Annotated in this window: 96 protein-coding genes, 2 tRNA genes and 2 pseudogenes (2 of these 100 cut by a window edge); 51 read left to right on the forward strand and 49 right to left on the reverse strand. The window is 61.9% G+C overall.

Going from position 1 to position 115343, the window contains the following annotated elements; all coding sequences use genetic code 11:
- Window positions 1–257: the 3' portion of a bifunctional transcriptional regulator/glucokinase gene (locus A3CW_RS0120320; RefSeq protein WP_028205207.1), read on the forward strand. It extends 1660 nt beyond the left edge of the window; 257 of the gene's 1917 nt are visible here — the last part of the coding sequence; the start codon falls outside the window, past its left edge; its stop codon occupies window positions 255–257.
- 91 nt (window positions 258–348) lie between these two features.
- Here A3CW_RS0120320 and A3CW_RS0120325 read toward each other — a convergent pair whose 3' ends face one another.
- A complete protein-coding gene (locus A3CW_RS0120325) occupies window positions 349–1581 on the reverse strand; it encodes a Bcr/CflA family multidrug efflux MFS transporter (protein ID WP_028205208.1) in 1233 nt (410 codons plus the stop codon).
- 220 nt (window positions 1582–1801) lie between these two features.
- Here A3CW_RS0120325 and A3CW_RS46985 point away from each other — a divergent pair.
- Window positions 1802–2080, forward strand: a pseudogene (locus A3CW_RS46985) (hypothetical protein); the annotation flags it as partial.
- Window positions 2081–2247: 167 nt separating this feature from the next.
- Here the strand turns inward: A3CW_RS46985 and A3CW_RS52415 are convergent.
- From A3CW_RS52415 to drmD, 14 genes are all read right to left on the reverse strand, one after another.
- On the reverse strand, window positions 2248–2673 hold the full coding sequence (locus A3CW_RS52415) for a hypothetical protein (RefSeq protein ID WP_154677987.1): 426 nt from the start codon (window positions 2671–2673) through the stop codon (window positions 2248–2250).
- Window positions 2670–4646: a site-specific integrase gene (locus A3CW_RS0120335; protein WP_081771734.1), complete on the reverse strand. Its 1977-nt coding sequence runs from the start codon at window positions 4644–4646 to the stop codon at window positions 2670–2672. Before A3CW_RS0120335 ends, A3CW_RS52415 begins: the two co-directional genes overlap by 4 nt.
- Window positions 4627–6369, reverse strand: a complete 1743-nt coding sequence (locus tag A3CW_RS0120340) for a site-specific integrase (protein WP_154677988.1) — start codon at window positions 6367–6369, stop codon at window positions 4627–4629. The genes A3CW_RS0120335 and A3CW_RS0120340 overlap by 20 nt, the downstream gene beginning before the upstream one ends.
- A complete protein-coding gene (locus A3CW_RS53895; protein WP_028205211.1) occupies window positions 6366–7535 on the reverse strand; it encodes a tyrosine-type recombinase/integrase in 1170 nt (389 codons plus the stop codon). The genes A3CW_RS0120340 and A3CW_RS53895 overlap by 4 nt, the downstream gene beginning before the upstream one ends.
- Before the next feature lie 1133 nt (window positions 7536–8668).
- On the reverse strand, window positions 8669–10801 hold the full coding sequence (locus A3CW_RS0120350; RefSeq protein WP_081771735.1) for an AAA family ATPase: 2133 nt from the start codon (window positions 10799–10801) through the stop codon (window positions 8669–8671).
- Entirely contained in the window at window positions 10798–11520 is a 723-nt protein-coding gene (locus A3CW_RS0120355) for a hypothetical protein (RefSeq protein WP_028205213.1), read from the reverse strand. Before A3CW_RS0120355 ends, A3CW_RS0120350 begins: the two co-directional genes overlap by 4 nt.
- Window positions 11517–13496, reverse strand: coding sequence for an SIR2 family protein (locus A3CW_RS51090; protein ID WP_081771736.1), 1980 nt, complete (start codon window positions 13494–13496; stop codon window positions 11517–11519). The genes A3CW_RS0120355 and A3CW_RS51090 overlap by 4 nt, the downstream gene beginning before the upstream one ends.
- A gap of 62 nt (window positions 13497–13558) precedes the next feature.
- Window positions 13559–14167, reverse strand: coding sequence for a HEPN domain-containing protein (locus A3CW_RS51095; RefSeq protein ID WP_081771737.1), 609 nt, complete (start codon window positions 14165–14167; stop codon window positions 13559–13561).
- Window positions 14168–14234: 67 nt separating this feature from the next.
- Window positions 14235–17582, reverse strand: a complete 3348-nt coding sequence (locus A3CW_RS0120365; RefSeq protein WP_028205215.1) for an NERD domain-containing protein — start codon at window positions 17580–17582, stop codon at window positions 14235–14237.
- Window positions 17583–17691: 109 nt separating this feature from the next.
- Entirely contained in the window at window positions 17692–18504 is an 813-nt protein-coding gene (gene drmC, locus A3CW_RS0120370; protein WP_028205216.1) for a DISARM system phospholipase D-like protein DrmC, read from the reverse strand.
- Entirely contained in the window at window positions 18501–20336 is a 1836-nt protein-coding gene (gene drmB, locus A3CW_RS0120375) for a DUF1998 domain-containing protein (RefSeq protein WP_028205217.1), read from the reverse strand. The genes drmC and drmB overlap by 4 nt, the downstream gene beginning before the upstream one ends.
- Entirely contained in the window at window positions 20333–23884 is a 3552-nt protein-coding gene (drmA, locus tag A3CW_RS0120380) for a DISARM system helicase DrmA (RefSeq protein WP_154677989.1), read from the reverse strand. The genes drmB and drmA overlap by 4 nt, the downstream gene beginning before the upstream one ends.
- 29 nt (window positions 23885–23913) lie before the next feature.
- Window positions 23914–28179 (reverse strand): Eco57I restriction-modification methylase domain-containing protein, encoded by a 4266-nt coding sequence (locus tag A3CW_RS0120385; RefSeq protein WP_028205219.1) that lies wholly within the window; start codon window positions 28177–28179, stop codon window positions 23914–23916.
- Window positions 28180–28182: 3 nt separating this feature from the next.
- Window positions 28183–31365 carry a DISARM system SNF2-like helicase DrmD gene (gene drmD, locus A3CW_RS0120390; protein WP_028205220.1) on the reverse strand — a complete coding sequence of 1061 codons (3183 nt, stop codon included), beginning with the start codon at window positions 31363–31365 and terminating at the stop codon, window positions 28183–28185.
- Window positions 31366–31675: 310 nt separating this feature from the next.
- Between drmD and A3CW_RS46990 the strand changes: the two genes are divergently transcribed.
- Complete coding sequence (locus A3CW_RS46990; protein WP_035513381.1) at window positions 31676–32191, forward strand: hypothetical protein; 516 nt, start codon at window positions 31676–31678, stop codon at window positions 32189–32191.
- A gap of 99 nt (window positions 32192–32290) precedes the next feature.
- Here the strand turns inward: A3CW_RS46990 and A3CW_RS0120400 are convergent, their stop codons facing one another.
- The 7 genes from A3CW_RS0120400 to A3CW_RS47000 all read right to left on the reverse strand — a co-directional run bounded on the left by A3CW_RS0120400 (window position 32291) and on the right by A3CW_RS47000 (window position 39246).
- Window positions 32291–35089 (reverse strand): UvrD-helicase domain-containing protein, encoded by a 2799-nt coding sequence (locus A3CW_RS0120400; protein WP_028205221.1) that lies wholly within the window; start codon window positions 35087–35089, stop codon window positions 32291–32293.
- A 288-nt stretch (window positions 35090–35377) separates the two neighbouring features.
- Complete coding sequence (locus tag A3CW_RS50260) at window positions 35378–36007, reverse strand: hypothetical protein (protein WP_051481604.1); 630 nt, start codon at window positions 36005–36007, stop codon at window positions 35378–35380.
- 292 nt (window positions 36008–36299) lie between these two features.
- Window positions 36300–36812: an HAD domain-containing protein gene (locus A3CW_RS0120410; protein WP_028205222.1), complete on the reverse strand. Its 513-nt coding sequence runs from the start codon at window positions 36810–36812 to the stop codon at window positions 36300–36302.
- 21 nt (window positions 36813–36833) lie between these two features.
- Window positions 36834–37355: an HAD domain-containing protein gene (locus tag A3CW_RS0120415; protein WP_035513384.1), complete on the reverse strand. Its 522-nt coding sequence runs from the start codon at window positions 37353–37355 to the stop codon at window positions 36834–36836.
- 15 nt (window positions 37356–37370) lie between these two features.
- Window positions 37371–37844 carry a hypothetical protein gene (locus A3CW_RS52420; RefSeq protein ID WP_211254073.1) on the reverse strand — a complete coding sequence of 158 codons (474 nt, stop codon included), beginning with the start codon at window positions 37842–37844 and terminating at the stop codon, window positions 37371–37373.
- A gap of 283 nt (window positions 37845–38127) precedes the next feature.
- The gene (locus A3CW_RS0120425) at window positions 38128–38397 is read right to left on the reverse strand and encodes a hypothetical protein (protein WP_028205225.1); all 270 of its coding nucleotides are present in this window, start codon (window positions 38395–38397) and stop codon (window positions 38128–38130) included.
- A gap of 249 nt (window positions 38398–38646) precedes the next feature.
- On the reverse strand, window positions 38647–39246 hold the full coding sequence (locus A3CW_RS47000) for a hypothetical protein (RefSeq protein WP_051481605.1): 600 nt from the start codon (window positions 39244–39246) through the stop codon (window positions 38647–38649).
- A 366-nt stretch (window positions 39247–39612) separates the two neighbouring features.
- On the opposite strand from A3CW_RS47000, the gene A3CW_RS53065 reads away from it, so the two are divergent.
- Complete coding sequence (locus tag A3CW_RS53065) at window positions 39613–40110, forward strand: helix-turn-helix domain-containing protein (protein ID WP_161782945.1); 498 nt, start codon at window positions 39613–39615, stop codon at window positions 40108–40110.
- Window positions 40111–40777: 667 nt separating this feature from the next.
- On the opposite strand, the gene A3CW_RS52425 is transcribed toward A3CW_RS53065, so the two are convergent.
- On the reverse strand, window positions 40778–41071 hold the full coding sequence (locus A3CW_RS52425) for a cryptic plasmid protein A (RefSeq protein WP_154677991.1): 294 nt from the start codon (window positions 41069–41071) through the stop codon (window positions 40778–40780).
- A gap of 255 nt (window positions 41072–41326) precedes the next feature.
- Between A3CW_RS52425 and A3CW_RS53625 the strand changes: the two are divergent.
- The 5 genes and pseudogenes from A3CW_RS53625 to A3CW_RS47010 all read left to right on the forward strand — a co-directional run.
- Window positions 41327–41596 (forward strand): annotated as a pseudogene (locus A3CW_RS53625) (hypothetical protein); the annotation flags it as partial.
- Window positions 41597–41803: 207 nt separating this feature from the next.
- Entirely contained in the window at window positions 41804–43129 is a 1326-nt protein-coding gene (gene hemL, locus A3CW_RS0120445) for a glutamate-1-semialdehyde 2,1-aminomutase (RefSeq protein WP_028205227.1), read from the forward strand.
- Window positions 43130–43208: 79 nt separating this feature from the next.
- Window positions 43209–44327 (forward strand): bifunctional diaminohydroxyphosphoribosylaminopyrimidine deaminase/5-amino-6-(5-phosphoribosylamino)uracil reductase RibD, encoded by a 1119-nt coding sequence (ribD, locus tag A3CW_RS0120450; protein WP_028205228.1) that lies wholly within the window; start codon window positions 43209–43211, stop codon window positions 44325–44327.
- A 35-nt stretch (window positions 44328–44362) separates the two neighbouring features.
- Window positions 44363–45001, forward strand: a complete 639-nt coding sequence (locus tag A3CW_RS0120455) for a riboflavin synthase (RefSeq protein ID WP_028205229.1) — start codon at window positions 44363–44365, stop codon at window positions 44999–45001.
- Between the two features lie 403 nt (window positions 45002–45404).
- Window positions 45405–47240 carry an ABC transporter ATP-binding protein gene (locus A3CW_RS47010; RefSeq protein ID WP_035513432.1) on the forward strand — a complete coding sequence of 612 codons (1836 nt, stop codon included), beginning with the start codon at window positions 45405–45407 and terminating at the stop codon, window positions 47238–47240.
- A 42-nt stretch (window positions 47241–47282) separates the two neighbouring features.
- Here the strand turns inward: A3CW_RS47010 and A3CW_RS0120465 are convergent, their stop codons facing one another.
- A complete protein-coding gene (locus tag A3CW_RS0120465; RefSeq protein WP_028205230.1) occupies window positions 47283–47588 on the reverse strand; it encodes a HigA family addiction module antitoxin in 306 nt (101 codons plus the stop codon).
- Between the two features lie 202 nt (window positions 47589–47790).
- Between A3CW_RS0120465 and ribBA the strand changes: the two genes are divergently transcribed.
- The 4 genes from ribBA (at window position 47791) to A3CW_RS0120485 (ending at window position 51242) form a co-directional block, all read left to right on the forward strand.
- Window positions 47791–48957, forward strand: coding sequence for a bifunctional 3,4-dihydroxy-2-butanone-4-phosphate synthase/GTP cyclohydrolase II (ribBA, locus tag A3CW_RS0120470; RefSeq protein WP_028205231.1), 1167 nt, complete (start codon window positions 47791–47793; stop codon window positions 48955–48957).
- 57 nt (window positions 48958–49014) lie between these two features.
- Entirely contained in the window at window positions 49015–49533 is a 519-nt protein-coding gene (ribH, locus tag A3CW_RS0120475) for a 6,7-dimethyl-8-ribityllumazine synthase (protein ID WP_028205232.1), read from the forward strand.
- Complete coding sequence (nusB, locus tag A3CW_RS0120480; protein WP_028205233.1) at window positions 49530–49964, forward strand: transcription antitermination factor NusB; 435 nt, start codon at window positions 49530–49532, stop codon at window positions 49962–49964. Before ribH ends, nusB begins: the two co-directional genes overlap by 4 nt.
- Before the next feature lie 84 nt (window positions 49965–50048).
- Window positions 50049–51242: a pyridoxal phosphate-dependent aminotransferase gene (locus A3CW_RS0120485; RefSeq protein ID WP_028205234.1), complete on the forward strand. Its 1194-nt coding sequence runs from the start codon at window positions 50049–50051 to the stop codon at window positions 51240–51242.
- Window positions 51243–51316: 74 nt separating this feature from the next.
- Here the strand turns inward: A3CW_RS0120485 and A3CW_RS0120490 are convergent, their stop codons facing one another.
- Complete coding sequence (locus tag A3CW_RS0120490) at window positions 51317–52537, reverse strand: transglycosylase SLT domain-containing protein (RefSeq protein ID WP_028205235.1); 1221 nt, start codon at window positions 52535–52537, stop codon at window positions 51317–51319.
- Between the two features lie 656 nt (window positions 52538–53193).
- Between A3CW_RS0120490 and A3CW_RS0120495 the strand changes: the two genes are divergently transcribed.
- The 3 genes from A3CW_RS0120495 to A3CW_RS0120505 all read left to right on the forward strand — a co-directional run bounded on the left by A3CW_RS0120495 (window position 53194) and on the right by A3CW_RS0120505 (window position 57171).
- Window positions 53194–54771, forward strand: a complete 1578-nt coding sequence (locus A3CW_RS0120495; protein WP_028205236.1) for a UbiD family decarboxylase — start codon at window positions 53194–53196, stop codon at window positions 54769–54771.
- 166 nt (window positions 54772–54937) lie between these two features.
- The gene (locus tag A3CW_RS0120500; protein ID WP_407669758.1) at window positions 54938–56404 is read left to right on the forward strand and encodes an NAD-dependent succinate-semialdehyde dehydrogenase; all 1467 of its coding nucleotides are present in this window, start codon (window positions 54938–54940) and stop codon (window positions 56402–56404) included.
- 92 nt (window positions 56405–56496) lie between these two features.
- Window positions 56497–57171 carry a LysE family translocator gene (locus A3CW_RS0120505; protein ID WP_028205238.1) on the forward strand — a complete coding sequence of 225 codons (675 nt, stop codon included), beginning with the start codon at window positions 56497–56499 and terminating at the stop codon, window positions 57169–57171.
- A gap of 168 nt (window positions 57172–57339) precedes the next feature.
- Here the strand turns inward: A3CW_RS0120505 and A3CW_RS0120510 are convergent, their stop codons facing one another.
- Entirely contained in the window at window positions 57340–57660 is a 321-nt protein-coding gene (locus tag A3CW_RS0120510) for a hypothetical protein (protein WP_028205239.1), read from the reverse strand.
- Here A3CW_RS0120510 and A3CW_RS52435 point away from each other — a divergent pair.
- Window positions 57638–57940, forward strand: coding sequence for a hypothetical protein (locus A3CW_RS52435; protein ID WP_154677992.1), 303 nt, complete (start codon window positions 57638–57640; stop codon window positions 57938–57940). The two genes, A3CW_RS0120510 and A3CW_RS52435, sit on opposite strands and share 23 nt — an antisense overlap.
- 148 nt (window positions 57941–58088) lie before the next feature.
- Here the strand turns inward: A3CW_RS52435 and A3CW_RS53360 are convergent, their stop codons facing one another.
- The gene (locus tag A3CW_RS53360) at window positions 58089–58250 is read right to left on the reverse strand and encodes a hypothetical protein (RefSeq protein WP_165822777.1); all 162 of its coding nucleotides are present in this window, start codon (window positions 58248–58250) and stop codon (window positions 58089–58091) included.
- 601 nt (window positions 58251–58851) lie between these two features.
- On the opposite strand from A3CW_RS53360, the gene A3CW_RS0120520 reads away from it, so the two are divergent.
- The 5 genes from A3CW_RS0120520 to trmB all read left to right on the forward strand — a co-directional run bounded on the left by A3CW_RS0120520 (window position 58852) and on the right by trmB (window position 61612).
- Window positions 58852–59172, forward strand: coding sequence for an EthD family reductase (locus A3CW_RS0120520; protein WP_028205240.1), 321 nt, complete (start codon window positions 58852–58854; stop codon window positions 59170–59172).
- Window positions 59173–59277: 105 nt separating this feature from the next.
- A complete protein-coding gene (locus A3CW_RS0120525; RefSeq protein WP_028205241.1) occupies window positions 59278–59841 on the forward strand; it encodes a YggT family protein in 564 nt (187 codons plus the stop codon).
- A 109-nt stretch (window positions 59842–59950) separates the two neighbouring features.
- Window positions 59951–60025, forward strand: a tRNA-Gly gene (locus A3CW_RS0120530).
- Between the two features lie 259 nt (window positions 60026–60284).
- Window positions 60285–60494, forward strand: coding sequence for a hypothetical protein (locus tag A3CW_RS0120535; protein ID WP_154677993.1), 210 nt, complete (start codon window positions 60285–60287; stop codon window positions 60492–60494).
- 335 nt (window positions 60495–60829) lie between these two features.
- Window positions 60830–61612 (forward strand): tRNA (guanosine(46)-N7)-methyltransferase TrmB, encoded by a 783-nt coding sequence (trmB, locus tag A3CW_RS0120540; RefSeq protein ID WP_028205243.1) that lies wholly within the window; start codon window positions 60830–60832, stop codon window positions 61610–61612.
- A gap of 58 nt (window positions 61613–61670) precedes the next feature.
- Here trmB and A3CW_RS0120545 read toward each other — a convergent pair whose 3' ends face one another.
- From A3CW_RS0120545 to A3CW_RS0120555, 3 genes are all read right to left on the reverse strand, one after another.
- Entirely contained in the window at window positions 61671–62525 is an 855-nt protein-coding gene (locus tag A3CW_RS0120545; protein ID WP_028205244.1) for an undecaprenyl-diphosphate phosphatase, read from the reverse strand.
- A gap of 87 nt (window positions 62526–62612) precedes the next feature.
- Window positions 62613–63200 (reverse strand): DUF1439 domain-containing protein, encoded by a 588-nt coding sequence (locus A3CW_RS0120550; protein WP_028205245.1) that lies wholly within the window; start codon window positions 63198–63200, stop codon window positions 62613–62615.
- Between the two features lie 80 nt (window positions 63201–63280).
- Window positions 63281–63598 carry a YkgJ family cysteine cluster protein gene (locus tag A3CW_RS0120555; RefSeq protein WP_028205246.1) on the reverse strand — a complete coding sequence of 106 codons (318 nt, stop codon included), beginning with the start codon at window positions 63596–63598 and terminating at the stop codon, window positions 63281–63283.
- Window positions 63599–63820: 222 nt separating this feature from the next.
- Between A3CW_RS0120555 and hemN the strand changes: the two genes are divergently transcribed.
- The 3 genes from hemN to A3CW_RS50265 all read left to right on the forward strand — a co-directional run bounded on the left by hemN (window position 63821) and on the right by A3CW_RS50265 (window position 65839).
- Window positions 63821–65206, forward strand: coding sequence for an oxygen-independent coproporphyrinogen III oxidase (gene hemN, locus A3CW_RS0120560; RefSeq protein WP_028205247.1), 1386 nt, complete (start codon window positions 63821–63823; stop codon window positions 65204–65206).
- A 130-nt stretch (window positions 65207–65336) separates the two neighbouring features.
- Window positions 65337–65421: transfer RNA gene (locus A3CW_RS0120565), tRNA-Leu, on the forward strand.
- 196 nt (window positions 65422–65617) lie between these two features.
- Entirely contained in the window at window positions 65618–65839 is a 222-nt protein-coding gene (locus A3CW_RS50265; RefSeq protein WP_063750851.1) for a hypothetical protein, read from the forward strand.
- 21 nt (window positions 65840–65860) lie between these two features.
- Here A3CW_RS50265 and poxB read toward each other — a convergent pair whose 3' ends face one another.
- The gene (poxB, locus tag A3CW_RS0120575) at window positions 65861–67579 is read right to left on the reverse strand and encodes a ubiquinone-dependent pyruvate dehydrogenase (RefSeq protein ID WP_028205248.1); all 1719 of its coding nucleotides are present in this window, start codon (window positions 67577–67579) and stop codon (window positions 65861–65863) included.
- 254 nt (window positions 67580–67833) lie between these two features.
- On the opposite strand from poxB, the gene A3CW_RS0120580 reads away from it, so the two are divergent.
- Both A3CW_RS0120580 and A3CW_RS0120585 read left to right on the forward strand, forming a co-directional pair.
- Window positions 67834–68541 carry a pseudouridine synthase gene (locus tag A3CW_RS0120580; protein WP_028205249.1) on the forward strand — a complete coding sequence of 236 codons (708 nt, stop codon included), beginning with the start codon at window positions 67834–67836 and terminating at the stop codon, window positions 68539–68541.
- Window positions 68542–68696: 155 nt separating this feature from the next.
- The gene (locus A3CW_RS0120585) at window positions 68697–68885 is read left to right on the forward strand and encodes a hypothetical protein (RefSeq protein WP_028205250.1); all 189 of its coding nucleotides are present in this window, start codon (window positions 68697–68699) and stop codon (window positions 68883–68885) included.
- Window positions 68886–68919: 34 nt separating this feature from the next.
- Here A3CW_RS0120585 and A3CW_RS0120590 read toward each other — a convergent pair whose 3' ends face one another.
- Window positions 68920–70002 carry an NAD-dependent epimerase/dehydratase family protein gene (locus A3CW_RS0120590; RefSeq protein ID WP_028205251.1) on the reverse strand — a complete coding sequence of 361 codons (1083 nt, stop codon included), beginning with the start codon at window positions 70000–70002 and terminating at the stop codon, window positions 68920–68922.
- Between the two features lie 121 nt (window positions 70003–70123).
- Between A3CW_RS0120590 and A3CW_RS0120595 the strand changes: the two genes are divergently transcribed.
- The 3 genes from A3CW_RS0120595 to A3CW_RS0120605 all read left to right on the forward strand — a co-directional run bounded on the left by A3CW_RS0120595 (window position 70124) and on the right by A3CW_RS0120605 (window position 73152).
- On the forward strand, window positions 70124–71155 hold the full coding sequence (locus A3CW_RS0120595) for a CDP-6-deoxy-delta-3,4-glucoseen reductase (protein WP_028205252.1): 1032 nt from the start codon (window positions 70124–70126) through the stop codon (window positions 71153–71155).
- A 332-nt stretch (window positions 71156–71487) separates the two neighbouring features.
- The gene (locus A3CW_RS0120600; protein ID WP_028205253.1) at window positions 71488–72672 is read left to right on the forward strand and encodes an acetylornithine transaminase; all 1185 of its coding nucleotides are present in this window, start codon (window positions 71488–71490) and stop codon (window positions 72670–72672) included.
- 18 nt (window positions 72673–72690) lie between these two features.
- The gene (locus A3CW_RS0120605) at window positions 72691–73152 is read left to right on the forward strand and encodes a GNAT family acetyltransferase (RefSeq protein WP_028205254.1); all 462 of its coding nucleotides are present in this window, start codon (window positions 72691–72693) and stop codon (window positions 73150–73152) included.
- 96 nt (window positions 73153–73248) lie between these two features.
- Here the strand turns inward: A3CW_RS0120605 and A3CW_RS0120610 are convergent, their stop codons facing one another.
- From A3CW_RS0120610 to A3CW_RS0120625, 4 genes are all read right to left on the reverse strand, one after another.
- Window positions 73249–73965, reverse strand: a complete 717-nt coding sequence (locus tag A3CW_RS0120610) for an ABC transporter ATP-binding protein (protein ID WP_028205255.1) — start codon at window positions 73963–73965, stop codon at window positions 73249–73251.
- Entirely contained in the window at window positions 73965–74741 is a 777-nt protein-coding gene (locus A3CW_RS0120615) for an ABC transporter ATP-binding protein (protein WP_028205256.1), read from the reverse strand. The genes A3CW_RS0120610 and A3CW_RS0120615 overlap by 1 nt, the downstream gene beginning before the upstream one ends.
- A gap of 68 nt (window positions 74742–74809) precedes the next feature.
- Window positions 74810–75979, reverse strand: a complete 1170-nt coding sequence (locus A3CW_RS0120620) for an ABC transporter permease subunit (protein ID WP_028205257.1) — start codon at window positions 75977–75979, stop codon at window positions 74810–74812.
- Window positions 75980–75995: 16 nt separating this feature from the next.
- The gene (locus A3CW_RS0120625) at window positions 75996–76946 is read right to left on the reverse strand and encodes a branched-chain amino acid ABC transporter permease (RefSeq protein WP_028205258.1); all 951 of its coding nucleotides are present in this window, start codon (window positions 76944–76946) and stop codon (window positions 75996–75998) included.
- A gap of 367 nt (window positions 76947–77313) precedes the next feature.
- On the opposite strand from A3CW_RS0120625, the gene A3CW_RS52440 reads away from it, so the two are divergent.
- Window positions 77314–77712, forward strand: a complete 399-nt coding sequence (locus tag A3CW_RS52440) for a hypothetical protein (RefSeq protein WP_154677994.1) — start codon at window positions 77314–77316, stop codon at window positions 77710–77712.
- 301 nt (window positions 77713–78013) lie between these two features.
- Here the strand turns inward: A3CW_RS52440 and ispH are convergent, their stop codons facing one another.
- Together ispH and A3CW_RS0120640 are read right to left on the reverse strand one after the other, a co-directional pair.
- Window positions 78014–78985, reverse strand: a complete 972-nt coding sequence (gene ispH / locus A3CW_RS0120635) for a 4-hydroxy-3-methylbut-2-enyl diphosphate reductase (protein WP_028205260.1) — start codon at window positions 78983–78985, stop codon at window positions 78014–78016.
- Window positions 78986–78990: 5 nt separating this feature from the next.
- Entirely contained in the window at window positions 78991–79446 is a 456-nt protein-coding gene (locus A3CW_RS0120640) for an FKBP-type peptidyl-prolyl cis-trans isomerase (RefSeq protein WP_028205261.1), read from the reverse strand.
- Window positions 79447–79635: 189 nt separating this feature from the next.
- Here A3CW_RS0120640 and radC point away from each other — a divergent pair, with 189 nt between their 5' ends.
- The 4 genes from radC (at window position 79636) to nadB (ending at window position 83001) form a co-directional block, all read left to right on the forward strand.
- Window positions 79636–80460, forward strand: a complete 825-nt coding sequence (gene radC / locus A3CW_RS47020) for a RadC family protein (protein WP_211254074.1) — start codon at window positions 79636–79638, stop codon at window positions 80458–80460.
- 256 nt (window positions 80461–80716) lie between these two features.
- Entirely contained in the window at window positions 80717–80950 is a 234-nt protein-coding gene (rpmB, locus tag A3CW_RS0120650) for a 50S ribosomal protein L28 (RefSeq protein WP_027794135.1), read from the forward strand.
- 10 nt (window positions 80951–80960) lie between these two features.
- Window positions 80961–81128, forward strand: coding sequence for a 50S ribosomal protein L33 (gene rpmG, locus A3CW_RS0120655; protein ID WP_027817504.1), 168 nt, complete (start codon window positions 80961–80963; stop codon window positions 81126–81128).
- A 271-nt stretch (window positions 81129–81399) separates the two neighbouring features.
- Window positions 81400–83001, forward strand: a complete 1602-nt coding sequence (gene nadB / locus A3CW_RS0120660) for an L-aspartate oxidase (protein ID WP_028205262.1) — start codon at window positions 81400–81402, stop codon at window positions 82999–83001.
- A gap of 91 nt (window positions 83002–83092) precedes the next feature.
- Here the strand turns inward: nadB and nadC are convergent, their stop codons facing one another.
- From nadC to purN, 5 genes are all read right to left on the reverse strand, one after another.
- Entirely contained in the window at window positions 83093–83992 is a 900-nt protein-coding gene (nadC, locus tag A3CW_RS0120665) for a carboxylating nicotinate-nucleotide diphosphorylase (RefSeq protein WP_028205263.1), read from the reverse strand.
- The gene (nadA, locus tag A3CW_RS0120670; protein WP_028205264.1) at window positions 83993–85123 is read right to left on the reverse strand and encodes a quinolinate synthase NadA; all 1131 of its coding nucleotides are present in this window, start codon (window positions 85121–85123) and stop codon (window positions 83993–83995) included. It abuts the gene before it with no gap.
- 166 nt (window positions 85124–85289) lie between these two features.
- A complete protein-coding gene (locus A3CW_RS0120675; RefSeq protein ID WP_028205265.1) occupies window positions 85290–86486 on the reverse strand; it encodes a DesA family fatty acid desaturase in 1197 nt (398 codons plus the stop codon).
- 519 nt (window positions 86487–87005) lie between these two features.
- The gene (locus A3CW_RS0120685; protein ID WP_028205266.1) at window positions 87006–88397 is read right to left on the reverse strand and encodes an RsmB/NOP family class I SAM-dependent RNA methyltransferase; all 1392 of its coding nucleotides are present in this window, start codon (window positions 88395–88397) and stop codon (window positions 87006–87008) included.
- Entirely contained in the window at window positions 88394–89053 is a 660-nt protein-coding gene (purN, locus tag A3CW_RS0120690) for a phosphoribosylglycinamide formyltransferase (protein ID WP_028205267.1), read from the reverse strand. The genes A3CW_RS0120685 and purN overlap by 4 nt, the downstream gene beginning before the upstream one ends.
- Window positions 89054–89242: 189 nt before the next feature.
- Here purN and A3CW_RS0120695 point away from each other — a divergent pair, with 189 nt between their 5' ends.
- From A3CW_RS0120695 to dut, 6 genes are all read left to right on the forward strand, one after another.
- Complete coding sequence (locus A3CW_RS0120695; protein WP_028205268.1) at window positions 89243–90238, forward strand: bifunctional riboflavin kinase/FAD synthetase; 996 nt, start codon at window positions 89243–89245, stop codon at window positions 90236–90238.
- 142 nt (window positions 90239–90380) lie between these two features.
- Window positions 90381–93230, forward strand: coding sequence for an isoleucine--tRNA ligase (ileS, locus tag A3CW_RS0120700; RefSeq protein WP_028205269.1), 2850 nt, complete (start codon window positions 90381–90383; stop codon window positions 93228–93230).
- Window positions 93230–93745: a signal peptidase II gene (gene lspA, locus A3CW_RS0120705; protein ID WP_028205270.1), complete on the forward strand. Its 516-nt coding sequence runs from the start codon at window positions 93230–93232 to the stop codon at window positions 93743–93745. Before ileS ends, lspA begins: the two co-directional genes overlap by 1 nt.
- A gap of 87 nt (window positions 93746–93832) precedes the next feature.
- Window positions 93833–95062: a bifunctional phosphopantothenoylcysteine decarboxylase/phosphopantothenate--cysteine ligase CoaBC gene (gene coaBC, locus A3CW_RS0120710; RefSeq protein ID WP_035513391.1), complete on the forward strand. Its 1230-nt coding sequence runs from the start codon at window positions 93833–93835 to the stop codon at window positions 95060–95062.
- A 67-nt stretch (window positions 95063–95129) separates the two neighbouring features.
- Window positions 95130–96134: an LLM class flavin-dependent oxidoreductase gene (locus A3CW_RS0120715; RefSeq protein WP_028205272.1), complete on the forward strand. Its 1005-nt coding sequence runs from the start codon at window positions 95130–95132 to the stop codon at window positions 96132–96134.
- Window positions 96135–96166: 32 nt separating this feature from the next.
- On the forward strand, window positions 96167–96613 hold the full coding sequence (dut, locus tag A3CW_RS0120720; RefSeq protein WP_028205273.1) for a dUTP diphosphatase: 447 nt from the start codon (window positions 96167–96169) through the stop codon (window positions 96611–96613).
- Window positions 96614–96669: 56 nt separating this feature from the next.
- Here dut and A3CW_RS0120725 read toward each other — a convergent pair whose 3' ends face one another.
- The 3 genes from A3CW_RS0120725 to clpS form a co-directional block, all read right to left on the reverse strand.
- The gene (locus tag A3CW_RS0120725) at window positions 96670–98085 is read right to left on the reverse strand and encodes an amino acid permease (RefSeq protein WP_028205274.1); all 1416 of its coding nucleotides are present in this window, start codon (window positions 98083–98085) and stop codon (window positions 96670–96672) included.
- A gap of 209 nt (window positions 98086–98294) precedes the next feature.
- Entirely contained in the window at window positions 98295–100586 is a 2292-nt protein-coding gene (gene clpA / locus A3CW_RS0120730; protein WP_028205275.1) for an ATP-dependent Clp protease ATP-binding subunit ClpA, read from the reverse strand.
- Complete coding sequence (clpS, locus tag A3CW_RS0120735; protein ID WP_028205276.1) at window positions 100583–100897, reverse strand: ATP-dependent Clp protease adapter ClpS; 315 nt, start codon at window positions 100895–100897, stop codon at window positions 100583–100585. Before clpS ends, clpA begins: the two co-directional genes overlap by 4 nt.
- 585 nt (window positions 100898–101482) lie before the next feature.
- Here clpS and cspD point away from each other — a divergent pair.
- Window positions 101483–101689 (forward strand): cold shock domain-containing protein CspD, encoded by a 207-nt coding sequence (gene cspD / locus A3CW_RS0120740; protein ID WP_017776809.1) that lies wholly within the window; start codon window positions 101483–101485, stop codon window positions 101687–101689.
- Window positions 101690–101768: 79 nt separating this feature from the next.
- Here the strand turns inward: cspD and A3CW_RS0120745 are convergent, their stop codons facing one another.
- The 3 genes from A3CW_RS0120745 to icd all read right to left on the reverse strand — a co-directional run bounded on the left by A3CW_RS0120745 (window position 101769) and on the right by icd (window position 105288).
- The gene (locus A3CW_RS0120745) at window positions 101769–103373 is read right to left on the reverse strand and encodes a multicopper oxidase family protein (protein ID WP_028205277.1); all 1605 of its coding nucleotides are present in this window, start codon (window positions 103371–103373) and stop codon (window positions 101769–101771) included.
- Between the two features lie 130 nt (window positions 103374–103503).
- Window positions 103504–103935: a hypothetical protein gene (locus A3CW_RS53630; RefSeq protein WP_028205278.1), complete on the reverse strand. Its 432-nt coding sequence runs from the start codon at window positions 103933–103935 to the stop codon at window positions 103504–103506.
- Window positions 103936–104031: 96 nt separating this feature from the next.
- The gene (gene icd, locus A3CW_RS0120755; RefSeq protein WP_028205279.1) at window positions 104032–105288 is read right to left on the reverse strand and encodes an NADP-dependent isocitrate dehydrogenase; all 1257 of its coding nucleotides are present in this window, start codon (window positions 105286–105288) and stop codon (window positions 104032–104034) included.
- A gap of 522 nt (window positions 105289–105810) precedes the next feature.
- Here icd and A3CW_RS0120765 point away from each other — a divergent pair.
- From A3CW_RS0120765 to A3CW_RS0120805, 9 genes are all read left to right on the forward strand, one after another.
- A complete protein-coding gene (locus A3CW_RS0120765; RefSeq protein WP_028205280.1) occupies window positions 105811–106392 on the forward strand; it encodes a pseudouridine synthase in 582 nt (193 codons plus the stop codon).
- Between the two features lie 344 nt (window positions 106393–106736).
- Window positions 106737–106937 carry a hypothetical protein gene (locus A3CW_RS0120770; RefSeq protein ID WP_028205281.1) on the forward strand — a complete coding sequence of 67 codons (201 nt, stop codon included), beginning with the start codon at window positions 106737–106739 and terminating at the stop codon, window positions 106935–106937.
- Between the two features lie 233 nt (window positions 106938–107170).
- Window positions 107171–107689, forward strand: coding sequence for a DUF192 domain-containing protein (locus A3CW_RS0120775; RefSeq protein WP_028205282.1), 519 nt, complete (start codon window positions 107171–107173; stop codon window positions 107687–107689).
- 311 nt (window positions 107690–108000) lie between these two features.
- Complete coding sequence (fusA, locus tag A3CW_RS0120780; RefSeq protein ID WP_028205283.1) at window positions 108001–110109, forward strand: elongation factor G; 2109 nt, start codon at window positions 108001–108003, stop codon at window positions 110107–110109.
- A gap of 142 nt (window positions 110110–110251) precedes the next feature.
- A complete protein-coding gene (locus tag A3CW_RS0120785; RefSeq protein ID WP_028205284.1) occupies window positions 110252–110770 on the forward strand; it encodes a cupin domain-containing protein in 519 nt (172 codons plus the stop codon).
- 42 nt (window positions 110771–110812) lie between these two features.
- On the forward strand, window positions 110813–111829 hold the full coding sequence (locus A3CW_RS0120790; protein ID WP_028205285.1) for a HoxN/HupN/NixA family nickel/cobalt transporter: 1017 nt from the start codon (window positions 110813–110815) through the stop codon (window positions 111827–111829).
- A 243-nt stretch (window positions 111830–112072) separates the two neighbouring features.
- On the forward strand, window positions 112073–113761 hold the full coding sequence (locus A3CW_RS0120795; protein WP_035513395.1) for an ABC transporter substrate-binding protein: 1689 nt from the start codon (window positions 112073–112075) through the stop codon (window positions 113759–113761).
- Window positions 113762–113814: 53 nt separating this feature from the next.
- Window positions 113815–114816: an ABC transporter permease gene (locus tag A3CW_RS0120800; protein WP_407669759.1), complete on the forward strand. Its 1002-nt coding sequence runs from the start codon at window positions 113815–113817 to the stop codon at window positions 114814–114816.
- A protein-coding gene (locus A3CW_RS0120805; protein WP_028205288.1) for an ABC transporter permease crosses the window boundary here: on the forward strand, window positions 114813–115343 show its 5' portion. 390 nt of this gene lie beyond the right edge of the window; only the first 531 of its 921 coding nucleotides appear in the window; the start codon lies at window positions 114813–114815; its stop codon lies off the right edge, out of view. The genes A3CW_RS0120800 and A3CW_RS0120805 overlap by 4 nt, the downstream gene beginning before the upstream one ends.

Here is a 115343-nt window from a genome sequence, read left to right on the forward strand (position 1 = left end):
CGCCGCTCGCCAAGCGCGCGACCGTGGCGCTCGAAACCGATCACATCGAGATGCGCGAATCGCAGCTTTCGATGATCTCGCGCATCCTGCATCTGCTGATGATCGACATCCTCGCAGTGGGCGTGGCGATTCGCCGTGCTTCGCCCGATGCGGACCTCGGCAACGCCGTCGAAAAGGCGCGCGAGCATGCCGACGACGATGCATCGGCCGTGCTCGACTGGCTGAGCCACGGCGCCTCGCCCACGGCGCGCGACTGAAGTCAGCTCATTCGCCGGCTGATTCGGGCGACGAAAAAATGGGACGCCGAGGCGTCCCATTTTCATTTCGCGCGACGTATCGACGTACGGCTCACGGCGTTGCCGTTTGCGCCGCGTCCGGCGCCGGCGTGCCGTGCCACTTCACGACGAGCGCGCGCCCCACCCACGTCATCAGGCCGCACACGCCGATCGTCACGCCCATGCCGAACGGCGAGATACCCGGGAACCAGCCGACCACGGCGCTCGCCAACGCGCCGAGAGCGAGCTGCGTCGCGCCGAATACCGCCGCCGCCGCGCCCGCGTTCTTCGGGTAGCGGTACATGAGATCGGTGGCGCAGTTCGCGCCGAGCAGCCCCACCACGCTCACCACGAAGAACAGGCCGAACACGATCGACCACAGGCCGCCCCAGCCCGTCACGCACATGAGCGCGACGAAGAGCGACGCGACGATGCTCACACCCGAAGCGATCGACACCATGCGCAGGCTGCCGAGCCGCCCGATGAAGCGCGTGTTGAGGAAGTTGCCGAGCATGATGCCGAACACGTTCGCGCCGAAGAAGAATCCGTAGTGCTGCGGCGAAACGTGGAAGTACTCGATATAGACGAACGGCGTGGCCGAGATATAGGTGAACATCGCGGCGAACGCCATGCCGCCGCAGAGCATGTGCCCCCAGACGAGCGGATCGCGCAGCAAGCGCCCATAAGCCGCGAACGAGCGCAGCACGGCCGCGCTTTCGCGCTTTTCCGGCGGCCAGGTTTCCGGTACGCGCAGATAGGCCGCCACGGCGCACGCGAGGCCGAACAGCGTGAGCACGACGAACACCACGCGCCAGCCGCCGATCAGCAGCAACTGTCCGCCGATCAGCGGTGCGAGCAGCGGCCCGATCGCCGTGACGATCGCGACCATCGAGAGGACTTTGGCGGCATCGGAAGGCTCGTGGGCGTCGCGCGCGATGGCCCGCGAGAGCACCGAGGCCGCGCCCGCGCCGAGCGCCTGCAGAAACCGCACGATCACGAGTTCGCCCACCGAAAACGAGAGCCAGCAGGCAATGCTGGCCAGCGTGAAGAGCGCGATGCCGCCGAGCAGCACGGGGCGGCGGCCATACGCGTCGGAAACCGGGCCGTAGAGCAGCATGCCGATCGAAAAGCCGGCCATGAAGCTCGTGAGCGTCGAGGCCGCAGCGGCGGCGCTCACGCCAAACGACTGCGCGATGGCGGGCAGGCTCGGCAGATACATGTCGGTGGCGAGCGGGCCACAGGCGGCGAGTGCGCCCAGCAACAGGATCAGCCGGCCATCGGGCCGGCGGCGCGGGGAATGGGACATGGTGTGTGTGGCGGCGAAACACGCGCGGCTCGCGCGGTCTCGATGTCATGGGCCGATTCTTCCGTCGCTGCAGGAGCGGACGAAAGCGGACAAAAACAGCAACGCGGTGCCGCCGAATTGTACCTGACGCCCCTTGCCCGCCATGCGCCACCTCAGATGCGGCGGCGTCGCGGCTTTGCGTTAAGCTGCCCGCTTTCGTTCAACTTGCCGCGTTGCCGACATGACCGCCTTCCTGCTCATCTGGAGCCCCAAGAAATGGCCCTGGCCTGAACTGCCCGACTTCGCGCGCCGTGTGCGCGCCGGGGAAGCCGTCGCCGACACCTGGGGATGCGGCTTCGCACGCGGCATCCTGCCGGGCGACCGGGTGTTCCTGCACCGCGTGGCTGCCGAACCGCGCGGGCTGTTCGGTTCCGGCTACGTCACGCGCGCGCCCTACGAGGTGCCGGACGCCGCGTACAAGCGCGGCTACCGGCTGTGCATCGACTTCGTCGTTGACTTTTAGTAACCAATGTTGTGTGTAACCAACTATCCGACAAGCGTCTTCGCGAGATTCGCTTAATTGCACATTGCGAGGGCTGCGCAATCAACACCTCACCGCTTAAAGGGTCAAATACTTTTTTGTTGACCAAATGGTGGACAGGCGCTCGAAATTGTCGCGGCAGGGGGCTAGGACCCACCCCTCTTCTTTAACTGCTCATTTAGCCTCGTTAGTTCGCTGTTGAGGTCCTGAATTTCGCACTTTAAACGATGAATCTCATGAAAATACTCACTATTCTGCGCCTGGAGTTGCTCTATTCTATTATTTTGTCGGTCAACTAGGCTAATTAGTTCCTCCCCGTCACTTGGATTTTCCCCAATCTCCTCATCATTATCTGTTTTTGATGAATCCCGCTCTTTGCAAATGGATTCCAGTTCATCTATTACCCAACTTCGCTTCGGCGTGTAAAGCAATCTTCGACTGCAACCAGCCAATTGAATAATAGAGTCTCGCGTCGCTGGAATCGTTATATCGCCTCTTAGAATCTCCAAGGCGCTCTTCAAACGCGCCGTCATAATCTCGAATTCTTCACTCTTATAGCTCTCCAGGCTCATACACACCCCGCCGACAATTGGGCCAACATGCTTTCGTAAATTGAAACTTGTTCTTCGTAGAACTCCCTTGCATGGGAAAGATTTGGGTCGCTGGCGTTTTTGCGTGCTTTCGCGAGCCTCTTTTCAATCGCCGTTCGATGAGTTTCCGGAACCACCGAATTGTCACAATCTCGGGGATTGCAGTGGAGGTCACCAAGGCACGGAGGAGTCCTGTCTGCCGTACTTGAATCCGCCAAATTCAACGTACAAACTCCGACTCCCGAAACAAAAATGGGCAACGGCTTGCGCGCCAGTTCTCGAATGAAATCCACACGCGCTTGGCCAGACAAGGCCATACCTTGAAAAAAGGCCTCCGTCCGCTGTCTGTGTGTCTCTGCTCCCGCGCCGGCGAAGTTCTTCCCCTCGCCGTATAGGCCAAGTGCAACCTCCATTCGGGCGCGTTCAACAGCGTCTGCGCCTGTGAGACTAGCCAGCAGGACCCTCGGTATGTTCCCGTAACCTAGCGTTTCCTTCGCTGGTATTCCGCGCGAAGCCACCTGTGCAGCGTAGCTGAGATGCTTCAATTGGATGCTAATATACGAAAGCCTCACCTCCATTCGCGCGAGTTGGTCAACCAGCCCCTCTCGAAATTGATGACAGTGCAAGCGCCAATTCGCAAACGCCTTCGACTTGTCAATTCGAGAAAGATATCGCCTCAAGCGAGTGTTCAGAGCTTGATTTTTCATCGGCATCGCTTCGCCTTTTCGGTCCGCCTGATTCCCATTGACTGTAGCAGTTAGCCACCGTGTTTCCTTGATACGGGATAAAGCTTCTAAGGCAGCGACAGCGTCAATCAAGATATCGGTCGCGACCCACCTGTCATACAAGTCGCCGGGCCCGTCGGCCTCTTGTTCCCCGCGTTTCCGATGTTTCAAAACATCGGAGTGAATACTCATTCCCCATTGATTTTCTTTTAAACACCCGACAGCAAGAAGAGTTATCTCCTCGTATCGCATCCCGGTGTACAGCAAAATCTGGCTTATGCTCGCCATCTGCACGTCATCGAGAAAGTCTCCAAACTCAGATATCGAAAAGCCAAACTTCTCCACAAAGGAATCGGAAAGCTTTGCACGCATTTCATCACGTTTCTTTTTATCTCCCTCGCGACGTGTTTTCCCTCGAATTTCAATATAGGCTGCAAAGGCACGTTTGAATTTTTTCCAGCCTCGCCTTCCTTCCTGAATTAACTCTTCGTTAAAATGTACATCACGTAACCCTTTTCCCATGAGGGAAAGGAACGTACCGACAATACTTTGGTTCTCACGCGTGAAAAAAGCAAACAAAGGTGCAGGTAAAACTTGATACCCCACTTTCGGAATCTCGAGAGTCGCACTAGTACTATCGACTTGAGGTGGCTTTGCGGACTTCCTGCGTAACGCTCTCTTTAAGTCAATCATAGCAAAGGGGAAGCCGCGTCCTTTCAATACCTTTTTCATATACGAGTGCGAAAGCAACGTAAGTGCCGGCCTCACCTGCAACAGGTTCTTTGCGCCCGACAAATACGACACCACCGTATCCAAAGAGAAGCTAGCGAGCGATAACCCTTCCGCATGATGCTCTGTCATGCGGGAAATTGCGGTCACGATGGCGCGCACCCTGCTCACGACGGTCTCCGCATCCGGAGCACGCCTTCGGCCAATTTTGCGGTAGTGACAGATATAAACGTACGCGAATATTTTCAGGTCATAAACGATATCGTTCGCCAGTCTAGCTTCAATTCGCGCCCAATCAATGCTCACGCGATAGTGCCCTGCAACAATTGCTTTTTTTGATGTCCGCGAGTACAAAGGCCAAACACTCGAACCGAATACGCACCGGTCATTAATACGAGTCTCTTCATTCACCGACAGCTCTTCGAGGGATACGACCTCTTTCGCCGAAGTGCTTGCTTGGATAGCTCGACCTCTCATCTTTTCACCCAAAGAGAAAATCATCAAAGTGGTCGTCGATGCAAGATTTGGCTAGCACCGTTGCCCGAGCTATTTCCTCTTCCGTAAATAGCTCATCAGGTGCGAGAATCTCATCGAGAACATAAAGCTGTCGTCTATATAGGTTTTTCCTCGGCTCCGCACCAACCCCCTTTTCAATTTCGCAACGCAAATTAAGCCGATAATTAATTAATTTCGGCAAGCTGTATTCCGTTACTAATATGTTCTTGCATAGAAGACACATGTCATAATAAGTACACACCTTTCCAGGGACGAATTTAGATGCCAACTGGATTTTCCGAGGAGGCTGAAACGGATTTTTGCAATGACATAGACCTGACGCTAGAAAAGCGGAATCGTCTGCACCCGTCACCTCGGCGGTGATAGGTATCACATTTCTATACTTCTTACTATTCTCCTTAATCTGATTCAGGTGCTTTCGCATTTCCTCCTCAAATTGAGGAGTAAGTCTATGCCTATCAAGATAAGCCAGCGTCGTATAGATATCTGAGTGGTTAAGGAGAGCAGAAATCTCGAAAATATCTCGACCTTCCATCACCAAACGAGTGACAAACGTGGGTCTCAGTCGACTTACATTGATATTCTCCTCCGAATTGAAGGGATTTCGATGCTTAACATTCGGAGTGAAAAATGACGCAGACCAGCGTGTAAGATGTGTGGCGTTCAGCCTTGTCACTGCTCCTCGCCCTTTAGTATCCTGTTTTCTCTGAACTAACAGGAGCATCTCCTTGTCCACTCCGTCAGCATTTTTAACGAGCACTTCCGTAAGTCTCAAGATTTGCTTAATTGTGTTCTTCACAATCGTGCTCTGCTTCGATTGAAGATTGACCTCGAGCAAGGCCACGGGGTAAAGTGCATCTCCCTTTCCGCGCTCCTTATAGTATTGAATACACGGCATTGCGGTGAGTGGGTGCTTTTCAACAAAGCAGTCTCGTCGCAAATCAAGGATAGATTCGACGTTTAAACCCGTTTCCCAAGCCAGCTTATACACGAGCGGAATCACTAATCGCATGGAAATTAGTTCCGACACCCCTAATTTCTCATACCACTTTTCGATGGCTCCGTATTTTTTGGCGATGGCCAAAGCAATATCCCGATATTTCTTGTAGAATTTTTTTGGTTGTATCGCGACACATTTCAGCGTGTTCTCAAAAAAATAGATGAGGTCGTCTTCGCAAATCTGCGCACTACTTTCCGGCGAGGTGCCGACACCGGTCCGCACGTAGGACTGCGCAACGCGATTGGCATATCGAATCTCCGGCGCAAGCGCATTCATCAAGTTGGCCTCCTCATCGCGCGAATACGCGTTCCGCATTGTCGTTTCTCGACCATGCGCAGAGTCCGGTGATGCTATTGGCAATATGTCAATATATCGCTCGTCATATGCATACCGCATTACACGACCTAACATGTAAAGCAGCTGTGATTGCGTTCCTGCCGTTAACTGACGATTTGCACTATATGTTCGCTGAGTCTTTAACCACTGCTTAAAATCTTCAACTGAACGTTCATCCCAGGCGTGTCGGACGTGGATATGCTCATCACTGCCATATCGCTCGCTAAGAAACTCTTTATATCGCCGCAGGCAGGTTCCGTAGCCCGGACCGGCCTTTAACTCTTCGCTACAGCGCTTAAAAATGTATTCAACTTGAACATGCGGATTCGCACCTGATGGCGCAGGCAAGTGCCTCTCAATATCTGCGTTCATTGCGCGTGACCTCGCTTTTCCCTGTGCTTCAACGGCGGAAGTCTCGTTTCCTCGGCAATAGTCCGCGCGACTTCGTACTTGGAAAACAGTTCCTTGCGCATCGACTCAAGGACTTCCGGGTTAACTTTGCTGTATACCTTCGTCGACTTTGGGTCGCGATGGCCGAGAAAATTCGTCAACATGGCATAGCGAGTGCCGGGTTCCTTATGAACATCGTGTGCCATCAATACTTCAATCGAAAAGGAATGCCGGGGCGTGTGTGTGCGAATTGTCTCTGGGTCTATTCCTGCCCGGCGCGCGGCTCTCTTAAGCTGCTTGTGCACGCTCTCTCTGCTTAGAGGCTTCCCAGTTGCGCTGAGAAAAGTCAAATTTTCCCGCGCGTGCCTTTCTGGATAAACTCGGCCATACGCGGCGTCGGAACTGTGATATTTACGAATACGCGCAAGTACTGGTAGCGAAATGATTGAGAACCGCTCGACAATTTTTCCCCCGCTCCCTTTGCTCCCCCGAATACGAATTGGTAGGAACCCCGACGCGCTGTCGTGACAGGCATCGTCCGGAAGGTCCGCGTTCTTCATTCTGCACAACTCCGAGATTCGCAATCCAGTGTCGTACATTGTGTGCATGGCACATCGTTCAGACTCGTTGTAGTAACCAGCGAGAGTCTCCTTAAACTTCTCCGCTGAGATTCCTTGGGGCAGTTGCCTGTGGTCCTCGGTGGTAATTAGCTTCCCACTTCTGTAGGGAGTATCTGACTCATCTCGCAAATGGTTCTCCTCGAGCCACTCGATGAATTTCGCTAGAACACTCTCTCGCTGATGAACGGTTGAGCTTTCTAACTTTGTTACCTTTGTTGAATGTTCAATCCAGCTCTTAATGTGGTCACGATTGCACGTCCTAAGTACCTCGTCGGAAGTCAGCCGCGTCAGCGCACCTTTACGGCGCATCCAACGAAGAAAGTATCCAACGTATCGCCCAAACGTCTCTCTAGTGCCATCTGCGTAGGTGTATTCTTTATCGGCAAGCCAGCGCGTAGGCGACTCAATGATGCGACCCGAGAAATCGAATAGCGTGATAGTGGCGGGATGCGTCGTGCGATTCACGTGGACGTAATAGTCCACGAGACGCTGCCCTTTACGGATAATCTCCGCCCGTCTTTTCGACATCTTTCTCTCCCGGACAACTCCGCAAACATCGATGTGATGCAATTCATGCTACCAGTCCGCAGAGAACAGTGACTGGTGTCGCCTCTCCCGCATGACATGATTGACGTGGCGGATATTCCGTGGTTCTATTTCTCTATAGATACGGAATTGGGAATTAGTTTAGCGGCCGATTATGCTTTATGGCCTGGAAGCCTTAATGTACCGTCGAGTGATAATTGAAAAATACGATTTGAAAATAAATTTCATAAAATCCATACCAATCCATTCGTAGTCCTATGCAATAGATGCAACACCCTCCCCAGCCACTATGGCGTTGCCTCGAAGCAACAGATTTGAATTACGGGGAAGGATTTTTCAGCATTGAAATCACCGACGCAACACGGTTACAAGGAACCACTCGTCTCCGGATTTTGGATTCTCGGGGGCGACATGCGAGGGGTTGGTCGTTCAGACTATCGGAAATGGCGGCGAGGTACCAAGTGGGCAAAGATTCGCCCTCTCTAGGCCCCGAGTGACGCGAGGGGGCGCGGAAGCCCACGCACCGGGCGGTACGTGCAGCGCATCTGCTCTCCCGTCTTTCGGGAGGGCTCCTTCCGCCGGAATAACGTCTCCAGCGCAACGCAGAACAAATGGGGCACCATCATATCTAACGCTGAATCATACCGACAGCGATTTGCACATCGAATTCGTCATCCCGCAAGCTACGGACGAGGACCGTTTCAGGAACTGATTCGAGCGCATTCGAAGCGACTCGCCTCTTACTAGGGCGACAAATCGAAGCCACATTTGGCGGCTGCATTTTCCAGACGCGTGAGTTGTCCTGTCGTCAGTACGTTCGGAACTACGCCTTTTGACGGGTGCCGATTTGAGGCTCAGAGCCGCGAGACGTCGATGAGCACTGTGATAGGACTCCGGCGGCTCCCCGCATCAAGCGCCGCTGACATCACCTCGCCAAGAACTCACCCCCCCCGACAGCCAAGGACGATGCCGGTGCGTCCAACAAGTCAACTCCTGGTTGTTACCGACTAGCGAGAGGGATGTGAACGATGCATTGGCAGAGCCTCGCGGTGAATGCCAACTCACCACGAAGCGCATTTGTTCACACCACTTCGTGAAGACGTACCGAGACACGACTATGCAGGACGACCTTGCAGTTGAGCATTTAGCCAGCCAGCCAACTCGACTGGAGATGCCTGCTGGACAGCAGGTTTTACGTCATACACCTGCATTTCGGGGCCGCTTTCCGGTGTCCATTCGAGCATTTCAATCACCTTCATCGTCCGCCCCTTCGGTGGCAAAAGGTAATCGAGAAGCCGGTTGGTCAGGTCTTCGTGGTGGCTCGTTACAATTACTTGACGGCGGTATTCGTCCGATTCGCAATACGCAAGCTGCCGCAATATTCCTGAAGCTGGTATCAGTTGCCCCATGTCTAGCGCAGTAGTGAAATCGTCAAAAGCGACTATTGGATGTGTAATCCTGTCTCGTAACGCATAGGACAGGCAGACCGTCCAGCATACTGCCAGTTGGGTCTTCTGCCCGGTAGAAAGCCCCGCATACTCGGGCCCGCGCGCAGACACGAACCGGTAGTTCGGTACCTTTGCCGACTTCGATACGATTTGTAATTGAATCGGCAAAAAATCGGATGGAAAGTGGAAGCGCGCCAAAAGGCGGTTCAGTGAGCGCAGCAACTCGCGCAACTGCGCTTCATCGATAGCCGACGTCATGCTGAATACACTGTCCTTTCCAGTTGCCCGTTTGAGCGTACGTTCAGCCTCAATAATCAGCCTTTCAGCCTCTACCCGCTTTTCCTTGCTACCAATCGCCAGGCTTTGGCGCTCAATCTCTCGCTCTAGATTTGCCCATGACCGTGCAGCCGTAGCAAGTTCGCCAAGCGCGACCGTCACCCGGTCGAGCGAGGACCGCGTTTGACGATGCTCCGTTGCACGATTCTCGGCTCGCTCCAAAAGTTCTCCAACAGTAGCTGCCGTATAAGCCCACTCCTCGTCCTTTACCGGAGAAATATAGCTTCGCAGAGTTTGCCGATTATGAATCTCCTTGATTGTGGCTTCAGCGAGCGCTACTTCACTGAGCTTCTCAAGCTCCGACTGTCGAAGCTTTTCGGCAATAGCCCGAGCCTGTGCCGCCAGTGATGGGGCAGAAATCAGGAGGTCACCGAGCCACGACTCAAGTTGTGCTCCTTCGTCCCGCATGGACTCGGGCAACCCTCTCAATGACTCAAGCCAACCTTCCGCTTGCTCGCCTATCTGCTCTAGGGACGGAGCGAGTGCGTTTGAGCCGACTTCAAGCCGGCTTCGTTGCTCGCGTATAACAGAGAGCCGTTGCTGATTCTCAGCAAACTGCTTTTCTATCTCACTTGCCTTAGATATCTCGTCTTGCGCCTTCGGTCCGAAAAGTTCGGACCAGTCTATTTCCCAGTCTGAATCGACGTTCCCCAATGTCCTGCGCAAGGCGTCGACAGGGGCGTGACCGTACGCATCAACAGGCTTTGATGATTCAACCTTCGAACGAAGCGCCTCGCATGCCTGCCCAATCGAATCCAAGACCCGGTCTGTCTCTGTAGCTGTAGCTATAGGCGTGTCTAGCCCGGCCACCTCAGCCAACTTATCAAGTAGATTTCGTAGCTGACTCTGCCAGTAGTTGGCAAGATTCCCACTCTGAATGAGTAAGCTCTGTGAATCGAGGACCGTCGCAACCCAAGGAAAGTCGAGCGCATCCTCCAATGAAAATTTGCTCTTCGCTTGCTCAAAGCGCTGGGCAACAGTTCTTCTCTCCCGCTCAACATCAAATCGTTGCACGAAGATAGCTGTCTTCGCCGTCGTCAGCTCAAATTGTGCATCTTCCAGCGCTCCACGAATGCTTTGCCATGCAGTCGCCGTCGGGGCAACGATGGATAGAATGTCCTGCGAGTTTTCGGGAGAGACGAGCCCCTCCGGAAAGAAAAATTGCGCACGCTCGAGCAAATCAGCGTACGCTCTCCGCGCTGGTAGACTCGAAAGGTCGACCTGCAGCGGACTGTGGCCCATGAGCTCCAAGCGCCCGCTGGTCGCCGTTGAGGTTTTCAAATCTGCCGTGTTTTGGATGAGACTCGTTGGCCCGTTGAGGAGCAAATCGATTGCGAGAAGCAAACTGGTCTTTCCCGTTCCGTTTTTCCCCGTAACCAGAACGAGGTCGGCGTCGAGGTCTACAGTGTGCTCTCCCGAAAACCCCCGAAAATTATGCAGCTTCAATGAATTTATCGGTCTCACGTTCCATCTCCTCCTACCGAGCCTGCACCGTCGGACTGTAGAAGCTCCGACGCCCGCGAGAGCACATCCTCTTTAAGCCAACGGGCAACGCCGCGCTTTGCCTGCGACTGACCGACAGGTTGTCCCGCAACAGCTATTCCGCCCTCTCCATACGCCGCCAGTACCCTCTTAGCGAGCAGATATAGCAGCGAATCCTCCTTCGCTTCCGAGGTCGTCCGCGCCCAAACAGCTTCTAGATATTCCTCCTCTGTTAGCGAACGGAGCGAGTAGCGACTTACGTCACTTCCTGAAGAATCGGTGATAAACGACGTAAATTGACCAGCGTCGGAAAATCCCGCAGCGGTGTAGCGCTCTGCCTCGTAAGGGTAGATAGAAAACGTGCCACGCAGCCAATCTTGGTCGCCTGCCATGCGATGCCAGTGCGGAAACATATTTGATTCACATCGGATAACCAAGGTCACCGGCGAAGTAATGCCCGCAGATGACAAGCTATCTACAAGGTCGCAGATTTCATCACGCAACATTGAAGCTTCATTCAAATCGTCTACTGCGTCAGGCTTAATAATATGGGACGTCGCATCGACGACGCTCATCACAGGCGACACAAACAACCGATTCCATACCAGCCATCGATGCTCACGAAGGTAGACGCGACCGACGTCCGCATCTCTCATCTCGTCTGATAATGCAAAGGCCATGCTAGTCTGGGTGGTGGTCATAACGCGGCTCGACGCTGAAGAAGTGGATTGGTGCGGATGCTAGAGTCCAGCCGACGTCGGAACTTACTTGGGAACCGGACAACTTCCTGAAGGCGCTGCGCGACCTCTGGCAGGGACGCTTCGGCCATGGAGACTGGGAAAATCGTCCGCCAATCGGTTCTCACAATCACGATTGGCTTACGCGTAGCTCCGTCGACCACGTAGGCACGGCGGTCGGCTAACCTTCTGGTGCTACCCGACATGCCAACAATGAGTTCCACTCGCTGCATCGGCCCAGCGCGCATCGGAATCGTCATTGATGCTCCGTCCTCAACCTGACGCCGACCAGAAACATACAAAGCGATGTCCCTGTCCTCGCCGCCGGTCGCGGCAGGTAGGCGTATCTCAATCGGACCACCTGGTAATAAGGATACGCGGCCCCACCATTTGTGCTCTACGGCTGACGCCGATGGGGCCACGGCTTGCTCTGTACGAAGAAGTGAAAACAGCAACGCCAGCTCTGCTGCAAGACTAGGATGGTCGCTAACTGCACAATAGTAGTCTGGATGCGCTCCCGCATCCCGGACATGACTTATGCACCGACTGAGCGCCGGACGCGGCGGTGAAGTCGCATCTAAAAGCCCCCCTGCCTCGGCGAGCCAATGACCAGCAGCGGACGGGTTGCGAAGTTGCTGCGCCGTGCAAGCGTCCAGCGCAGCTGCCAACGCCCGGAGCAATTTGTCTGCATGTGGAATTATCGCTGTAAATGCTGAATTTTCACTTAGAGCGGCATCCCGCAGTTTCGAACAGAGCAGCCGTGCGAATACCATTTGAAATACATCTGCCCACAATCGGTCCGCTGGCAAACACACTGGAGCATCCAATGGGGGTTCAGGGCCATCGCTCCGCTCAGCTCGTTCGTACGGGCCGATGACGAGCGCGTCGCCATCGGTTGCAACGCCCGTCCACCACGCCGCAAAACCATGCACTAGCTGCAGTTGCTGAAAACTTGGATAGTGCTCGTACGCAGTTACAACGGGGGCGTTCTCGGCCTCGAAAATTGGCGCAGGCTGTCTTTTAGTCAGTTCCGAGAACTCTTCGAGCACCTGTTGCAGTGTATGCACTACCTGCGGCTCGTCGCTTCCAAACCCAATCGTTACGAGCGAAGATGTACGGACCTTCGTTCGAAAGTAGTCTGCTGCCCATTTACGTTTCCGCCAGTCTTGTAGCTGCGAGGCCGTCAACAAGATGTCCTTGGCATGACCTGGATTCTCTTTCAACTGTCCCGCGCAGCCATTTATCTTGTAGACGCGAAGAACATGGGCCGTGTCTTCTCCAGGCCGCCGTTCGGAGCTTATCGCCGCGTACGCAGCGAATGTATCTAAGTCGAAAACAGCACGTGTCAACGTCTCCTTACAAGCACTCTCGTTGCGCCATGTTTTTTGGTATGCGCGCTCCAAATTGCAGTCGTAGTTTGTCGTCACGACTTCGGTGATGAGCCCTTCTCGCGCTAGATATGCGAGATAGAAATGTGCCGGCCTTGGGTCGAGGTTCGTGAATTCCTCAATCTGCAGAGCGCTAACGAGCTTCTCGTAGGCGACCTGATTCGCTCCCCCATGCTCCCAAAGAAACGCCTCGCATGCTTTCGTTAGCGCGTTTTGCTCCTTCGCCAGCCGCAAATCGCAAAGAAAGCAATTGGACGAGGTTGGGACCCCAAGGTCACGAAACGCTTGCTGGTAGCAGACTTCGTGTGAAAAGCAGTCGTTGCAGAGCGCACATGCGCGAAATTTAGCCGAATCCTTTCCGAACCGCGTCAAGCGGGCACTAAGCGTTGGTTTCAGCGCCCTATCAATTAGCTCCCATATCTTGTGGCCATCCCATGGCTGGCCATCCTTTGTTGACTGCACGGAAATACCCGCGCCGACGAGAGGCACGGACCGACGATGAAGAATCCGGTTGACGAGATAGCCAAACGAGTTTTCAGCCTTTGATTTCATTATTGACCTTACGCATGCACGCTCGCACCCACGCTCAATCCCCCATAAGCAGACGGCGGACCTTATCGTCCCCCGTGTTCGAACATTCCCGATATCTCCGACCACATTCGGGTGAAATTATCCCAGTCCGTTGCGCCGCTGTTGGTCCGAATTTTCAAACTTGAGTTCGATGATAGCTGCGCCGGCGACGTCAACACGTCACTTGCAAGCGACCAATAGCTTTTAAGCTTGTCGTCTGTACATTTTAGAGGGACAGGATATCGCCCAGCCCACAAAACTGCGTGCTCATAGAAGTCGAACATTGCAAGTTCACCTTCTGTCTTCGATAGACCCACTTCATTAACCAGCGTTCTCAAGCTATGGGTCTTGGGAAACGGATGGCCACGTTGAACCAAAATCGCCTTCAAAATGACCTCTAGTGCGAGCCCGCACATCATATGGTAGACGGAATAACACGCGACATTCATGCTATAGCCGGACGAGAATCCCAGTTTCTCAGCAATCCGTCCTTTGGAATCGTTCTCGATTGCATACCAAAGAGCTCCAGCTGATGCGCGCAGGTCAGCCGCTCTGTTGAACCAATGATTCGGATGATTGCGCTCCTCCGTTAGGGTCGGTCGTGTCGCTAGCCATGAATAAAAATAGTGCTCATCGTCTTCGGTATCGCTCATTGATTTTCCCCGTCTAGCCAATTCGCTCCAATTGCTACTCTGAAAAAATAGTCTACGTCCGCTTGATTTAGCCCGAAGACTCAAGTGCTTTCGCTGCGGCTATTGCATGCCTGCCCAACGCCGCATCTTCTGTCCACTTTCTAACGAGCTCAAGGTCCGTTTGACGTCCTACCGCCCCCAATAAATCCAGCGCGAAAGTTCGATGCTCAGTTAGGAGGTCGTGCCATTGCGCGAGGTTTGCGAATTGCGTCGCGGGTTGATAGCCCTCCGTCAATACCGCTCGCGCTAGCCTACGCACGCCATTGGCATACGCCGGCAGGAACGAAATCTTTTGCTCCCTGTCGTAGAAGCCAAAACTCCTCTCGACGTGTACCACTATGTCGAACGCGTCGGCCACACCACAGCGTTCTAGTTGCGCCCAACGAATTGCTTGCTCTTCGTAATTCGACGCGAGTGGTTTCACGGCTAGGCAATAGAGAAGCTCAGCCGCAACGGACCATGCCGATGCGTTGACAGTGTCTTCATCTACAGAGGGGAGGCCAACGCCCATGGTGGCGAGCGCACGGATTGACAGGAGATAAGTTTCAACTGCCGACTGCGCCCAAGTACCGCTCAAGTCAGGAGCACGGGCAAATTTTTGGAAACATGGCGCTGCCTCGGGAACCGGACTCCTGGCGAGCTCGCGGATGACCATCGGTGTTGTCAAGTCGGCGTACGTGGCAAACGCAGCTCTTACCAGCAACTCCCTACGCTGAGTTTCCGTGAGCAGTTCGTGATACGCCTCGCCGTACAGGTGGTCACAAGGGTGGTCAAAGGTACAAACATACATATGCATAGCACGTTCGGAGGCCAATTGGCCGCGAGGCATCTCGAGCGCCGCTATAAACTCTTGATGAACCGACTCGACAGACAGGTCAGTTTCCGGACCTCCGACGCCTTGAAATGCATCGAATACTAGTGAGTTTGTTAGCGGGTCGTCATCCGTCAACCACGAATCCAGCAGCGCACGGAGTTCGTTCTGCCCATCCTCGTCAAGAAGAGGACCGGTCCGGCGAACGAGGTCGACAACATCTAGTCGTAGGCGGTAAATGCCGGCATCCCAGAGAAAGCGGATGATATCGACGGAATCATCGGGAATGCAGTCAGCGACTGGCTCCAACCGATTTATCATCCCGACGATGATGAGCAACTGCCCGGGTCGAAGGCCCTTGTGCGCGGACAACTGATTCCACAACATCCCATTTAGCTCGGGTGAGCCGTTGTACCGATACAGCGACATAAAACCCTGCTGTATTTGGTGCATGGCACGGAAGACTAGGCTCCCCGGCGGACTATAGACAGCGTTGTATGCGCGTCGGCGAAATGCGATTTTTACGTTTAAATTTTCCGCGCGCAGGCGCTCCGCTTCGTTCCATATGCGCCTATCGACACGTGAAAATGCGTCTAGGACGTCAGGCAATAGGCCATGACATATCGCATGTGGAACGACCGCCAGATAGTTCCCGCAGATACTGGACTCGACATCGTCCGATAGACGTACGCTTACATGATGACGCCCGTCCTCTCCGCTGCCGAACTCAAGGCTCAGCCTCTCATAGTCTTCGGCAGCGCTGTCAAGCGCATCGCGCACTCGGTCAAGAACAAGAGACTTCGCTTTCGCGCCGCACTTGCCATCGATACATGAAACAAGCAGTTCAATTGGTGGCGAATCCAACAGAGCCTCCAGACCGAAGGCACTGCCGCAGCCACCAACAGCAAACTCAGTTAGGGGCCGGTTGATTGGTCTTTCCAACGCTTCGGCCAGCTGTTGAATATCACGACACTGCTCAAGCAAAAACACCGTGCAGAAGTAATCCGCAATCAGCTCGTGCCTAAAAAAGCATCTCCCCGACCGAACAACGACTAGTCCACCTTTCCTTGCCGCACGCCATATGTGCTCCGCCTCACCAGCAGAATCAAGTACCGCTGTCAGTTCACGCACCAATTCGTGCTCGGATATTGTTGACGCAAACCGCTCCCTTATCGTCCAAGCGACTCTGGCCAGTGCTCGATGCCCTACGCCTGCGTAGACCTCCAGCCGCTGCCGGGTGAATGCACTGTAAAGTGAGAAGCGTCCATCCAAACCGCTTTCCTCTAACATGACGCCAGCAAGAATCTCAGCGTCGTGTGCGGTCGCAACGACCTCCAACGATACGAGCTCTTCAGGCTTGGCGGGGCGACAGAGGTGTGCTTCAAGCACCGCTCGAAGATGCGACGGCATCGCATCGGGAATGCTCGCAATGTCGTTGGGAAGCCATGGAATGGGAATTTCTCGCTGGCTCCCGACGACAAGTTGGAGTCCGTAGCGTCGATATAGTGCGAACAGAGCACGCAGGAGATGCGACTGAAGTTTCGGCTGACATTCGTTCAACCCATCGACAAACACAACAGCAGGGTTGGCGGTACTTTTAGAATTACCAAGCACACTCTTCAAGGAAAACGTGGTTGATAAGGCGACCGAACGCTCTAACAGTGGGCGCAGCTCCCCCTCAAATAGCCGTGCCTCAATTGCCATCGGCAACATTCCGGCCGATGCGGTAAGCGCCGACATTTCTTCCAAAACACGAGTTTTGCCGGAGCCGGATTTCCCTACGATAAGCAGGTTGCGGCCTTCCTTGAGCCGCTCGACGCACTCGCCTAGCGTCTGGTCTCGTCCGTCAACGACTAACGATACGGCGACAAAAGGTTTGCTGGCTGCCAAGAGCGTAGCTTGCCACTGGGAAGCGTACTCGGCAGCAAGCCGGTCCGCCTCCGTCGATTCGGTGACATCAGACTGGCGCACCAAGCCAATCCGGGATGCGAATGCTCGCCATGTGTCTAACAATAGCGGACTCGCGAGGTGGGCGCGTATTTGGGAGCACAACTGGCGATATCCACCAACGGAGCACTTAAAGTTACCGCCTGGAATATTGCAGCCTGGAAGAGGCTCGAAGAAAAGGCAAAGATTCGCCCCAACGCCTTGTTTTATGCGCATTGAATCGAGCGTTATGTCCTTCGTGAGTTCGTCTATGACTGCGTAGCGGGCATCAACTGCTTGCTGGAAGGGGTTCTTTGACGCAAGCACCCGCCGTCGACCATCCGGCAGCACGGACTTCCAGTGTCCGTTAACACCACCTTCGACCGGCAGCCCGTAACCTTTCAGTTCGACCACGGTAGCACTGCGTGCGGTCACTACAACAAAGTCAATCTGCGTTCGCGAAGGGCCGCAATAGAAGTTTCCTAGCACGAGACATGGTTCACCGAGAGCTGCGAGGTCGACGCGCAGGCGGCGCAGGAACTTCAGCTCCGTTCGGTCCTCAATCTGATGCCCGAGATAGAGTTCAACACATGACCTATTCTCCGCTGCGACCGCGTCCCTCTCCACGATTCCGCCCACTCCTTTCAGGTTCCTGGTCTTGAGCCCTTCATTGCGCCGTCAAAGACATCTGTGGTCGCCTGAACGCACCATTAGTCTTGCTCATTTACCTAATGGCGCGCATCTCCGATTACAGGTCAGCAGCTCGAAATACTCCGTCTCGCACAAGCGCTGCCAGGCTCAGGGTTACTTGCTTCGGAGCATCTCCTCCGCGCATTAACGTTCCCAATTCGACGTTAAGGTTCATCGCATAGTCGGTCAGATTCGCACTTGACACAAACAGCACGTCGTCATCTGCAACCACAAACTTCGCGTGAAGCGAACCGTGAAGACCCTGACTACTTCGTGGTCGTCTCGACAGCGGCCAAACGTAGGTCGTAACGTGCTCGAGGCGGGACAAAGTGAGCCCAAGCGCTGCGTCAAATTTGACCTTGCCGTCGCTTTCTTCCTTGTCCTCCAAAAGAAAGGATACTTTAACGCCACGTTTGACTGCAGCTTCTATTGCCTGAACGAGGGCCCCAACCTTATAGGCTGCAAACGTTACGATGAACAATGACCGTCGCGCGCCTCCTATCACTTCGAGAAGAACTTGTTCTGTACTTCTAAATCCCGACCACGGAGTGGCGGGACCCGACCATACAAGTTCGACGCTACTCTCACCCCGTAGCTTGGTAGCTTGGTGAAGAGCCCCTTCAATGGCCGCAGCGAGCTCGGCGGCCGGAACAATTTGAGTCCCGCAACGCCATTCCTCGATGACTAGCTGAAACTTAGTGCGTGCCGTGGGGTGTAGGCGTCGTTGCATCTGCAGTAACGCCGCCTCCACTTTCTCAGTTCCACGCAGTTGTCTTAACTGCACCGCGATTGCTATAACAGCATCGGAAGAGACGTGAGCGGAAAAATCCGCGACCGCATCGAGAAGAGGTGTCGGCAGACTCATCATCATTCAAAAAAAGGAACGTTGCCACCACCAATAGTCTGGACGAGGAGTCCTCGGTCAAGATATTTGTTTCCGCGCTCGCATGAAGTCTCAGGGGAAAACATGCACGCGTGACAGGCTGCACCGTGTAGCGAGGAAGTTCCGTCGAGCGCGGGCCGATGCTCTCCGCACAACGGGTCCGAAGCACAAAGTCGAATTTCCTCCAACGCCAGCCTAATCAATCGTCCAAGCCTGTTCGGCTCGCCCAGCGAGACAAGCCCGCCAAGAGTTCCCTCGCTGTCCGGTGCTGCGGTATAGAGAAGCAAGCCCGCCATTGCAGGTTCGTCGTTCCCACCATCTTGGGCGTATATACGCTCACGGATGCTGGCTGACGAGTACCCGGCCTCCATGGACAACTGCCGCATGAGCGCATGGGAGAAAGAATGAATCAGCGCATAGCGAATCCCCGGGTAGCCGCTCTCAGGCTCGGGTATGCGCCGCGCCCTACGCCATGCGGCGTGGGCCCGGAACATCTCCTCGTCTTGAGCTTCGACTCGCCGCACCCATTTACGTATTTCCTGCTCCGAAAATTGCAGAAAGATTCCTTCGCCCCGCACTTCTGAGACAGGCACCCAGATTGGCTTGCTTCTCCCCAGCGGTGCTCGCAACGAAGCGGGAATTTCACTAGGGTCAGAGTAGTCGCCAGGTGACTCGATGCGCGTGAATCCTGTTAGCGCTCGCACCTCTCGTAAGCGTTCCGCTCGGACAACCTTCTCAAAATATCGCTCGTATCCGTGCGGCGCAGCGACGGGGGTTAATTGAAAGTCCCGAGTATTAACGGTTGGGTCTGCGCTTACAAAGACATTCCACTCCGGCAACTTCAGATTCCAGTCCTCGTCATCGGCCTGAGTCCCGTCCTTCTTGTTTTGAATTGCATCCCAGACGGCATCGTCGCCGTAGTCTTCCAAACCCTTCAGGTTCCCAACAGCCCTAAAGGCCCCGACTGTCTCCCGCGATGGAATATGTTGCAGGACTGCCCAACGCTCCTCAATTAGCTGCGGCAGCTTGTCCACGAACATCGGAATTGAAAGTGCTGATAGAGAAATCCCAAACCAACTGTTGGACGCCCCAAGCAGCATAGTCTCAGCATGCTCGTCGCAGCCGCTTGGTGCAAAATCTCGCAAATGTGGCCGCCGCCCGCGACATTCGAATACAGCATCGCTTTCGGCAACCTCACCGAAAGCATCTGACATGCGTCGGTCAAGCCCGCACGTATCACACTTGACCAGCAAATCGACAGCCTCGTCCGAAGCGCCAATTTTCTTGAGTCGCAATGGGCCATTGCACGTTGCCGCGCCACGATGGACAAAGCGCAACCACGGAAAGTCATCCAGATGTCCATGACCGCATGCCATCTGGAAGCGCGCCGGAAGTGCAACCGGCGGCTGTCCAGCCTTACTGCAGTTTGCATGGACAAAGCGCGCGCGGTCGGGCCGATAAGGGTCCGTTTTTAGCTCGAATAGTCCAGAACTGATTGGTGCCAGCAGTTCGCACCACGGACAGCGAAACCACTGCGGAAACGCCGCGACCGGTATCCCAATTTTTGCCGTTCCGAGCGGGTCCGTAGAGGCAGTGTCGGGCTCCACCGGCGGAAGCAATAGCTTCTCCACCTGATTACCGAGTTGAGCCCGTACGGCGCGAAGCAGGCGTTCTTCGCTGACCAATACAGAATGAGTCGTGTCCCAATCGTCCAAGCCCATAACCATCCCGGCAATGTTGGGGAGGTCAATCATTGCGCCAACACCGTAAACGTTCAGCAGTTGCGTGGGTCGGATATCGCCGACCTTGTGTTTTGTCATTGTTGTCCTCCGTTCGTTGCCGGCGGGGTACTTGCGGTCGCCGGCAATGGAGCCGAATATCCCTGTCCGTATCCGTCGTCGAGCGGTTTATCGTCCATGATTAGCCCAACGCTCGGCTCCACGTCACGAAGCGAACCGAGGCAGGTGAATTCTTCCCAATCTCCCGCTCCGGTTTTCTCGAGCAACGCAACCGTCGTTCCGTCCCTCTGGCCTTGAAACCCCAGCCGAGCGCCGCCAGGCTTCGGTGCAGCCTTCTTGAGCCAATAATCTATGCGTGCCTTCAACAGCTTCTCTACCCGCTGTCCTTGCGCCGTCGACTGGGTTACGGACGTGGCTCGCTCAGTTATTGCCTTAACTGCGTCCTTCACGATTGCGTGCGAGCCGTCCAATCGTCCGGCCGCCAAGTTCTCGTTGAATTCGGACGCAGGCAAACGAACCAATGCGGCGAGGACTGCAGATATTCCTCGGTCGACCGCTCGTGCTGCGAATGGCGTGACTGAAAGTGCCTCCACGTGCTGATAGAAGGTCGAGTGGTAGTGCTCGAATCGCTCGTAGTGAGAAAGGTCACGCGGCCGCCCCCAGTTATAGACCGTGCAAACCAAACCCGGAGCCTGCGTGTTTCGCCCGACGCGACTAGTCGCCTGAATGTACTCGGCGGTCCCCTTCGGCTGCCCACCGACAACCATAAGACCCAACCGCTTGATGTCGACCCCGACAGAAATCATGTTCGTTGCCAGAACGACGTCAAGCGGGTTCGCGCGAAGCGGTTTTTTGGCTGCTCGAGCATGGGGCGGCAACAGTGGGTCGTGAGCAAACTCAAGTCGGTCTAGCAAAGCGGGAATATCGCGCGAACTCTTTCTCGAGGTCAATTCCTCGAGGGCCGGTGTGTGACGCTTCGCGAGCCCACGACTATCCATATCGCGCAGACGTGCGCGAATGTCGTCGTCCACGAGTCGGCGCATACCGCCGAGTTCTCGCATGGAATTGAAGTAGCCCAACAACGTCATCCAAGGGTCTGCTGCTTTGCCGTACCTCAAGAACAACGCTTGAGAGGCCGCGAGATAAGCAGAATAGACGCGAATCAGCGCTACCTTCAGTCGACGCCCGAATGCGCTCACCCCGACATAACGGCGTCCCGGATATCGTTCGCTAGGTTCCCGCTGCAAGCTGAAGAAATTATCCCGAACATCGAGCCCTTGGGGTGGGAACACGCGAACATCACGTAAAAATAGCGAGCGCACCTGCTCCGTTGCCTGACGGATAGTCGCTGTAGAGGCAATCAGTTTTGGGCGAACGACCTTTCCATCTACGCTCCAGGAGCACAGCTGGTCCACCGCCGTCTCATACAGCCCAACGAGACTTCCCAGCGGGCCGGAGATAAGGTGCAATTCGTCTTGGATAATCAGGTCAGGCGGTCGAAGCGGCCCATGCTCTACAGCCCTTACTGCTGGTAGTCCGTTTTTGGTCGGATGAGACGAAGCATCTTCCAGACATGGCGAAGTAAACCCATGGCGCGGGCAATACCCGTCAACCTGACCGAACAGCATCTGCGTCGTGCCATTCCAGGGCATCTGGGCGAATTTATCAACTGTTGCTATCAGCAACGCGGGCAGTCGACGATAGATTTCTTCGTCCACCGTTAGGACAGGAATTCCTTCATCCGGTGCCTTCGCACGACTAAATTCGCATTGGCCTAGCCTGTCGCTACAGTATGTGAACACGCGCGCTCTGCCTTGAGCATACGTCTCCACCTTTACGTCATTCCCAAGGTCCAGACCTTCACCGCACCAAGGACAGTTGGTCAACTGTAGCGGAGAGCCCGTACCACTGCCCATGCCAACGCCACGCCCGCCCAGCGTCGATTGATGTGCATCGGCGACGGTGTTAGGCGACGTCTTCATGCCGACCCAAAGCCCGACGCGGAATGGTTCCGTGCCCCAAACGTCGGGCGACCCTCGGCGGATGACCTCACTTGCACAAATCAGCGCAGCGGCACGCTGGAACTGCTGCAAAGTGAGCAACCGAAGCGTATAGCGCATGATGACCGCGACGCCGGCGTGGCCCAGTCGTCCTGCCACGCTGCCTTGAAGGCGTCGGATGCCAAGCGTGTATGCCGTCAAGCCAAGGTACGCCTCGGTCTTACCACCACCAGTCGGGAACCACAGCAAATCGGCGATGGCCGAAGGCGCACTGCTTCGCTCAGGATGGTCAAGCTGCGTTACGCCAGGCAGATTGAGGAGCACGAATGCCAACTGAAACGGTCGCCACGAATAGTTTTCCGGTCGGCTAAGCTCCTCAGCGCCCACTTTTCTGCCAGCGCGCTTCGACTCCGATATGAGCGTGTGGCTGCGCTGCTGCCACATCGCGCGGTTAGCAAACCGGAACGCCCTCAGCGCCTTGGCATCTTGTTGGAGGAGTTCGATACCAGCCGCGATGCGCTCACACGCGACTTCGCAGTTGGTGATAGCGCTCTCGGCAACCTTGCGATAGGCCTCCAGCTCTTCCTTCGGGTCGTCGATTCGAGCCGACTCTTTTTCAATCCATTCTTTATATGCGGCCGGCAATGCGCGAAGCGACCGGAACAGCTCCTCGTCCGACATTTCGGCGAGCGCTTTCATGTCAAGAACTACCTCAGCCAAACGAGGGATGTCCTCTGCTGTAGGCGGTGTCGTCTGAGGTACTTCATATGTCGGTATCGCACGCGTCCGCAAACGAACACACTTTGTGGAATCGCCCGGGTCGACGTCTGCGTGCACAGCAACCCCGTGGCCCACGGCGAATTCAACCTGTGCTCGATAAAGCATCTCAAGCGCCATCTGCTCGGCATGCTGCACAGGGTCAGCCTTCGCCTCGTCACGGAACAAATGCCTGCGTCGAAAGACGGCCCCCTCCTCAGCACCGCGAACTTCAAGTTCGGGTTGGAAAACCCACATCTCGTCTTTAAGGGATTCGCTTTCAGTCTGCCCGTTGACCATGAACAGCGAAACAACCCAGTCGCCGTTGAGCTTGCGAACCCTTCCCTGGAGATAGACCTCGGGCTGCAACTTATCGAGAGGCACAGGAGGAATATCGCCTTCGATGAGGGCGATTGGAAGGCCGACGTTGCCCAGCGGGTACCGCTTCCAGACCGTCAGCGGATTCCCCTTATCATTGACCTGAGTCGGACTCCTTTCGCGTTTATAGCGCCCCCATCGTCCCGTCACAACGACTGACTGAACCTCTCCGGCTATGGTACAGGTGAGTCCTATCGAAGACGGAGACAACGAGTCCGTAGGAAGCGGTGTGTCGTCCGTAGGCCCGTCCTCTCCGGACGCTGACTCATCGTCCGCGAGCACGTCCATTTCGTTCGCACGTAAACGCCTGTTACGCGGTGACAACATGCCTACCAAGTAACGGTCTTGAACACGGGTTTCCGCGACTTCCTCGTCGGGCCCACCACGCGGTCCGAGCAGTTCTTTTTCGACAAGTTCTTCAAGTTCGGCGCGTAACTGCACCGGCGACAGGCTCTCACCCGCCAATATCGATTTCATATCACCAAGCCCCGCCATTTGTGTCCCCTCACTCGCGCGCATCTGCGTCAAAATAAGCCTGCTTGAACGTCTGACTCACTTTGCTCTAAACGGCGTCCGCGCCCGCGAGTTGACCTTCCCTGTGAACGCTTGGTTGGGATAGAAGCAGCGACCTTCGTTTGTTCTTCGTCGTATCGCGCTCGGTTCAGTTTGGACAGCCGCCTAAGAATCTCTAATCTTGCTTCCTCGCATACCGTAAAACGAATCCTGTCACTTTCCGGCAAATACGGGACGGCGTGAAAGCTATGCGCAAGCTCGATGTCCTCCCACCCATACGCCTGCATCACTGCCTCGTCAATTTCGACATGAAGGGCTCGGATGTCGCGAAGTTGCCCATCATTCTGCTCGGGATTATGAAACCGGTTATAAAATTTCGTTAGCCCGAATTGCTCACGCTTCATAACTTGGGCTCGCCGCTCATGAAGTGTGCTCCCGAGTGATTCCAATCGCGGCGTCTCCGTCGCTGGGAATGGGTACGGCTCGAAAACGTCAGTGGGGTTATACACCGCATCTGTCCGCATTGTGCCGCCACGCGCATGCGCCCATACGTAGTGTATGTTCGATGTAAGAACTGCAAACAAAGCACGAGAGTCCGAAGCTATGACCACAAGTTTTTGGTCAAAAACCTTATTATTCTCGACAAACAACGGATACTTAGTCTTGCTCGTTTGAGCGTACACAATCACTTCTGGAAGTGGTGAGAGGGAAGGGCTCCAGTCCTTTGGATGTTTCGCAAACGCATGCCCCCGCCCGACGGCGTGATACATATTTTTGGCGTTTCTACCAAATAGCCACCAGTTCCTTCGATACCCCTCCGCACTCGGGGTGCGCGACAATTTCTCCCGTTCTGGCTTCACCTTCTGCCTGACTATGGCCAACAACTCAGGGAAGTCTTCAGCCACACGGCTTGGGTAGTCGCCAGGAACACATCCCTCTCGCAGCCATTGTGTCTTTCGCTCCTCGTTTGCAGTACCCCAGTCTCCTTCGGCATCCCGTGCAAGAGGCCAATCCCAAAAATTTATTACCCATCGCGACGGTTGATGTTCGGGATGTGTGTTGACGTCTTCGCCGTTCAGATACGGGAACAGCGCTTCCGCGCTCTTCGGGTTCCGAGAGATTAGCTGTGCCGCATTCGTCTCATCGACCGTAAAACCAACACCGAGCACGACCGACCCCTGAAATGCCTTTCCCAAGTTAGCATCGAGCGGTTTGGGACTCCATTCGTCCTCACCCGAAAGGAATGCTGAGATGGTAGGCACTGCGCGACCGTTCAGTCGATAAATTCCGCCCCACTGTCCGTGGCGTACGTAGACAGCGCTAGCCACTACGGATGCCGAGCCCGGCCAAGCAAAGCTTGTTTGGGCGGCATATATGCTGTACCCCTGCTGAAGCATGGCCTCGAGGCCCACTTGTCGCGTATCTCCTTCCGCAATTGTATTAACTGCGAGCAAGCCGATATGACCATTCGCCCTCACTAGCTTTGTCGCACGAAGAAAGAAATATGCGCAAAGGTCTGCGTTTCCACGGCGGCCATCGGCTTGAAACAAGACCTGAAATTCTCGATAGTCCGTACCTAAATTGCCGCTTATTTTCTTTCCTCCGTGGAAGGGAGGATTTCCCAAGATAGCGTCGAAGCCGGCTTTCTCACTATTTAAAAATACTTCTGGAAATTCGATAAGCCAGTGAAACGGACGCCGACTTTTCAGCACCGATTCGCGTTTCTGCATCCGCTCCGCCATAGCATATTGGCCGCGACATGATGACGACTCACTCTTGGCTACGTCTACACCATCAAAGGCAGCACCCAAATCTAGCAGGCGCTCCTCTAGCTGGGCGTCCAACAACTCCAAGCTACGTGCGGCGTCGCTACTGGCAGTCGCAAGGCCAGCACCAATAACGGCGTTAGCTATTTGGCGCACGCTCTCCAATGCGGCCTCTGATTCCTCAAGAAGCCTAGCCTTGATTTCAGCATCAACGATATCAAGCACCGTAAAGCGCTCAAGTTCCAGACGCTTTTCTTCTGCATCTTGCAACACGGCTGCTGACTGTGCCTTGATATAGTCGTGTAACTGCGCGGACGAACGATTGGGTAGCAGGTGAAATGCTTCAATTTGCGCGCCACTATGTAGTCCCAGAAGGCTATCACCGCATTTAATTGCGTGGTCCAAGAACGTAAACGGTCGATTCTTGTAAAGCGTCACGAGCCACAGCGAGAGTTTCGCCATCTCCACCGCCATTGGATTGACGTCTACGCCGTACAAGCAGCGTTCCGCGACAAGACGACGAGCGAGTGCGAGGCGCTCCTCCACGTCGACCGGCAGTAGCTGTTCACTGTGATTTGAACCAGCAGGCAACGCTTCAGGGACGAAGAGGGGCACCTCTGGTCGCTCCGCTTCGGCGCGGTTCCACGCCTCGACCAGTCGCTCTGAGAGGTAGCGGCACGCTTGGACTAGAAATGCACCAGAACCACATGCGAAATCACAAATCTTCAGAGACAAAATCTCTGCAGCAGTCTTGAGTTCGTCTCGTGTGGGCTCGCCTCCCCGGTCAACGCGTGCGTACAGAAGCGGCTCCAAAGTCGCCTTTACGACAGGCTCGGTGAGGCTTCTAGGCGTGTAATGTGTTCCCGTACTGCGTCGGTCGGACCCTGACGTCACATAGACGCTGCCCTGTTGCACAATTACAGGGTAGCCGTTGCTGTCCTCTCGAAGGAGAAGTCCGTATCGTTTGACCCGGTCATAGAGACCACCGGCCGCTCCGCACGCCGATTGCAGCATAAGCGAATCGGCATCGCCGGCCTGCGCGAGCGCTCGGCGTATAGCCGCCGGCGTCCGTCCGGTGTTCTCACGCAAGAACGCAACGAGTTCATCCTCGCCAGCGGTTGCGTGCTCCTCCAGTTCGGTGAGTGCAATTTCAATATCGTTGCCGCCACTGGCTTTTAATCCCAGCACCGGTGAAGACGCGCGTTTAGCCGTATGGTCTAGCAGCCCCTCATACACATGCCCAATCTGTTCGATATCGAGCGCGCGGAACGACAACCGACGTCGCTCAATCCCGCCTCCCGGCACGGGCACTCGCAGGAACTGCAGCGATTCCAACAGATGCAATACCGTGCGGTTGTTGATTGGAATGGGTACTGCTGGGTAATCAACCCACGAGGCACCTGCTTTCCGGCCTTCCAAAAATGGATAGCGGTCCGGGTCAAACAGGGCTCCCCCATACGCGGGCAAGCGCATCGCATCGTGCTCTACTCCGCCGTAGACTACGCGGCAGGTGGCCAAAAATCGGCTCCACGCGTCGTGCCGATGCTCGAGAAGCTGCTCATCGGATACCTCTCGTAACTGGTCGCGCAGCGTCGAAATTGCGTAGTAGCGGTCGTACAACGCGTCGCCAAGCAATAGAAGTCCACGCTCCTCGGCGGAAAACAGAAATACAAGGCGCATCATGACAGTGAGGGCGGCTTGGTAAAGTTCCCTCTCGCCGATATTGCCCAAGAACCGCCCTTGCTGCTCGACATCAATGCGGTCAAGTGCCTGAATCAATACCTCTACTGCTTTCAACACCTGTTGACCGAGTTGGTCAGTGACTTCCTGTTGATTCAGCGCGCTTTCCGCGAGCATGTGCGGAAGCGTCTCGTTCTGAGCCACGCCGAAGAATCGACCCACTCCAAGTAAAGAGACAAAGGCTCGCAGGGTAAGTGGTTCTTCGGACCAGAGGCTCGCGTCCCAAGTGATGTAGCTAGTGGTTTCGCCGGGCTTCGCCGCTACCAGAAGCCACTTCTCTCCGTTGGTCACAAGGCCGAGCGGAACCCCAGTCGCATGCAGCAACGTCATCATTCGTGTGTCTGGCGACCCGGTCTTCCATGCAGTCCCGGGTACCGGCTTCGTAAGCGCTTGGCTCGCTGAATATACGCTCACCAAAATGCGAGGAAGCGTTTCGGTTGGTGCCTTAAGCGCATATGTCGGTCGGAGCGTTTCGCCGTGCTCGTGAAGGCGCGCCTCTAAGCCATCTGGCAATGCCTGCCCTGTGAGCAAATAGTCATCCGGATAACCAAGTGTGCGTTTAAGCACGAACTCGAGCCATGCGGTGTGAATCGCGACATCCTGCCGATGGTCTTCCCATTCCCCGAATGCGAGGCGAGCGTTCTTGGATATCTCAGCATCGTGCGCGTCCAGCCCTTGGGGAAAGACTCGTAACAACACAGGCAAGGAAAGGAACGGTCCAGAAACCTCAACTAGCGACAACCATTCGTTATGTTGGCGAGCAATGGACATGACTTAGGCCGCTCCCTGACGTGCGAGAACTTCGGGAATCAAGTAGGTCACAGATACAGGGAAAAGGCGCGGGTTCGGCTCCGCATATCGAGCCAAGATAATTTCTTCTTCCAGTTCCATTTCTTCCGGTAGCTCATCGAGACGCCGCTCCAACGCGTTGCGGTCTCGCTCAAACTGCTCTTTTTCTGGTGTTGTGAAAAGCTCGAGCTGCGGCGTAACTTCGTGCAACTGTGAACGGATGCTCGTCTGCAACTCGCCTAGCACAGCGCGCATTGCGCTTGTTTCACGGGTGGCACGCTCATCGAGTCGATTCTGTAGCGTCTCAGTCCTGTCCTTCATGCGGGCCTCGAGTGAACGAAGCACGGCCTCCTCGTGGGCCGGCCAGAGCTCTGTCAGACGCTGCTGCAGCGATTCTGCCGGCGATTGAAGCGTGGCAGCGCCCAGCAACTGCTCCAGCCGGCCAACTTGAGGAATGCGCGTAAAGCGCCCTTCTCGTAGCTCGCCGCCTGCAAAAATGATTTCCTCGTGGATGCGCTTGTTGTCCCCGCCGAGTACGACCAGTCGACCGTGGGCGACAACAATAGGCACATCGGACATTTGGTTCGGAATCACTCGGGACGTCACACGGTGAAGCCGATGATGACCGGCAACGGACCAAATCTCCGCCCGCAATCGCTGCAAACAGTTCTGAACGAGCCTGTGATTCAGGTGCGCGAGAACGACATCGTCTCGACCACTCGCAAGCGTATGGTCGAACACAATCGGGCGGACCTCCTGCGTGTGTGGATGCCGCAACCCTTCTGCCGCGCGACTCCAAGACCCGGTGAGGTTGGGCAGTCGAAAGACCGGACACTTTGTGCGCTTTCCTGTCGGGTCAGGCCAGACGCCATCAAGAGAAGCCTCTTGCAGGGGCAGTTGTCCGGCGAGTGACAATCCCACCTCTACGACCGATTGAATGTTGTCCGGGTCTAGATGTAGTTCGCGCTTTGTCTCGTTAAGTTGCTCATGAAGCTGCTGGAGCTGGGTCCGAAGGTCGTGCCTGACTCGAAGTAGCTTGCGCGAAGCCTCGCTGTCGCGCTCGGCTTGTTCCGTATTGAGGTGTTTGCGACGCCCAAGCATCGCCTCAGTAACCTGCGCGGAAATAACCGGGCCAACCTTCCCCAGGTCCTCGCGAATGTTTTCCACCTTCTGAGCAGCGCGCATGAGGAACTCGAGGTCGGCCTCTAAGTCTCCCGGCGCAGACTCGGCCCCAATCCGGGCGTTTTGGCGATACCCTTTACCAACGAAGTGGTAAATCATCACCTGAGGTTGGCGCTGACCATGCCGGTCTATTCGGCCATTGCGTTGCTCCATACGATTCGGATTCCACGGAATCTCGTAATGGATGAGGCGCGAACAGTAATTTTGTAGGTCGATACCTTCCGACGCGGAATCGGTCGCAAGCAGGATACGAACAGGTGATTTGTCCGGCGATGTCTGGAACGCCGCCTTCACACGTTCGCGGTCGTCACTATGCATGCCACCGTACATTGTCATTACTCGGTCTTCGCCGGTAAATCCGTTGAAGGCGAGTACGCCCTGCAGCCACTTCTGCGTCGCACGATACTCTGTAAATATGATGACGCGTTCGCTGCTCCAGCCTCCATTGGAAAAAAGCGTCGACTTCAGCCAAGAAATCATTTCTGCTGCTTTTGCGTCTGGCCTCATTGAAGCGTCGGTTGCCCAAGAACGCATTTCGGCGAGCAGTTGCTCCTCTTCGTCAGTCAGGGGACTGAAGAGTGCGACCGCCGAATCGACAACTTCATCTGTTGCGAAATCCAGCTCGCTATCGTCGGCCGCGTCCTCGTCTAGCGCCTCGACTTGGCGACGCAGAATACCCACGACTGGTTGTTGCTTATGACCAGTGGACCGACGCGCGCTACGGAGCGAGTCAAGATGCTTCTCGAGCGTGAGGCGAAATGCCTCCGGTGAAGAGAAGAGTCTCTTCTTAAGCAATTTCATTACGAACTCACTCGCAAAGCGCTCCGCGTCGTCCTGTGCAGTTCGAGTACGCAGCTCCGTATACCGGACGAGCGCCCGGTGGGCTGCCCGCTCGGCGTCGGCATATGGCACTTCCAATGGTTCGATGATGCGTTCCGGATACCGGGGCGTTCCGTCCCATCGTGGTGGCAACTCCCGCTTCAGCCGTCGAACCATGATTGCTGCCAGTTGCTCCGGATTCGGTCGGACACTGCGCGCGAACCGCTGATTGTCCAGCAGTTCGAGCAACGACGAAAAACTTTCCGTATAGCCGTTATGGGGTGTTGCCGACAGAAAAAGCTTATGCTCGAAGTGTGGCGTCAACAGGCGAATTGCTGCCGTCCGTTGCGAATCGGTTGCGTATCGTCCAGTACCTGCCGGTGCTACGTTATGTGCTTCGTCGACAACCAGCAGGTCAAACCGGCGCGGGTAAATCGGCTGCCCAGGTGCGGGCAACGCCTCCCGCATCAGCCGTAGCGGCCGTTCACGCTTGAGAAAATCGATGGATGTAATGAGGCGCGGAAAATGTGTCCACGGATTCACATTCAAACCACGGGTCCGACGAAGGTCCTTCATCAAATCACTGTCCACGATGCGGAATTCGAGCCCGAACTTGTCCCGCATCTGGTCGCGCCACTGAATCTGGATTGCGGACGGACAGACGATTAGCACCGTTCTCGCCCGGTGGCGCAGCATCATCTCCTGGATGACCAAGCCGCTTTCGATGGTCTTCCCTAGACCGACGTCATCCGCAATCAGTAGGTTGACGCGCGGCATCTGAATGGCGCGAGCCAATGGGTCGAGTTGATAGTCCTCGATTTCAACACCGCTGCGGAAGGGTGCCTGAAGCGTTCGGGTATCGCCTTGAGCAACGGCACCCCAGCGGACGGCATTGAGGAACGCGTCGAGACGCTCCGGTTCGTCGAACCCCGTTACCTCCGGCATCGACGCCCGCTCGAGAATCGAAGCACCGGGCTCCAACTCCCATATCACCCGCAGCTCTTCGCCGGCCGCATCGTCTTCCACGCTCGAAAGCGAAACCAGATTTTGGCGATTAGCGGAATCGGTCATGCCGCTAGCGGCTACAGAAGTGACAACGTACCTTCGGTTACGAACCGATACCAGCTGGCCACTGACTGGCACCCCTATGGACTCAACGATGGTCATAGCTTCTTATCTTAAGCAGGTCAGGGCTGCATTTTCGGGCCAAAACACAGCATTTGAGAAGGAGGTAATGGAGAAACCGCGAGAAATCCGATTGCCCGGAGCGGCGAGCAGCCCTCAATAAGCTGAATAATAGGTGCCCGGAAACCTTTGTACACGCCGTCGCGGCAAGGACCGCCGGGAGGCCTTACACCGATGGGTCCTGCAGGCCTGGCATAGTTCGGACACACGGCTTACATCGAGGCGCTACATCGCGCCCATCTGCCCGCGTTCCTGGATATACTGTACATTTATACAGTATTTTTGTAAGGTCATGGAGCCGCTTTGGGAATACAAGTGGGCGGTCTGGGACGAGGTCAAGGCTCGGTTTGTGCCTACGCCGATATGGCTTACCGATGAGGAAGCCCGGTCCGACTGGTACGCCTACGACATGTGCGTCTACCGGCTCGAGCATACGAAGCGAGACCGCATGCTCTCGGCAGGTCCAGTTGTGGACCCACCGGCGGCCGATTTACCGTGGCATCGCGAGCGCCGGGTGCGCGCCGAACGATGCAGGTACGGCCTGCCGCCGTTCGTCACGCCGCTCGATGCTGAGTTGCGACGCATCTGGAACCGGCATCCACGAGATGAGGTAGGTCGGCTAGCGCTCGAGGTGCAAACGGGCCGTTATGCGCTATCTGAACTCGAGGCAATCGCTGGCGAGGCCTACTGGCACCTGCGGAAGGAACACGCGACGGTCGACGAGGCACGCAAATACCTGAATAGGATACGTCGCCGATTGATGCAGGAGTTGCAGAGAATCGGGCCCGTAAAGTGGGAGCGACGGTGACAACCGATATGTGCAGTTTTCGGACAGCCAGGGAGGCTGAATCACACACTTTTCGCGCTAGCTCCAAATTCACGCTACGCGAAATTCGACACGCGGCCTCTACCTACGAACTGTGCTCTGGCTACCCACCCGCCGCCGAGGCTTGTATTCACAGCGCGGGTACGCCGAACATGCTTCAAACGCGCCGTACGGCCCGGTCCGCAGTACGATGACACCGATTCCGCACGCTGGACACCTCTCCTCTTCAATCACCTCCCCGGCGGTCGACTCAATCGTGACGGCTCCATCTTTGACAAGCTCATCCAAAAAAGAGGAAGCTTCCCCCCTAACCGTCAAAAGGACAACCGAGCGGCGCGCTCGAGTCAGAGCGACGTAGAACAGCCGCCGCTCTTCGCCGAGCGGATAGGCGTCACCACTCGGCATAGCCATTGCCAACACAGGGTCATCTACCCTAGTGCTCGGAAACGAACTGCTCAGCATTCCCGGCAGAATAACGTAATCCGCCTGCGCTCCTTTCGAGCGGTGAATGCTCATGAAAGTGAGCGCAATGTGCCGGCCATAGCGCGCGTTCCAGTTCGAAGGCACGTATGACTCTTCCTTGTTATATCGGCCTAGAACGAAGACTGTCACGATGCCATCTTTGCCGGGAGGTATTGCTCCCTCTACAACGCCTCGATGTAGTTCCTCAAGGACCGAATCAATGGCCGCCCGCAACTCCCCGCGCTGTCCCACCTGGAACGCCCTGATAACAGGACCTATCGGTGCCGTCATCGAGTGAACCTTCTTGGCGAGCTGATTCGGATTTTTCCTTATGAACCGGCTCGAGATGTCGCAGAGTGCTTGCGGGCAACGGAAAGTCTCCTCCAGCTTCATCAGCTCGTACTGCCCATACCATTCGTCGAAACGAGTCATGACGGACACGTCTGCGCCAGCGAAGCGGTTGATTGACTGCCAGTCGTCTCCGACAGCAAAGAAGAAGCGCCCCCGTCGGCTGACTAGAGCGCGGCAAAGACGCGCTCGCGCGCGCGAGGCGTCCTGGAACTCATCGGCCATAACCAACTGATAGTGTGAGTCGTAATGCCCGCTCTCCAGGTGCGCCGCTGCCTGATTGAGCATGTCCTCGAAGTCGACGCCCTCTTCAGCTGCTAGAGCGTCGTCCCACGCCCGCAGCACTGGACCAACGATTTCAAGGAACATACGATGGCGCGGGATAAATGCGTCGCTCCTGTTAGCGTCGAGTCGTTCCACCAACGTGTCGACGCTTAGGCAATTGCTCTTCATGTGTGTAATGAAGATACGGACAAGGGCAATGAGCCTCTCGTTGTCCATCGGCGGGTAGCCAAGCCCCGGCGACGTCCGGTCCGGATTGGGGTCCAATGCCATTCCGCGTGCGGTTAATTCCTTTCCGAGGACATCATCCAGCGAGCGCGTCCGCAACTGATGTGAGGTCGTCTCTATCAGTTTCGTTCCGCGCCGTGCATGTTCAGCACGCTTCCATTCGACGCCCTGCAGATACGCTGTAAATTTAACGGGCGGCTCACCCTTGGCGTTGAGAGCGAAGTGCTCGTGGTACAGCTGGGCTTCAGGATAGTAGAAGTCTGGGGTGTATTGACGATGCTCGGCAGTCGTCGTGTCGAACTCGTACTTGCGCTCGTATTCGTAATTAACGCCGTTGTAGAACAGCCAGTCGCAAATCAAACGCTCCTCGTGGCTCCGCACACGCTCACCGCGAATGGTTTGGATGTAGCCGACCCCGTCCCTGTCCCAGACATCCGCAGATGACGATGGGCTTTCAAACTCTGGCAAGTCACGCCCAAATACAACGCGAAAAAGGTCCCACCTCGTACGGAACTCGCGCGAACGGTCTTTCAAGTTGTCCACGATTTCCGCAAGCTTGCGCATGCCGGCGGCCACGTCTACTGTCCATTCGGGAACGTTCGGCTTTCGTCCAGTGGCCTTTCCGATAATGCTCAGGCCGAGGCCGTGAAAGGTCTGCGCTTCAACCTTATCCCCTTGGAGACCGACTTGCTCGAAGGCAGCTTTTGCGCGAGCATCAAGCTCTTCTGCGGCCTTCTTGTTGAAGGCAAGAAGCAGAATCTGCTCCGGTCGCACAATATGACGGTGGACCGCATACACAGCCTTCGCCACCATTGTTGCCGTCTTGCCAGACCCAGCAGATGCCACGACGAGCATTCGATTGTCGAAGCACATCACTGCGCGAATCTGGTCCGGGGTGAGCGGCTTGCTCTCAACGCGCTCAAACAATTCCATCGGCCAGTTCTTCTCGTTTTCGATGTAACCCACGTTGCCGACTCGGCAAAACGAAAGCCACTCGTCACGACGAAAACTGACGAACGTCTCGACCCTCTTCCGCGCATCGGGAAGGGTCGCCTGATTGGCTGGGTCACGCACGTAGCTTATTAGCACGTCGTCGCTCAAGACAAGCTTCGGTCGCGTCGCGAACAATTCCATCTGGTCTTCGTGGGCGACCCAACCCATCTTTTTGAGAATGGCGTCGCTTTTATCAATGACGTCTTTCACCCACGCGCTAATCGCTGCATAAGCTGCATTGAATTCCTTCTGTAGGGCTGCGCGCCGTCGGGCCACTTCTGCCGCCGCTTTGGCATCGGCAATAGCTGCCTGCAATGCTCGCGCCCGACGTCTCGACAAGCCATCTACCTTGATTGGCGACAAACCATCCATATGCAGGGTCAACCCTGCCCAGAATATGCCGGGACGTACGAGGACTGGCTCCTCGCCGTCGGCAATAGCCCGCCTGTACTGCTTTCCGTCCAGGCTGAGCAGGAATTCCTGCTGGTCGCGGTCGAGAGTAAGGGTCCAACTACGCGACCTCGTGAAGTACAAAGCCAGCGGTGTTGGTTTAAAGATATGCGTCATGGATTTTTTACGCGCATCTCTTTGCCCACTTCCCGCTCCGCCGCAGTGGGTCTCCCCGAATCAGCTCGGCTGGCTGCGGCGACGATGACACTCAAGGCGAAGGTACGGCGCTCACGGACCACCACAATAGCTGTATCGCGACGCTCATAGCTGAGGTCGATACACTCGCAAGTTTGCGCGGCCACACGTTGCTCCAGAACAGGTGCGGATGCCGCAGTCTATCGCCATTTGTGGCGACCCGAACCAGAAGGGGTGACTTCTATTTCGTTGACATGCCTTGCCCTTCCGTTATTCCTTTGCTTCGTCGCTAGACGCGGGGCGCAACGGGAGGTCCGGGTCATAGTTATAGAGACCCAGGCGTTGAGATTCGCTCATTAGGGCCTCGAGTGCCCCTTTCATGTCGGCACGCATCCTCGTGCAATCCCCAATCAGAGCGTCAATTGGTATCCATTGAACACCGGCACCGTCCTCGTCCAGTCGACCTGGGACTTTGCCGTCACGAACAAGTGAGCGCATATAAGCGCGCGAGAGGCAGAGCAGCCGCGCGGCGGCCTCGAGCTTCACCTCGTCATACTTGGCAATAGCACGCCTGCGCCCCCGACAATCAGGAATCAGCTCTGCCGTCGCATCCCGCCATGCCTTCCCGCCTCCGATACCCTTCGCGACCGTGTTAAACACGAATTCGGCATCTGCGTGATACACGGTCGGGCCGACGAGCTGGTAGATTCGCCCGCTGAGTGTTTGTGCCGTATGTGTAGCGCCATCTAGATGAAGTATTCTTGTGCTGACGCGACCATTACGCGTTTCCCGACTGTAGCCTACAAAATGCCTCGTACCGTCAGCGGACTCGCGTATCGACCAGTGGCTTAGCCAGACGATTTCGGGGCTTTCTCCAGGGAGTTGCAAGTAAATAGACATGCTTTCTCCGTGAACGCCGTACCCAGCTATACCTCAGTAAAACTTATTCTTTGTCCGCGCCTCTCGTCGCCGCTCAAACTGTTCGTCTAGAATCGCCTGCCTGAGCGCCCGACCAATTTCTGCACTCCCCGTTGTCATCAACTCAACGTACTGACGAGGAGTTAGCTCTGCTACGACATGAACAAGACCTAGGTCAATTGCTACCGATAGCTGCCTTTTCAATCGTCTGCCCCGGCGGCTCTTAGATATCGAGGTGTGGTCTTCGTCAGGTGTCTTGGCTTTCCTAGGCGCGTCAGTTCTCGGCGTCATCATTAGGAGCTTTTGTGAAGAAGCGCTGTAGCCGCTCGCGAAATTGCTCAACGACTGCACTGTCGCCTAATCCGACATCGGTTTGACAATGGACGAGCCTAAGACGGTGCGCTTCGAATCCGTCTGTTCGGTCGTCGACCGCTAACCATTCCAGCGGCGCATTCCGTTCGACATAGTCGAGAATTTGCTCTCCACGTGAAAGGACTGGCCACACAAGCGGATTAAATTTGCATCCATCGAAGGTCGCGCCCACGATGCGCTCCCGTAGTCGTGAGGACGGAATCGCGTCGCGCGTGAACTCGGTACCCAGCACCAGCGACCAGTCGCTAGATAGGATGATTTCGACCTCTGGATACGGAGACAACAAATCGTCGAGCAACGGCGCAAATTCGAATAGCTTTATGTCGGGGGCGCTGCTTATTACGCGGTTTCCAGCGCGACGTGCGATGCCTCGATGAAGGACCCCATCGATGTCTAAAAATAGGACGTGTCGCATTGTGTACCTGCTTAAATTTCGTTATCCGAATTGCTCTGCAAGTCGAGTGCGGAGTAACGCCTGAGTCCTGACGTCACCTAAGCCAGAATTCTCGTCGCACCTTACGACGTGAGACAGATGCTCACCGAAGCCGATGATTTCATCGTCAATTGCGAGCCAACTCATCAGACGATGGGTCAGGACGTAGCGCAAAATTTGAGTCCCGCGTGCCTTCGACGCCCACGTGTCGGCGTCGAAATACCTCGAGTGATATGTCGCACCGACCACGCGCTCACTTAATGCTCCCGGCAACGCCTTTTTCGCTCGCAGGTAGCCCAAATGATGTACCCACGACGTCGAAAGAACTATTTCTACACTGTCGTGCGGGGCAAGGCATTCGACGAGAATCGGCGCAAATTCGAAAAGCCGCACGGAAGGAGAGATACTGGTGATGCCTCTCCGGGTGCGAACGGCCCCAAAGCGGTGAAGCACTCCGTCGAAATCCAGAAATAAGACCTGCCGATTCCGCTCCGTTTTCGTGATGCTGTCGACTTTGCCGTTCATAGCAGCCGCTGAGTGTCAGCCTTCGCCTTGAACCGTATCATTCGTTTCGCGTTCGGCATTGCCGGTGCTTGCCACACGCGCGGCGATGCTGGCGAATTGCGTCACGCTCAGCGGCACGCCTACCTCCACGTAGAAGCTGTCGGAACTGAGATACGTGTTTTCGTCCCAAATCACACCGCGTCCATCCTCGAAATCGATGATGCACATGTTTGTACCCGGCACCTCTCTAACGCATGCGACACGCTGAACCACCATGTCTCCGCTAACTGCCTTTGAACACAAATACACAGCCGGCCTAGCCGAATCTGCTTTCGCGAGTAAATCTCGAACGCTCGCGAAGGTGTGTGCAATAAAAGCGCTCTCCGAGGCATCGGCGGTCTTCCTACCGTAGCGCACATGGAAAAAGGCATCATCTGACACTCTGACTGGCAAGAGACTCCGCTGTGTTTTGGTCGTGCGCTGTTCGGTCATGACACCGTCTTCCATCATTTAACTCCTGCATTGTTGAGGCTAGCCATAGTGCCGCCTCCAGTCAGACCGCGCGTTAGTGTTGCGGTGCGTAAAAATGCGGATGAGACCGGCGACCAGCAAACGCCGGTCGCCGTAGCGCCGGACTCTCTATCTGTAACTACAGAACTCCCAATCCAGGTGGGACCCGACTCGTCGGGCGGCACCGCACTTTTTCACCAGCACGTGCGGCCTTTCTAGTGCGTGGAAATAAAGTGACCACTCTTGATTCTTTCTGGTCCGCAGACTTCGCTTCGGGAGGTCTTCATTCTTTGCGCCGTAGAGGCCCGCACGCCCCGATGTCCATGAGTCGGCGCAGCCCCGCATTGTGTAATGCATGCATTTTCTCGCGAAGCGCCTGCACGGCCGCTGTCGGTATCCGTCGTATCTGACGGTAACCTGTCTTGACGATGCGACTCGGGAGCACGTTGTCCTCGACGAGCTTCCTGACGACTATGCGCGGAACGCCCAGTAGTCGCGCGGCGGCATCAAGCGAGAGTTCTTCGAGCTCGTCCGGTTTATTCGCCTGCGTCATGTATGGGTCCCTCTTAGGAGGACAGTCGCAATCGCTGGAGAAACAATTCGATGACAGCAGGGTCGCCTACGGCGAACTCTGTTTGACAACTTACGAGTCGGTGACGGCAGGACTCGAATCCGTCGGCGAACCGGATGTTGAGATGAAGATAAGCATGTCACAGAGTACGCTCTCCCATCTATGCTTCGTAAACCTAACTTTTGCAGTGTGCATCGTCGTTGTCTTTCTGTCCGCTTGCTTACCCCTCTCTTACCCCTCGCCGAGTATCGAGCGAAGCCTCCACTGAAACTCAACGTCGTCCATTGCGTGCACGAGCGAAAGCATCCGGCTGGCCCGGCGAAGGGCATGCCCTGAGACGGTTGCACGGAGCATGTCGTCGAACGCGAGCTCCCGAATTGCAGGCTCGCCAATTGCCCGCAGGTGCGCGACCAAGGCGGACTGAGCTGATTCGTTGAATCCCAGTTGCATATCAACGTCGACACGCCGCGCGTCCGTGAGCTCTGAAAACTCAGCCTCCTTGGAGGCAACGACCACGTACGGCTCGGTGCGGCTCTTCATAAAATCAAGAATCGCTTCTTCTTGCCTGTCAGCCAGCGTGCTGACGAAATTCGTGACACGCCGCCCCAACGTAGAGAATGCCTGTCGCAGCGAGTCGAGGCTATAGTGAAACGGCCACGCGTTCCCGACGACGATGACGACACCAGGGTAATCGCCCAAGGTTTCTGTCAAGAAATAAACGTCGGGCTCGAGCCTGCGCATATTTGCCATCGCACCCTTCCGCTTAGGAACCGAGAAATTTAGGTTCAACGGGCCAAGTGCGCCGCTCACGCAGAAAAATAGGTAGACCATGATTGTTCATTTCCCGCCCCTTCGGTCATCGAGGGCAACCTAGTGCCCTCTCAGACTCATCAATGCGGTGGCGACGTCTCGAGCTAGGCGCGCCATCGTCCATTTGATAACCCGGCGTACAGGCCAACGCATACGTTCACCACCGGTGTCGTCGGCACATTCTGGAAACGCGCAGCAAATCTGCGTGAGATGGTCTTCGTAAATTCGCACGCTCGCAGCCCTGTCGGCAACCGATTTTCCCTGCGACTCGCCGACGATGACGCCAGCCAATAACGCGAGTGTAGACGTAAATCGTGTAGACGTAAAGCGTGGAGATGCAAAACGGGTTGGTCGGCGCGTACGTTTTCGCGCAAGCTATCGCGCGCCATGGCCGACAAATTAGAACTTCTTTTTATAGCGGCGCGTGTTCGAGAGCTACGCGTCGCGAGCGGCAAGTCGCAGGATGAATTTGCAAGGCTCGTAGGTTGTCATCGGAGCCTTGTAAGTCAAATCGAGCGAGCCGTCAGAAACCTTTCCGTCGATACAATTGACCGGCTTGCGACCGCCTTGGGTGTGGACCCTGTTTCATTGTTTTATGACAAGGTCATTCCGCGTGAGCTTCACAATTCCGAGCCACTTCGAGAGCGAGTGCCGTTGAACGTCCTTGCGCTGCGTACTGGGCGCAGGCTGTCACAAGATGCCTTATCCGAACGCGCCAAGCTATCGAGGAATTACGTGTCCTCGCTCGAGGTCCATCGGCCAAATGCTGACCTAGGCCATCTTAAAAAACTCGCGACGGTCTTGGACGTCCCCGTAAGCGAACTGTTCGCCCCGATTGTGCGGAACGGAACGACGTCGGATGCTGTGGCGACAACTACACGGTAGCTAAGTCCATTCTTTTATCGCCGACCGTTCCCTCGACGGTGCGACGAGAGCAACTGTTTAGCTAAGTCTTGGGAAATCTCTGAGATTTTCGTCTGTGCTTCCTAGCGCGGAGTCACAACACATCGTACGGACAACCACCTGCAGCGTCTTGGCAAGATTCGAGACGAGCTCCGGCGTTGTCGAACTTGGGACCATGCAGGAGACACTCGAACTCCTTGTCAATGTTCGCGTGCCAGCGCTCCGTTTCCTTACCCGTCATTGGCACGAAGGTATCGTCTCGTATCGAATCCGGCAGGCGGGAAGGAAGGTCATGGCTAGTCCTGAAAACGGCCACCCCATAGTACGCAACACGGCACCAAGCGAAAGGAGCAACGGATGCGAGGGTCAACTGCGCCAAAAGGTCGTCGCGCAAGGAAACAAAGAGCAGCGAAGACAGCCCGAGTCTTACAATTCTAAAGACGAGTAACTATCTTCTAGGGTTAGCGGAGCTCAGAGATGCCTAACGTCACATTGATAATTTTTACAAACACCCCGAGTCCGAATAAAATACCTCAGCACCAGATTTCCCGCGATTAATTCAATCTACTCTCGCAATAAGGCGAAGTTTTAAAATTGATAAGATAATTATATTCATCAATTTCACGCACTACTTCAGCGCCCAAAAACTTTACTGCTTTCCAAAACTCCTCCCAAGCATCCGCTTTATTTCTCCCAACTTCCGACGTGCTTCCTCCCGACCAGTAATTACCACATCGCCTGGAATGTCAATCTCGAGCGCCTTGGCAATATTCGAGACATACGGTCGACGGCTTCCAGCAAGCATGACGCGAGACTTGTTGACTTTCTCAATCCCGACTGACGCAATCAAAAAATCGAGGCCACGCTGGTCACGCGCATTCTTAATAATTACCCCAGTTCCATAATCATCAAACGTCTCGTCATTTTCAGTATTCTCAATCACCTGAGCTCTCCCAAAAAAAATGACCCGACCTCAACCTGCCAATTCTCTCAAATCTCAACAAAAGCTACCACGATAGTCGAATAACCTCAATATGACTTTCACCGGAGTCTTTAAAGCCTCTATTTCTGATATGCAGCACATGCTCCTTGGAGCGTGCTCGCTCCAAGGAGCGGCAACATGCCTGCTGGCATGTTGCCAAACCTTAAAAAGATTAGTTTCCGGCTTACGTGCTCATCGTAAGTTTGGTTACTAAAATACGACTGGCTCGTCGACGCGGGCGAGGAAGTGGCTGTCGCGCGCGACGAGTTGCGCGTGCACCCGTTTTCGATCCAGACCTGGGACGCACAGAGTTCGGGCACCGTCATCAAGCCGGCTGCCGAAGGCGCGCTGGAAAAACGCTGGGCGGAGCTAACCGGGCGGCGGCCCATGCCGGCCCCGGCCGTCGCGGCCATGCAGGCATGGCACGACAACCTGCGCGACACGGCGCCGCACCTCGCGCCGCCAGCCCGCAAACGCCGGCAATAGCAGGCAGCCAGAGGGAGTACGCGCGCCGGATCCGCCCGCGCCGGGGACCGCCCAGGCCGACCTGGGGCGCCGGCCCGATCCGCGCGACTCCGGTACAATTTCGAGAGAACAGCCCCATCGCCCGCGCCCCTGCGGCGCCCCATGGGTCCGTACGCCGGCCCCGCCGTCAGCGCCGCGCGCCACACCACTTTCGCAGGTCCAGCACTCATGTCCAACACCCAGTCCAGCACGCAGAACCGCAACGAAGCCCTCTTCGAACGCGCCCAGCGCACCATCCCGGGCGGCGTGAATTCGCCCGTGCGCGCGTTCCGCTCGGTCGGCGGCACGCCGCGCTTCGTCGAGCGCGCGCAGGGGCCGTACTTCTGGGACGCCGAAGGCAAGCGCTATATCGACTACATCGGCTCGTGGGGCCCGATGATCGTCGGCCACGTGCATCCGGAAGTGCTCGAAGCCGTGCAGCGCGTGCTCGCGAATGGCTTCTCGTTTGGCGCGCCGACCGAGGCCGAGATCGAGATCGCCGAGGAAATCTGCAAGATCGTCCCGTCGATGGAGCAGGTGCGCATGGTGTCGAGCGGCACCGAGGCCACGATGAGCGCGCTGCGTCTCGCGCGGGGCTTCACGAAGCGCGACCGCATCGTGAAGTTCGAAGGCTGCTACCACGGCCACGCCGACAGCCTGCTCGTGAAGGCCGGCTCGGGCCTGCTCACGTTCGGCAACCCGACGTCGGCGGGCGTGCCGGTGGACATCGCGAAGCACACTACGGTGCTCGAATACAACAACGTCGCGGCGCTCGAAGAAGCGTTCAAGGCGTTCGGCGACGAGATCGCCGCCGTGATCGTCGAACCGGTCGCGGGCAACATGAACCTCGTGAAGGGCACGCCCGAGTTCATCGGCGCATTGCGCAGCCTCACGGCGAAGCACGGCAGCGTGCTGATCTTCGACGAAGTGATGTGCGGTTTCCGCGTCGGCCTGCGCGGCGCGCAGGCGCTCTACGGCGTCGAGGCGGACATGGTGTGCCTCGGCAAGGTGATCGGCGGCGGCATGCCGGCGGCGGCGTTCGGTGGCCGGCGCGAGATCATGGATCACCTCGCGCCCAACGGCACGGTGTACCAGGCAGGTACGCTCTCGGGCAACCCGATCGCGGTCGCGGCGGGCCTGAAGACGCTGCAGCTCATTCAGGCGCCCGGCTTCTACGAGCAGCTCACCGCGAAGACCGAACGTCTCGCGAAGGGGCTGTCGGCGGCGGCACGCGAAACGAAGGTGCCGTTCGTGGCGGATTCGGTGGGCGGCATGTTCGGCCTCTATTTCGCGGACAAGGTGCCGGGCAGCTTTGCCGAGGTCACGAAGAGCGACATCGTGCGCTTCAACCGCTTCTTCCACCGCATGCTGGACGCGGGCGTCTACTTCGCGCCTTCGGCCTACGAGGCCGGTTTCGTGTCGAGCGCCCACGACGACGCGATCCTCGACGAGACCGTCGCCGCGGCGCGCAGCGCGTTCGCAGCGGAAGCCGCGGCTGAAAACGTCACGCAATAACGCATCACGCCAACGACCGCCGGCGCGGCGCGCGCTTCGCCGGCCCCCATCTGACCGCCGCCCGGGAGAAAGCCCGACGATGTTTTCGCAATCCGATTTCGTCCACATGGAGCGTGCGCTCGCGCTCGCGCACCGCGGCCTGTACACGACCGACCCGAACCCGCGCGTCGGCTGCGTGCTGGTGAAGGACGGCGTGGTGATCGGCGAGGGCTTCACGCAGCCGGCCGGCCAGGATCACGCCGAAATCCAGGCGATGAAGGACGCCCGCGCGCGCGGGCACGATCTGCGCGGTGCGACGGCGTATGTGACGCTCGAGCCGTGCAGCCACTTCGGGCGCACGCCGCCCTGCGCGAACGCGCTGATCGAAGCGAAGGTCGCGCGCGTGATTGCGGCGATGGAAGACCCGAACCCGCTCGTGTCGGGGCGCGGGCTTTCGATCTTGCGCGACGCGGGCATTGACGTGCGTTGCGGGCTGCTCGCCAACGAGGCGCGCGAACTGAACATCGGCTTCGTTTCGCGCATGACGCGCAAGCGTCCGTGGGTGCGCATGAAGGTGGCCGCATCGCTCGACGGCCGCACAGGCCTGCCCTCGGGCGAAAGCCAATGGATCACGGGCGAAGCCGCGCGCGCCGACGGCCACGCCTGGCGCGCGCGCGCCTCGGCCATCCTCACGGGCATCGGCACGGTGAAGGAAGACGACCCGCGCATGACCGTGCGCGCCGTCGACACCCCGCGCCAGCCCAAACGCGTGCTGGTCGACAGCCGGCTCGACGCCTCGCCGCTCGCGCAGATCTTCGTGGGCGCGCCCACGCTCGTGTTCTGCGCGGCGCTCGACGCCAGCAACGAAGAGCGCGCCGAAGCGCTGCGCGTACGCGGCGCCGAAATCGTTGCGCTTGGCAACGAGCAAGGCAAGGTCGATCTGCCGGCCATGCTCACCGAACTCGCTGCGCGCGGCGTGAACGAACTGCACGTGGAAGCGGGCTACAAGCTCAACGGTTCGCTCCTGCGCGAAGGCTGCGTGGACGAACTGCTCGTGTACGTGGCGCCGTCGCTGCTCGGCACGAGCGCGCTCGGCATGATCGACATCGCTGCGCCCGCGACGCTCGACGAGCGCACGCGCCTCGCCTTTCATTCCGTCGATCGTCTCGGTAGCGACCTGCGCATTCTTGCGCGCGTCGTCACGACGCAAGACGCCTGACCCTCACTGATGCACTGAACACAAGGAACAGCACGATGTTTACCGGAATCGTCGCGGCAGTGGGCCGCATCGAATCGATCAAACCGCTCGGCACGGATGCCGACGCAGGCGTGCGCCTCGCCGTCAACGCAGGCAGCCTCGGCCTCGACGACGTGCAGCTCGGCGACAGCATCGCGATCCAGGGCGCGTGCATGACCGTCATCGAGAAGTCGGCAACGGGCTTCGACGTCGACGTTTCGCGCGAAAGCCTGAACCGCACCGTGGGCCTCGCGGCGACGGGTGAAGTGAACCTCGAAAAGGCGCTGCGCGCGAACGACCGCCTCGGCGGCCACATCGTCTCGGGTCACGTGGACGGCCTCGGCACCGTCACGCGCTTCGCGCCCGTGGGCGAGTCGCACGAGCTGCGCGTTCTCGCGCCGGCGGAAATCGGCCGCTATCTCGCCTACAAGGGCTCGATCACCGTGAACGGCGTGAGCCTCACGGTCAACTCGGTCGACGATCGCGCGGATGGCTGCGAATTTTCGATCAACCTGATTCCCCACACCGTGGAAGTCACCACGCTCAAGCATCTTCAGGCCGGCACGAAGGTGAATCTCGAGATCGATCTGATTGCGCGCTATGTGGAGCGAATGCTCTCGGCCGAGCAGGCCGCAGATTCGGCCGCGCAAGACTAAAAGCCGCCGAGCCGGCGCAATGTCTACCCCGGACGCGCGCAAGCACGCGCGCCGGGGCGCTGATAGAATCTAGCCTTCCCTCCGCGCTCGCCGCACGGCGTGCCGCGTTCCCATCACCCGAATCGAACCAGGAGGCACAGTTGGCAACGATTGACACGAGCGCCGCCATGCCGATGGTCCGGGTGACGATGCACGTTGCGTCTCGTCACGCAACCTTCCCGCTTCCAGCGCTGCCATAGCGCGTCCCGCGCGGCATGTTTTCAGACGCCGCGCCGTATTCAGCGAATTCGAGGTCAGGCCGTCCGGCAACCGATGCCCGGGCGGGCGAATCCTGTTTTCCGTCTTAACGCTTCACGCTTCCTTCAGGAGAGTCTTCGGGCGTCACGTCCGGAGCATGCTGTCCATGACAGAGCAAAATACAAAACCCGAATCGGGCGGACAAACCTTCCGCAAGGTCCTCGGCTTCACCTTCCGGCACTGGGCGCGCCAACCGGCGCGCGTCACGGCCGTCGCGCTCGCCTCGCTCCTCGGCGCGCTCGCCGACGTGCTCACGCCGCACTACGCGGGCCAGCTCGTCGATGCCCTCACGCACGACGGCGCAGCCAGCAGCGCCGCCGCCTGGCATGCGGCGGTCGTCGCGTTCTGGGCGCTCACGGCGCTCGGGCTCGGCGGTACGATCATGCGCCAGGCCGCATACCGCAACATCATCACGCTGACGCTGCGCATGATGAGCGAGATCGCCACGCAAGCCTTTCACCGCGTGCAGCGCTTCTCGACGGACTGGCACGCGAACAGCTTCGCCGGCTCCACGGTGCGCAAGGTCACGCGCGGCATGTGGGCGCTCGACCTGCTCAACGACACGCTGCTCGTCGCCCTGTTCCCGTCGCTCGTCATGCTGGTCGGCTCGACCATCCTGCTCGCCGTGCAGTGGCATGTGATGGGCCTCGTGGTCGGCATCGGCTCGGCGGTGTATCTGGCGATCACGGTCTCGCTCTCGCTCTTTTACGTCGCGCCCTCGGCCCGGCTCGCGAACCAGTGGGATACGAAGATGGGCGGCGCGCTCGCCGACGCCATTTCGTGCAACGCCGTCGTCAAGGCGTTCGGCGCGGAAACGCGCGAAGAAGCGCGGCTCGCGCGCGTCGTCACAAAGTGGAGCAGCCGCACGCGGCGCACGTGGCAGCGCGGCACGCTCAACGGCGGCGTGCAGGGCGCGCTGCTCGTGGGCATGCAGGCGGCCATTCTCGGTGCGGCGCTGCTGCTTTGGGCGCGCGGTCTCGCAAGCGTGGGCGACATCACGTTCGCGCTCACGCTGTTCTTCCTGCTAAAGGGGTACCTGCGCGATGTGGGCATGCACGTGCGCAACCTGCAGCGCTCGGTCAACGACATGGAAGAGCTCGTCGCGCTCGACGCGGCACCGCTCGGCATCGAGGATCAGCGTGATGCGCCGCCCATCGTGATCGATCAGGGCGATATTCGCTTCGAGAACATGACGTTCCGCTATGGCGACCACGCGCAAGGCAGGGCGCTCTACGAGAACCTCACGCTGCGTATCGCGCCGGGCGAACGCGTGGGCCTCGTCGGCCATTCGGGCTCCGGCAAGACCACGCTGATCAAGCTGATCCAGCGCCTTTACGACGTGTCCGGCGGACGCATCACGATCGACGGCCAGGACATTGCTCGCGTGCAGCAGGCGTCGCTGCGCTCGCAGATCGCCATCGTGCAGCAGGAGCCGGTGCTGTTCCACCGCTCGCTTGCCGAGAACATCGCTTACGCGCGGCCCGGCGCCACGCACGCCGAAATCGAGCGCGCGGCGAAGCTTGCGAGCGCGCACGACTTCATTACGGCGCTGCCGCACGGCTACGACACGCTGGTGGGCGAGCGCGGCGTGAAGCTCTCGGGCGGCGAGCGCCAGCGCGTGGCGATCGCGCGCGCGTTCCTCGCGAATGCGCCGATCCTGATCTTCGACGAAGCGACCTCGAGCCTCGACAGCGAAAGCGAAGTGCTGATCCAGCAGGCCATGGAGCGGCTCATGGAGGGCCGCACGACCGTGGTCGTCGCGCACCGGCTCTCGACCGTGCGCGCGCTCGACCGGCTGCTGGTGCTCGAGCGCGGACGCGTGGCGGAGGAAGGCACGCACGACGCGCTCGTGCGCCGCGAAAACGGCCTGTACCGGCGCCTGTTCGAGCGCCAGGCGCTGGAACTGACGAAGGGACTCGCCGACGACGTGATCCTGCGCTGACGCCTCGCCGCTTCGCGCTCGCGCCTCCCGCCGCAAGCCGGCTCAGGCGGGCGTCGCGCGCGCGTGCGGCGTGATGCGCGCGAGCACTTCGGCCAGCGCCTCGCGCGCGATTTCGGTGTCGTAGTGGGCCTGCAACTGCATCCAGCTGTGCGCGTCGGTGCCGAAATAAACCGCGAGACGCACTGCCGTGTCCGCGGTGATGGCGCGCTTGCCGAGCACGATCTCGTTGATGCGGCGCGGCGGCACGCCAATCGCCTTGGCCAGCGCGTACTGGCTGATACCCATGGGCTTGAGCCACGCTTCGTGCAGAATCTCGCCCGGTGTGGCCAGCGGTGCTTCACGCGCCATGGTTTTGCTCCTCGGTGTGGGTCCACGATGCGTGCTTTCGACGCCTCGCCGCCCGCGAAATGAAGCACGAATAGTAACGTTTCACGTTAATAACGTATAGCGTTACTAGCGTGAAACAGACGGGATTCGCGCCTTCCCGCGTTCTGGGCGACGCGCCCGCTCGCGTGGCGTAAAATGTGGCCTTTCCAGCCAGAATCCCAACATGACGCTCGCCTCCACCCCTGAGATCATCGCCGAGCTCAAAGCCGGCAAGATGGTCATCCTCGTCGACGAAGAAGACCGGGAAAACGAGGGCGACCTCGTCATCGCTGCGGAGTTCGTCACGCCTGAAGCCATCAACTTCATGGCGAAGTACGGCCGCGGGCTGATCTGTCTCACGCTCACCCAGGAGCGCTGCAAGCTGCTCAACCTGCCGCTCATGACCTACCGCAACGGCACGCAGTACGGCACGGCGTTCACGGTCAGCATCGAGGCCGCCGAAGGCGTCACGACCGGCATTTCCGCCGCCGACCGCGCCCGCACGATCCAGGCGGCCGTCGCGCACGACGCGCGCGCCGAGCACATCGTGCAGCCCGGCCACGTGTTCCCGATCATGGCGCAGCCCGGCGGCGTGCTCGTGCGCGCCGGCCACACCGAAGCGGGCTGCGACTTCACGGCGCTTGCCGGCCTCACGCCGGCCTCGGTGATCTGCGAGGTCATCAAGGACGACGGCACGATGGCGCGCCTGCCCGACCTCATGGAGTTCGCGCAGGAGCACGGCCTGAAGGTCGGCACCATCGCCGACCTGATCCACTACCGCAGCCGCACCGAATCGATCGTCGAGCGCGTGGCCGAGCGCACCATGCAAACCGCCCACGGCCCGTTCCGCGCGGTCATGTATGTCGACCAGCCCACGCGCACGCCGCACATCGCACTCGTGCGCGGCACGCCGAAGCCCGGCGTCGATACGCCCGTGCGCGTGCACGAGCCGCTCTCGGTGCTGGATCTGCTCGAAACGGGCTCGTCCACGCACTCGTGGACGCTCGACGCCGCCATGCGCGAGATCGCCTCGCGCGACGTGGGCGTGATCGTCATGCTCAACTGCGGCGAGCCCAAGGAACACCTGATCGACGTCTTCAAGGCGTTCGACCAGAAAGAACGCGCGGAGGCCCTCGCCCGCCGGCCCGTGGACTTCAAGACCTACGGCATCGGCGCGCAGATCCTGCGCGAACTCGGCGTGGGCCGCATGCAGGTGCTCTCGAAGCCGCGCCGCCTCGGCAGCATGTCGGGCTACGGTCTCGAGGTCACCGGCTTCGTGCCGATGCCCGGCGGGGACGCGCAAGCGCCCTGCCCGCCGGATGCCGCTGACCCTGCCTCGTCGCGCGCCTGAAGTCGCATCGCGCTCTTTTCACGCGTCACCACGCTCAACCGAACTTACGGACAACACATGGAAATCGGACAATACCAACCGAACCTCGACGGCGACGGACTGCGCATCGGCATCGTCCAGTCGCGCTTTAACGAACCCGTCTGCAACGGCCTCGCCGACGCCTGCATCGAAGAACTCGAACGCCTCGGCGTGACGGGCGAAGACGTGCTGCTCGTCACCGTGCCGGGCGCACTCGAAATCCCGCTGGCGCTGCAAAAGCTCGCCGAAAGCGGTCAGTTCGACGCCCTGATCGCGCTCGGCGCGGTCGTGCGCGGCGAAACGTACCACTTCGAGCTCGTCTCGAACGAAAGCGGCGCGGGCATCTCGCGCGTCTCGCTCGACTTCAACGTGCCCATCGCGAACGCCGTGCTCACCACCGAGAACGACGAGCAGGCCGTGGCCCGCATGACCGAGAAGGGTCGTGACGCCGCGCGTGTCGCCGTGGAAATGGCGAACCTGACGGTGGCGTTGGAGCAGCTCGACGGCGGCGATGACGACGACGAAGAAGACGAGGAAGACGAAGAGGAACAGCAATGAAGAGCGCGCGCCGCCGCTCCCGCGAACTGGCCACGCAGGGGTTGTATCAGTGGCTGCTGTCGGGTGTGCCCGCCGGCGAGATCGACGCGCAGCTGCGCGGTTCGCAGGGCTACGACAAGGCCGATCACGAGCATCTGGACGCGATCCTGCACGGCGTCATCCGCGAGTCAGACGAACTGTCCGCCTCCATCACGCCGTGCCTCGACCGTCCGATCGAGCAGCTTTCGCCCGTCGAACGCGCGGTGCTGCTCGTCGCGACCTACGAGTTCAAGCATCACGTCGACATTCCGTACCGCGTCGTGATCAACGAGGCGGTCGAGCTCACGAAGACCTTCGGCGGCTCGGACGGCTACAAGTACGTGAACGGCGTGCTCGACAAGCTCGCGGCGCAACTGCGCGCCACCGAAGCGCAAAACGCCCGCAAGTCGTAATAACGCGAGCCGCCGGGGCAAGCGGGTGCGCCTGAGCGCCCTGCCCCGCGCGCCGCGTGACCTGTCAGTACTGGAAAGACCCGCATGAACACCGTTGCCGAACCGCTGCTGCGGCTAGCCGCGCGCGTCGACGAGATCCAGCCTTTCTACGTCATGGAACTGGCGAAGGAAGCCGCGAAGCTCGAGCGCGCTGGACGCGACATCATCCACATGGGTATCGGCGAGCCGGACTTCACGGCGCCCGAGCCCGTCGTCGAGGCGGCCGCCGCCGCGCTGCGCCGCGGCGTCACCCAATACACGAGCGCGCTCGGCATCCACGCGCTGCGCGAGGCGATCGCCGCGCACTACCAGCACGCGTACGGCCTCACGGTCGACCCCGCGCGCATCGTCGTAACGGCCGGCGCCTCGGCGGCGCTCCTGCTCGCCTGCACCGCGCTCGTCGACCGCGACGACGAAGTGCTGATGCCCGACCCCTGCTATCCGTGCAACCGCCACTTCGTGGCCGCCGCGGAAGGCAAGCCGGTGCTCGTGCCGAGCGGCCCGGAAGCGCGCTTCCAGCTCACCGCCGCCGATGTCGAACGCCTGTGGTCGCCGCGCACGCGCGGCGTGCTGCTCGCCTCGCCGTCGAACCCCACCGGCACCTCGATCGAGCCCGACGAACTCAAGCGCATCGTGCAGAGCGTGCGCGCGCGCGGCGGCTTCACGATCGTCGACGAAATCTATCAAGGCCTGTCGTACGACACGCCGCCCGTCTCCGCGCTGTCGTTCGGCGACGACGTGGTGACCGTCAACAGCTTCTCGAAGTACTTCAACATGACCGGCTGGCGTCTGGGCTGGCTCGTGGTACCGCCCTCGCTGGTCGGCGCATTCGAAAAACTCGCGCAGAACCTGTTCATCTGCGCGTCGGCGCTCGCGCAGCATGCCGCGCTCGCTTGCTTCGAGCCGGACACGCTGAAGCTTTACGAAGGACGCCGGCTCGAATTCAAGCGCCGCCGTGACTTCATCGCGCCGGCGCTCGAGTCGCTCGGCTTCACGGTACCTGTAATGCCCGACGGCGCGTTCTACGTCTACGCCGACTGTTCGAACGTCGCGCACCCCGCCGCTGGCGACAGCGACGCGCTCACGCGCGCGATGCTGCACGACGCGGGCACGGTGATGGTGCCCGGCATGGACTTCGGCGTCGCCGCGCCGCACCAGTACGTGCGGCTCTCGTATGCCACGGCGTACGAGCGCCTGGAGGAAGCGGTCGAGCGGCTGCATACGTTCTTCGGACACTGATCCGCCGTGCTCGAGAAATAGAAAAAGGCACCCGAGGGTGCCTTTTTCGTTTCGTCCGGTCTTTCAGCCAGAACTCAAGCGCCCAGCTCGGACGAAGCGTGCTTCTGGGCCGTCGTGCTGGTGCTGGCGTCGTCCTGATCGGAACCGCTCGCGGACGACGACTTATCGACGATCGCGTGGGCGTTGTCGAGCGTCACGTGCACGCGCTTCTCGCCGTTGACGCTCGCCACCTTCTGCGGCGCAGACGTGCTGGCCGTGGTGGTGACGGGCGCCTGCGGCGCGTTGATCGGCACGTTGCGGCCGCGTGCGACGTCGCGCAGACGCCCGCGCTCGGCCATCACCTTGGCGCCGTAGCCGCCGTCGTCGGGCGAACTCGAACCGACGTAGAGACGCAGGCCGCCCGGCAGCGAACCGCCGCGCGCGATGCAATCCTTGAGCACCAGCGCGCCGACCTTGATGTTCGCGAGCGGATCGAGCGCCGCGCGCTGGCCGCCGAAGTACTGGAACTTGTCCGAGTGCACCTTCGACATGACCTGCATGAGGCCCTGTGCGCCCACGCCGCTTTCGGCGTATGGGTTGAAGCCCGATTCGATCGCCATCACGGCGAGCAGCAACAGCGGATCGAGCCCCACTTCACGGCCGGTGTCGAATGCCGCTTTCACGAGTTCGCCGACCGGCTCCTGCGCCACACGGTAGCGGCGAGCCAGAAAGGTGGCGACGAGCGCCTGCTCGCGCGCCGAAACGAGCGCGCGGTCGTCGCGTGCGTCGGGCGTGATGCGCTGGGGCGGAATCATGCGCGCAAGCGAACCGACGCTGGTCGGCAGCGCACGCGGATCGAGGCCGTTGAGCGTCACGGCGTCGAGCGTGGCGATGCCGCCGTTCGACACCGAGGTCGCGACCTTCGCGACCGTGCCGTTGGAGCCCATGGGCGAAATGCCCGTGGCGCCGACAGGGCCGGCCGCACCGGCATCGGGCGCGAGTGCCGTGGGCAGCATTGTGCCGTCGGCGTTGTCGTCGTTGTTCATCACGCCGGGGGGCGCGAACGAGGGCAGCGGGTTGCCTTGCAGCAGACGTGCCGGGCCGGCCTGGACCGCCGCCGAGACGAACGGCATCACCCGCGCGGCCAGCGTGCCGCGCCACGTGGGCAGCAGCCAGAGGGCAACCGCGAACACAACGGCACAACCGCCAACAATGCTGAACAGGTGATGGCTAAGACGCGTGCCACGACGCAGCAGCGCACGCAGGCCAAGCGCTACACGCTCGTCGGCGCGCCACCACGATAACCAGGTATTCATCTACAGATCTCCCCATGTTGCATGATCCGGCTCAGGGGTCGGCACGAGGCAGACGGCCAATCACAGGATCAAGACATCGCGCGCCCTGGCTGGTGCGGCAGCGATGTCGGGAAAACGGCAAGTTCGCCGTGGGTGGAACTCCTTTTGGGCAACCAGGCACGCAATGTGCGCGCGCCGGGAGTTCTCACGCGAAAAGCCAGCGCGAAGGGGCGCTGACGAGGACAACCAATCTAGACCGTATGCAAGCCGTGCAGGGGTTCGGCAAAACGGCGACGCGTTGCGTCTGAAGGGCCGGGAAGGTGGTTAAAAATTTCAAACCCTGCAACCAATGTGGACGGATTCTAGCAGCCTGTTATAGATCGTCAATACTATAGAATGTCAAATCTATAACTAATTGTAATGATGAACACTGTTCAATCCGCCGGAAACCGCGCGCCAAGCGCCTCTGCGGCGTGTTATGCGGATTGGCTACCAGCGTGTGTCAGCCAACACAGGTAAAATCGACAATCGTTACGCCGCGTTTCGTCTGGCTTTAAGCGCCGGCCGCGGACTGCTGCCGCCCTGCAACCGCCGCGCAGATGCACAATCCGGCCCCAAACTGGCCGCGCGAGCCGGCCTGCCGGGCTGCCCACTGAGTTGCCCAAGACTGGCCCCCAATGAAATACAAAGACCTGCGCGACTTCGTTGGTCGCCTGGAGACGCTCGGCGAATTGCGCCGCGTCCCGCAAGCTGTCTCTCCGGTGCTGGAAATGACCGAGCTGTGCGACCGCGTCCTGCGCGCCGGCGGCCCGGCCCTACTCTTTGAGAACCGTTCGACGCACGCGTTCCCGGTGCTCGGCAATCTGTTCGGCACGCCCCGGCGCGTCGCGCTCGGCATGGGCATCGACGCGCCGGAAAGCGGCGGCGACGGCGCCGCGCTCGAGTCGCTGCGCGACGTGGGGCGCCTGCTTTCTGCGCTCAAGGAGCCCGAGCCGCCGCGCGGCCTGAAGGACGCGGGCAAGCTGCTCACGCTCGCCAAGGCCGTCTGGGACATGGCGCCGAGGACCGTGAGCGCGCCGCCCTGCCAGGAGGTCGTCTGGGAAGGCAACGACGTCGATCTCGCAAAGCTGCCGATCCAGACCTGCTGGCCCGGCGACGCCGGCCCGCTCGTCACCTGGGGCCTGACCGTCACGCGCGGTCCCAACAAGACGCGCCAGAATCTCGGCATCTACCGCCAGCAGCTGATTGGCCGCAACAAGCTCATCATGCGCTGGCTTGCGCATCGCGGCGGCGCGCTCGATTTCCGCGAGTTCGCGCTGAAGAACCCCGGCAAGCCTTACCCGGTGGCGGTTGTGCTCGGCGCCGACCCGGCGACGATCCTCGGCGCCGTCACGCCAGTGCCCGACACGCTCTCCGAATACCAGTTCGCGGGCCTGCTGCGCGGCGCCCGCACCGAGCTCGCGAAGTGCCTGACGCCCGGCGTCGACACGCTCCAGGTGCCCGCGCGCGCCGAGATCGTGCTCGAAGGCTTCATCTACCCGCAGGTGGGCGAGCCCGGCCCGGCGCCCGCGGGTGCGCCGCCCCGCCCCGTCAAAGGCGCGAGCGCCGCGTACGAACACGCGCTCGAAGGCCCCTACGGCGACCACACGGGCTACTACAACGAACAGGAGTGGTTCCCCGTCTTCACGGTCGAGCGCATCACCATGCGCCGCGATGCGATCTACCATTCGACATACACGGGCAAGCCGCCCGACGAGCCGGCGGTGCTCGGCGTGGCGCTCAACGAAGTGTTCGTGCCGCTCCTGCAGAAGCAGTTTGCCGAGATCACCGACTTCTATCTGCCGCCCGAGGGGTGCAGCTACCGCATGGCGATCGTGCAGATGAAGAAGAGCTACCCCGGGCACGCAAAACGCGTGATGTTCGGGGTATGGAGCTTCCTGCGCCAGTTCATGTATACAAAGTTCATTGTCGTGGTCGACGATGATGTGGACATCCGCGACTGGAAGGAAGTGATCTGGGCGATCACCACGCGTATCGATCCGGCGCGCGACACCGTGCTCGTGGAGAACACGCCGATCGACTATCTCGACTTCGCTTCGCCGGTGGCCGGCCTCGGCTCGAAAATGGGGCTTGACGCCACCAACAAGTGGCCCGGCGAGACAGACCGCGAATGGGGCCGCGCAATCGAGATGGACGCGGCCGTGAAGACGCGCGTCGACCGCCTCTACGACGAGCTCGGCTTTAGCCGCAGCTGACGCGCCGCGCGATCCGGCGCAACCCGGCGATACCCGGCGTGAGGCCTCGCGCACCACGCCGGCCGATTCATCCGCGACGCCTTTTCGCGACGCCGCGCTTACCGCGTCACGCCTCGTGCATGGCATGAGCCGCGGCGCCAGTGAACCTGAAGGAGACTCGAGGATGATGCCCGCATCGGAGCGCCTGACGCAACTGAACGATCCCGCCCTCTTCAAGACCCGCGCGTACATCGACGGCGAATGGAGCGGCGGTGCGGCCACGTTCGCCGTGCTCGACCCCGCCGACAACGCCGAAATCGCGAGCGTGCCCGACTTCGGCGCCGACGAGGCGCATCGCGCCATCGGCGCTGCGAACGCCGCGCTGCCCGCGTGGCGCGCGAAGACGGGCAAGGAGCGCGCCGCCATCCTGCGGCGCTGGTTCGACCTCGTGATCGAGCACGCCGACGACCTCGCCGCGATCATGACCGCCGAGCAAGGCAAGCCGCTCGCCGAGGCGCGCGGCGAAGTGATCTATGGCGCGTCGTTCCTGGAGTGGTTCGCCGAAGAAGCCAAGCGTGTGAACGGCGACGTGCTCGCGAGCCCCGCCAGCGACCGCAAGCTCGTCGTGCTCAAGCAGCCGATCGGCGTGTGCGCCTCGATCACTCCCTGGAACTTCCCGATCGCGATGATTACACGCAAGGTCGCGCCGGCCATCGCCGCGGGCTGCACGATCGTCGTGAAGCCCGCCGAGCAAACGCCGCTTTGCGCGCTCGCGCTCGCCGAACTGGCGCAGCGCGCGGGCGTGCCCAAGGGCGTGTTCAACGTGCTCACCGCCGACTCCGCGAACTCTATCGCAATTGGCAAAGCCCTCTGCGAGAGCGACATCGTGCGCCATCTCTCGTTCACGGGATCGACGCCGGTGGGCCGCATCCTCATGCAGCAGTGCGCGCCGACGGTCAAGAAACTCGCCCTCGAACTGGGCGGCCACGCCCCCTTCATCGTGTTCGACGACGCCGACCTCGACGCCGCCGTGGAAGGCGCGATGATCTCGAAGTATCGTAACGCGGGCCAGACCTGCGTCTGCACGAACCGCTTCTATGTGCACGAGAAGGTGTACGACGCTTTCGTCGAGAAGCTCGCCGCCGCCTCACGCAAGATCAAGGTGGGCAACGGCTTCGAAGATGGCGTGAGCCAGGGGCCGTTGATCGACGACGCGGCCGTCGCCAAGGTCGAGCAGCACATCAGCGATGCGACCGCCCAGGGCGCGAAGCTCGTGGCGGGCGGCAAGGTCAGCTCGGGGCGCTACGTCGAGCCCACCGTGCTCGCCGACGTCACGCGCGACATGCTGATCGCTCGCGAGGAAACCTTCGGGCCGGTCGCGGCGGTATTCCGCTTCAGTGACGAAGCCGAAGTGATCGGCCTCGCCAACGACACCGAATTCGGCCTCGCCTCGTACTTCTATAGCCGCGACATCGGCCGCGTCTGGCGCGTGGCGGAAGCGCTCGAGTACGGCATGGTCGGGGTGAACACCGGACTCATTTCGAACGAGGTTGCGCCATTCGGCGGCGTGAAGCAGTCGGGTCTCGGGCGCGAAGGTTCGAAGTACGGCATCGACGAATATGTCGAACTGAAGTATCTGTGCATCGGCGTTTGAAGCACGCTTGAACCAGATTTGAGCCGCGACGCCCGCTTCCTCGCGGGCGGGCGTGCGCGGTACGCAGTCCATACCAACAAGAAATCGTTTTCATGTCTCACGTTTCCCTGCTTTCCGACGGCTTTTTTCTGTCGCTTTCGCTTTGCCTCGACATCGGTCTCGTCAACGTCGCCATCATCTCGCTCACGCTCACGCACGGCTTCCGCCCGGGCTTCTGGCTAGGGCTCGGCTCGTGTTTCGGCGACCTCATCTACGCCGCACTCGCGCTTGCGGGCATGGCCGCGCTGCTGCAGTTCTCGGCCGTGCGCTGGATCGTGTGGATCGGCGGCTCCGCCCTGCTGCTCATGCTCACGTGGAAGATGGCGCGCGAAGCGCTCAATCCGGCATCGGCGCCGCCCGTGGAAGGCGAAGCCGATAGCACCGCGCCGCTGCCCAACCCGTGGCGCAGCTTCGGGCGCGGCGTGCTGCTCGCGCTTTCGTCGCCGAGTGCGATTCTCTGGTTTGCGGCTGTCGGCGGCGCGCTCATCGCGAAGTCGGGGGCGACGAGCGCTGGCGCGGCCTCGCTCTTTCTGCTGGGCTTTTTTGCGGGCGGGCTCGGCTGGACCCTGTTTATTTGCGGACTGGCCAGTCATGGCCGCAAACGCGCCGGCACCGGCCTGCTGCGCGCCTGCCACGTGCTTTCGGCGTTGCTGTTCGCGTACTTCTCGTACAGCGTGATCGTGCACGGCTATCGCGAATTGTTCCTGCAGGGCGCGGGCGCGGCGTAATCCGTGTCGGGCGCAGAGTGCGCCGATGTACCGATCTGCGCGCGTCGATCTAGCGCGCCGCGCAGGCGGCGAAAGCGAACACCAAAAACAAACGGCGCAACGCGGCGTGAGCCGGCGTTGCGCCGTTCGTAAAACCTGCAGCCGGGCGGCGTGCGCCGCCCGTCACGCTCAATGACGGTAGTAGCCGTGACCGTAGTAACCGCGGCCGTAGTAGCCGCGGCCATAGCCGTGGTGCCAGTACGGATGGCCGTAGTAGCCGTAGCCGCCGTAGCCACCTACGACGACGGCGGGCGGCGGCGCGTACACCACCGGCGGCGGCGCATAGACCACGGGCGGGGGCGGCGGTGCGTAAACCGGCGCCGCATAGACGGGATAAGCCGGGGCCACCGGAATGCCAATGCCGATACCCACCGAGACGTGCGCCTGGGCCGCGCTGACGAACCCCACACCCAGCGCGGCGGCAACGATGAACGATACGGTCTTTTTCACTTCTCTTCTCCTGGCGGCCGCCAGCGGCGACGCGCATATAACGGGCACTGCCCACGCATTCAATGTATCGAAAACGGCGGCCGTCATTGGTAGCCATTTGTTTCGAATTGCAATCCTGTTTTGGGGGCACTTAATAGCGCGTCAAGCCCGGTGGGCTTGGCTGCCGCGAAAAACCGCCGCGCGCGCGCCCGATCACGCTGCCATTCGTTACAAAAACCAGGGCGCTGTCATTGTTACCTGCGCGAGGGCATCGCGCGGCAAGTCTCCCGGTAATGTTTGATTACAAATTGGTTGACCGCGGCGACGTTCGGGCCACTGCCGCTACGCGCGAGGAGGCTGTAAACGACGATGCCCGGTCCTGGGACCGGGCATCTCATCCGACCAGCCGACGGCGCACAAACCGCCGGCCACGTTAGGCAACCTCTCCGCTATCCGACCTTCACGTAGGTGAACTCGCGCGTGACGTTCGGTGGCACATAGGCGCCGCTGATGCGTACGCGCGGCGTCAGGCGCTTCTTCTGATCCCACCAGCGGCGACGCTGAAAGGGCGTGAGAAACCGCAGATGCTTTCGGTAAGCGAAGATGCTCATGGTGAACTCCCCGAATCGGACTACCGACAGGAACAAACCCAATTGCACGGCTGCAACAACGAAACCGAAACGATGAAAAGTATTGTGCTCAGATTCCGGGACAAAAATTGCAGTGTTGCGAGATAGCCTCACGAGCGCCGTATATGCATAGCGCACTGTTCGTTGCAGCTTCCGCGTGCTGGGTTTGAGTTACTGCGCATAGGTGCGCCGCCAGCCACCAGCAGAAATCGTGCCGCGTCAGGCTACTGGCGCGACGTCGCGCCCATCACTTTCATTTGTAGTCGCACCGCCAGCGCGTGATCGGTACGAAAGCGAACATTTCGTGCGCGGCGCGGCCCCGGCGCAACACTCGCGCCGTGAGGCGCCCGCCTGGCGAGTTCCGTCGGAAACACTGTAGCCGTTCGCGGAAAAGCCTGCCGTGAGTGCAGCCAATTTGCGCGGCGCGCACATCGGAAGCCGCGGCCGCCGCCGCGCGCCGGGCCCTCCCGGCAGCATCGATCGCGGATACTGGCAAGGCGTGAGCCGTGGTAATGTGGCGACGGCGCGCGCATCGCAACGGCGGGCAACGCGCGCCCATGGGACTCACCGACGAGCACGCACAATGATCAAGGTCAGCATCCTCTATCCGTATCGCGAGAACGGGCGTTTCGACACCGGGTACTACTGCACGCACCACATGCCGCTCGCGGCGAAGCTCTTTGGCGAATCGCTCAAGGGCTGGTCGGTCGACATCGGCATCAACGCCGGGCCGCCGGGCACGCCGCCGCCGTACGTCGCGGCCGGCCACTTCCTGTTCGAGACGGCCGATGCGTTCTACGCGGTGTTTCAGCCGCATGCCGACACACTCCTCGACGACATTCCCAACTACACCGACGGCGGAAATGGCACCATTCTGGTCAGCGAGGTCAAGGTGACCGTCTAACGTGCTCCGCGCGGTTGAATGGGGCGAGCGGAAGCCCCGCATGACCTTTTATCGGCCGCCACACGCCAAGCGCGCCGCCACCCACACAAGAAGGAAACAACACCGATGTTCGGCGATATCGCCCGCTTTCTGCTCAATACGGTCTTCACGCTGTTCGGCGCCGCCCTGCTGCTGCGCGCCTGGCTCCAGTACGTGCGTGTGCCGCCGTACAACCCCGTGACCCACGCGATCCAGCAGGTCACCAACTGGCTGGTCCTGCCGCTGCGGCACGTGATTCCCGGCGTGCGCGGCATCGACTGGGCGAGCGTAGTCGCCGCGCTGATCGCGGCCATCGCCTACGTGCTGCTGATGGTATGGATCGCGGGCGTGGACCCATTGGGTCTTTTGCCGACGCTTCTGATCGTCGCCGTGCTCACGCTCGTGAAATGGGCGCTCAACCTGCTGATCTGGCTGACGATCCTGATGGCGCTGCTCTCGTGGCTCAACCCGCGCTCGGCGGCAATGCCCGTGCTGTTCCAGCTGACGGCGCCGTTCCTCAACCCGCTGCGTCGCATCCTGCCGAACCTGGGCGGCCTCGATCTCTCGCCGATTCTGCTCTTCGTGATCGTGCAGGTGCTGCTGATGGTGGTCACCCGCGCGGCGGTTTCGCTCACGCTGTTCGGGATTTGATGACGCATCGGCATACGGTCTGATACATCTGGCGGCGCGCCTGGCGCGCCGCGTTGCCTGAGCGAGTCATTGCGCAAGTAGGCCAAAAACGCGTAAAATAGCGCGCTCTGCGGGCGTCGTATAATGGCCATTACCTCAGCTTCCCAAGCTGATGACGTGGGTTCGATTCCCATCGCCCGCTCCACTTCGGCTTGCCGACCTCTCTTCGAGGCCTGGGCTTTCAAACAGCGCGCCTGCCAGGACACCCCTGGGACGCCAAGCCCGCCCGACCGGCACATGCCGGGCACGACCTGAATTCCTCCGTTGCACAATGCACTCTGGCGCTCCTAGGGTCCTCCCGCACGCGCCGCGAGCTGGCTTGCCGACCCGTATTTCGCTCGACTGCCGCATAACGACTCGCTGCGCGCCCCCAGGCGTACCAGTCCCCGATGGATCAATTTTTCATGTCCCGGCCGAGCGCGATCAGCCTGATCGTGCGCTCGCGCCAAGCTCTCCTCGCCGACGCCGACGAGCGCCCAGCCGCCGAAGCCGAGCGCCTGCGCGCCGCGGCCGCCGACCTCACGCGCCTGCTGTTCGACGTACGCGCCGGGCGTGTGAGCGTGTTCGAGTTGAGCGAACCCACGCGCATGCGGGTCGTCGTTTCAGCCGATTGAAGCGTCGATGGATGCGCGGACCGGAGCGCAGCGAGGCTGCGGCCCTGCCGCGCCACCTCAGCCGCCAGAGCCGTGCGAGCGCGCTGATATAATGCGCGACGGCTTCGGAGCCGCTGGGCTTCGAGCGCGCCGCGCCCGCCTGCCGGGCCAAAGGCCGTCGCCGGTTACGGCGAACGCGAAAGCGGCTCGCAAGGCGTCCGGCCACGACGGCCCGCGTAGCCCCGGCACCCGCGTCGCCGCGACTAGCCCGACATGCCTCGCACCGAGCCGAAGGCGCAGCCCGCCCCCATTATCGACAGCCGCGACATCCGCCGCTCTCACAGCCACCCGCGAAGATGAATCACGATCCCAACGACGCCGCCCGTCCCGACTCCACGCAGTCCGACGCACAAGACGCCGCCTCCGACACGAACGCGCAATCAGGTGCCTCCGCCGACGACGCGCTGCACCACCGCCGCATCCGCAGCTTCGTGACCCGTGCCGGCCGCGTCTCGACCGGCCAGCGCCGCGCGCTCGACGAACTGGGCCCGCGCTTCGTCGTGCCCTACGCGCCCGAAACCGCCGACTGGGACGCCGTGTTTGAACGGCACGCACCGCGCATCCTGGAGATCGGTTTCGGGATGGGCGCGAGCACGGCGGAAATCGCCGCCTTGCGCCGTGAGGACGACTTCCTCGGCGTCGAGGTCCACGAGCCTGGCGTTGGCGCGCTGCTCAAGCTGATCGGCGACCAGAATCTGGAGAACATTCGCATCATCCAGCACGACGCCGTGGAAGTGCTCGAGCACATGATCGCGCCGGCGAGCCTCGACGGCGTGCACATCTTCTTCCCCGATCCGTGGCACAAGGCCCGCCATCACAAGCGCCGCCTGATTCAGCCGAAGTTCGTCGCGCATCTCGTCTCGCGCATGAAGCCGGGCGCATACCTGCACTGCGCGACCGACTGGCAGAACTACGCCGAGCAGATGCTCGAAGTGCTCAGCGCGGAGCCCGCGCTCGAGAATACGGCCGCCGACTACGCGCCGCGACCCGACTACCGCCCGGTGACGAAGTTCGAGCGACGCGGCCTGCGGCTCGGACACGGCGTGTGGGATCTCGTGTTCCGCCGCCGCGCGGACTGAAACCGGGAACCGCATGGAAGAACGGGCGCCGTGATGTCACGCGGCGCCCGTTGCGTTTTTAGTCGTCCCAGCCTAGCCCGCCGCCATAGCCGAACAGCAGGACCACGAGACCGAAAGCGATCCGGTACCACGCGAAGGCGGTGAAATCGTGCGAAGCCACGAAGCGCAGCAGCCAGCGCACACACGCGAACGCGCTGACGAACGCGGCGACGAAGCCGATGCCGAAGAGCCCGAGCCAGTCCACGGAAAGCTCGTGCCAGCTCTTGCACAGCTCATAAACGGTCGCGCCGAAGATCACGGGAATCGCAAGGAAGAACGAGAATTCGGTCGCGACACGCCGCTCGAGGCCGAACAGCATCGCGCCGATGATGGTCGAGCCCGAACGCGACATGCCCGGAATCAGCGCGAAGCACTGCGCGCAGCCCACCTTGAAGGCATCGAGCGGCGTGATCTCGTCAATCGAGGTCACGCGCGCGCTGCGCTGCTCGGCGACCGGCAGTCCCTTCGGACCACGCAGGCGATTTTCGACCCACAGGATGACGAGGCCGCCGCCAACAAGGGCGAACGCCACCGGCACCGGCGCGAAGAGCACCGACTTGATCGTCTTCTCGAACATCAGACCAAGCACGACTGCCGGAATGGTGGCGACGATCACGTTGAGCGTGAAGCGCCGCGCATCGGGCCGAGAGGGCAACCCTACGACCACCTCTCCGATTTTGCGCCGGAACTCCCAGCACACGGCGAGGATCGCGCCGAACTGGATCACCACGTAGAAGGTCTTGGCATACTCGCCGTCGAAGTTGAGCAAGCTGCCGACGACGATCAGATGCCCCGTACTCGAAACGGGCAGAAATTCCGTCAGCCCTTCGACGATGCCGAGAATCAAGGCCTTGCAGGTCAAAATCCAGTCCATCCCTTTTATCCCTTTTGTTTGAGCGTCGGGACGGCGCACGCCGCGCCACGCGACCGACGACGGCCGCGTGCGCCGGCGTTTCGTCGGCTACTTCTCGACGATCTGCACGCGTATGCCGTTTGTAAGGATGGTGATTGTACCGGGTTCGTAGTTGACGCCGGCAAATTGGAGCTGGTCGGGCTTGAACGTATAGACGGGGTAATTGTTGAGCAGCTGGGTGGCGACGAGCGCGGCGACCGCGCTCACCTGCGGCGCGTAGGCGGCGGCGTTGCCCGCCATGTCGACGCCATCGACCGAAGGCGAGCGCAGCACCACCGCGCGGCTCGCGCTGTCGTAGGCGAGTTCGCTCGACACCGTGAACGCGCCGCTCACGGGCTGCTGCATCAACGGGCTTTCGAGGTGCGCGTCGAGCCGCACGGCCACGCGATTGCGATCGGGCTGCAGCGTCACGACGGGGTTCGTGAGCGAGACGTCGATAATCTGCTGCATCGAGCGGTGATAGGGAAACTTGCGCTGCACCGCGTCCTGCACCTGCTGCTGCGAAAACGTGTAGTGATCGGGAATGAACGGGAAAATCCCCGTCGCACACGCGCCGAGCGACATCGCCGTACCCGCCGCAGCGCAGGCTGTGAACAGGAAGGCGCGCCGGGAAACGCGCGTTGCGGTGTGGACCATGCGAAATCTCCTTGTTGGGCCGGGACTGGCGCGCCGTCATTCTGGCGCATGGCGGCTGGCCGACGCAGTTTGCGCCGGGTTCAGCACGAGACTGGCGCTTGCGGCTGGGTTTGCGGCTGGGTTTGCGCCTCGAGACGCGTGAGCCAGACAATCGCCTCCTCGCGCGACTCGCCGCACATCTCGGGCTGCGGCTGCAGCCCTGAGCAGCACGCCGGCCGCAACGGCGAGCCGAAGATCATGCACCGCAGGTCCTCGCCGAGTTGAACACAACGCACGCCGGCTGGCTTGCCTTGAGGCATGCCCGGAATCGGGCTAGTAATAGACGGCGCGATGCAGCACGCGCCGCAACCGGGACGGCAGGCATGCCCTGAGGCATCGGCGGGAAAAACGCTACTCACTTCGGCTTCCTGGAACTCTGACAGATTGTGTCCGCGCGGCGACGGACCAGACGGCATTGTGCCATTGCCCGCATGCGACCTTTTTACACAATCGCTTCTTCCTACGCGCTCGTACACTTTGTCCATCTGGCGCTGTAGGACAAGGGACAGGCCACCTGTGCGCGGCGTTCCGCGGCGCCGGACGCTGCCCACCCGTGCGCCGCCCTTCCCAGTGAGCTTTGCATGAGCGACGCAGACCTGCTCTTTCGCCCCGACCTGCTTGCCAAATACGGCGCCAACGGCCCGCGCTACACGTCCTACCCCACCGCCCTGCAGTTCCGCGACGACTTCGATCCCGCCGACTACCGCCGCGCCGCGGCCGATCCGGGCGCGAGCGAAACCGACCTCTCGCTGTACTTCCACATTCCGTTCTGCGACACCGTCTGTTTCTATTGCGGCTGCAACAAGGTCATCACGAAGAACCGCGGCCGCGCGAAACCGTATCTCGCGCAGATGATCCGCGAAGTGGAACTGCAGGCGGCGCTGTTCGACACGAAGCGCCCCGTTTCGCAGCTGCATTGGGGCGGCGGCACACCCACCTTTCTCTCGCTGGAGGAAATGAGCGCGCTCATGGCCGCCACGCGCGAACACTTCGCGCTGCAGCCCGACGATACCGGCGAATACTCGATCGAGATCGACCCGCGCGAAGCCACGGCGCAGACCATCGCGCATCTGCGTTCGCTCGGCTTCAACCGGCTGAGCCTCGGCGTTCAGGACTTCGATCCGGTCGTGCAGAAGGCGGTCAACCGCATCCAGCCGCTCGAGCTGACCGTCGACGTCATGAACGCCGCGCGCGCGAACGGCTTCGAATCGATCAGCGTCGATCTGATCTACGGCTTGCCGCACCAGAACGTCAAAACCTTCGGCCGCACGCTCGAGACGATGTTGCTGCTCGCGCCCGATCGCATCTCGGTGTTCGGCTACGCGCACATGCCGCATCTGTTCAAGATGCAGCGTCAGATGGACGAAGCGACCTTGCCCACGCCCGCGGAGCGCATGGCGCTGCTGCGGCTCGTGATCGAGCAGCTCACCGAGGCGGGCTACGTCTACATCGGCATGGATCATTTCGCACTGCCCACCGACGAACTCGCGCGCGCCCAGGCGCAGCGCACGCTGCACCGCAATTTCCAGGGTTACAGCACGCGCGCCGACTGCGACCTGATCGGCTTTGGCGCCTCGGCGATCGGCAAGGTCGGCGACGTCTACGCGCAAAACGCGAAGGATCTGATCGGCTACGGCGCGGCGATTGGCGCGGGCAGGCTCGCGACCGCGAAGGGCGTGCGCCTCACTGCCGATGACCGTCTGCGCCGCGACATCATCACGGAACTCATGTGCAATCTCGAACTGCGTTACGACGAGTTCGAGGCCATCTACGGCGTGCGTTTTCCGGCGGCCTTTGCGGGCGAACTCGAACGGCTGCGCGAGTTCGAACGCGACGGGCTCGTTGCGCGCAGCGCCGACCGCCTCGAGGTGCTGCCCGCCGGGCGCATGCTGGTGCGCAATATCGCGATGGTGTTCGACCGCTACCTTGGCGCGCAGCAGCCAGAACGATTCTCGCGGACGATTTGACGGCTTGCCGGCGCCGCGTAGTTGCCTGAGCGGGCGATTTGCGTCATAATCTCGGGCTACTTCGAGCGCTTGCATGTTCGCGCTCGGGTGCGAAAAATGAGCAAAAGCACACTAACGCACCCAAACACACGCCTCGGTGGTGAAATTGGTAGACGCGCCGGACTCAAAATCCGGTTCCGAAAGGAGTGCCGGTTCGATTCCGGCCCGAGGCACCAGAATGCTTTCCGGCAGTATCCGCCGGAATCCTGAAACCCGCGAAAGCTCAAGGCTTCGCGGGTTTTTTGTTGCCGGCTTGAATCCGGCACGCCCTTCTTTGGACGAAGATCAAGCGTCCCGCGGATGTCGCACGGCGTGCCGCGCCCCGCTGCTATCGTTGTCGAAGTTATTGAGATAGCAAACCGGGAGCCCACGATGGACCGCATTTTCATGACGCGAGAGGAAGCCATACGCATCCTCATCGAGGCCCACGAATCGGTCTCAGGACGCGCTGCCGCAACGTTGATCCGATCGAACGCAGACAGATCCGCCAGGCTCGAAGCGCTGGACCGGCTGCTGCTCGACGTGCGCGCGGGCCGGGTCGACGAATTTCGCACCTGGCCAGAGGACAGCACCTGCGTCTCGATCACTGACTGACGCAGGTCCGCCGCACGAGCCTCAGCGCAAATTCGTCTGCGCCAGCTCCACCACCTCGTCTCCGCGCCCGCTCAGCACCGCACGCAGCATGTAGAGGCTGAACCCTTTCGCCTGCGCCCACTGCAGCTTCGGCGGCATGGCCAGTTCGTGCTTCGTCGTCACCACGTCGACGAGCGCCGGGCCTGCGTGCGAGAACGCCGCGCGCAACGCCTCATCGAGCGCTTCAGACGTCTCCACACGCACGCTGAAGAGACCCGCGCCTTTCGCGATATCCGCGAAGTTGGTGGCCGCCAGATCGGTGCCCGTCTCCACATAGCCGCCCGCCTTCATCTCCATCGCGACAAAACCGAGCGAGCTATTATTCAGGACAACGATCTTGATCGGCAGATCGAGCTGGCGCGCCGTGAGAATGTCGCCGAGCAGCATCGAAAGGCCGCCGTCGCCGGAGAGCGAGACCACCTGGCGCCCGGCGTGCGCTGCCTGCGCGCCGAGTGCCTGCGGCATGGCGTTCGCCATCGAGCCGTGGTTGAACGAGCCGTGCAGGCGGCGCCGGCCGTTCATCGTCAGGTAGCGCGCGGCCCAGAGCGTGGGCGTGCCGACGTCGACCGCGAAGATCGCATCGTCCTCGGCGAGCGCGTCCAGACGCGCCACCACATACTGCGGATGCAGCGGCTTGCCGGCGGCTGCCGGGCGCGCGAGTTCGTCGAGTCCCTTGCGCGCGTTCGCATAGTGCTCGCGCGCATGCTCGATGAAGCGCCGGTCGGTCTTGCGCGTGAGCTTCGGTGTGAGCGCGCGCAACGTTTCGCGTACGTCGCCGGTGAGCCCGAGCGTGAGCGGCGCGCGTTTGCCGAGCGCGGCGGCGTCGCGGTCGATCTGCACGATATTCGCGTGCTGCGGATAGAAGTTGCGATACGGGAAGTCGGTGCCGAGCATGACGAGCGTGTCGCACGACATCATCGCGTGGTAGCCCGAGCTGAAGCCGATCAGACCGGTCATGCCCACGTCGTATGGGTTGTCCCATTCGACGTACTGCTTGCCGCGCAGCGCATGCACCGTCGGCGCGCCGAGCGCGTCCGCGAAGGCCACCACTTCGTCATGCGAGCCCTTGCAGCCGCTGCCGCACAGCAGCGTCACCGCTTCGGAGCGATTGAGCAGCTCGGCTAGCCGGTCGATATCCGCCGACGAAGGCAAGGTCGCCGGACGCGCCGCCTGGGCCCATGCCGGCTCCTCGTCGGACGCGTCCAGAAGCGCCACGTCGCCGGGCAGCACGATCACGGCGACGCCCTTCTGATCGATCGCGGTGCGCAGCGCGGTGTCGAGCACGCGTGGGAACTGCGAGGCGTTCGTCACCAGTTCCACGTAATGGCTGCACTCGCGGAAGAGTTCGGTCGGGTGCGTCTCCTGGAAGTAGCCGAGGCCGATCTCCGTCGAGGGAATGTGCGCCGCGATCGCGAGCACGGGCGAGCGGTTGCGATGGCAGTCGTAAAGACCGTTGATGAGATGCAGGTTGCCGGGCCCGCAACTGCCCGCGCACACCGCGAGCCGGCCGGTCGCCGCTGCCTCGGCGCCCGCCGCAAAGGCGGCGACTTCCTCGTGCCGCGTGTGCATCCAGCGGATCGTGCCGAGCTTGCGCAGGCTCGCCGACAAGCCGTTCAGGCTGTCGCCCGTCACGCCCCAGATGCGCTCGACGCCGACTGCCTCGAGTGTTTTCGCCAGATGATCCGCTATCGTCTTCGCCATGGTGTTCTCCACGTGAGCCGTATGGCGCAGCGCGCGCACCGAGGCCGGGCGCTGCGCGAGAAGAAAATTGGGGGCAAGTATTCAGGCGTCCGGGTCCTGCAACTGCGCCGGACCTGCCAATACCCTGCGCTACGTTACGCCATCCGCTCGAAATACGCGGTCAAGCCGTGCGAAGCGGACAGGCGGCGGACACGGCGGCGCGGAACACGTCGCCACGGATAAAATACCCGGCTCTACGCTGTTCGCCGTCCGTCATGAATCTCGAAAGCATTCTCTTCACCCAGGGTTTCGGCTCACGCCGCCAATGCCGCGCGCTCATCGCCGACGCGCGGGTCGCCGTCGCGGGCGCGCCGTGCACCAACCCGCTCGCAACATTCGACACGGCCAGCCTGGTCTTCAGCGTGGACGGCACGCCGTGGCCGTTTCACGAGCGCGCCTACATTGCGCTCAACAAGCCCGCGGGCTATGAGTGCTCGCGCGATCCGCAGCATCACTTGAGCGTGTTTCATCTGCTGCCGACGCAGTTCGCGCAGCGCAACGTGCAATGCGTCGGCCGCCTCGATCAGGATACGACCGGCCTCCTGCTGCTTTCCGACGATGGCCAGTTCGTCCACGCCTTCACGTCGCCCAAACGCAAGGTGCCGAAGGTCTACGTGGCGAGCACGCGCCATCCACTCGACGACACCCAGCTCAAGGCCCTGCGCGAAGGCGTGCTGCTGCACGGCGAGCGCGAGCCGAGCGCCGCGGTCGCCGCCAACGCACGTGCAGACCACGAGCTGGAACTGACCGTGCTCGAAGGCAAATATCATCAGGTCAAACGGATGGTGGCCGCCGCCGGCAACCGTGTCGAGGCGCTCCACCGCGAGCGCATCGGCGGCTTTTCCCTGCCCGCCGGTCTGGCGCCGGGCGCCTGGCAATGGCTCGACGCCGCCGCGCTCGACGCGTTGCGCAACAACGGGTAAACCACCACCGGGCGGCACGAGCGCCCGCCGCTCAGTGCGTCGACGCACCGATGCTTGCAAACAGGCATCGCTTTCGCCGCGCCGCAGCATGTCCTTGCCGAGCTTCCGCCCTATACTCGTCTCAAGAACGATTACAAGTTGCAAGGAGGGGCATCATGATCATCAACGGCTCATTCGGAATCTCATTCGTGTTGATGGCCTTCATGGCGCTAGGGGCGGTTCTGATTGGGGGCCTGCTCGCGTCGATGCATATGCGACATCAGTATCATCCGAACCTCATCGGGGCGCTCATCGGAGCGCTATTGTGCTTCCTCCTGCTCGAAGCGCTGCCGGCCATCACGTGAACGGCACGCTTTGCGCCGCGCCGCCCGCCCGGAGTCACGGGTGCGGCGGCAGCGTGCGCAAGAACGCATCTACGTCGGGATAACGCAAACGCGCGCGCAGTTCGCGCTTGAGGCGCGTATTGGCGAGCCGTCTCGACTCCCGCATGAACGACAGCAAGACCGGCTCGAGTTCGCGCTCGGCCTCGGCGCGGCTCACGCGCGGCGCGCGCGCGAGGCCGAAGGCATCGGCCACGCGGTCGAAATACTCGCCCATCTTCAGTTCGCTGTCGTCCGTCGCGTGGATCGTGCGCCCCGGGCGGCCATGCGTTGCGAGGCGCAGAAGAATCGCCGCGAGGTCGTCTGCGTGGATGTGGCTCGTGTAGACGTCGTCGCTCGCTATGAGCGCCGGCGTGCGCTTCTCGAGCCGGGCGAGCGGGAGGCGGTTCGCGGCGTAAATGCCGGGAATGCGCGCGATCGTCGCGCTGAGCGCGCCGCGCGCCGTGGCGCGGCGCAATTGCCGTTCGGCCGACACCCGGCGTATGGCGCGGGCGTTGGCGGGCTGCACTGTGCGTGTTTCGTCGATGCGCGCGCCGCCGCAATCCCCGTACACCCCCGTCGTGCTTGCGTAGACGAGCCTCGGGCGTTCGAGGCGCTTGCGCCGGGCGCGGGAAAATCGCCGGATGCGCTCGGGTACAATGACGGATGCTCCAAAGGCTGCGGCATGGCCGAAAGCGCTGCGGCGAATGCGGTCCACCAGGCAATGCAATGGGGGCCGCAATGCGCGCGGCGCCGCGCCAGCCAGCGCAGGCCGCGACACCGCGCGACGCCGCGCCGCAAGCGCTGCGATCAGGCGGCGCGTGCGCAGGTCGTCGTCGCCGGATTTTTGCGGTGGCGCGAGGTGCAGTACGGTGTCAGCCAGGCCCGCGATCCGCGCGAGACTCGTGCGGGAATCGAGGTCGCCGCGTACCGGCGTTGCGCCCGCGGCCCGCACCGCGTCTGCGCGCTCGGCACGGCGCGTGAGCGCAAATACGCGCGCGCGGTCTGGCCGCTCGCGCAACTGGGCGACGGCGCGCAGGCCGACGTCGCCGCAACCGACAATCAGGATGCGCGCACGGCGCAAGGTTCGTGTGGCAATCATAGTGGAACCATTTTAGCGGCCCGGGCCTCGCGGCGAGGGCCGGCAAGGAAACGCGGCAACTTACTCAAAGCGACCCGCGACCGGATTCAACCCTCGGATACAGACTTACGCTTCCCTGAATATGGCTTTCAACGTAACGCTCAAGCAAAGCGGCCGGCAATTCCAGGTCGAGCCCGACGAACCCATTCTCAACGCGGCCCTGCGCCAAGGCATCGGCCTGCCGTATGGCTGCAAGAACGGCGCATGCGGCTCGTGCAGGGGCACGGTCTGCAACGGCGAAGTCGAGCAGCGCGCCCACGCGGCGTCGGCGCTCTCCAATGACGAAAGAACGCGCGGCATGGCCCTCTTCTGCTGTGCGACGGCGCAAACCGACCTCGAAATCGATATCCGCGAAGTGGCGGGCGTGGGCGACGTGCAGGTGCGCAAGCTGCCTACCCGCATCGCCGCCATCGAGCGCCGCGCCGACGATGTCGTCGTCCTCAAGCTGCAACTGCCCGCCAACGAGCGCCTGCAGTATCTCGCCGGCCAGTACCTCGAATTCATCCTCAAGGACGGCACGCGCCGCAGCTACTCCATGGCAAGCGCGCCGCACGAGGAAGGCCCGATCGAGCTGCACATCCGCCACATGCCGGGCGGCAAGTTCACCGATCACGTCTTCTCGCAGATGAAGGAGCGCGACATCCTGCGCTTCGAGGCGCCGCTCGGCACCTTCTTCCTGCGCGAAGAATCCGCTAAGCCGATCGTGCTGCTCGCCTCCGGCACCGGCTTCGCGCCGCTCAAGGCGATCGTCGAGCACGCGGTCCACAAGAACCTGAACCGCCCGATGACGCTCTACTGGGGCGCGCGCCAGAAGAAGGACCTGTACCTGATGGATCTCGCCGAGCAATGGGCGAAGGAGATCCCGAACTTCCGCTTCGTGCCGGTGCTCTCCGAGCCTGCAGCCGGCGACAACTGGACCGGCCGCACGGGATTCGTGCACCGCGCCGTGATCGAGGATCTGCCCGATCTTTCTGGCCACCAGGTCTATGCGTGCGGCGCGCCGGTGATGGTGGAGTCCGCGCAGCGCGACTTCACGCAGCACCATGGCCTGCCCGAAGACGAGTTTTACGCGGACTCGTTCACGAGCGCCGCCGACCTCGCGAACGCCGTCTGAAGCTCGCCCGAGTGGGTCGTTGCGTGTGCAATGCATCGACCCGCCGGGCAGCCGTCACGAAAAATTCTTCGGCCGCCTGGAAAAATTCGGCACATTGATGGTTTACATCGCCATTCGGCTTGTCGTATTCTTGCGCCCATGAACTGCATCCTGTCCGCCCTTCGACGTCGCCGCTCGCCCCATCTTTAGGGCCTGGCTACTCGCGGACGCGCGTTGTACTTCTCAACGCACAGCAAGTTCGAATCACGAAAGCCACGGCCAGTCCGTGGCTTTTTGTTTTTCCGCCGTATCTTTTTCAACCCTAGTGCAGCCCCAACGCGGAGCCCGTTGCCATGAATTATTCCGAATACCCGATCGAGTCGCTGATGTACATCACCAACCGGCCCGAAATCGTTTTCACGCATGGCAAGGGGTCGTGGCTCTACGACAACGAAGGCAAGCGATACCTGGACTTCATCCAGGGTTGGGCCGTCAACAGCCTCGGGCACTGCAACGAAGGCATGATCGAGGCGATGGAGAAGCAGGCGCGCCTGCTCATCAACCCGTCGCCGGCCTTCTACAACGAGCCGATGGCGAAGCTCGCGGGCCTGCTCACCGAGCACAGCTGCTTCGACAAGGTGTTCTTCGCCAACAGCGGCGCCGAAGCCAACGAAGGCGCGATCAAGCTCGCGCGCAAGTGGGGCAAGAAGCATCGCGACGGCGCCTACGAGATCATCACGTTCGACCACAGCTTCCACGGCCGCACGATCGCGACGATGTCGGCGAGCGGCAAGCCGGGCTGGGACACGATCTACGCACCGCAAGTGCCGGGCTTCCCGAAGGCCGACCTGAACGACATCGCCTCGGTTGAAAAGCTCATCACAGCGAAGACCGTCGCCGTGATGCTCGAGCCGATCCAGGGCGAAGGCGGCGTGATTCCCGCCACGCGCGAATTCATGCAGCAACTGCGCGCACTCACGAAGAAGCACGGCATCCTGCTGATCGTCGACGAAGTGCAGAGCGGCTGCGGCCGTGCGGGCACCCTCTTCGCCTACGAACTCTCGGGCGTCGAGCCGGACATCATGACGCTCGGCAAGGGCATTGGCGGCGGCGTGCCGCTCGCGGCGCTGCTCGCGAAGAAGGAAATCGCCGTGTTCGAAGCGGGCGACCAGGGCGGCACGTACAACGGCAACCCGCTGATGACGGCCGTGGGCTATTCGGTGATCTCGCAACTGGTTGCGCCCGGCTTTCTCGAAGGCGTGCGCGCGCGCGGCGAGTATCTGCGCGAAAAGCTGCTCGAGCTTTCGGCCGAACGCGGCTTCCAGGGCGAGCGTGGCGAAGGCTTGCTGCGCGCGCTGCTGCTCGGCAAGGACATCGGGCCGGAGATCGTCGAGAAGGCGCGCCTGATGCAGCCGGACGGCCTGCTGCTCAACGCCGCGCGCCCGAACCTGCTGCGCTTCATGCCGGCGCTGAACGTGACGACGCAGGAAATCGACCAGATGATGGCGATGCTGCGCACGATCCTCGACTCGCTGTAATCGGGGGGAGCGGGAGCGATGTCCGTCACGATCCGCGTGTTCAGCGAAGCCGATACCGAAGCGGTGATCGCGCTCTGGCTGCAGGCGTTTCCCGAGTACAACGATGCGAGCCGGCCGCATCGCAATCCGCGTCTGTCGATCGCGAACAAGCTCGGCACGCAGCCGGAGCTTTTCTTCGTTGCCACGCGCGACGTCGACGGCACGCTCGTCGGCACGGCAATGGCAGGCTACGACGGGCATCGCGGCTGGCTCTATTCGGTCGCCGTTGCGCCCGAAGCGCGGCGCCATGGCCTCGGCACGCGGCTCGTGCGCCATGCGGAAAACGCGCTCGCCGCGCTGGGGTGCCTGAAGCTCAACCTTCAGGTGCTCACCGACAAGGCCGAGGTGCTCGCGTTCTACGAGCGGCTTGGCTATCGCGCCGATGCCGTGGTGAGTCTCGGCAAGCGGCTCGCCGTGCAGGAGTCCGAAGCGCTCGTCTGAGCCTCATTGGTCGACGTCATGAAAAAAGCCGCATGGGTTTCGCACCCATGCGGCTTTTGTTTTGATGCGGCCGCGCGGACCGCAATGCAATGCAGCTTACTCGCCCAGGTACGCGGCGCGCACCTTCGGATCGTCGAGCATCTGCTTGGCCTCGCCTTCCATCGTCACGAGGCCCGAGTCCATCACGTAGCCGCGATTGGCGGCCTGCAGCGCGAGACGTGCATTCTGCTCCACGAGCAGAACGGTGATGCCTTCCGACGAGATCGTGCGCACTACTTCGAAGATCTTCTCGACCATGATCGGCGAAAGACCCATCGACGGCTCGTCGAGCAGCAAAAGCTTCGGCTTGCTGATGATCGCGCGCGCCATGGCCAGCATCTGCTGCTCGCCGCCCGAGAGCGTGCCTGCGAGCTGCGTCGCGCGTTCCTTCAGGCGCGGGAAGAAGCCGAACATGCGCTCGACGTCCTTCTGGATGCCGTCGTTGTCGCTGCGCAGGTACGCGCCCATCTGCATGTTTTCGAGAATCGACATGCGCGCGAAGATGCCCCGGCCTTCCGGCACCATCGCGAGGCCGCGTTTGAGCAGCTCATGCGCGGGCACGCCCTTGATCGACTGGCCCATGTACTCGATGTCGCCAGCCGAGTACGGCTTCAGACCCGTGATCGCCTTCATTGTCGTGGTCTTGCCCGCGCCGTTCGCGCCGATCAGCGTGACGAGTTCGCCCGCGCGAACGTCCATGTCCACGCCCTTGACCGCCTGGATTCCGCCGTAGTTGACCTGCAGACCCTTGATTTTCAGAACCGATGTCGACATTAGTGAACCCCCGCACCCAGATATGCCTCGATCACCTTCGGGTCCTTCTGCACGTCATGCGGCAGCCCTTCGGAGATCACCTTGCCATAGTCGAGCACTGTCATCCGGTTGCACAGGCCCATCACCAGTTTCACGTCGTGCTCGATCAGCAGGATGGTCTTGCCATCGGCGCGGATCTTGTCGAGCAGGCGCGTGAGTTCCACCTTCTCGGTCGCGTTCATGCCGGCCGCCGGCTCGTCGAGCGCGAGCAGCTTCGGGTCGGTCGCGAGCGCGCGCGCGATTTCCAGACGGCGCTGGTGGCCATACGAGAGATTGCGCGAGGTGTAGTCCGCGTATTGCGCGATGCCCACGTATTCGAGCAGCTCGATCGCGCGTTCCTTGATCTCGCGCTCTTCCTTGCGCTCCGCCGGCGTTTGCAGCACCGCACCGATCAGGCCGTGCTTCGTGCGCACGTGGCGGCCGACCATCACGTTTTCGAGCGCCGTCATGCCGCCGAACAGACGAATGTTCTGGAAGGTACGCGCGATGCCGGCCTTCGCCACCTGATAAACGGCGGTCGGCGTATAAGCCGTGCCATCGAGCTTGAATTCGCCCGAATCAGGCGTGTAGAGACCGGTAATCACGTTGAAGAACGTCGTCTTGCCGGCGCCGTTCGGGCCGATCAGGCCGTAGATCGTGCCTTCCTCGATCTGCAGGCCGACGTCGGACAGCGCCTGCAGGCCGCCGAAGCGTTTGTTCACGCCCTTCACGGACAGGCGGATAGGTTTGTTGCTCATGTGGTGTTCTCTCCTGTGTCGACCAGAGTTGGCGCTTGAGCGCTTACTCTGGTCCCACGCAAAGCGCCTTATGCGCGAACCGGCTTCTTGCTGGCGCGCTTGGCGATCTTCGCGATCTTGTCTTCGTGCTTCGCCGCCGGCCACAGGCCTTCGGAGCGGTACAGCATGATGACGACCATCGCAAGGCCGTAGAGCAACTGGCGGATGACTTCCGTATCGACGATTTCGTGGCCGAACAGCATGTGCTGAAGCGGGCCCATCGTCGAGCGCAGGAACTCGGGGAAAATGGCGAGCAGCACGGCGCCGAGAATCACGCCGGGGATGTGGCCCATGCCGCCGAGCACCACGCAGGCGAGCACGACGACCGATTCCCAGAACGTGAACGATTCCGGCGAAACGAAGCCCTGGAACGCACCGAACATCGCGCCCGACAGACCGCCGAACGACGCGCCCATTGCGAACGCGAGCAGCTTGACGTTACGGGTGTTGATGCCCATGGCCTTGGCGGCGATTTCGTCTTCGCGGATCGCGGCCCATGCACGGCCGATACGCGAGTGCTGCAGACGCGTACACACCCAGATCACGAGCAGCGCGCAGATCACGAACACGTAGTAGTACATGTAGACCGACGTGAACGTGAAGCCGAGGATCTCGTGCGGCTGCGCGAGATTGAAGCCGAACACCTGCAGCGGCGCGACGCCCGTAATACCCTGCGGCCCGTTGGTGATGTTCACCGGACGGTCGAGGTTGTTCATGAAGATACGAACGATTTCCCCGAAGCCCAAGGTCACGATGGCGAGGTAGTCGCCGCGCAGACGCAGCGTCGGTGCGCCGAGCAGCACGCCGAAGAGTGCGGCGAGCGCCATCGCGCACGGCACCACGATCCAGTACGGCGTATGCAGCCCGCCCGGGAACATGTTGGCGATCCACGCGAACTGCGTGGTGAGGTGCGGCGACGTCAGCAACGCGGCCACGTAGGCGCCCACCGCGTAGAACGCGATATAGCCCAGGTCCAGCAGGCCGGCAAAGCCCACCACCACGTTCAGGCCCAGCGCGAGCATCACGTAGAGCATCGCGAAGTCGAGCACGCGCACCCAGTAGTTGCCGCCCGCGGCGCCGACCACGAAGGGGAGCGCTGCCACGACGATGGCCGTCACGATGCCGACCGTGAGGGTCTTCGTCATGTTCTTTTCGGGGATGAGCGTCGTCGACGGCTCGATCGGTTGAATTGAAGTCATGTTGTGTTACTCCCTCTTATGCGCGGTCCGCGACACGTTCGCCCAGCAGCCCCGACGGACGGAACACGAGCACGACGATCAGCACGATGAATGCGAAGACGTCCTGATAGTTACTGCCGAACACCCCGCCGGTCAGGTTACCGATGTAGCCTGCGCCGAGCTGCTCGATCAGACCGAGCACCACGCCGCCGACCATCGCGCCGCCGAGGTTGCCGATACCGCCCAGCACCGCGGCCGTGAAGGCCTTCATGCCGGGGATGAAACCCATGTAGAAGTGCGCGTTGCCGTATTCCGAGGCGATCATCACGCCGGCCAGTGCGGCGAGCGCCGAGCCGATCATGAACGTGGCCGAGATCACGAAGTTCGGGTTCACGCCCATCAGCGAGGCATTGTTCGGGTTCTCGGCGATCGCGCGCATGGCGCGGCCGAGCTTGGTCTTGTGCACGAGGAGCAGGAGACCCGCCATCACGAGGAACGCCACGACGATGATGACGATTTCCGTCATCGAGATCACGGCGCCCACGCCGGTTTCAGACGGCTTGATAACGTTGATCGGGTCGGTCGAGATGAGCTGGGGGAACGCGAGCGGATTGCGGCCCCAGATGATCATGGCGAGCGTCTGCAGCAGGATCGACACCCCGATCGCGGTGATCAGCGGCGCGAGGCGCGGGGCGCGGCGCAGCGGCCGGTAGGCGACCTTTTCGATCGTGTACCCGACGACCGCGCACACAACCGCGGCAACCACGAGCGCGATACACAGCGTGGGGATGTTCCCGAGGCCCGGGAAGTGATTGTGGAGCACGTTGATCGCGGAGAGCGCGACCATGGCGCCCACCATGAGCACGTCGCCGTGCGCGAAATTGATGATGCCCAGAATCCCGTACACCATCGTGTAACCGAGGGCGATGATGGCGTAGATGCTGCCAAGCACCAGCCCATTCAGGATCTGCTGGATGAAAATATCCATTTAATGCTCCTTAGCCCGTGCAACCGGATTCGCGCTCGTCATCGGCCGGTGGGCGATGTTTTACGGAACCGCAACGACACTTTCGGGTATTGAAGTAAAAACCGGTAACGGTTGGCCGCCCTGGTTCGCGTTGCCGCTGTGTTGCAGCGGCAGACTCGCCAAAAGCGGATGCAAAAACGGCACCGTCGGATGGTTCGGTGCCGTCGGGTTCAATCAACTACGCGTCATATTCACGTTGGCGTATTCGCGGCGAGCCTCGCGGCCGGCAAACGCGAATGCGTCAAACGCCATGACTCCCTCTCCCCGGCCGCCCGCGCACTGCGGGATCTCAGCTGCGAGATCCGTCGTACTCAGGCGGCGAACCGGCATGACAACGCCGGTGCATGCAAAAGCAATCTGCATGCCAGAAATGATCGATGTTGCGCTCGTGCCCGTCTCGGCATTGCGGCCGTGCCACGCATTGCGCGGCGCAACCGCATTGACCGATGACGCGGCAAAAGCCGACTTGAATTGCATTAATCAGGTCTCCTGCGCCTTCCGAAATGCTTGCCTGATGGCCTTCTCATGGGATGTCCAGCCTTCAGAACGCGCGCATTGTAACGCCAATTATGCGACGGGCAATATTGTTGAGCCGGCAGGGTTTTCCTGCATTGCAACCATATTTTTAGATAACCGCCCGATACGGGTTGCACCACAGGTTGCGCCGCATTTTCGTGCACCAGTTGCACCAAAAATCAACAGGCTTCGCATCATGTGTTGCAGATAATGGCCGCAATGCCTTGTCGGGCGGGCATTGGATCAAATGAAGGTTATTTAAGGGAGAGCATAATAATGCCGCTCCGGCGCGGTGCATTCGTGTCGAAAACGTGTCAATCGCCCCCTAAATTCGGGGTCACACCACGTAATTCGGCCCTGCACGCTAGCGAAAACACTAATAAGAGCACCCGGCCAATGTGAGGTTAACCTGCCTTTTCTCATCATGTGGCCCTTATTATTTGCGGTCCGCATCTGTCGCGGGCATAAAAAAACGCGCCGGATGGGCGCGTTCTTGCGGAGTAAAGGAGGCGTCAGACTGGCTGGCCGAGTCCGCGCGGCAACGGGAACGCAATGTTCTCCTCGATGCCTTCGAGTGCGCGCACGTTGCGCGCACCAAGTTCGTGCAGGCGGCGGATGATCTCCTGAGCGAGCGCCTCGGGCGCCGAGGCTCCAGCCGTCAGGCCGATCCGGCGCTTGCCGGCGAGCCACTGGGGGTCGATCTGCTCGGGCGCATCCACCATATAGGCAGGAATACCGCGCTTCTCGGCCACTTCGCGCAACCGGTTCGAATTGGAACTGTTCGGGCTGCCCACTACGATCACGACGTCGCACTGCGGCGCCATGAACTTGACGGCGTCCTGGCGATTCTGTGTGGCGTAGCAGATGTCCTGTTTCTTCGGCTCGCGAATGGCCGGAAAACGCGCCTTCAGCGCTGCGATGATTTCCGCGGCGTCGTCCACCGAGAGCGTGGTTTGCGTGACGAACGCCACGCGCTGCGGATCGCGCAGCTTGAGCGCCTCGACATCGGCAATGTCTTCGACGAGGTACATGCCCTCGGCCACCTGCCCCATGGTGCCTTCCACTTCCGGATGGCCCTTGTGCCCGATCATGACGATGTCGAGCCCCTCGTCGCGCATCTTCGCGACTTCCACGTGCACCTTCGTGACGAGCGGGCAGGTCGCGTCGTAGACGCGCAGGCCGCGCGCCTCGGCGTCGGCGCGCACCGACTTGGAGACGCCGTGCGCGCTGAAGATCACCGTGTTGCCGGACGGGACTTCATCGAGTTGCTCGATGAAGATCGCCCCCTTCTTGCGCAGGTCTTCGACGACATAAGCGTTGTGGACGATCTCGTGACGCACGTAGATCGGTGCGCCGTGAAGCTGGATGGCGCGCTCGACGATCTCGATGGCCCGATCGACGCCGGCGCAGAAGCCGCGCGGCTGGGCGAGCAGGATTTCCGCGTCGGCGAGTTCTGCGATGAGGGACGTGTCCGTGTTGGTCATGGGCTTTAAAGGATTCCGATGATTTGCACTTCGAACGCAACCGCCTGGCCAGCGAGCGGGTGGTTGAAATCGAACAGTGCGGAGGTCTCGTTCACTTCCTTGAGCACACCCGCGTAACGCCCGCCGTTGGGGGCATTGAATTCGATCAGGTCGCCCGGGCTGAACTCCTCGCCGATCATGCCGTTCTCGCGCAGGGTCTTGAGCGAGACGCGCTGGATCAGGTCGGGGTTGCGCTGGCCGAAAGCGACGCCGGGTTCTAGCTGAAAGGTCGAGTGGTGACCCACCTTCAGGCCCTGCAAAATCTCTTCCAGCGGCGGCGCAAGCTGGCCGGCGCCCATCAGCAGGGTGGCGGGACGGTCGACAAAGGTATTGACGATTTCGGTGCCATCGGCGAGTGAAAGCCGGTAATTCAGCGTCACGTGGGAACCGGACTTCACTTCGGAGATGTCGATGATGCTCATGCGTAACTCATTTCGTCGTAACGCGCGCTTCGCGCGTGCGCGCCGCAAGGCGCCGGTCCGGCCTGCCTCGGGCGGCCGGAAAACAACTATTGTAAGCCACTTGGCCGAGGCGGTCGCGGCACGATTGTGCACTGCCAACGCTCGCACTCGTGTGCGCCGCGCACGCCTTATTTGTCTGTGGAGATTGCCATGAGGGAGCTTGCCTGCATGCTGGATACGGCGCCCGATACCGTCGGCGGCGCCCTCGCCGACCGCCTGCCCGGCCCAGGCTGCGCGGAGCGTGGCCCCCGCGGCGGCGCCCTCCCCGCGCCGGCGGCGCCTGCGGTCTCGACCCGCGAGAACGCGGCGCCTGCGGCACCACGCCACGACATGCCCCGCGAGCGACTGCGCACGGCCGGCGCGGCCGCGCTCTCGGACGTGGAGTTGCTCGCGATCCTGCTCGGCTTCGGCTTGCCGGGCCACGATGTCTTCGAGGTCGCTCGCACGCTGCTGGCCCAATTCGGCTCGCTGCGCGCCATGCTCGACGCGCCGCACGAAGAATTCGAGGCCCTGCGCGGCATCGGGCCCGCAAAAGCCGCGATGCTCCAGGCGGTGACGGAACTCGCGCGGCGGGCGCTTGCGCAAGCGCTCGACGACAAGCCGCTCGTCGACTCTCCCGGCGCGGTCGAAGACTATTTGCGCCTTCTGATCGGCGGGCGGCCGCACGAGGTGTTCGTTTGCCTCTTTCTGGACGCGCGGCATCGGCTGATCCGCTCGGAGGAAAGCTCGCGCGGCTCGCTCACGCGCATGGCGGTGTATCCTCGTGAAATCGTGCGGCGCGCGCTGACGCTCAATGCCGCGAGCCTGATCGTCGCCCATAATCACCCTTCGGGCGCGGTGCAGCCGAGCGCGAGCGACCGGCGCCTCACACGGGTGTTGCGCGAAACGCTGGCGCTCGTGGAGGTTCAGCTCATCGATCACCTGGTCATCGGCACCCGGGAGACGTTTTCCTTTGCGCGCCATGGCTGGAGCTGAGGTGGCACTGACGCGACGCGCGGCGGCAAACAACACCATGTGCAAATCGGGTTTGATTTTCCAGAGCTTTTTCTGCTAGAATCGTGGTTTGCCTATTTCCAACCCTGTTCCGAAGCCCGTCGAGGCATTCCAGGGGAAATATGGCCTGGGTTCGAGGTTGTCTCTCATCCATACGTGAGCGCGCTCCTATTCTGGCCATTTCTCGCCTGGGAAACTTAAGCGGCTCTCGAACTCAGAATTTCCGTAGGAGTGTCTCATGGCACGTGTATGCCAAGTCACTGGGAAAGCGCCGATGAGCGGCAACAACGTTTCCCACGCTAACAACAAAACCAAGCGCCGTTTCCTCCCGAATCTGCAAAACCGCCGTTTCTGGGTTGAAAGCGAAAACCGTTGGGTGCGTCTGCGCATCTCGAACGCAGGCCTGCGCCTGATCGACAAGAACGGCATCGATTCCGTGCTCGCAGACCTGCGCGCACGCGGCGAACTGTAAGGAGTAAATCATGGCCAAGGGAATCCGCGACAAGATCAAGCTCGAGTCGACCGCAGGTACGGGTCACTTCTACACGACCACGAAGAACAAGCGCAACATGCCGGAAAAAATGTCGATCAAGAAGTTCGACCCGGTTGTTCGCAAGCACGTCGAGTACAAGGAAACCAAGATCAAGTAATTGATCGGGTTTCGAGCCTGACGAAGACAGAAAAACCCCGCTATTTAGCGGGGTTTTTCTTTTTGCACGCCCGTCCCGCCCCGGTTCGCGCCATGCAACGGTGTTTTAACGGCGGCGCCCAAACTGCGGCTATCCGTTCGCTCCTCTCTCGGAGTATGCTTCCCGCTTTATACCGGTTGCCACACGCGTGTCATATGTCACCGACGGTGCAGGACCGTGGCAAACGCGGCGGCCAGAAAGCGTAGAACAAGAGAGACGGAGAAGCAGGATCATGAATTTCGATGTAGCGATCGTCGGCAGCGGCCTCGCAGGACTGAGCGTCGCGCTGAATCTCGCCGGTTCGCGTCGCGTCGTGATCATCGCCAAGCGTGCGATGACCGAAGGCGCGAGCGACCGCGCGCAAGGCGGCATTGCCGCCGTGCTCGATTCGGCCGACAGCGTGGAGAACCACGTGGACGATACGCTCGTCGCCGGCGGCGGCCTGTGCGACGAGGCAGCCACGCGCTACATCGTCGAGCATGGCCGCGAGGCCATCGAATGGCTGATCGCCCAGGACGTGCCGTTCACGAAGGACGCCGCCGCCGAACTCGGCTTCCACCTCACGCGCGAAGGCGGCCACAGCCATCGCCGCATCATCCACGCCGCCGACGCCACCGGTCACGCGGTCGTGCAAACGCTGCTCGAGCGTGCACGCTCGCACCCGAACATCACGATCCTCGAAGACCATCAGGCGATCGACGTCATCACGTCCGACCGGCTAGGCCTGCCGGGCCGTCGTTGCCACGGCCTCTATGCGCTCGATCTGAAGAACGACCGCACGGTGACGATCCAGGCGCCGCACACGGTGCTCGCAACGGGCGGTGCGGGCAAGGTCTACCTGTACACGACGAACCCCGACACGGCCACCGGCGACGGCATCGCCATGGCGTGGCGCGCGGGCTGCCGGGTGGCGAACATGGAGTTCATCCAGTTCCACCCCACCTGCCTCTTTCACCCGCACGCCAAGTCGTTCCTGATTTCGGAGGCCGTGCGCGGCGAAGGCGGCGTGCTGCGCCTGCCCGACGGCACCCGCTTCATGCCCGCGCACGACGCGCGCGCCGAGCTGGCGCCGCGCGACATCGTCGCCCGCGCGATCGACTTCGAGATCAAAAAGCACGGCATCGACTGCGTGCATCTCGACATCAGCCATCAGCCGCCGGCGTTTCTCGAAGAGCATTTCCCGACCATCCTCGCGCGCTGCCGCGAATTCGGCATCGACATCACGAAGGAGCCGATTCCCGTGGTGCCCGCCGCGCACTACACCTGCGGCGGCGTCGTCACCGACCTGGCCGGGCGCACCGATCTCGCGGGCCTCTATGCGGTGGGCGAGACGTCGTACACGGGCCTGCACGGCGCGAACCGCCTGGCGAGCAATTCGCTGCTCGAGTGCCTCGTGATCGGCCGCTCGGCGGCCGAGGCGATCGAGGCGGAAGGCTTCAGCGCGGGCGCGCATGCGCCCCTGCCCGACTGGGACGAAAGCCGCGTCTCCGATTCCGACGAGGAAGTCGTCGTGGCCCACAACTGGGACGAGCTGCGCCGGTTGATGTGGAATTACGTCGGCATCGTGCGCACCGACAAGCGGCTCGAGCGCGCCCAACATCGCCTCGCCCTGCTGCGCGATGAAATTCTCGAGTACTACGCGAATTTCCGCGTCACGCGCGACCTGCTGGAATTGCGCAACCTCGTCGAAGTCGCTTCGCTGATCGTGGAAAGTGCGCGCTCGCGCCGCGAGAGCCGTGGCCTGCACTACAGCCGCGACTGGCCGAACTCGCTGCCCAAGGCGCTGCCGACCGTGCTCGCGCCGGAGCGCGTGCGCAATCGCACGGTTTCATGAGCCCGATGAACTAAACGCGCCGCAAAAACAAAGGCCGCCTCATCGCGAGGCGGCCTTTTTCGTTCTGGTTCAGCTTGGCGAACTCGCCGCTTCAGACAATGCGCATCGAAAAGTCCGTCGCACGCACGTCCTTCGTCAACGCGCCAATCGATACGCGGTCCACGCCCGTTTCCGCGATCGCGCGCACCGTGTCGAAGTTCACGCTGCCCGAGACTTCGAGCACCGCACGCCCCGCCGTGAGCTTCACCGCATCGCGCATCATGTCCAACGAGAAGTTGTCGAGCAGCACCGACTGCGCGCCGTGCGCGAGCGCCGTTTCGAGCTGCTCGAGCGTCTCGACTTCGATCTGGATCGGCACGCCCGCATCGAGCGCGAGCGCAGCGGCCATCGCCGCACCCACGCCGCCTGCCGCAGCAATGTGGTTTTCCTTGATGAGGATCCCGTCGTAAAGCGCAAGACGCTGGTTCGCGCCACCGCCCACGCGCACTGCGTACTTCTGCGCGAGGCGCAGGCCGGGCAGCGTCTTGCGCGTGTCCAGAATGCGCGTGCGGGTGTGCGCGATCATGTCGACGTAGCGGCGCGTCACGCTCGCCACGCCCGAGAGCAGTTGCAGGAAGTTCATCGCGTTGCGCTCGGCCGTGAGCAGCGAGCGCGCCGGACCGCGCAGCGAGCAGACGGTCGTGTCGGCGGCCATGCGCTCGCCTTCGCGATAGTGCCAACGCACTTCGATGCGCGGATCGACCTGCTTCACCACGCCGTCGAACCAGAGCACGCCGCACAGCATCGCTTCTTCGCGCACGATGATGCGCGCGTCGCGCATTTCGTCGGCAGGCACGAGACGGCCGGTCTGGTCGCCGGGGCCCACGTCTTCTTCTAGCGCATCGGCCACGTTGCGTGCGATCGCGGCGTCGAACGCCGCGCCGTACTGCGAGCGCACTTCGTCGAGCACGGGCGAAACGGCATCGACTGCGAGCAATTCGAGTGCACCCATTTATGCCGCCCCCACTTGCGAGAACAGCGCGGTATCGCGCGCGAGGTCGCCGCTCGCCTGCACGCGGCGCTTGTGCTCCGCCGCGAACGCCAGCATGCGATCGATCGGCAGACGCGCACGCTCGCCGATCGCGCTATCGACGTGGATCTCGTTGTGACCGCGCTCCAGCACGTCGACGAGATTCGCCAGACCGTTCATGGCCATCCACGGGCAATGCGCGCAGCTCTTGCAGGTGGCGCTGTTGCCGGCCGTGGGCGCTTCGATGAAGGTCTTGCCCGGCGCCGCGAGGCGCATCTTGTGCAGAATGCCGAGATCGGTCGCGACGATGAAGCGTTGCGCGTCGAGCTTCACGGCGGCGTCGATCAGCTGGGTGGTCGAGCCGACCACGTCCGCGAGCGCAACCACGCTCTCGGGCGATTCGGGGTGGACGAGAATCTTGGCGTCCGGATATTCGGCGCGCAGCAGATCGAGCTCGATGCCCTTGAATTCGTCGTGCACGAGGCAGGAGCCTTGCCACAGCAGCATGTCGGCGCCGGTCTTCTTCTGGATGTAGCTGCCCAGGTGGCGGTCCGGCGCCCACAGAATTTTTTCGCCCTTCGCGTGCAGGTCGGCGACGATCTCGAGACCGATGGACGACGTGACCATCCAGTCCGCGCGCGCCTTCACGGCCGCGCTCGTGTTCGCATAGACGACCACGGTGCGGTCGGGATGCTCGTCGCAAAACGCCGAGAATTCGTCGATGGGGCAACCGAGATCGAGCGAGCAGGTCGCGTCGAGGTCGGGCATGAGAATGCGCTTGTTCGGACTCAGAATCTTCGCGGTCTCACCCATGAAGCGCACGCCCGCCACGACGAGCGTCTGTGCCTCGTGGTCGCGGCCGAAGCGCGCCATCTCGAGCGAATCGGCCACGCAGCCGCCGGTTTCGTCGGCGAGCTCCTGCAATTCAGGATCTACATAATAGTGCGCGACAAGCACCGCCTTCTCGCGCTTGAGCAACTCGCGAATCCGCTCCTTCAATGCAACGCGCTCTGCCGTGGACGGCGCATCGGGCACGCGCGCCCAAGCCTGTCCAACGCCGCAAACGGCACCCTGCGGCCGGTCATATTCGACCTTCCTGATCGCCTGACTCATCATCTCCTGCCCCTACCGATCGCCGCGCCATTGAAGCCATTGTGGGGACTCCGGCTTGTTTGCGGCCCAAAAAGAAAAACCCCGCCAGCGCGGGGTTTTGTGACGTCTCGTCATTCTAAAGGATTTTCTTACGCCCCACTGAGGGGCCAAAATCCGCTCAAGCCGATCAAGCGTAACGGCGCAGGCGCGAAGCGAATTCCTGCAGCGCCTTGATACCGCTTTGTTCAGCGCGATGGCACCAATCCTGGAGCTGCGTGAGCAGTTGTTCGCGCGAGGCGCTCGAACGCTCCCAGATCGCGGCGAGTTCGTTACGCAGTTCGATGTACGTGCGCAGCTTCTGGCTGTTCGCGAAAATTTGCGGAAGCTGGCGCTTCTGCGGCTCGTTCAGGCTGGCTTCTTCCTTGTCGAACCACTTGCGCGCACCGCGCATGACCTTGTACTTCTCGCGCTCGCCAACTTCCTTGAGGTGCGCGAGTTCCTGACGGTACGCGAGCTTCACGGCCTTGGCGTAACGCGCCATCACTTCGTAGCGATTGGACAGCACGGCCTGCAGCGTTTCGTGGTCGGGCACCAGCTTGCCCTTGGTGAGGCGCGGCGTGGGCGCGACCTTCTTCACCTTGGCAAGGCCAACGGCCTGCATCATGCGGATGTACATCCAGCCGATGTCGAACTCATACCACTTGTTCGAGAGCTTCGCGGAAGTCGCGAACGTGTGGTGGTTGTTGTGCAGCTCCTCGCCGCCGATGATGATGCCGAACGGCAGAAGGTTCGTGCTCGCGTCAGACGAATTGAAGTTGCGGTAGCCCCAGAAGTGGCCGAGGCCATTCACGACACCCGCCGCCCAGAACGGTATCCACGCCATCTGCACGGCCCACACGGTGAGGCCGACTGCGCCGAACAGCGCGACGTCGATCACCATCATGATGCTCACGCCGAGAATGGGGTAGCGCGTGTAGACGTTACGCTCCATCCAGTCGTTGGGCGTGCCGTGGCTGAAGCGGCGCAGCGTTTCTTCGTTCTTCGCTTCGGTGCGATAGAGCTCGGCGCCTTCGAGCAGCACCTTCCAGATGCCGCGCGTTTGCGGGCTGTGCGGATCTTCTTCCGTTTCGCACTTGGCGTGGTGCTTGCGGTGGATCGCCGCCCACTGGCCCGTGAGCATGCCCGTGGTCATCCACAGCCAGAAGCGGAAAAAGTGGCTCGCAATGGGATGCAGGTCCAGCGCGCGGTGCGCCTGGCAGCGGTGCAGGTACACCGTCACGCCGATGATCGTGATGTGGGTGACCACCGCCGCGAACAGCACGATCTGCCACCACGAGAAATGGAGCACCCCGTGGGCGAGGAAATCAAGCAGGGAGTTCAACAAGGCATTTACCTGTGAAGCGAAGCGCGTCGGCCTTTCAGCCAGGCGCCAGTGTCAAGAAAGTGAAAGCGACTAGATGCGGTTGGACGGCATTCTACTAGAACCGTTCCAAGTGTTTGTAACAAAGGGAGATTTTTTTCTTTAATGGTTACGGCGTCAACGTCTGAAGGGCGTTTCGAGGCGCTTTGCCGCACCCCAACTGGCCCTTTCCGTGATATCTGACCCCATCTAGTCTTTCACCGCGATCCCATGTTCCGCGCTCTCTATCCAGAATCCTAGTTCGAGTTGCACGGCGTCGCCTGAAAATTCGATGCGATCCGGCGTTCGTCTGGAATCAGGTCTCGATGCCATACGTCATCCAGCCCTGAATACTGCCTGCGCTGATGATGTCGCCAATACGCAACGAGCGGCCGGCCAGCACGACGATCGTGATGCGGCACGATCTACCGCACCCGCTATCGCGGACCGCCCGGCTTGTCCTGGCCGGACGGTCCCGCAAACGTCGCTCCTGCCGCGAGCGTCTTACTCCAGCGTAGCGTCCGGCTCGGCGGCTTCGCTGTCCTGCGCCTTCGCGATCGCGTCGGACGCCTCCTGCTCCGCTGCGGCTTCTTCGGGCGTGGTCTGCGCGCCGGCCGCCTTCGTCTTGGGCTTGGCTTCGCCGCGACGCTCCAGCACGGCGGCAAAGAAGCCGTCGGTGGCGTGGCGGTGCGGCCAGAGCGAGAGGTAGTCGCCCGTGTCGAGGCCCACGCGCTGCTCGGCCAGCACCTCGCGTGCGCTCACCAGCACGAACTCGGGGTGCGCCTCGAGGAACTGCTTCACGACCGCTTCGTTCTCGGCTTCGAGAATGCTGCAGGTCGCGTAGACGAGACGGCCGCCGCGCTTGAGCAGGCGCGCCGCGCTCGTGAGAATCGAAAGCTGCTTGGGCGCGAGCTCGGCCACCGACTCCGGCGACTGGCGCCACTTGAGGTCGGGGTTGCGGCGCAGCGTGCCGAGGCCCGAGCACGGCGCATCCACGAGCACGCGGTCGATCTTGCCGATCAGGCGCTTGATCTTGGCGTCGTGCTCGCTGTCGATCAGCACGGGATTGACGTTCGAGAGGCCGCTGCGCGCGAGGCGCGGCTTGAGCTTGGCCAGGCGCCGGTCGGACACGTCGAAGGCGTAGAGACGGCCCGTCGAACGCATCATCGCGCCGAGCGCCAGCGTCTTGCCGCCCGCGCCAGCGCAGAAGTCCACGACCATCTCGCCGCGGCGCGGCGCCAGCAGCGTGCACAACAGCTGGCTGCCCTCGTCCTGCACCTCGAACCAGCCGTTCTTGAACGCGTCGAGTTTCGTGAGCGCGGGCTTGCCCGTCACACGCACGCCGAACGGTGCAAACGGCGTTTCGCCGCCTTCGATGCCCGACTCGGACAGCGCGCGGATCAGCTCTTCGCGACTCGCCTTGATGGGATTGGCGCGCAGATCGAGCGGCGCCGGGTAGTTGAGCGCGGCGGCCAGTTGCGCGAGTTCGGCGGGCTCAAAGCGCGTTTCCAGCGCCTTCATGATCCACTCCGGCAGATTCAGCTGCACGCGCAGCGGCAGGCTCGTCGGGTCGATCTTCGCGACGTGCTCGAGCCAGGTGGCCTCGGCGTCCGATACGAACGGGCGGATCGCCGAGCGGCCTGCCGTCGCCATGAGGCCGAGCAGCGTGAGGCGGCGCGTCGGGCTGCCCGTGCCGCTTTCGGCCAGGTGCGCGAACTCCATGCGCCGGCGCAGCACCGCGAACACGGCTTCGGCAATCACACCGCGCTCGGCGTGGCCGAGCTTCGGATGCTCGCGGAAGAAGCGGCTCGTCACCGCGTCGGCCGGGCCCGTGAATTTGAGGACGTCGGCGAGCAACGTTTCGGTCTGTCCAATCAGAAATCCATGCAGTCTCATGCGCCCTCCCCGGCGGCTTGCGAGTCGTCAAAGAAGAGCCACTGTGGCTCGGCCGGCGTGAGCGTCACGCGTTCGCCGTCGAGCGCGAGGCGCCCTTCGACGAACCAGCGCACCGCGCGCGGATACATAAAATGTTCGGTCTTGAGCACGCGCGCGGCGAGCGCCGCGGCATCGTCGCCCGCGCGCACCGGAACCACCGCCTGCGCGACGATGGGGCCATGATCGAGCGTCGGCGTGACGAAATGCACCGTCGCGCCGTGCACGCGGCAGCCGGCGTCGAGCGCCTGCTGGTGCGTCTTGAGGCCCGGAAACATCGGCAGCAGCGAGGGATGGATATTAAGCATCCGACCCGCATAATGGCCGACGAACGATTCGGTCAGCACGCGCATGAAGCCCGCCAGCACGACGAGGTCCGGCGCGTAGCCGTCGATGACTTGAGCGAGCGCCGCGTCGAAGCTGGCGCGATCGGGAAACTGGCGGTGGTCGACCACCGCCGTGGCAATGCCATTCGAAGCCGCGAACGCGAGGCCCGCGGCGTCAGGACGGTTGGCAATCACGGCGGCGATACGCGCGCCCCAAGCTTCCTGCGCGCAAGCGCGCACGATGGCTTCCATGTTGCTGCCCCGCCCCGAAATCAGGATGACGAGATTTTTCATCCGCGGATTTTATCATCGGGGCGCCTGCCCAACGCTCGCGCGGCGGCGATCGTCGCCTCGTGCGTTTATAATCTTCTGTTTCGTCGCGGTCCTTGGGCCGCGAATGGCCAGGTCAGTCGGTCAGCCGTCGATCATTAGCACGCGTGCTGCGCCAGCGCGCTTTTCGAGGTTCCACCAGGTTCCGCTATCGTGAGAGTCTTCCGCGGTCTTCCCAATGCCGAAAGCCGCGCGCCCTGCGCGCTGACCATCGGCAATTTCGACGGTGTCCACCGCGGGCATCAGGCATTGCTCGCGCGCGTGCGCGCGGCAGCCGACGCGCGCGGCCTGCCCGTCTGCGTGATGACCTTCGAGCCGCATCCGCGCGAGTTTTTCAACCCGGCCAGCGCCCCGCCGCGCATCGCCATGCTGCGCGACAAGCTCGAAGCGCTGCGCGAGAACGGCGTGGACCGCGTCGTGGTCGAGCATTTCAACCACACGTTCGCGAGCCAGTCGCCCGAGGCGTTCGTCGAGCGCATCATCGTGGGCGGGCTGCACGCGCGCTGGATGATGATCGGCGACGACTTCCGCTATGGAGCGAAACGCGCGGGCGACTTCGCTTCGCTGCAGGCCGCGGGCGCGCAGCACGGCTTCGAAGTCGAGCAGATGGCGACTGTGGCCGACCCTTCGGGCGTGCGCATTTCCAGCTCCGCCGTGCGCGCGCAGCTGCACGCGGGCGACCTCGACGCCGCGCGCGCTTCGCTTGGCCGCGGCTATCACATCAGCGCGCACGTCACGCACGGCCTGAAGCTCGGGCGCGACCTGGGCTTCCCCACGATGAACCTGCTGATCGGCCACAAGCGGCCGGCGCTCAAGGGCATCTTCGTCGTGATGGTGCATGGCATCGCCGACCATCCGCTGCCGGGCGTCGCAAGCCTCGGCCTGCGCCCGACCGTGGACGACTCGGGTCGCGTGCTGCTCGAAGTGCATCTGCTCGACTGGCACGGCGACGCCTACGGCAAGCTCGTGCGCGTCGAGTTTCTCAAAAAACTGCGTGACGAGGAGAAGTTTCCCGACCTCGAAACGCTCACCGCCGCGATCGCCCGCGACGTGGCGAACACCCGCGCGTGGTTCGCCGCCGCGGGCGCAGACGTGGCCGGCGGCGCATCCACCGGCTTCGCCACCTCGGCCACCGACCGAATTAGGTGACCCGCGGCCCGCCTGCGCGGGCTGCCCCCGCCCCCAGGCGCCGCGTGCACAAAGCACGGCATGCAGCGCCCGAGGCGACGGTTGCGCGGCATCGGCCGCAACGCTGACGCCATGCTTCCCCCGAATTCCACGTGATCTCACCATGAGCGACAAGAAAGCATCCTCCGGCAAGCCGCAGAAGTCCGAATCGAAGTACCCCGTCAACCTGCTCGACACCCCGTTCCCAATGCGCGGCGACCTGCCCAGGCGCGAGCCGCAATGGGTCAAGGAATGGGAAGAGAACCAGGTCTACGAGAAGATCCGCGCGGCTTCGAAGGGCCGCAAGAAGTTCATCCTGCACGACGGCCCGCCGTATGCGAACGGCGACATCCACCTCGGCCACGCGGTGAACAAGATCCTCAAGGACATGATCGTCAAGGCGCGCAATCTCGCGGGCTTCGACGCGGTCTACGTGCCGGGCTGGGACTGCCACGGCATGCCGATCGAAATCCAGATCGAAAAGCAGTTCGGCAAGTCGCTGCCCGCCCAGGAAGTGATGCAGAAGGCGCGCGAGTACGCGGCCGGCCAGATCGAGACGCAAAAGAAGGGCTTCAAGCGCCTGGGCGTGCTCGGCGACTGGAACAACCCGTACAAGACGATGAACTTCGTGAACGAGGCCGGCGAGCTCCGCGCACTCGCGAAAATCATCGAAAAGGGTTATGTGTTCCGCGGCCTCAAGCCCGTGAACTGGTGCTTCGACTGCGGCTCGGCGCTCGCTGAGGCGGAAGTCGAGTACAAGGACAAGACCGACCCGACCATCGACGTGCTGTTCACGTTCGCGCAACCCGCCGAAACGGCGGCCGCGTTCGGCCTGCCGGCGCTGCCGCGCGAGGAAGGCGGCATCGTGATCTGGACCACCACGCCCTGGACGATTCCGTCGAACCAGGCGCTGAACGTGCACCCGGAAGTCGACTATGCGCTCGTGGACACGCAACGCGGCCTGCTGATCCTCGCCGTCGAGCGCGTGGAAGCGTGCATGAAGGAGTTCGGCCTGACCGGCACGATCGTCGCCACGACGAAGGGCGAGAAGCTCTCGCTGCTGCGCTTCAATCACCCGCTCGCCTCGGCGCACCCGGGCTACAAGCGCACCTCGCCGATCTATCTCGGCGACTACGTCACGACCGACACCGGCACGGGCATCGTGCACTCGGCGCCCGCTTACGGCGTGGAAGACTTCGTGTCGTGCAAGGCGCACGGCATGGCGGATTCCGACATCATCAGCCCGGTGATGGGCGATGGCCGCTACATCGAGTCGCTGCCGCTGTTCGGCGGCCTCTCGATCTGGGCGGCGAACCCGAAGATCGTCGACGCACTCGACGCCGCCGGCACGCTCCTGCGCAGCGAGAAGTACCTGCACAGCTACATGCACTGCTGGCGCCACAAGACGCCGATCATCTACCGCGCCACCTCGCAGTGGTTCGCGGGCATGGACGTGACGCCCACGGACGGCGGCAAGACGCTGCGCGAAACGGCGCTGGAAGGCATCGAGGCGACGGCGTTCTACCCCTCGTGGGGCAAGCAGCGCCTGTATTCGATGATCGCCAACCGCCCGGACTGGACGCTCTCGCGCCAGCGCCAATGGGGTGTGCCGATGGCGTTCTTCGTGCACAAGGAAACCGGCGAGCTGCATCCGCGCACGCTGGAGCTGCTCGAGCAGGTCGCGCAGCGCGTGGAGAAAGAAGGCATCGAAGCGTGGCAGAGGCTCGACCCGCGCGAGCTGCTCGGCGACGACGCCAATATGTACGAGAAGAACCGCGACACGCTCGACGTGTGGTTCGACTCGGGCACGACGCACTGGCACGTGCTGCGCGGCTCGCACAAGAACGAACTGCAGTTCCCGGCCGACCTGTACCTGGAAGGCTCGGACCAGCACCGCGGCTGGTTCCACTCGTCGCTGCTCACGGCGTCCATGCTCGACGGCCGCCCGCCCTACAACGCGCTGCTCACGCACGGCTTCACCGTGGACGGCGAAGGCCGCAAGATGTCGAAGTCGCTCGGCAACGGCGTCGATCCGCATGAAGTGGCGAACCGTCTGGGCGCCGAAATCATCCGTCTGTGGATCGCCTCGACCGACTACTCGGGCGAGCTGGCCATCTCGGAAGAAATCCTCAAGCGCGTGACGGAAGGCTATCGCCGCATCCGCAACACGCTGCGCTTCCTGCTCTCTAACCTCTCGGACTTCGACTTCGAGAAGCACGCGCTGCCCGCGAGCGAATGGCTCGAGATCGACCGCTATGCCGTCGCGCTCACGCATACGCTGCAAAACGACGTGCTCGCCCACTACGACCGCTACGAGTTCCACCCGGTGGTGGCCAAGCTCCAGACGTTCTGCTCGGAAGACCTGGGTGGCTTCTACCTCGACGTGCTGAAGGACCGCCTCTATACGAGCGCAGCGGACTCGAAGGCCCGCCGCGGCGCGCAAACGGCGCTGCATCACATCACGCATAGCCTGTTGCGCATCCTCGCGCCGTTCCTTTCGTTCACGGCCGAAGAAGCGTGGAAGGTGTTCCAGCCGCAAAGCGAAACCATCTTCACCGAAACCTTCCACGCCTTCCCGGACGTCGAAGGCGCGCCGGAGCTGATCGCCAAGTGGACGCTGCTGCGCGAAGTGCGCGGCAACGTGACGAAGGCGCTCGAAGAGGCGCGTGTGGCGAACCAGATCGGTTCGTCGCTGCAGGCCGAAGTGCGCATTCTCGCGAGCGGCGCGCGCTACGAAGCGCTCGCCTCGCTCGGCGACGACCTGAAATTCGTGCTGATCACCTCGGCGGCGGAAATCGTGAAGGTCGATAGCGAAGCGGAGGAAGGCGTCGAAGTGGTCACCTCGAAGTACCTCAAGTGCGAGCGCTGCTGGCACTACCGCGAGGACGTGGGCGCGAACGCGGAGCATCCGGGCCTGTGCGGCCGCTGTGTTGCGAATCTGTTCGGCGACGGTGAAAAACGGAGCGCGGCATAATGGCAAAAACCCTGCCGAAGCAGTCCAGGTCGAATGGCGCGGGCGGCACGCTCGCGCCGTGGCTGGGGGTCGCGGTGATCGTGATCCTCGCCGACCAGCTCACGAAAATCGCCATCAACAAGGTGTTCAGCTACGGCGAAGGCCGCGTGATCACGCCGTTCTTCAACCTCGTGCTGGTCTACAACAAGGGCGCGGCGTTCAGCTTCCTGTCGGCTGCGGGCGGCTGGCAACGCTGGGCGTTCACGGCGCTCGGCGTGGTGGCGGCGCTCGTGATCTGCTATCTGCTCAAGCGACACGCCACGCAGAAGCTCTTCTGCACGGCGCTCGCGCTCATCATGGGCGGCGCGCTCGGCAATGTGATCGACCGCCTGCTGTACGGCCACGTGATCGACTTTCTCGATTTCCACGTGGGCGGCTGGCACTGGCCGGCGTTCAACCTCGCCGATAGCGCGATCTGCATCGGCGCGGCGCTGCTGGTGTTCGACGAATTGCGGCGCGTGCGCGGCGCGCGCTGAGTGTGCGGGCTGCACCGCGCAACTTCGTTACGTGGGACCCGAGTCAGGCGCTAAAGCGCCAACTCTGGTCGACAAAGGAGCTGTGACTTGAACACGTCCGCTGCAAACCCAGGCGAACTGGCCGGCCGCCACCTCGTGCTCGGCATGACGGGCGGCATTGCCTGCTACAAGATCGCCGAGCTCACACGCCTGTTGACCAAGGCCGGCGCGACCGTGCAGGTCGTGATGACCGAGGCGGCCACGCAGTTCATCACGCCGGTCACCATGCAGGCACTGTCGGGCCGCCCCGTCTATACGAGCCAGTGGGACGGCCGCGTGCCCAACAACATGGCGCACATCGACCTCTCGCGCGAGGCCGACGCCATCGTCATCGCGCCCGCCTCCACCGACTTCCTCGCCAAACTCGCCCACGGTTTCGCCGACGATCTGCTCTCCACGCTGTGCGTGGCGCGCGACTGCCCGCTGCTGGTCGTACCCGCGATGAACCGGCAGATGTGGCAAAACCCGGCCACGCAGCGCAACGTCGCGCAACTGCGCGCGGACGGCATCGAAACGCTCGGTCCCGATTCCGGCCCGCAGGCGTGCGGCGAGATCGGCGACGGGCGCATGCTCGAACCCGAGGCCGTGTACGAGGCGATCGTCTCGTTCTTCGCGCCGAAGGTGCTCGCGGGCCGCAAGCTCCTGATCACCGCCGGCCCGACCTTCGAGCCGCTCGATCCCGTGCGCGGCATCACCAACCGCTCGAGCGGCAAGATGGGCTTCGCGCTCGCGCGCGCCGCGCAGCAGGCGGGCGCCGAGGTGCATCTGGTCGCCGGCCCGGTCGCGCTGGAAACCCCGTGGGGCGTGTATCGCGAAGACGTGCAGTCCGCCCGGCAGATGTACGACGCGGTCATGCGCGCCGCGACCGATGCCGATGTCTTCATCGGTGTGGCGGCCGTGGCCGACTGGCGCGTCGATCATGTCGCCGCGCACAAGATCAAGAAGACGGCCGAGCACCGCATGCCGACGTTCACGTTCGTCGAGAACCCGGACATCCTCGCCTCGGTCGCGGCCTTGCCGAATCCGCCTTACTGCGTAGGCTTCGCCGCCGAAAGCGGCGACCTCGACGTGCACGGCGAAGAAAAGCGCGCGCGCAAGAAGGTGCCGCTGTTGATCGGCAATCTCGGCCCGCTCACCTTCGGTCAGGACGACAATGAAGTCGTGCTGTTCGAGGCGGGCGGCCGCAAGCCGCTGCCGCGCGCGGCCAAGCGGGCGCTCGCTCAGACGCTCGTCGCCGAAATCGCGCGGCGTCTGCCGGACCCGAGCATCATCTCGTGACGCGCGCGCCGGCGCACCCGTGTGCCGGCGTTGGGCGCCGCGAACACAGGCAAGGAGCAGTACTGCCATGACACTGCTTTCCGTACTCGACCAGTCGCCCGTCATCGCAGGGCACAGCGCGGCGGACGCCATCGCCGCCACCATCGAGCTTGCACAGCTCGCCGACGACCTCGGCTACACGCGCTACTGGTGCGCCGAGCATCACGGCCTGCTCGGCGTGTGCAACCCCTGCCCCGAAGTCATGCTCGCGCGCCTCGGCAGCGTCACGAAGCGCATCCGCATCGGCTCGGGCGGCATCATGCTGCCCTATTACAGCCCCTTCAAGGTCGCCGAACAGTTCATGATGCTCGAAGCGCTCTTTCCAGGGCGCGTCGATCTCGGTGTCGGGCGTGCGCCGGGCGGCGACATGCGTACGGCGCAGGCCGTGGCCGCTGGCGCGTACAACCGGGGCGACCAGTTCACGCAGCAGGTGCAGGATCTCGTCGGCCTGATGGACGGCACGCTCCCCGCCGATCATCTCGCGAGCGGCGTCGTACTGCAGCCGCAGATCCAGACGCGCCCGCAGCTCTGGGTGCTCGGTTCGAGCGACTTCGGCGGCATCCTCGCCGCGCAGCTCGGGCTGCGCTTCTCGTTCGCGCACTTCATCAACGCGCACTTCGGGCATCTCGTGGCCGAGGCCTATCTCGACCGCTTCAAGCCCGGCCACGAAGCGAAGCCGTATCTCGCGTGCGCCGTGTTCGCGATCTGCGCGGACACCGAAGCCGAGGCCGCCGACCTCGAAAAGGCCGTCGACCTGCGCCGCGTGCAGATGGCCTACGGCCTGAACGCGCCGATCCCGAGCCTCGAACAAGGACGCGCGCAGGAATACGGCGAGCGCGAGCAGATCGTGATCGACCGCGAGAAGCCGCGCAGCGTCATCGGCACGCCCGAGAGCGTCACCGAGCGCCTTCTCGCAATCAAGGACAACTTTCGCGCCGACGAACTGATCGTGCTGACCGTTGCGGGCAGCTACAAAGCTCGTCTGCGCTCTTATGAACTGCTCGCCGAGGCGTTCCAGCTGCCTCGCGCCTGAGCGATCCACCACCGGCCCATCAACCTGACTTCATGAAAATCGACATCAAGATCCTGAACGAGCGCATGCGCGACCAGCTGCCCCACTACGCCACGCCGGGCAGCGCCGGCCTCGACCTGCGCGCGTGCCTCGACGCGCCGATCACGCTGGAACCGGGCGAAACGAAGCTCGTGCCGACGGGCCTCGCCATCCACGTGGCCGATCCGGGCTACGCGGCGCTGATCCTGCCGCGCTCGGGCCTCGGCCACAAGCACGGCATCGTGCTCGGCAATCTGGTCGGCCTGATCGACTCGGACTACCAGGGCGAACTGATGATTTCGACCTGGAACCGCGGCCACACCACCTTCACGCTCAACCCGCTGGAGCGCCTCGCGCAGCTCGTGATCGTGCCGGTCGTGCAGGCGCAGTTCAACATCGTCGACGACTTCGAGGCGAGCGAGCGCGGCGCGGGCGGTTTCGGCAGCACGGGCAAGCACTGACCCAGGCGGTAGCGCCGGCAACAAAAAAGCACGCCCCGGCGTGCTTTTTTTTGCGTTCAGACGGAGGCTTCGGTTCGCTGCGCCGCGCCGGGACGCCGACGATACCAGAGCGCATACACCACCACGAGCACCGCGAGAAACGCGAGGCCGTAGGCCAGCGTCATGCGAAATTCGCGCGTAAAGGCCGTGCCGGCCAGAATACCGAGCATCAGCAGCGCGCCCAGCACGCTCGTGAACGGGAAGCCCCACATGCGGAACGCGAGCGGCGCGCCGCCTTCGCGCGCCTGGCGCACGCGGAAAAAAATCTGCGTGACGAAGATCATGAACCACGTGAACATCGCGCCGAACATGGCGATCGACATCATCAGCGTGAACGCTGCCTGCGGCCAGAGCGCGTTGAGCACGGCCGCCACCGCGATGCCGATGGTGGACAGCGAAAGCGCGGCCGTCGGCACGCCGTGGCGCGTGAGACGCCCGAACGCCGCCGGCGCATAGCCCGCGCGCGAGAGGCTGAACATCATGCGCGTGGTGATGTAGAGCTGGCTGTTCATGGCCGAGAGCGCCGCCACGAGCACGATGAAGTTGATCGCGCCCGCCGCGTAGGGCACGCCGGTTGCGGCCATGACTTTCACGAACGGGCTCTCGTTGCCGCCCGCCTGGGTCCAAGGCACGATGGCGAGCATGAGTGCGAGCGTGAGCAGGTAGAACAGCACGAGGCGCAGCACGGTCGCGCGAAACGCGCGCGTGACGGCGCGCTGCGGGTCCTGCGCCTCGGCGGCCGCCACGGCGATCGTCTCCACGCCCAGGTAGCTGAAGAGCGAGACGATCGTCCCGACCCACACGCCCCACCAGCCTCGCGGCAGCAAGCCGCCGTGCGACGTGTAGTTCGCGAAGCCCACGCCGGAGCCGGCCGGCGCGCGCCACACGAACCATGCACCCAGCACGATGAACGCGACGATGGCCGCGATCTTGAGGCTCGAGAACAGATATTCGATGGCGCCGTACGCGCGCACACTCATTGCGTTCACAACGATCAGCGCTGCTGAAAATCCGACGATCCAGTAGAGCCCCGGCACATGGGGCAACCAGAATTTCATGTAAACCGCGATTGCAGCGACTTCGGTGCCCACCGCCAGCACATACGCCGACCAGTACGCATAGCGCACGACGAAGCCAGCGAGCGGCCCGATATAGTGCTCGGCATATGCGCCGAACGAGCCCGATACCGGATGCGCAACGGTCATCTCCGCGAGCGCGCCCATCAACAGCAAGGCGATCAGCGCGCCGATCGCGTAGGAAATGAGCACGCCGGGCCCGGCGAAAGAGATCGCGAAGCCGCTGCCGAGAAAGAGCCCGGTGCCGACCGCGCCACCGATGGCGATCATCGTCATCTGCCCGGCGGACAAGCCCTGACGCAGCCCTTGTTCGCGCTCGACGATGGCTTCGAACGCGCCCGATTTACGTGGTACCACTGTTACACCCCTGCTTCGCGCGAGCGCTACTCAGCGCTGCGCATCAAGAAAACGCCGACGGCGGACAAACGCGCATTTTACCGGCTGACGGCTGGCGCGCCTGCGCGGCACGGCGCAGCACCCAGACCTGTCAGCGCAAATAAAAACGGCGCAGTCCTTTCGGACTGCGCCGTCTTGCCTGAAGGCTGTTTGCGCAGTAGCGCCGCCGCTTATTCCACTTCGACCGCTTCCGGATTGCGCGGCGCCGGCTGCTCGTCGAACGTGAGCTGGACCTTGTCTTCCGCATCGACGTCCACGGTCACGCGGCCGCCGTTCATGAGCTTGCCGAACAGCAGTTCGTCGGCGAGCGCACGGCGGATCGTGTCCTGGATCAGGCGCTGCATCGGCCGCGCGCCCATGAGCGGGTCGAAGCCGTGCTTGGCCAGATGCTTGCGCAGCGCGTCGGTGAAGACCGCGTCGACCTTCTTCTCGTGCAGCTGGTCTTCCAGTTGCATGAGGAACTTGTCGACCACGCGCATGATGATTTCCTCATCGAGCGCACGGAAGCTGATCGTCTGATCGAGCCGGTTGCGGAACTCGGGCGTGAACAGGCGCTTGATATCGGCCAGCTCGTCGCCCTGCTCGCGCCGGGTCGTGAAGCCGATCGTCGACTTGTTCATCGCTTCGGCGCCCGCATTCGTCGTCATGATGATGATGACGTTGCGGAAATCCGCCTTGCGGCCGTTGTTGTCGGTCAGCGTGCCGTGGTCCATCACCTGCAGCAGCACGTTGAAGATGTCCGGGTGCGCCTTCTCGATTTCGTCGAGCAGCAGCACGCAGTGCGGCTTCTTCGTGACGGCTTCGGTAAGCAGACCGCCCTGGTCGAACCCGACGTAGCCCGGCGGCGCGCCGATCAGACGGCTCACCGCATGGCGCTCCATGTACTCGGACATGTCGAAGCGGATCAGTTCGATGCCGAGCGTGAACGCGAGCTGGCGCGCCACTTCGGTCTTGCCGACGCCGGTCGGGCCCGAGAACAGGAACGAGCCGATTGGCTTGTCCGTCTTGCCGAGACCCGCGCGCGCCATCTTGATCGAAGCCGAGAGCGCGTCGATGGCCGGATCCTGGCCGAACACCACGGCCTTGAGATCGCGGTCGAGCGTTTGCAGCTTGCTGCGATCGTCCTGCGACACGCTTTGCGCCGGCACGCGCGCGATCTTCGAGATGATCTCTTCGATCTCGCTCTTGCCGATGGTCTTCTTCTGTTTCGACTTCGGCAGAATGCGCTGGGCCGCGCCCGCTTCGTCGATCACGTCGATTGCCTTGTCGGGCAAGTGACGGTCGGTGATGAAGCGCGCCGACAGTTCAGCGGCCGCGTTCAGCGCGCCCGACGAATACTTCACGCCGTGGTGCTCTTCGAAGCGCGACTTCAGACCGCGCAGGATCGCCACGGTTTGCTCGACGGTCGGCTCGACCACGTCGACCTTCTGGAAGCGCCGCGACAGCGCCGCGTCCTTCTCGAAGATGCCGCGGTATTCCGTGAACGTCGTCGCTCCGATGCACTTGAGCGTGCCCGACGAGAGCGCCGGCTTGAGCAGGTTCGACGCATCCAGCGTGCCGCCCGACGCGGCGCCCGCGCCGATCAGCGTATGAATTTCGTCGATGAACAGAATGGCGTGCGGACGCTCTTTCAGTTCTTTCAGCACCGTTTTGAGGCGCTGCTCGAAGTCGCCGCGATATTTCGTGCCTGCCAGCAGCGCGCCCATGTCGAGCGAGTAGACCTGGGCATCCGCGAGAATGTCCGGCACTTCGCCGCGCGTAATGCGCCAGGCGAGCCCTTCCGCGATCGCGGTCTTGCCGACACCGGCCTCGCCCACGAGCAGCGGATTGTTCTTGCGGCGGCGGCACAGCACCTGCACCACGCGCTCCACTTCCAGTTCGCGACCGATGAGCGGATCGATCCGGCCGTCCTTCGCCATCTGGTTCAGGTTTTGCGTGAACTGGGCGAGCGGGGTTTCCTTCTGGGCGGCGGCGTCTTCGGCTTCGGCATTCGCGTCGCTGGCCTTGGCGGCTTCGCCGCTGCCCGTCTTCGCGATACCGTGCGAAATGAAATTCACGACATCCAGACGCGTGACGCCCTGCTGCTGCAGGTAGTACACGGCGTGCGAGTCCTTCTCGCCGAAGATGGCGACCAGCACGTTCGCGCCCGTCACTTCCTTCTTGCCGTTGGAAGTGGACTGAACGTGCATGATCGCGCGCTGGATCACGCGCTGGAACCCGAGCGTCGGCTGCGTATCGACGTCATCCGTGCCGGGTACCGTAGGGGTATTGTCGTGAATGAAGTTGCGCAGGTTCTGTCGCAGGTCTTCGATATTGGCGGCACACGCGCGCAGCACTTCCGCCGCTGTTGGGTTGTCCAACAGCGCCAGCAGCAGATGCTCGACCGTTATGAACTCGTGCCGCGCCTGACGTGCTTCCATGAACGCCATGTGCAGGCTGACTTCCAGTTCCTGGGCAATCATGCTTCCTCCATCACACACTGCAGCGGATGCCCGGCCTGCCGTGCGTGGGTAACGACTTGCTCAACCTTGGTCGACGCGATGTCTCGCGTATAGACCCCACAAACACCCCTGCCCTCGCGATGGACCTTCAACATGATCTGCGTTGCGGTCTCGCGGTCCTTATTGAAATATTCCTGCACGACCATCACGACGAATTCCATCGGCGTGTAGTCGTCATTCATTAGCACGACCTTGTACATGGAGGGCGGTTTGACCTTTTGCTCCTGCCGCTCCACTACGGTTGAATCCTGCTTGTCCGGGATAATCGCCATACACCCATTCTAAACAACTCGGACAGGCCCGCAATCCTGCCGTAACCTGACCGGCCGGCCGGTGAACCCGGCGCTCCCGACCTGCGACCCGCTGCAAGCAATTCATGCGCCCTGGCCCGGCCCCGATCCCTTGGACCGGCTGCGGGGCCGGTACACAATCCTGCTCTCAGCAGCTTTCACGCCACCGTTGAATTGAGTATCGCACAACCTTGACGTTGCCGTGGGAAGCGACTGTAGGCGCCCGCACGCTCAGTGTCAGATTCCATGGTGCGGTGCATCGCATATGCGTCGCCTGCGCGATTTTTCAAGACACTATCCTGCACCTGCTTTATGCACCGGTGCTTAGCGTCGGCGAAAAGCAGGAAAAACCCTGGAAATGCGCTCTTTACAACGCGTCAAAGGGCGTCTCAAAATATTCTTGACAGCAGAATAAAGACCCTCAACAATCAAGCTGGCACTTTTTTCAACCGCCTTAAATTCGAAAAAATGCCGTTGGTGAGCTTGTGAGGAGGGGGCGATCGCACCGCGATCGTTTAGCTTTTCGAACTGCTCGTGGTAGTGACATGAGTTACAGGGGAAGTTGGTATGGCAACCGGTACGGTCAAGTGGTTCAACGACGCGAAGGGTTTCGGGTTCATTACGCCGGATGAAGGCGGTGAGGACCTGTTCGCTCACTTTTCGGCTATTCAAATGAATGGCTTCAAGACCCTCAAAGAAGGGCAGAAGGTGAGCTTCGAGGTCGTGCAAGGCCCGAAGGGTAAACAGGCATCGAACATTCAGGCAGCAGCCTGATCTGTTCGGTACCCGTACCTTGGAAACCCGGCTTCGGCCGGGTTTCTTTTTGGCGTCATGGTTTTTTAACGTTCGCGTGCTAGCTCACGCGCAACGTGCCCATCATGCCGAGATCCTCGTGCTCGAGGATGTGGCAATGAAACATGCGGTCGCCCGCCTCGTGCTGGACGGTTGCGATATGCACCGTTTCGCCGGGCCGCACGTTCACCGTGTCGCGCCATGCCAGCAGTTCCTCCTCCTTGCGCACGCCGCCGAGCTCGCGCGCCAGCACCTGAAATTGCGTACCGTGCAGATGAAACGGATGATCCATGTCCGTGCCGTTTGCTATCGTCCAGTGCTCGACTTCGCCGCGCCGGCTCGCCAGCGTCACGCGCGCAGGATCGAAGACCGCCCCGTTCACCATGAACTGCATGCCGCGCGGCATGGGCTGCGTGGACGCGCCCGGTGCGTGCATCGCTTTCATGTCCATGGCCTCGCTGAACAGCACGCGTTTTTGCGGAACCGTTAGCGGACCTGAAGAAACGAGCGGCGCGATCTCGCGCAGGCGCGCCGGGAGTGCCGATTGTGTCGCGCTGGCCGGTGCGAAGCCAACGCTCGCCAGGATCAGCGATGGCCCCGCAGGCAAGCTGCCGTGCGTCATCGCCATCTTGTGGCGGTCGTATTGCGCGGCAATCAGCGACGCACGCGAGGCGCCCTGCCCCACGCGCACGATCAGCTCCGCGCGTTCGCCCGGCGCGAGCAAGAGCGAGGTGACGCCCTCGCGCGGCGCGCCCAGCAGCCCGCCGTCGGTCCCCACCTGCGTGAAGGCGCGGCCGTCGTCGAAGGCGAGTTGCAGATAGCGCGCGTTACAGCCATTCCAGACGCGCCAGCGCTCGTCGCGCACGACCTCGATGTGTGGCTGACGCGCACCGTTCACGAGCACGTACTGACCTTCGCGGCCGTTCATCCAGTCCATCATGCTATTCGCGGGAATGGTCCCGTCTGCCGAGAGCTTCAGGTCGGACACGAACAGATGCCGCTCGGGCCACGCCGCGAGTGGATCGTCGGCGGCGCGCACGACGAAAGGCCCCGCCAGTCCGCGGAACACCTGCTCCGAACTCAGCATGTGCGGATGCGGGTGATACCAGTAGGTGCCTGCGCTCCCCTGCGGCAGCGTGAAGCGATAAACATGCTGCTCGCCCGGCGCGACGGGTTTCGACGGATTGCCGTCCTGGTCGGGCGGCACGGGCAGGCCGTGCCAGTGGATCGTCGAAGGCTGGGGCAGCCGGTTCACGAAGGTGATTTCGACGGTGTCGCCCTCGCGTACGTCGATCAATGGACCGATGGCCGGGCCGTCGTTTTCGGCCGCTGCGAGCGCATCGTATTGCCAGAAGACGGTTTGCGGCTTTCCGGGCAACAGCGCACGCGCAGCGGGCTGCGCGACGAGTGTCGCGCGAAACTGGCCCGGCTCGCGGCTCTGGTTGGCGAGCGTGCGCAGCGCGTCAAGCGGCGCACCGGCGGGCAATGCATCGGCAGGCGCGAGCGAGCCTTGCGACTGCATCATGCCGCCCGACATAGACGGCATGTCCGTCATGCCGTGCATGGCGTGCATCGCATCACCCGCACCTTGCGCGAATGCATGGCGCGCGAACAGGGTCGCGGTGGCGGCGCTCAACGCGCCGGATAGAAATGCTCTTCGTTTCATCGATGAAATCCTCATACCTCGTTCATGCCTGGGCACGCGGCGCGCAATAACACGCACGCCGTGCGCGCGGGATTCGTTTCGCTCACGCGAAGTGCGAGCGACGTAATTCGCCCGGAGCGAGCGGCCCGGCTCAGGCGATTGGAGGAGGTAAAGGAGGCGCGTGCGTAATGCCGGCGCGCAAGGCTGCGGGAAGCACGATAAGCGTGGAACGAGCACCGCTTTGAGCGTCGAATGCGCTCACGGCGCAAGGCACGCTGCAATGCGCGCAGCAGCCCGCGACGCAGCAACTCGCGCCGCAACCAGAATGCGTGCCGTGACCGCGCGTGCTCGTCCCGGCGCAACGATCGCTGACGAACACGTGCGGCGTGCGTGCGGCGTGCGCCGTCAGTGCATCGTGCTGCGCGTGCTCGCACGCCATCGCGCCGCGCATGGAAAGCAGCGCGAGCAGGCAGACGAGAAGGAAGCGATAGACGACTGGCACGTTGAACGAAACCGCGGATGAACTCGATTGACCGGTGCCATGATAGCGCACGGACTGATCGAAGTCGGTTAGCCCATCCATTCGTGACGGATTTGCGGCGAGCCGGATAAAAAAAGACCGGCAGATCTTTCGGTCTGCCGGCTTTTTCTACTGGGACAGCGATGAGCCGTCTTGCGCCTACATATTCTCGATCATCACCTGCCCGAAGCCCGAGCACGACACCTGCGTCGCCCCTTCCATCAAACGCGCGAAGTCATAGGTCACACGCTTTTGCAGAATCGACTTCTCCATCGAGGCAATGATGAGGTTCGCTGCTTCGAACCAGCCGAGATGGCGCAGCATCATTTCCGCCGAAAGAATTTCGGAGCCCGGATTCACATAGTCCTTGCCCGCATACTTGGGGGCCGTGCCGTGAGTCGCCTCGAACATCGCCACGGAGTCCGAAAGATTCGCGCCCGGTGCGATACCGATGCCGCCCACCTGTGCCGCCAACGCGTCGGAAATGTAATCCCCGTTCAGGTTCAGCGTGGCGATCACGTCGTATTCGGCCGGGCGCAGCAGGATCTGCTGCAGGAAGGCATCGGCGATCACGTCCTTGATCACGATGTCGCCGCCCGTCTTCGGATTCTTGATCTTCATCCACGGGCCGCCGTCTATCAGTTCTGCTGCGAACTCCTTCTGCGCGAGCGCATAACCGTAGTCGCGGAACGCGCCTTCGGTGTACTTCATGATGTTGCCCTTGTGCACGAGCGTGACCGAGCGGCGCTCGTTGTCGATCGCATACTGGATCGCCTTGCGCACGAGACGCTCCGTGCCCTCGCGCGAGACCGGCTTGACGCCGACGCCAGAAGTGTCCGGGAAGCGGATCTTCGCCACGCCCATCTCTTCGCGCAGGAACTTGATGAGCTTCTTCGCGCCTTCGGACTCCGCGGGCCATTCGATGCCCGCATAGATATCTTCCGAGTTCTCGCGGAAAATGACCATGTTGACCTTCTCCGGCGCGCGCACCGGCGAGGGCACGCCCTTGAAGTACTGCACGGGGCGCAGGCACACGTACAGATCGAGCTGCTGGCGCAGCGCGACGTTGAGCGACCGGATGCCGCCGCCAACCGGCGTCGTCAGCGGTCCCTTGATCGACACTACGTATTCCTTCACGACGTCGAGCGTTTCTTCGGGCAGCCACACGTCGGGACCGTAGACCCGGGTTGCCTTCTCGCCCGCGTAGATTTCCATCCAGTGAATCTTGCGCTTGCCGCCATAGGCCTTTTCGACTGCCGCATCGACCACCTTCAGCATGACCGGCGTAATGTCCACGCCCGTTCCATCGCCTTCGATGTACGGGATGATCGGCTGGTCTGAGACGTTGAGCGAAAAGTCCGGATTGACGGTGATCTTTTCACCGCCGGTCGGAACCACGATGTGCTGATACGGCATGATCGACTCCAGTAAGGGCAAGGCTGTTGTAGCGGGTGTGACGCGGCGCTCGGCGCCTCGCGGCGGCGGCGAAGCCTTCTCGCCCGGCGAGAAAAGCATCTCGCCGTTATGGCTTCGCGACAACCGGCGCGGTCGATATTCGCAGCAAGACTGTCCAGAGACACGCGACGCACGGCGCGCAACGTAGCGGAGTAGCGGCATACCGGGCGGCTTGCCTGGCGGCGCGAACGCCCGTCGGCGTGAGGGTCTGGCGGCTATTCTAGCCCACGCCTCGCGCATGCGTGCCGCGCCCTTCACACGAACGCCGGCGCAAGGCAAGCCACTTGCGGTGCTGCAGCGCCACATGGCGAACACGTTCGCGCCGCGCGCGCGCCGTCCTCACATGGGATCGCCGTAGCGCAAAGGAGTGATCCGGCTCGCTCCTGTCTTATGTCTTATATAAGATGAAAAAATCGGTGAAACGTAATATGCATTAAGATCTCGGCGCTAGCCAAGTCATCCATTCGTACCCGTCGCCCTGTCATGCGTTTGATCGCCCTCAATAAACCGTTCGGCACGATCTGCCAGTTTTCGCCGCACGAAACCCGTCAGTCTCTCGCGGACTGGGTGAAGGTGCCGGGCGTCTATCCCGCGGGCCGTCTCGACTCCGATAGCGAAGGTCTCCTGCTCCTCACCGACGACGGCGCCTTGCAGGCGCGCATTGCCGAACCGAAACGCAAGCTCGTGAAGCGCTATTGGGCGCAAGTGGAAGGTGAACCCGATGCGGGTGCGCTTGCCGCGCTCGAACGCGGCGTCGATCTCGGTGACTTCGTGACGCAGCCGTGTCGAACAAGAATCATTGTTGAGCCCGAAAATTTGTGGCCGCGTAATCCGCCGATTCGTTATCGCGCGTCAATCCCCACCACGTGGGTCGAGATTGCGATCAGCGAAGGCAAGAACCGCCAGGTGCGACGCATGACCGCGGCAGTGGGCTATCCAACGTTGCGGCTCGTACGCGTAGCGATCGGCGCGCTCGATATTTTTTCGCTTGGTCTTGCGCCCGGCGAAAGCATCGACGTGCCCACCCATGCGCCCTGGCAAACCACGTCTCACAAACACAAGTGATTGTTGCGCAAGCACTTTTCGCGTGCTGATCGATTTTTTTCGAATCACGCGGCACGTCCCTCGCCTTTCTGTTGCGTCTCGTTACGAAGCAAATGAAAAGTTTGCGTCAACCGTCTCGCGAGACCATGCGTTATTCGACGCAGATGCCGCCAGAAGCTATCCGGCATCCAGCCTTCAGGGTCCTCGCAGCAATGTACGGTCCCGACCGCTGGCAGACGCAGAAATCAAATTCACGTGAATTTGTTGAAAGCGACTGTCAACCGAAAGGTGGATGGCACGTTTACCGACCTGACTCCAAAAACCGGGTCATTTGGTTAATCAACTCAAGCTTGAGGATTCACAACATGAACAAACTGATCGCTGCTCTGGTCGCTGGTCTCTTCGCATCGGCTGCATTCGCACAAGCTTCGGCTCCGGAAGCTGCTTCGGCTGCTCCGGCTGCTGCTGCTTCGGCTGCTCACAAGTCGACGCACAAGAAGGCACACAAGAAGTCGTCGCACAAGAAGGCAGCGAAGGCTGAAGCCGCTTCGGCAGCTTCGGAGTAAGCTTGTTGTAAGACGCATGTAGAAACGGCACGCGTTGCCGCTCTTCAGCGCGACGAAAGGCAGAGCGCCGCAAGGCGTTCTGCCTTTTTGTTTGGCTGCCTGATTTTTAGCCACTTTTTTGACATGCACGCTCGCCGCATCACGTCGATGACGTGAACCGCGCCGCGCATTTTTGACCCGTTCTGACCTGGTCGCGTAACATGCGCGGATTAACCTACAGCAAGGAGTCTCTCGTGCGATTTTCCCTGCGCTCGTTCTTCGTGCGCTGCGCGCTTGTCGTCGCATTGCCATTGGCCGCTTTCGCGGCGCTCACGTTCACCGCGACGGCCACGTCGAGCATCGCCCAGGCGCAGCAGATGCCGCCGGGCGCCAAACAGCCGGGCGAATTTCCGCGCGTAAAGCTCACGGCAGGCATGTTCGTGATCGACGCAGCGGTGGCCGCCAACGACGCGGACCGTGAACAAGGCCTCATGTACCGTTCGCAGCTCGGGCCCAATGAAGGCATGCTGTTCGTGTTCGGCGAAAACGCCGTGCACTGCTTCTGGATGAAGAACACGCTGATCCCGCTGTCGATCGCGTTCATTCGCGCCGATGGCACGATCACCGACATCGACGAGATGCAGGCCGAAACGACCAACAACCACTGCCCGCGCAACAACGGCACCTTCGCGCTCGAAATGCCCAAGGGCTGGTTCACGGCGAAGGGCATCAAGCCCGGCATGGTGATTCAGGGACTGCCGCCGCTGCAATAAGCGCGCGGTGATCCAGCGCGCCCCATTCGCGCGCTGCGCGAACAGCGCAAGCCGGCCCCGCACGCACGCGGCGCCGGCTTTTTTTGCGCCCGCCTGCCCGCCGGCGCACCGCCTGACGGCGCTGCGCGGCGCCGTCGCCGCTTCCCGCGCCGCGGCATACGCCCTGCAAAACCGGCGCGCAAGCGCTATCCTATAAACCCCCGCATGGCGCGTGCCACCAAGGCGCGCGCCTGCGGCGCATCGGGCTGCGCGCTGGCCGCGCCGCGTGCCGCCCGGCAGCTTCCATGGCGCGTCATTCCAAGGAGATCACCGTGCCTCGCAAGACCCCCATCGAGCGCTATCGCAACATCGGGATCAGCGCTCACATCGACGCCGGCAAAACCACGACGACCGAGCGCATCCTTTTCTATACCGGCGTGAATCACAAGCTCGGCGAGGTTCACGACGGCGCGGCGACCATGGACTGGATGGAGCAGGAACAGGAACGCGGCATCACGATCACCTCGGCCGCAACCACTGCGTTCTGGAAGGGCATGGCCGGCAATTACCCCGAACACCGCATCAACATCATCGACACCCCGGGGCACGTGGACTTCACGATCGAAGTCGAGCGCTCCATGCGCGTGCTCGACGGCGCGTGCATGGTGTACGACTCCGTGGGCGGCGTGCAGCCGCAGTCGGAAACCGTGTGGCGCCAGGCGAACAAGTACAAGGTGCCGCGCATCGCGTTCGTCAACAAGATGGACCGCGTGGGCGCGGACTTCTTCCGCGTGCAGCGGCAGATCGGCGAGCGTCTGAAGGGCGTGGCCGTGCCTATCCAGATTCCGGTGGGCGCGGAAGATCACTTCCAGGGCGTGGTCGATCTCGTGAAGATGAAGGCGATCGTCTGGGACGACGAGAGCCAGGGCGTGAAGTTCGAGTACGAGGAGATTCCCGCGAATCTCGTCGAACTCGCGCACGAGTGGCGCGGGAAGATGATCGAAGCCGCCGCCGAGGCCGACGAAACGCTGCTCGAGAAGTACCTTCACGATCACGAAAGCCTGACCGAAGACGAAATCAAGGGCGGCCTGCGCAAGCGCACGATCGCCAACGAGATCGTGCCGATGCTCTGCGGCAGCGCGTTCAAGAACAAGGGCGTGCAGGCCATGCTCGACGCCGTGATCGACTATCTGCCCTCGCCGGTGGACGTGCCCGCGATTCTCGGCCACGACCTCCACGACAAGGAAATCGAGCGCCACCCGAGCGACGACGAGCCGTTCTCCGCGCTCGCCTTCAAGATCATGACCGACCCGTTCGTCGGCCAGTTGATCTTCTTCCGCGTCTATTCGGGCGTGGTGAATTCGGGCGACACGGTGCTCAACGCGACCAAGGACAAGAAGGAGCGCCTGGGCCGCATCCTGCAGATGCACGCGAACGAGCGCAAGGAAATCAAGGAAGTGCGCGCGGGCGACATCGCGGCCGCGGTGGGCCTGAAGGAAGCGACGACGGGCGACACGCTCTGCGATCCGGCGCATGCCATCGTGCTCGAAAGGATGATCTTCCCAGAGCCGGTGATCTCGCAGGCCGTCGAGCCGAAGACCAAGGCCGACCAGGAGAAGATGGGCATCGCGCTTAATCGCCTCGCGCAGGAAGACCCGTCGTTCCGCGTGCAGACCGATGAAGAGTCCGGCCAGACCATCATCTCGGGCATGGGCGAGCTGCACCTCGAAATTCTCGTCGACCGCATGAAGCGCGAGTTCGGCGTGGAGGCGACCGTCGGCAAGCCGCAGGTCGCGTATCGCGAGACCGTGAAGAACAAGGTCGAGGACATCGAAGGCAAGTTCGTCAAGCAGTCGGGCGGGCGCGGCCAGTATGGCCACGCGGTGATCTCGCTCGAACCGCAGCCGCCGGGCAAGGGCTACGAGTTCGTCGACGCCATCAAGGGCGGCGTGATTCCGCGCGAGTTCATCCCGGCGGTCGACAAGGGTATTCAGGAAACGCTCAAGGCAGGCGTGCTCGCGGGCTACCCGGTGGTCGACACGAAGGTCACGCTCACGTTCGGCTCGTACCACGACGTGGACTCGAACGAAAACGCCTTCCGCATGGCCGGTTCGATGGCCTTCAAGGAAGCGATGCGCAAGGCCAAGCCAATCCTGCTCGAGCCGATGATGGCCGTGGAAGTGGAGACGCCCGAGGACTTCATGGGCAACGTGATGGGCGATCTGTCGAGCCGTCGCGGCATCGTACAGGGCATGGAGGACATCGCGGGCGGCGGCGGCAAGATCGTGCGCGCCGAAGTGCCGCTCTCGGAGATGTTCGGCTACTCCACGTCGCTGCGCTCGCTCACGCAAGGCCGCGCCACCTACACGATGGAGTTCAAGCACTACGCGGAAACCCCGCAGAACGTGGCCGAAGCGGTCATCAACGCGAAGAAGGCGTAAGTCAGGCGACGTGCAGGCGTTGCCGTGCACACGAAAGCCCGTCCCCTTGCGGACGGGCTTTTTTGCATGCGCGCGGCGCAATTTTGACCATGCCACAATGGGGCGATAACGCTGCGACGCCCACAGTCAAGGAGACACGACGATGAGTCACGAACACGACCATGAGCATCCTCATGAACACCCCCGCGACGACGCCCCCATCGACTGGCGCGAAAACGGCGTCAAGGTGATACGCGGCGATCAGCTCGACACGAACACGGCGCAAACGCCCGGCATGAACCGTGCGGCCGCGATCAACGCGGCGCGCGTCGGCGCGCAGAAAATCTGGGCGGGCACGGTGACGATCCATCCGAACGCAAAGACCGGCGCGCATCATCACGGCGCGCTGGAAAGCGTGATCTACGTCGTGCGCGGTCACGCGCGCATGCGCTGGGGCGAGCATCTGGAGTTCACGGCCGAGGCGGGCCCGGGCGACTTCATCTTCGTGCCGCCCTTTGTGCCGCACCAGGAGATCAACGCGAGCACCGACGATCCGCTCGAATGCGTGCTCGTGCGCAGCGACAACGAGGCCGTCGTGGTGAACCTGAACATCGACGCCGTCGAAGCCCCGGAAACCGTGTACTGGGTCGATCCCATCCACCGTCATCCGCACGACCATTGAGCGCCCGGCAGCCCATACCGCCTTCCACGACGCAATGACGCAATGACGACGCCAGCCGCCTCGCTCCGCGCCCGCCTGATTCCGCTCTATGCCGCGCTCATCGCCGCCAATCTCGGCGCGTGGGCGTGGGCGCTGATCGCGTTTCGCCACTATCCGCTGCTCCTCGGCACGGCGGCGCTCGCCTACGGCTTCGGCCTGCGCCACGCGGTGGACGCCGACCATATCGCCGCCATCGACGCCGTCACGCGCAAGCTCATGCAGCAGGGCCAGCGCCCGCTCGGCGTGGGTCTGGCGTTCTCGCTCGGCCATTCGACAGTCGTGATCGCCGCCACGCTCGGCATCGCACTCACGGCGCTCTCGCTGCATGGCCGCTTCGAGCAGTTCCACGAGATCGGCTCGACCGTCGGCACGCTCGTTTCGTCGACGTTCCTGCTCGTGCTCGCCGGCGTGAACCTCGTGATCCTGCGCGACGTGTGGATGCGTTACCGCCGCGCGCAGCAAGGCGACGACGCAGCACTCGCCGCCGACGCGCCCGCGCCCGCCGGCCTCTTCTCGCGCGCGCTGCGGCCGCTCTTTGCGCTCGTCACGAAAAGCTGGCACCTGTACCCCGTGGGCGTGCTGTTCGGCCTCGGCTTCGACACCGCCACTGAAATCGGCCTGCTCGCCATTGCCGCCGCCGAAGCGGGCAAGGGCCTGCCGATCTATTCGATTCTCGTGTTCCCCGCGCTCTTCACGGCAGGCATGACGCTCGTCGATTCCACCGACAACGTATTGATGGTCCACGCCTACGGCTGGGCGATGGACGATCCCAGGCGCAAGCTCTACTACAACGCGAGCATCACGTTCGTCTCGGCGCTCGTGGCGATCTTGATCGGCGGCGTGGAAGCGCTCGGGCTCCTCGCCGACAAGCTCGGCGCGAGCGGCGGCGTGTGGACCCTCATCGCCGGCCTGAACGAGCGCTTCGGCGAGCTGGGCTACGGCATCGTCGCGGCATTCATCGCCTGCTGGATCGGCTCGGTGCTGTTCCATCGCTGGCGCCGGCCCGCCGCGGCCCGCTAAAGCACTCTCACGGCTGCACGGCGCGCCACGCGCGCGCAACCCCGCGAAACCCTACCCTTCGCCTCGTTTGCCGAAAGCGCGTAAACTAGGCCCAGCTATTGCGCTCCCGTTGTATTCGATAGCCCCGTCAATCGTTTCACTTTGCTGCACCCATTCGTCGTCTGCCGTACCGCATGCCGCCGTCGCGCAAGCCCCCGGGCCTCGCGCGTCCCCTGAACGGAAAACGCACGGAAACCCGCACCGATGAAACGACCGCAGTCCCGCCGTCCGCATGACGTGTCCCACCCGTCCCGCCTCGAAGCGCTGCGCCCTCAGGCCGGCGATCACGGCAACCACGCCCTCGACGAATTCGCTGCCGGCCGCCTCACGCGCCGCGAGCTGCTGCGCTATGCCAGCGCGGTGGGCCTCACGGCACTGCCTGGGTTTGCGGGACTCGCCGTGCCGCGCGGCGCGCACGCCCAGGGCGCGGGGAAGCCCGGCGACCAGACGATCCGCGTGGCGCACCTGATGCCCGCGGGCGCCGTCGATCCGCTCACCGTGACCGATGCTGGCGCGCTGTGTCTTCTGAACCAGACCGGCGAATTCCTCGCCAACGACGACGCGCAAGGCCATCTGCAACCCGCCCTCGCGCTCTCGTGGCAAGCCAACGCCAAAGCGGACGTCTGGACGTTCAAGCTGCGCCCCAACGTGAAATTCCACGACGGCCAGCCGTTCGGCGCGAAGGACGTGGTGGCGACCTTCGATCGCCTCGCCGACCCCGCAACCGGCTCGGCGGCGCTCTCGGTGCTCAAGGGCGTGCTTTCGAAAGGCGGCACGAAGGCCGTCGACGATCACACGGTCGAGTTCCACCTCGACGCGCCCAACGGCAACTTCGCCTACTACGTTTCTTCGGACAACTACAACGCCGTGATGCTGCCCGCCAACTATGCGGGCAATTACGAAAAGAGCTTTATCGGCACCGGGCCGTTCAAGCTCGACAAATTCGAACCGCGCCGAGGCGTGAGCTTCGTGCGCAATCCCGACTACTGGGGCGACAAGGCGCTGCCCGCGCGCGTGGAGTTCGCCTTCTACGCCGACGAGCAGGCGCAGTTGCTCTCATTGCAAGGCCACCAGGCCGACGTGATGGGCACCTTCACCGTGCAGGGCGGCATCGGCATCCTGAACAATCCCGACTTCAAGGTGATCGGCGTGCGCTCTAGTGCGCACCGCCAGATCCACATGCGCAACGACTCGCCCACGTTCAAGGACAAGCGCGTCCGCCAGGCGCTCGCGCTTGCGCTCGATCGCGACGTGCTCGTGCGCGGGCTGTTCAAGGGCCGCGCCGTGGTGGGCAACGACAGTCCGTTCGCGCCCATCTTCCCTTCCACGGCGACCGACGTGCCGCAGCGCAAGATCGATGTCGCGAAGGCACGCCAGTTGCTCGCGCAGGCGGGCGTCGCCAACGGCTTCGACGTGACGCTCACCACCGAGAAGTACATGGAGATACCGGACCTCGCCGTGGTCGTGCAGAACGCGGCGAAGGCGGTCGGCATTCGCATCGCGCTTAAGGTGGAAAGCCAGTCGCAGTACTACGGCGCGGGCACGTTCGGCAAATCGGACTGGCTCGACTCGCCGCTCGGCATGACCGACTATGGGCACCGCGGCGTGCCGAACGTGTTTCTCAACGCGCCGCTCACCTCGGGCGGCACGTGGAATGCTGCGCACTTTCGCAACGCGCAGTACGACAAGCTGGTCGCGCAGTTCGCGGCGACGCTCGACGTGGCGGCCCAGAAGCAGGTGGCGAGGCAGATCCAGACGCTGCTGCTCGACGAGACGCCCGTGATCATCCCGTACTTCTACGACCAGTTGATCGCACAGCGCGCCGTGCTTTCGGGCGTGCGCTTCACGGCGCTCGCCCAGCTCTATTTCGACCGCGCGACGCTCGCCGCCTGAACCGGCCCTAGCGCACCCGAAACGGAGGTCCGATGGCTACTCCGCTCCCGCCCATGCCGAATCCGGCCGGCACCGCGCGCGCGTTCGCCCCGCGCGCGGGCGTCGCACGCTTTCTCGGCCGGCGCGCCGCCTGGGCGATTTTCACGCTCTGGCTGCTTTCGGTGCTCGTGTTCGCGGGTGGCCAGCTGCTGCCGGGCGACATCGGCCGCGCCGTGCTGGGCCCGCTCGCCGACGCGCGCGCCGTTGCCGCGCTCAATCACGCGCTCGGCGCCGACCGGCCGGTGCTCGACCAGTACGTTTCGTGGATCACCCATGCGCTGCGCGGCGACTTCGGCATGTCGTGGAGCTACAAGCAGCCCGTCGCGCCGTTCGTGGGCGACGCGCTCCTGCAGTCGGCCAGGCTCGGCCTGCTTGCGTTCGTGGTGGTGGTGCCGCTCGGCATTGCGGGCGGCGTATGGGCGGCGCTCCACGAAGGCCGCCTGATCGACCGCGCGATCAGCACGGGCGGCCTGTGCGCGAGCGCCGTGCCGGAGTTCGTCTCGTCGATCGTGCTGATCCTCATCTTCGGCGTGTGGCTGCGCTGGCTGCCCATCGAGGCCACCGCGCCCAGCGGCGCGGGCGCGCTCGAACAATTGCGGCATCTCGTGCTGCCCGTGCTGCCGCTCGTGCTCGTGTTCTTCGGCTATCTCGCGCGCATCGCGCGCGCGGGCACCATCACGGCGCTCGACGCCGATTACACGCGCACCGCGATTCTCAAGGGGCTGCCGAGCCACGTCGTGATCGTGCGGCACGTGCTGCGCAATGCGCTGCTGCCCAGCGTGACGGTGGCGGCCACGCAGCTCGGGTATCTGATCGGCGGGCTCGTCGTGGTCGAATCGCTGTTCCGCTATCCGGGCGTAGGCTCTCTCATCTTCAACGCCGCGAAGGCCAAGGACTTCCCGTTGCTCGAAGCGGGTGTGCTCGCGGTGGGCGCGGTCTATACACTTGCCAATCTCGCCGCCGACGCCCTGCACGCGTTGCTCGACCCGCGCCTGCGCGCGCCGGGAGGCGCATGAACCATATGGCATCCGAAGCTATTTCCCCGGGCGACGAACCGCCTGATGCGCGGCCGCCAGGCGAACCTGGCGAAGAAGCGCTCGCCGACACGCGTCTACGCGACACGCTGCATCTGCTGCTGCGCTCGCCCTCGTTCGTCGCGGGTGCGCTGATCCTCTTGTGGTGGATCGTCTGTGCGCTCGCGGGCGTGTGGTTCGCACCGCACGACGCCTACGCGTCCGATCCGCTCAGCTCGCTCCTGCCACCGGACCATACGCACTGGTGCGGCACCGATCAGCTCGGACGCGACATCTGCTCGCGCGTGATCGTGGGCGCGCGCGACATCCTCACGATCGCACCGCTCGCCACGCTCGTCGGCACGCTCGCGGGCGCGGCGCTCGGGCTCGTCACGGGTTATTTCGAAGGCGTATTAGGCACGCTCGTCGCGCGCACGCTCGACGCCGTGCTCGCGCTGCCGCTCGTGATCGTGGCGCTGCTCGTGCTCGCGGCCGTGGGCGCCTCGAATCTCGCCGTGGTGCTCGTGATC

Source organism: Paraburkholderia nodosa DSM 21604 (assembly GCF_000519185.1).
Classification (GTDB): domain Bacteria; phylum Pseudomonadota; class Gammaproteobacteria; order Burkholderiales; family Burkholderiaceae; genus Paraburkholderia; species Paraburkholderia nodosa.

Bases quoted from the DNA above. Each gene is read 5' to 3' on its own strand.
- A3CW_RS0120490 (WP_028205235.1), bottom strand. From the start codon at position 52,537: ATGAATACCTGGTTATCGTGGTGGCGCGCCGACGAGCGTGTAGCGCTT.
- A3CW_RS0120400 (WP_028205221.1), bottom strand. From the start codon at position 35,089: ATGACGCATATCTTTAAACCAACACCGCTGGCTTTGTACTTCACGAGG.
- drmC (WP_028205216.1), bottom strand. From the start codon at position 18,504: ATGATGATGAGTCTGCCGACACCTCTTCTCGATGCGGTCGCGGATTTT.
- A3CW_RS0120335 (WP_081771734.1), bottom strand. From the start codon at position 4,646: ATGATTTTCTCTTTGGGTGAAAAGATGAGAGGTCGAGCTATCCAAGCA.
- drmA (WP_154677989.1), bottom strand. From the start codon at position 23,884: ATGGCGGGGCTTGGTGATATGAAATCGATATTGGCGGGTGAGAGCCTG.
- A3CW_RS52420 (WP_211254073.1), bottom strand. From the start codon at position 37,844: ATGATGGAAGACGGTGTCATGACCGAACAGCGCACGACCAAAACACAG.
- A3CW_RS0120625 (WP_028205258.1), bottom strand. From the start codon at position 76,946: ATGGATATTTTCATCCAGCAGATCCTGAATGGGCTGGTGCTTGGCAGC.
- A3CW_RS53360 (WP_165822777.1), bottom strand. From the start codon at position 58,250: ATGAGCATCTTCGCTTACCGAAAGCATCTGCGGTTTCTCACGCCCTTT.
- ispH (WP_028205260.1), bottom strand. From the start codon at position 78,985: ATGACCAACACGGACACGTCCCTCATCGCAGAACTCGCCGACGCGGAA.
- ribH (WP_028205232.1), top strand. From the start codon at position 49,015: ATGGAAATCGGACAATACCAACCGAACCTCGACGGCGACGGACTGCGC.
- A3CW_RS52440 (WP_154677994.1), top strand. From the start codon at position 77,314: ATGACAACGCCGGTGCATGCAAAAGCAATCTGCATGCCAGAAATGATC.
- cspD (WP_017776809.1), top strand. From the start codon at position 101,483: ATGGCAACCGGTACGGTCAAGTGGTTCAACGACGCGAAGGGTTTCGGG.
- A3CW_RS0120715 (WP_028205272.1), top strand. From the start codon at position 95,130: ATGACACTGCTTTCCGTACTCGACCAGTCGCCCGTCATCGCAGGGCAC.
- A3CW_RS0120800 (WP_407669759.1), top strand. From the start codon at position 113,815: ATGCCGAATCCGGCCGGCACCGCGCGCGCGTTCGCCCCGCGCGCGGGC.
- radC (WP_211254074.1), top strand. From the start codon at position 79,636: ATGAGGGAGCTTGCCTGCATGCTGGATACGGCGCCCGATACCGTCGGC.
- ribBA (WP_028205231.1), top strand. From the start codon at position 47,791: ATGACGCTCGCCTCCACCCCTGAGATCATCGCCGAGCTCAAAGCCGGC.
- A3CW_RS51095 (WP_081771737.1), bottom strand. From the start codon at position 14,167: ATGAGCGATACCGAAGACGATGAGCACTATTTTTATTCATGGCTAGCG.
- A3CW_RS0120410 (WP_028205222.1), bottom strand. From the start codon at position 36,812: ATGCGACACGTCCTATTTTTAGACATCGATGGGGTCCTTCATCGAGGC.
- A3CW_RS0120790 (WP_028205285.1), top strand. From the start codon at position 110,813: ATGACGACGCCAGCCGCCTCGCTCCGCGCCCGCCTGATTCCGCTCTAT.
- A3CW_RS50265 (WP_063750851.1), top strand. From the start codon at position 65,618: ATGGACCGCATTTTCATGACGCGAGAGGAAGCCATACGCATCCTCATC.
- A3CW_RS0120610 (WP_028205255.1), bottom strand. From the start codon at position 73,965: ATGTCGACATCGGTTCTGAAAATCAAGGGTCTGCAGGTCAACTACGGC.
- lspA (WP_028205270.1), top strand. From the start codon at position 93,230: ATGGCAAAAACCCTGCCGAAGCAGTCCAGGTCGAATGGCGCGGGCGGC.
- rpmG (WP_027817504.1), top strand. From the start codon at position 80,961: ATGGCCAAGGGAATCCGCGACAAGATCAAGCTCGAGTCGACCGCAGGT.
- A3CW_RS0120615 (WP_028205256.1), bottom strand. From the start codon at position 74,741: ATGAGCAACAAACCTATCCGCCTGTCCGTGAAGGGCGTGAACAAACGC.
- A3CW_RS0120495 (WP_028205236.1), top strand. From the start codon at position 53,194: ATGAAATACAAAGACCTGCGCGACTTCGTTGGTCGCCTGGAGACGCTC.
- A3CW_RS52435 (WP_154677992.1), top strand. From the start codon at position 57,638: ATGAACGATACGGTCTTTTTCACTTCTCTTCTCCTGGCGGCCGCCAGC.
- A3CW_RS0120505 (WP_028205238.1), top strand. From the start codon at position 56,497: ATGTCTCACGTTTCCCTGCTTTCCGACGGCTTTTTTCTGTCGCTTTCG.
- clpA (WP_028205275.1), bottom strand. From the start codon at position 100,586: ATGATTGCCCAGGAACTGGAAGTCAGCCTGCACATGGCGTTCATGGAA.
- A3CW_RS0120785 (WP_028205284.1), top strand. From the start codon at position 110,252: ATGAGTCACGAACACGACCATGAGCATCCTCATGAACACCCCCGCGAC.
- nadA (WP_028205264.1), bottom strand. From the start codon at position 85,123: ATGAGTCAGGCGATCAGGAAGGTCGAATATGACCGGCCGCAGGGTGCC.
- A3CW_RS46990 (WP_035513381.1), top strand. From the start codon at position 31,676: ATGGAGCCGCTTTGGGAATACAAGTGGGCGGTCTGGGACGAGGTCAAG.
- A3CW_RS0120385 (WP_028205219.1), bottom strand. From the start codon at position 28,179: ATGTCCATTGCTCGCCAACATAACGAATGGTTGTCGCTAGTTGAGGTT.
- A3CW_RS0120325 (WP_028205208.1), bottom strand. From the start codon at position 1,581: ATGTCCCATTCCCCGCGCCGCCGGCCCGATGGCCGGCTGATCCTGTTG.
- A3CW_RS0120455 (WP_028205229.1), top strand. From the start codon at position 44,363: ATGTTTACCGGAATCGTCGCGGCAGTGGGCCGCATCGAATCGATCAAA.
- trmB (WP_028205243.1), top strand. From the start codon at position 60,830: ATGAATCACGATCCCAACGACGCCGCCCGTCCCGACTCCACGCAGTCC.
- A3CW_RS0120595 (WP_028205252.1), top strand. From the start codon at position 70,124: ATGGCTTTCAACGTAACGCTCAAGCAAAGCGGCCGGCAATTCCAGGTC.
- A3CW_RS0120685 (WP_028205266.1), bottom strand. From the start codon at position 88,397: ATGAGACTGCATGGATTTCTGATTGGACAGACCGAAACGTTGCTCGCC.
- clpS (WP_028205276.1), bottom strand. From the start codon at position 100,897: ATGGCGATTATCCCGGACAAGCAGGATTCAACCGTAGTGGAGCGGCAG.
- A3CW_RS0120545 (WP_028205244.1), bottom strand. From the start codon at position 62,525: ATGGACTGGATTTTGACCTGCAAGGCCTTGATTCTCGGCATCGTCGAA.
- A3CW_RS0120585 (WP_028205250.1), top strand. From the start codon at position 68,697: ATGATCATCAACGGCTCATTCGGAATCTCATTCGTGTTGATGGCCTTC.
- ribD (WP_028205228.1), top strand. From the start codon at position 43,209: ATGTTTTCGCAATCCGATTTCGTCCACATGGAGCGTGCGCTCGCGCTC.
- A3CW_RS0120520 (WP_028205240.1), top strand. From the start codon at position 58,852: ATGATCAAGGTCAGCATCCTCTATCCGTATCGCGAGAACGGGCGTTTC.
- A3CW_RS50260 (WP_051481604.1), bottom strand. From the start codon at position 36,007: ATGTCTATTTACTTGCAACTCCCTGGAGAAAGCCCCGAAATCGTCTGG.
- A3CW_RS0120795 (WP_035513395.1), top strand. From the start codon at position 112,073: ATGAAACGACCGCAGTCCCGCCGTCCGCATGACGTGTCCCACCCGTCC.
- rpmB (WP_027794135.1), top strand. From the start codon at position 80,717: ATGGCACGTGTATGCCAAGTCACTGGGAAAGCGCCGATGAGCGGCAAC.
- A3CW_RS51090 (WP_081771736.1), bottom strand. From the start codon at position 13,496: ATGAAATCAAAGGCTGAAAACTCGTTTGGCTATCTCGTCAACCGGATT.
- A3CW_RS47000 (WP_051481605.1), bottom strand. From the start codon at position 39,246: ATGGTCTACCTATTTTTCTGCGTGAGCGGCGCACTTGGCCCGTTGAAC.
- A3CW_RS0120425 (WP_028205225.1), bottom strand. From the start codon at position 38,397: ATGACGCAGGCGAATAAACCGGACGAGCTCGAAGAACTCTCGCTTGAT.
- A3CW_RS0120500 (WP_407669758.1), top strand. From the start codon at position 54,938: ATGCCCGCATCGGAGCGCCTGACGCAACTGAACGATCCCGCCCTCTTC.
- ileS (WP_028205269.1), top strand. From the start codon at position 90,381: ATGAGCGACAAGAAAGCATCCTCCGGCAAGCCGCAGAAGTCCGAATCG.
- A3CW_RS0120640 (WP_028205261.1), bottom strand. From the start codon at position 79,446: ATGAGCATCATCGACATCTCCGAAGTGAAGTCCGGTTCCCACGTGACG.
- A3CW_RS0120415 (WP_035513384.1), bottom strand. From the start codon at position 37,355: ATGAACGGCAAAGTCGACAGCATCACGAAAACGGAGCGGAATCGGCAG.
- A3CW_RS47010 (WP_035513432.1), top strand. From the start codon at position 45,405: ATGACAGAGCAAAATACAAAACCCGAATCGGGCGGACAAACCTTCCGC.
- poxB (WP_028205248.1), bottom strand. From the start codon at position 67,579: ATGGCGAAGACGATAGCGGATCATCTGGCGAAAACACTCGAGGCAGTC.
- A3CW_RS0120605 (WP_028205254.1), top strand. From the start codon at position 72,691: ATGTCCGTCACGATCCGCGTGTTCAGCGAAGCCGATACCGAAGCGGTG.
- A3CW_RS53630 (WP_028205278.1), bottom strand. From the start codon at position 103,935: ATGGATGGGCTAACCGACTTCGATCAGTCCGTGCGCTATCATGGCACC.
- A3CW_RS0120485 (WP_028205234.1), top strand. From the start codon at position 50,049: ATGAACACCGTTGCCGAACCGCTGCTGCGGCTAGCCGCGCGCGTCGAC.
- A3CW_RS0120770 (WP_028205281.1), top strand. From the start codon at position 106,737: ATGAACAAACTGATCGCTGCTCTGGTCGCTGGTCTCTTCGCATCGGCT.
- A3CW_RS0120465 (WP_028205230.1), bottom strand. From the start codon at position 47,588: ATGGCGCGTGAAGCACCGCTGGCCACACCGGGCGAGATTCTGCACGAA.
- A3CW_RS0120765 (WP_028205280.1), top strand. From the start codon at position 105,811: ATGCGTTTGATCGCCCTCAATAAACCGTTCGGCACGATCTGCCAGTTT.
- A3CW_RS53065 (WP_161782945.1), top strand. From the start codon at position 39,613: ATGGCCGACAAATTAGAACTTCTTTTTATAGCGGCGCGTGTTCGAGAG.
- drmB (WP_028205217.1), bottom strand. From the start codon at position 20,336: ATGACAAAACACAAGGTCGGCGATATCCGACCCACGCAACTGCTGAAC.
- A3CW_RS0120620 (WP_028205257.1), bottom strand. From the start codon at position 75,979: ATGACTTCAATTCAACCGATCGAGCCGTCGACGACGCTCATCCCCGAA.
- A3CW_RS0120525 (WP_028205241.1), top strand. From the start codon at position 59,278: ATGTTCGGCGATATCGCCCGCTTTCTGCTCAATACGGTCTTCACGCTG.
- nadC (WP_028205263.1), bottom strand. From the start codon at position 83,992: ATGGGTGCACTCGAATTGCTCGCAGTCGATGCCGTTTCGCCCGTGCTC.
- A3CW_RS0120550 (WP_028205245.1), bottom strand. From the start codon at position 63,200: ATGGTCCACACCGCAACGCGCGTTTCCCGGCGCGCCTTCCTGTTCACA.
- A3CW_RS0120580 (WP_028205249.1), top strand. From the start codon at position 67,834: ATGAATCTCGAAAGCATTCTCTTCACCCAGGGTTTCGGCTCACGCCGC.
- A3CW_RS0120600 (WP_028205253.1), top strand. From the start codon at position 71,488: ATGAATTATTCCGAATACCCGATCGAGTCGCTGATGTACATCACCAAC.
- dut (WP_028205273.1), top strand. From the start codon at position 96,167: ATGAAAATCGACATCAAGATCCTGAACGAGCGCATGCGCGACCAGCTG.
- A3CW_RS0120745 (WP_028205277.1), bottom strand. From the start codon at position 103,373: ATGAAACGAAGAGCATTTCTATCCGGCGCGTTGAGCGCCGCCACCGCG.
- A3CW_RS0120355 (WP_028205213.1), bottom strand. From the start codon at position 11,520: ATGACCACCACCCAGACTAGCATGGCCTTTGCATTATCAGACGAGATG.
- icd (WP_028205279.1), bottom strand. From the start codon at position 105,288: ATGCCGTATCAGCACATCGTGGTTCCGACCGGCGGTGAAAAGATCACC.
- nusB (WP_028205233.1), top strand. From the start codon at position 49,530: ATGAAGAGCGCGCGCCGCCGCTCCCGCGAACTGGCCACGCAGGGGTTG.
- purN (WP_028205267.1), bottom strand. From the start codon at position 89,053: ATGAAAAATCTCGTCATCCTGATTTCGGGGCGGGGCAGCAACATGGAA.
- A3CW_RS0120535 (WP_154677993.1), top strand. From the start codon at position 60,285: ATGTCCCGGCCGAGCGCGATCAGCCTGATCGTGCGCTCGCGCCAAGCT.
- A3CW_RS0120340 (WP_154677988.1), bottom strand. From the start codon at position 6,369: ATGAACGCAGATATTGAGAGGCACTTGCCTGCGCCATCAGGTGCGAAT.
- drmD (WP_028205220.1), bottom strand. From the start codon at position 31,365: ATGACCATCGTTGAGTCCATAGGGGTGCCAGTCAGTGGCCAGCTGGTA.
- nadB (WP_028205262.1), top strand. From the start codon at position 81,400: ATGAATTTCGATGTAGCGATCGTCGGCAGCGGCCTCGCAGGACTGAGC.
- A3CW_RS52415 (WP_154677987.1), bottom strand. From the start codon at position 2,673: ATGAGCCTGGAGAGCTATAAGAGTGAAGAATTCGAGATTATGACGGCG.
- A3CW_RS0120590 (WP_028205251.1), bottom strand. From the start codon at position 70,002: ATGATTGCCACACGAACCTTGCGCCGTGCGCGCATCCTGATTGTCGGT.
- hemL (WP_028205227.1), top strand. From the start codon at position 41,804: ATGTCCAACACCCAGTCCAGCACGCAGAACCGCAACGAAGCCCTCTTC.
- hemN (WP_028205247.1), top strand. From the start codon at position 63,821: ATGAGCGACGCAGACCTGCTCTTTCGCCCCGACCTGCTTGCCAAATAC.
- A3CW_RS53895 (WP_028205211.1), bottom strand. From the start codon at position 7,535: ATGTCGAAAAGACGGGCGGAGATTATCCGTAAAGGGCAGCGTCTCGTG.